General features: G+C 47.2%; 96 protein-coding genes, 8 tRNA genes, 3 rRNA genes, 1 other RNA gene, 2 pseudogenes and 2 other annotated features (1 of these 112 cut by a window edge). Of the genes and pseudogenes, 19 read left to right on the top strand and 91 right to left on the bottom strand.

Translation table 11 applies throughout. The features are described 5' to 3' along the window. Window positions 1–37: 37 nt before the first annotated feature. From tsaD to tadA, 19 genes are all read right to left on the bottom strand, one after another. Complete coding sequence (gene tsaD, locus KZE55_RS02640; protein ID WP_222259043.1) at window positions 38–1,063, bottom strand: tRNA (adenosine(37)-N6)-threonylcarbamoyltransferase complex transferase subunit TsaD; 1,026 nt, start codon at window positions 1,061–1,063, stop codon at window positions 38–40. Between the two features lie 5 nt (window positions 1,064–1,068). Continuing rightward, window positions 1,069–1,635 carry a ribosomal protein S18-alanine N-acetyltransferase gene (rimI, locus tag KZE55_RS02635; RefSeq protein WP_222259041.1) on the bottom strand — a complete coding sequence of 189 codons (567 nt, stop codon included), beginning with the start codon at window positions 1,633–1,635 and terminating at the stop codon, window positions 1,069–1,071. Continuing rightward, the gene (tsaB, locus tag KZE55_RS02630) at window positions 1,619–2,344 is read right to left on the bottom strand and encodes a tRNA (adenosine(37)-N6)-threonylcarbamoyltransferase complex dimerization subunit type 1 TsaB (protein ID WP_222259039.1); all 726 of its coding nucleotides are present in this window, start codon (window positions 2,342–2,344) and stop codon (window positions 1,619–1,621) included. The genes rimI and tsaB overlap by 17 nt, the downstream gene beginning before the upstream one ends. A 271-nt stretch (window positions 2,345–2,615) precedes the next feature. Then, window positions 2,616–3,611, bottom strand: a complete 996-nt coding sequence (gene galE, locus KZE55_RS02625) for a UDP-glucose 4-epimerase GalE (RefSeq protein ID WP_222259037.1) — start codon at window positions 3,609–3,611, stop codon at window positions 2,616–2,618. Between the two features lie 122 nt (window positions 3,612–3,733). Continuing rightward, the gene (locus KZE55_RS02620) at window positions 3,734–4,678 is read right to left on the bottom strand and encodes a Ppx/GppA family phosphatase (protein ID WP_222259035.1); all 945 of its coding nucleotides are present in this window, start codon (window positions 4,676–4,678) and stop codon (window positions 3,734–3,736) included. Then, on the bottom strand, window positions 4,662–6,917 hold the full coding sequence (locus KZE55_RS02615; protein WP_222259851.1) for an RNA degradosome polyphosphate kinase: 2,256 nt from the start codon (window positions 6,915–6,917) through the stop codon (window positions 4,662–4,664). The genes KZE55_RS02620 and KZE55_RS02615 overlap by 17 nt, the downstream gene beginning before the upstream one ends. Before the next feature lie 2 nt (window positions 6,918–6,919). Next, entirely contained in the window at window positions 6,920–8,431 is a 1,512-nt protein-coding gene (locus tag KZE55_RS02610; protein WP_047769257.1) for a hypothetical protein, read from the bottom strand. Window positions 8,432–8,586: 155 nt separating this feature from the next. Next, window positions 8,587–9,357: an acyl-[acyl-carrier-protein] thioesterase gene (locus KZE55_RS02605; RefSeq protein ID WP_222259033.1), complete on the bottom strand. Its 771-nt coding sequence runs from the start codon at window positions 9,355–9,357 to the stop codon at window positions 8,587–8,589. Window positions 9,358–9,359: 2 nt separating this feature from the next. Next, complete coding sequence (gene rsmI, locus KZE55_RS02600) at window positions 9,360–10,232, bottom strand: 16S rRNA (cytidine(1402)-2'-O)-methyltransferase (RefSeq protein ID WP_222259031.1); 873 nt, start codon at window positions 10,230–10,232, stop codon at window positions 9,360–9,362. An 11-nt stretch (window positions 10,233–10,243) separates the two neighbouring features. Next, the gene (locus KZE55_RS02595; protein WP_222259029.1) at window positions 10,244–10,597 is read right to left on the bottom strand and encodes an initiation control protein YabA; all 354 of its coding nucleotides are present in this window, start codon (window positions 10,595–10,597) and stop codon (window positions 10,244–10,246) included. Window positions 10,598–10,610: 13 nt separating this feature from the next. Next, the gene (gene holB / locus KZE55_RS02590) at window positions 10,611–11,624 is read right to left on the bottom strand and encodes a DNA polymerase III subunit delta' (RefSeq protein ID WP_222259027.1); all 1,014 of its coding nucleotides are present in this window, start codon (window positions 11,622–11,624) and stop codon (window positions 10,611–10,613) included. A gap of 13 nt (window positions 11,625–11,637) precedes the next feature. After that, a complete protein-coding gene (locus tag KZE55_RS02585; protein WP_047769249.1) occupies window positions 11,638–11,961 on the bottom strand; it encodes a cyclic-di-AMP receptor in 324 nt (107 codons plus the stop codon). Window positions 11,962–11,983: 22 nt separating this feature from the next. Continuing rightward, window positions 11,984–12,625: a dTMP kinase gene (gene tmk, locus KZE55_RS02580; protein WP_222259025.1), complete on the bottom strand. Its 642-nt coding sequence runs from the start codon at window positions 12,623–12,625 to the stop codon at window positions 11,984–11,986. A gap of 17 nt (window positions 12,626–12,642) precedes the next feature. Continuing rightward, window positions 12,643–12,891 carry a YaaL family protein gene (locus tag KZE55_RS02575; protein WP_222259023.1) on the bottom strand — a complete coding sequence of 83 codons (249 nt, stop codon included), beginning with the start codon at window positions 12,889–12,891 and terminating at the stop codon, window positions 12,643–12,645. A 4-nt stretch (window positions 12,892–12,895) separates the two neighbouring features. After that, window positions 12,896–13,495, bottom strand: coding sequence for a recombination mediator RecR (recR, locus tag KZE55_RS02570; RefSeq protein WP_222259021.1), 600 nt, complete (start codon window positions 13,493–13,495; stop codon window positions 12,896–12,898). A gap of 4 nt (window positions 13,496–13,499) precedes the next feature. Further along, window positions 13,500–13,808: a YbaB/EbfC family nucleoid-associated protein gene (locus KZE55_RS02565; RefSeq protein ID WP_222259019.1), complete on the bottom strand. Its 309-nt coding sequence runs from the start codon at window positions 13,806–13,808 to the stop codon at window positions 13,500–13,502. A 20-nt stretch (window positions 13,809–13,828) separates the two neighbouring features. Next, window positions 13,829–15,634 carry a DNA polymerase III subunit gamma/tau gene (dnaX, locus tag KZE55_RS02560; protein ID WP_222259016.1) on the bottom strand — a complete coding sequence of 602 codons (1,806 nt, stop codon included), beginning with the start codon at window positions 15,632–15,634 and terminating at the stop codon, window positions 13,829–13,831. Between the two features lie 168 nt (window positions 15,635–15,802). Continuing rightward, window positions 15,803–15,889, bottom strand: an RNA gene (ffs, locus tag KZE55_RS02555) — signal recognition particle sRNA small type. A 41-nt stretch (window positions 15,890–15,930) separates the two neighbouring features. Next, the gene (tadA, locus tag KZE55_RS02550) at window positions 15,931–16,431 is read right to left on the bottom strand and encodes a tRNA adenosine(34) deaminase TadA (protein ID WP_222259015.1); all 501 of its coding nucleotides are present in this window, start codon (window positions 16,429–16,431) and stop codon (window positions 15,931–15,933) included. 231 nt (window positions 16,432–16,662) lie between these two features. Here tadA and nrdH point away from each other — a divergent pair, with 231 nt between their 5' ends. The 6 genes from nrdH (at window position 16,663) to pgtP (ending at window position 25,321) form a co-directional block, all read left to right on the top strand. Further along, entirely contained in the window at window positions 16,663–16,884 is a 222-nt protein-coding gene (gene nrdH / locus KZE55_RS02545) for a glutaredoxin-like protein NrdH (protein WP_222259013.1), read from the top strand. Window positions 16,885–16,978: 94 nt separating this feature from the next. Beyond that, on the top strand, window positions 16,979–19,150 hold the full coding sequence (nrdE, locus tag KZE55_RS02540) for a class 1b ribonucleoside-diphosphate reductase subunit alpha (RefSeq protein WP_222259011.1): 2,172 nt from the start codon (window positions 16,979–16,981) through the stop codon (window positions 19,148–19,150). An 89-nt stretch (window positions 19,151–19,239) separates the two neighbouring features. After that, window positions 19,240–20,259, top strand: coding sequence for a class 1b ribonucleoside-diphosphate reductase subunit beta (gene nrdF, locus KZE55_RS02535; protein ID WP_222259009.1), 1,020 nt, complete (start codon window positions 19,240–19,242; stop codon window positions 20,257–20,259). 290 nt (window positions 20,260–20,549) lie between these two features. Then, complete coding sequence (adhE, locus tag KZE55_RS02530) at window positions 20,550–23,189, top strand: bifunctional acetaldehyde-CoA/alcohol dehydrogenase (protein WP_261313291.1); 2,640 nt, start codon at window positions 20,550–20,552, stop codon at window positions 23,187–23,189. Between the two features lie 322 nt (window positions 23,190–23,511). Beyond that, window positions 23,512–23,883, top strand: coding sequence for a large-conductance mechanosensitive channel protein MscL (mscL, locus tag KZE55_RS02525; protein ID WP_222259007.1), 372 nt, complete (start codon window positions 23,512–23,514; stop codon window positions 23,881–23,883). 127 nt (window positions 23,884–24,010) lie between these two features. Beyond that, complete coding sequence (gene pgtP, locus KZE55_RS02520) at window positions 24,011–25,321, top strand: phosphoglycerate transporter protein PgtP (RefSeq protein ID WP_222259005.1); 1,311 nt, start codon at window positions 24,011–24,013, stop codon at window positions 25,319–25,321. A 291-nt stretch (window positions 25,322–25,612) separates the two neighbouring features. Here pgtP and KZE55_RS10220 read toward each other — a convergent pair whose 3' ends face one another. The 4 genes and pseudogenes from KZE55_RS10220 to KZE55_RS02500 form a co-directional block, all read right to left on the bottom strand. Then, window positions 25,613–26,236, bottom strand: a complete 624-nt coding sequence (locus KZE55_RS10220) for a metal ABC transporter solute-binding protein, Zn/Mn family (protein ID WP_261313290.1) — start codon at window positions 26,234–26,236, stop codon at window positions 25,613–25,615. Window positions 26,237–26,653: 417 nt separating this feature from the next. Next, window positions 26,654–27,814: pseudogene (locus KZE55_RS02510) on the bottom strand (RNA-guided endonuclease TnpB family protein). 170 nt (window positions 27,815–27,984) lie between these two features. Further along, on the bottom strand, window positions 27,985–29,205 hold the full coding sequence (locus KZE55_RS02505; RefSeq protein ID WP_222259003.1) for an NAD(P)/FAD-dependent oxidoreductase: 1,221 nt from the start codon (window positions 29,203–29,205) through the stop codon (window positions 27,985–27,987). A 15-nt stretch (window positions 29,206–29,220) separates the two neighbouring features. Beyond that, window positions 29,221–30,123 (bottom strand): prenyltransferase, encoded by a 903-nt coding sequence (locus KZE55_RS02500; RefSeq protein ID WP_222259001.1) that lies wholly within the window; start codon window positions 30,121–30,123, stop codon window positions 29,221–29,223. Between the two features lie 64 nt (window positions 30,124–30,187). Here KZE55_RS02500 and KZE55_RS02495 point away from each other — a divergent pair, with 64 nt between their 5' ends. After that, window positions 30,188–31,174 carry a polyprenyl synthetase family protein gene (locus KZE55_RS02495; RefSeq protein ID WP_222258999.1) on the top strand — a complete coding sequence of 329 codons (987 nt, stop codon included), beginning with the start codon at window positions 30,188–30,190 and terminating at the stop codon, window positions 31,172–31,174. Window positions 31,175–31,200: 26 nt separating this feature from the next. On the opposite strand, the gene cydC is transcribed toward KZE55_RS02495, so the two are convergent. The 23 genes and pseudogenes from cydC to KZE55_RS02385 form a co-directional block, all read right to left on the bottom strand. Continuing rightward, on the bottom strand, window positions 31,201–32,952 hold the full coding sequence (gene cydC / locus KZE55_RS02490; RefSeq protein WP_222258997.1) for a thiol reductant ABC exporter subunit CydC: 1,752 nt from the start codon (window positions 32,950–32,952) through the stop codon (window positions 31,201–31,203). Continuing rightward, entirely contained in the window at window positions 32,945–34,663 is a 1,719-nt protein-coding gene (gene cydD / locus KZE55_RS02485; RefSeq protein ID WP_222258995.1) for a thiol reductant ABC exporter subunit CydD, read from the bottom strand. Before cydD ends, cydC begins: the two co-directional genes overlap by 8 nt. Further along, window positions 34,663–35,679, bottom strand: a complete 1,017-nt coding sequence (gene cydB / locus KZE55_RS02480; RefSeq protein WP_222258993.1) for a cytochrome d ubiquinol oxidase subunit II — start codon at window positions 35,677–35,679, stop codon at window positions 34,663–34,665. Before cydB ends, cydD begins: the two co-directional genes overlap by 1 nt. Beyond that, window positions 35,680–37,113: a cytochrome ubiquinol oxidase subunit I gene (locus tag KZE55_RS02475; RefSeq protein WP_222258991.1), complete on the bottom strand. Its 1,434-nt coding sequence runs from the start codon at window positions 37,111–37,113 to the stop codon at window positions 35,680–35,682. Window positions 37,114–37,535: 422 nt separating this feature from the next. Next, window positions 37,536–37,901 carry a 50S ribosomal protein L7/L12 gene (gene rplL / locus KZE55_RS02470; protein ID WP_047769204.1) on the bottom strand — a complete coding sequence of 122 codons (366 nt, stop codon included), beginning with the start codon at window positions 37,899–37,901 and terminating at the stop codon, window positions 37,536–37,538. 62 nt (window positions 37,902–37,963) lie between these two features. Next, on the bottom strand, window positions 37,964–38,464 hold the full coding sequence (gene rplJ / locus KZE55_RS02465; RefSeq protein WP_222258989.1) for a 50S ribosomal protein L10: 501 nt from the start codon (window positions 38,462–38,464) through the stop codon (window positions 37,964–37,966). Between the two features lie 31 nt (window positions 38,465–38,495). Next, window positions 38,496–38,613: a sequence feature (ribosomal protein L10 leader region), on the bottom strand. A gap of 60 nt (window positions 38,614–38,673) precedes the next feature. Beyond that, a pseudogene (gene wecB / locus KZE55_RS02460) lies at window positions 38,674–39,779 on the bottom strand (non-hydrolyzing UDP-N-acetylglucosamine 2-epimerase). A 20-nt stretch (window positions 39,780–39,799) separates the two neighbouring features. Beyond that, complete coding sequence (locus KZE55_RS10215; protein WP_261313289.1) at window positions 39,800–40,471, bottom strand: glycosyltransferase family 2 protein; 672 nt, start codon at window positions 40,469–40,471, stop codon at window positions 39,800–39,802. Then, window positions 40,447–41,091, bottom strand: a complete 645-nt coding sequence (locus KZE55_RS10210; RefSeq protein ID WP_261313288.1) for a glycosyltransferase — start codon at window positions 41,089–41,091, stop codon at window positions 40,447–40,449. Before KZE55_RS10210 ends, KZE55_RS10215 begins: the two co-directional genes overlap by 25 nt. Window positions 41,092–41,812: 721 nt before the next feature. Beyond that, a complete protein-coding gene (locus KZE55_RS02450; RefSeq protein WP_222258987.1) occupies window positions 41,813–43,006 on the bottom strand; it encodes an aminotransferase-like domain-containing protein in 1,194 nt (397 codons plus the stop codon). Between the two features lie 239 nt (window positions 43,007–43,245). After that, window positions 43,246–44,169, bottom strand: coding sequence for an IS30 family transposase (locus KZE55_RS02445; protein ID WP_222258985.1), 924 nt, complete (start codon window positions 44,167–44,169; stop codon window positions 43,246–43,248). Between the two features lie 166 nt (window positions 44,170–44,335). Further along, window positions 44,336–45,028 (bottom strand): 50S ribosomal protein L1, encoded by a 693-nt coding sequence (gene rplA, locus KZE55_RS02440; protein ID WP_222258983.1) that lies wholly within the window; start codon window positions 45,026–45,028, stop codon window positions 44,336–44,338. Window positions 45,029–45,122: 94 nt separating this feature from the next. Beyond that, complete coding sequence (rplK, locus tag KZE55_RS02435; protein ID WP_222258981.1) at window positions 45,123–45,548, bottom strand: 50S ribosomal protein L11; 426 nt, start codon at window positions 45,546–45,548, stop codon at window positions 45,123–45,125. Window positions 45,549–45,671: 123 nt separating this feature from the next. Beyond that, window positions 45,672–46,217 (bottom strand): transcription termination/antitermination protein NusG, encoded by a 546-nt coding sequence (gene nusG / locus KZE55_RS02430; protein ID WP_222258979.1) that lies wholly within the window; start codon window positions 46,215–46,217, stop codon window positions 45,672–45,674. A gap of 110 nt (window positions 46,218–46,327) precedes the next feature. Continuing rightward, entirely contained in the window at window positions 46,328–46,504 is a 177-nt protein-coding gene (secE, locus tag KZE55_RS02425) for a preprotein translocase subunit SecE (RefSeq protein WP_222258977.1), read from the bottom strand. A 12-nt stretch (window positions 46,505–46,516) separates the two neighbouring features. Then, window positions 46,517–46,666: a 50S ribosomal protein L33 gene (gene rpmG, locus KZE55_RS02420; protein WP_082126068.1), complete on the bottom strand. Its 150-nt coding sequence runs from the start codon at window positions 46,664–46,666 to the stop codon at window positions 46,517–46,519. A 68-nt stretch (window positions 46,667–46,734) separates the two neighbouring features. Continuing rightward, window positions 46,735–47,298 (bottom strand): RNA polymerase sigma factor, encoded by a 564-nt coding sequence (locus tag KZE55_RS02415; RefSeq protein WP_222258975.1) that lies wholly within the window; start codon window positions 47,296–47,298, stop codon window positions 46,735–46,737. A 373-nt stretch (window positions 47,299–47,671) separates the two neighbouring features. Next, complete coding sequence (gene rlmB / locus KZE55_RS02410; RefSeq protein WP_222258973.1) at window positions 47,672–48,421, bottom strand: 23S rRNA (guanosine(2251)-2'-O)-methyltransferase RlmB; 750 nt, start codon at window positions 48,419–48,421, stop codon at window positions 47,672–47,674. Next, window positions 48,411–48,824: a Mini-ribonuclease 3 gene (locus KZE55_RS02405; RefSeq protein WP_222258971.1), complete on the bottom strand. Its 414-nt coding sequence runs from the start codon at window positions 48,822–48,824 to the stop codon at window positions 48,411–48,413. Before KZE55_RS02405 ends, rlmB begins: the two co-directional genes overlap by 11 nt. A 12-nt stretch (window positions 48,825–48,836) precedes the next feature. Beyond that, complete coding sequence (gene cysS / locus KZE55_RS02400; RefSeq protein ID WP_222258969.1) at window positions 48,837–50,249, bottom strand: cysteine--tRNA ligase; 1,413 nt, start codon at window positions 50,247–50,249, stop codon at window positions 48,837–48,839. A gap of 387 nt (window positions 50,250–50,636) precedes the next feature. Then, the gene (locus KZE55_RS02395) at window positions 50,637–51,806 is read right to left on the bottom strand and encodes a PIN/TRAM domain-containing protein (RefSeq protein ID WP_222258967.1); all 1,170 of its coding nucleotides are present in this window, start codon (window positions 51,804–51,806) and stop codon (window positions 50,637–50,639) included. Window positions 51,807–51,829: 23 nt separating this feature from the next. Then, window positions 51,830–53,206 carry a DNA repair protein RadA gene (gene radA / locus KZE55_RS02390; protein ID WP_222258965.1) on the bottom strand — a complete coding sequence of 459 codons (1,377 nt, stop codon included), beginning with the start codon at window positions 53,204–53,206 and terminating at the stop codon, window positions 51,830–51,832. A 12-nt stretch (window positions 53,207–53,218) separates the two neighbouring features. Next, window positions 53,219–53,755 (bottom strand): dCTP deaminase/dUTPase family protein, encoded by a 537-nt coding sequence (locus KZE55_RS02385; protein WP_222258963.1) that lies wholly within the window; start codon window positions 53,753–53,755, stop codon window positions 53,219–53,221. 127 nt (window positions 53,756–53,882) lie between these two features. Between KZE55_RS02385 and KZE55_RS02380 the strand changes: the two genes are divergently transcribed. Beyond that, window positions 53,883–54,173 (top strand): GNAT family N-acetyltransferase, encoded by a 291-nt coding sequence (locus KZE55_RS02380; protein WP_222258961.1) that lies wholly within the window; start codon window positions 53,883–53,885, stop codon window positions 54,171–54,173. A 14-nt stretch (window positions 54,174–54,187) separates the two neighbouring features. Next, entirely contained in the window at window positions 54,188–54,871 is a 684-nt protein-coding gene (rpiA, locus tag KZE55_RS02375; RefSeq protein ID WP_047769172.1) for a ribose-5-phosphate isomerase RpiA, read from the top strand. 3 nt (window positions 54,872–54,874) lie between these two features. Here the strand turns inward: rpiA and KZE55_RS02370 are convergent, their stop codons facing one another. Both KZE55_RS02370 and KZE55_RS02365 read right to left on the bottom strand, forming a co-directional pair. Next, window positions 54,875–56,572, bottom strand: coding sequence for an IS1182 family transposase (locus KZE55_RS02370; RefSeq protein WP_463674777.1), 1,698 nt, complete (start codon window positions 56,570–56,572; stop codon window positions 54,875–54,877). Window positions 56,573–56,654: 82 nt separating this feature from the next. Next, on the bottom strand, window positions 56,655–58,004 hold the full coding sequence (locus tag KZE55_RS02365) for an IS4 family transposase (RefSeq protein WP_222257956.1): 1,350 nt from the start codon (window positions 58,002–58,004) through the stop codon (window positions 56,655–56,657). 385 nt (window positions 58,005–58,389) lie between these two features. On the opposite strand from KZE55_RS02365, the gene KZE55_RS02360 reads away from it, so the two are divergent. The 8 genes from KZE55_RS02360 (at window position 58,390) to KZE55_RS02325 (ending at window position 66,871) form a co-directional block, all read left to right on the top strand. After that, window positions 58,390–59,217, top strand: a complete 828-nt coding sequence (locus KZE55_RS02360) for a homoserine O-acetyltransferase/O-succinyltransferase family protein (RefSeq protein ID WP_072574818.1) — start codon at window positions 58,390–58,392, stop codon at window positions 59,215–59,217. Window positions 59,218–59,223: 6 nt separating this feature from the next. Continuing rightward, window positions 59,224–60,150, top strand: a complete 927-nt coding sequence (gene cysK / locus KZE55_RS02355; RefSeq protein ID WP_163940001.1) for a cysteine synthase A — start codon at window positions 59,224–59,226, stop codon at window positions 60,148–60,150. A 161-nt stretch (window positions 60,151–60,311) separates the two neighbouring features. Then, on the top strand, window positions 60,312–61,949 hold the full coding sequence (locus KZE55_RS02350; RefSeq protein WP_222258959.1) for an IS1182 family transposase: 1,638 nt from the start codon (window positions 60,312–60,314) through the stop codon (window positions 61,947–61,949). A 42-nt stretch (window positions 61,950–61,991) separates the two neighbouring features. Beyond that, on the top strand, window positions 61,992–62,957 hold the full coding sequence (locus tag KZE55_RS02345; protein ID WP_222257719.1) for an IS30 family transposase: 966 nt from the start codon (window positions 61,992–61,994) through the stop codon (window positions 62,955–62,957). Window positions 62,958–63,298: 341 nt separating this feature from the next. Then, window positions 63,299–64,462 (top strand): RNA-guided endonuclease TnpB family protein, encoded by a 1,164-nt coding sequence (locus tag KZE55_RS02340; protein ID WP_222258184.1) that lies wholly within the window; start codon window positions 63,299–63,301, stop codon window positions 64,460–64,462. A 198-nt stretch (window positions 64,463–64,660) separates the two neighbouring features. Continuing rightward, a complete protein-coding gene (locus KZE55_RS02335; RefSeq protein WP_047768151.1) occupies window positions 64,661–66,001 on the top strand; it encodes a C1 family peptidase in 1,341 nt (446 codons plus the stop codon). A 145-nt stretch (window positions 66,002–66,146) separates the two neighbouring features. After that, window positions 66,147–66,653, top strand: coding sequence for a DUF2975 domain-containing protein (locus KZE55_RS02330; RefSeq protein ID WP_047768153.1), 507 nt, complete (start codon window positions 66,147–66,149; stop codon window positions 66,651–66,653). Between the two features lie 11 nt (window positions 66,654–66,664). Next, window positions 66,665–66,871 carry a helix-turn-helix domain-containing protein gene (locus KZE55_RS02325; protein ID WP_047768154.1) on the top strand — a complete coding sequence of 69 codons (207 nt, stop codon included), beginning with the start codon at window positions 66,665–66,667 and terminating at the stop codon, window positions 66,869–66,871. Window positions 66,872–66,929: 58 nt separating this feature from the next. Here KZE55_RS02325 and KZE55_RS02320 read toward each other — a convergent pair whose 3' ends face one another. From KZE55_RS02320 to KZE55_RS02310, 3 genes are all read right to left on the bottom strand, one after another. Continuing rightward, window positions 66,930–67,799 (bottom strand): alpha/beta hydrolase, encoded by an 870-nt coding sequence (locus KZE55_RS02320; RefSeq protein ID WP_047768156.1) that lies wholly within the window; start codon window positions 67,797–67,799, stop codon window positions 66,930–66,932. 1 nt (window position 67,800) lies between these two features. Beyond that, the gene (locus tag KZE55_RS02315) at window positions 67,801–68,484 is read right to left on the bottom strand and encodes a 2,3-bisphosphoglycerate-dependent phosphoglycerate mutase (RefSeq protein WP_222258957.1); all 684 of its coding nucleotides are present in this window, start codon (window positions 68,482–68,484) and stop codon (window positions 67,801–67,803) included. 68 nt (window positions 68,485–68,552) lie between these two features. Continuing rightward, entirely contained in the window at window positions 68,553–69,503 is a 951-nt protein-coding gene (locus KZE55_RS02310; RefSeq protein ID WP_222258955.1) for an AEC family transporter, read from the bottom strand. A 166-nt stretch (window positions 69,504–69,669) separates the two neighbouring features. Here KZE55_RS02310 and KZE55_RS02305 point away from each other — a divergent pair, with 166 nt between their 5' ends. Beyond that, window positions 69,670–71,430: a glycosyltransferase family protein gene (locus KZE55_RS02305; RefSeq protein WP_222258953.1), complete on the top strand. Its 1,761-nt coding sequence runs from the start codon at window positions 69,670–69,672 to the stop codon at window positions 71,428–71,430. A gap of 118 nt (window positions 71,431–71,548) precedes the next feature. Here the strand turns inward: KZE55_RS02305 and KZE55_RS02300 are convergent, their stop codons facing one another. The 18 genes from KZE55_RS02300 to KZE55_RS02215 all read right to left on the bottom strand — a co-directional run bounded on the left by KZE55_RS02300 (window position 71,549) and on the right by KZE55_RS02215 (window position 92,563). Then, a complete protein-coding gene (locus KZE55_RS02300) occupies window positions 71,549–73,999 on the bottom strand; it encodes an MMPL family transporter (RefSeq protein ID WP_222258951.1) in 2,451 nt (816 codons plus the stop codon). A 404-nt stretch (window positions 74,000–74,403) separates the two neighbouring features. Beyond that, entirely contained in the window at window positions 74,404–75,357 is a 954-nt protein-coding gene (locus KZE55_RS02295; protein WP_222258949.1) for a beta-galactosidase small subunit, read from the bottom strand. Then, window positions 75,341–77,290 carry a glycoside hydrolase family 2 TIM barrel-domain containing protein gene (locus tag KZE55_RS02290; protein WP_222258947.1) on the bottom strand — a complete coding sequence of 650 codons (1,950 nt, stop codon included), beginning with the start codon at window positions 77,288–77,290 and terminating at the stop codon, window positions 75,341–75,343. Before KZE55_RS02290 ends, KZE55_RS02295 begins: the two co-directional genes overlap by 17 nt. A gap of 131 nt (window positions 77,291–77,421) precedes the next feature. Next, window positions 77,422–77,507, bottom strand: a tRNA-Leu gene (locus KZE55_RS02285). A gap of 57 nt (window positions 77,508–77,564) precedes the next feature. Then, complete coding sequence (locus KZE55_RS02280; protein WP_222258946.1) at window positions 77,565–77,891, bottom strand: TrkA C-terminal domain-containing protein; 327 nt, start codon at window positions 77,889–77,891, stop codon at window positions 77,565–77,567. Between the two features lie 66 nt (window positions 77,892–77,957). Next, window positions 77,958–78,131: an NAD-binding protein gene (locus KZE55_RS02275; protein WP_261313286.1), complete on the bottom strand. Its 174-nt coding sequence runs from the start codon at window positions 78,129–78,131 to the stop codon at window positions 77,958–77,960. A 48-nt stretch (window positions 78,132–78,179) separates the two neighbouring features. Continuing rightward, on the bottom strand, window positions 78,180–78,737 hold the full coding sequence (locus tag KZE55_RS02270; RefSeq protein ID WP_222258942.1) for a potassium transporter TrkG: 558 nt from the start codon (window positions 78,735–78,737) through the stop codon (window positions 78,180–78,182). Further along, entirely contained in the window at window positions 78,734–79,525 is a 792-nt protein-coding gene (locus KZE55_RS02265) for a potassium transporter TrkG (protein WP_222258940.1), read from the bottom strand. The genes KZE55_RS02270 and KZE55_RS02265 overlap by 4 nt, the downstream gene beginning before the upstream one ends. 22 nt (window positions 79,526–79,547) lie before the next feature. Further along, window positions 79,548–80,006, bottom strand: coding sequence for a SprT family protein (locus tag KZE55_RS02260; protein WP_222258938.1), 459 nt, complete (start codon window positions 80,004–80,006; stop codon window positions 79,548–79,550). Continuing rightward, on the bottom strand, window positions 79,999–82,176 hold the full coding sequence (locus tag KZE55_RS02255; RefSeq protein WP_222258936.1) for a Tex family protein: 2,178 nt from the start codon (window positions 82,174–82,176) through the stop codon (window positions 79,999–80,001). The genes KZE55_RS02260 and KZE55_RS02255 overlap by 8 nt, the downstream gene beginning before the upstream one ends. A gap of 18 nt (window positions 82,177–82,194) precedes the next feature. After that, window positions 82,195–83,022, bottom strand: coding sequence for an ammonia-dependent NAD(+) synthetase (gene nadE, locus KZE55_RS02250; RefSeq protein ID WP_222258935.1), 828 nt, complete (start codon window positions 83,020–83,022; stop codon window positions 82,195–82,197). A 5-nt stretch (window positions 83,023–83,027) separates the two neighbouring features. Then, on the bottom strand, window positions 83,028–84,500 hold the full coding sequence (locus KZE55_RS02245; RefSeq protein ID WP_222258925.1) for a nicotinate phosphoribosyltransferase: 1,473 nt from the start codon (window positions 84,498–84,500) through the stop codon (window positions 83,028–83,030). Window positions 84,501–84,596: 96 nt separating this feature from the next. Beyond that, entirely contained in the window at window positions 84,597–85,298 is a 702-nt protein-coding gene (locus tag KZE55_RS02240; protein WP_222258923.1) for a GntR family transcriptional regulator, read from the bottom strand. 295 nt (window positions 85,299–85,593) lie between these two features. Next, window positions 85,594–86,307: an aspartate/glutamate racemase family protein gene (locus KZE55_RS02235; RefSeq protein ID WP_222258921.1), complete on the bottom strand. Its 714-nt coding sequence runs from the start codon at window positions 86,305–86,307 to the stop codon at window positions 85,594–85,596. A 26-nt stretch (window positions 86,308–86,333) separates the two neighbouring features. After that, on the bottom strand, window positions 86,334–87,983 hold the full coding sequence (locus KZE55_RS02230) for an aspartate-alanine antiporter-like transporter (RefSeq protein ID WP_222258919.1): 1,650 nt from the start codon (window positions 87,981–87,983) through the stop codon (window positions 86,334–86,336). Between the two features lie 164 nt (window positions 87,984–88,147). Then, entirely contained in the window at window positions 88,148–89,392 is a 1,245-nt protein-coding gene (locus KZE55_RS02225; RefSeq protein WP_222258917.1) for a carboxylate--amine ligase, read from the bottom strand. 45 nt (window positions 89,393–89,437) lie between these two features. Next, on the bottom strand, window positions 89,438–90,838 hold the full coding sequence (locus tag KZE55_RS02220; RefSeq protein WP_222258915.1) for an MFS transporter: 1,401 nt from the start codon (window positions 90,836–90,838) through the stop codon (window positions 89,438–89,440). 114 nt (window positions 90,839–90,952) lie between these two features. Further along, window positions 90,953–92,563: an IS1182 family transposase gene (locus KZE55_RS02215; protein ID WP_222257689.1), complete on the bottom strand. Its 1,611-nt coding sequence runs from the start codon at window positions 92,561–92,563 to the stop codon at window positions 90,953–90,955. 217 nt (window positions 92,564–92,780) lie between these two features. On the opposite strand from KZE55_RS02215, the gene KZE55_RS02210 reads away from it, so the two are divergent. Continuing rightward, window positions 92,781–94,109, top strand: coding sequence for an ISL3 family transposase (locus KZE55_RS02210; RefSeq protein WP_222258013.1), 1,329 nt, complete (start codon window positions 92,781–92,783; stop codon window positions 94,107–94,109). 132 nt (window positions 94,110–94,241) lie between these two features. Here the strand turns inward: KZE55_RS02210 and KZE55_RS02205 are convergent, their stop codons facing one another. The 22 genes from KZE55_RS02205 to KZE55_RS02100 form a co-directional block, all read right to left on the bottom strand. Continuing rightward, window positions 94,242–94,886, bottom strand: coding sequence for a hypothetical protein (locus KZE55_RS02205; RefSeq protein ID WP_222258913.1), 645 nt, complete (start codon window positions 94,884–94,886; stop codon window positions 94,242–94,244). A gap of 72 nt (window positions 94,887–94,958) precedes the next feature. Beyond that, a tRNA-Gln gene (locus KZE55_RS02200) sits at window positions 94,959–95,030 on the bottom strand. A gap of 11 nt (window positions 95,031–95,041) precedes the next feature. Beyond that, window positions 95,042–95,124 (bottom strand) — tRNA-Tyr (locus KZE55_RS02195). A 149-nt stretch (window positions 95,125–95,273) separates the two neighbouring features. Next, entirely contained in the window at window positions 95,274–96,773 is a 1,500-nt protein-coding gene (locus KZE55_RS02190) for a peptide MFS transporter (RefSeq protein ID WP_222258911.1), read from the bottom strand. A gap of 218 nt (window positions 96,774–96,991) precedes the next feature. Then, the gene (locus tag KZE55_RS02185) at window positions 96,992–97,915 is read right to left on the bottom strand and encodes an IS30 family transposase (protein ID WP_222258909.1); all 924 of its coding nucleotides are present in this window, start codon (window positions 97,913–97,915) and stop codon (window positions 96,992–96,994) included. Window positions 97,916–98,314: 399 nt separating this feature from the next. Beyond that, window positions 98,315–98,387, bottom strand: a tRNA-Asn gene (locus KZE55_RS02180). Between the two features lie 892 nt (window positions 98,388–99,279). Beyond that, window positions 99,280–100,218: a 2-dehydropantoate 2-reductase gene (locus KZE55_RS02175; RefSeq protein ID WP_222258907.1), complete on the bottom strand. Its 939-nt coding sequence runs from the start codon at window positions 100,216–100,218 to the stop codon at window positions 99,280–99,282. A 90-nt stretch (window positions 100,219–100,308) separates the two neighbouring features. Next, window positions 100,309–100,541 (bottom strand) — a binding site (T-box leader). 263 nt (window positions 100,542–100,804) lie between these two features. Then, window positions 100,805–100,877: transfer RNA gene (locus KZE55_RS02170), tRNA-Thr, on the bottom strand. 43 nt (window positions 100,878–100,920) lie between these two features. Next, window positions 100,921–100,993: transfer RNA gene (locus KZE55_RS02165), tRNA-Asn, on the bottom strand. A 5-nt stretch (window positions 100,994–100,998) separates the two neighbouring features. After that, a 5S ribosomal RNA gene (gene rrf / locus KZE55_RS02160) occupies window positions 100,999–101,115 on the bottom strand. A gap of 81 nt (window positions 101,116–101,196) precedes the next feature. Next, window positions 101,197–104,120: ribosomal RNA gene (locus KZE55_RS02155) — 23S ribosomal RNA — on the bottom strand. 162 nt (window positions 104,121–104,282) lie between these two features. Next, window positions 104,283–104,355 (bottom strand) — tRNA-Ala (locus KZE55_RS02150). Between the two features lie 8 nt (window positions 104,356–104,363). Beyond that, window positions 104,364–104,438: transfer RNA gene (locus tag KZE55_RS02145), tRNA-Ile, on the bottom strand. 86 nt (window positions 104,439–104,524) lie between these two features. Further along, window positions 104,525–106,100: ribosomal RNA gene (locus tag KZE55_RS02140) — 16S ribosomal RNA — on the bottom strand. The 16S, 23S and 5S rRNA genes sit together here with 4 tRNA genes alongside, the layout of an rRNA operon. 822 nt (window positions 106,101–106,922) lie before the next feature. After that, the gene (gene lysS, locus KZE55_RS02135; protein ID WP_222258905.1) at window positions 106,923–108,455 is read right to left on the bottom strand and encodes a lysine--tRNA ligase; all 1,533 of its coding nucleotides are present in this window, start codon (window positions 108,453–108,455) and stop codon (window positions 106,923–106,925) included. A 15-nt stretch (window positions 108,456–108,470) separates the two neighbouring features. Further along, window positions 108,471–109,481 carry a tRNA dihydrouridine synthase DusB gene (gene dusB, locus KZE55_RS02130; RefSeq protein WP_222258903.1) on the bottom strand — a complete coding sequence of 337 codons (1,011 nt, stop codon included), beginning with the start codon at window positions 109,479–109,481 and terminating at the stop codon, window positions 108,471–108,473. Between the two features lie 107 nt (window positions 109,482–109,588). Continuing rightward, the gene (hslO, locus tag KZE55_RS02125) at window positions 109,589–110,536 is read right to left on the bottom strand and encodes an Hsp33 family molecular chaperone HslO (protein WP_222258901.1); all 948 of its coding nucleotides are present in this window, start codon (window positions 110,534–110,536) and stop codon (window positions 109,589–109,591) included. A gap of 73 nt (window positions 110,537–110,609) precedes the next feature. Then, on the bottom strand, window positions 110,610–112,736 hold the full coding sequence (gene ftsH, locus KZE55_RS02120) for an ATP-dependent zinc metalloprotease FtsH (RefSeq protein ID WP_222258899.1): 2,127 nt from the start codon (window positions 112,734–112,736) through the stop codon (window positions 110,610–110,612). A gap of 84 nt (window positions 112,737–112,820) precedes the next feature. Next, the gene (gene hpt / locus KZE55_RS02115) at window positions 112,821–113,363 is read right to left on the bottom strand and encodes a hypoxanthine phosphoribosyltransferase (RefSeq protein ID WP_222258897.1); all 543 of its coding nucleotides are present in this window, start codon (window positions 113,361–113,363) and stop codon (window positions 112,821–112,823) included. 11 nt (window positions 113,364–113,374) lie between these two features. Then, the gene (gene tilS / locus KZE55_RS02110; protein WP_222258895.1) at window positions 113,375–114,736 is read right to left on the bottom strand and encodes a tRNA lysidine(34) synthetase TilS; all 1,362 of its coding nucleotides are present in this window, start codon (window positions 114,734–114,736) and stop codon (window positions 113,375–113,377) included. Between the two features lie 5 nt (window positions 114,737–114,741). Continuing rightward, window positions 114,742–115,236, bottom strand: coding sequence for a S1 domain-containing RNA-binding protein (locus KZE55_RS02105; RefSeq protein ID WP_222258893.1), 495 nt, complete (start codon window positions 115,234–115,236; stop codon window positions 114,742–114,744). An 82-nt stretch (window positions 115,237–115,318) separates the two neighbouring features. Then, window positions 115,319–115,343, bottom strand: partial view of an FtsB family cell division protein gene (locus KZE55_RS02100; RefSeq protein ID WP_222258891.1) — the end only. Its footprint extends 332 nt past the window's final position; the window shows 25 of its 357 coding nt (coding positions 333–357); its start codon lies off the right edge, out of view; its stop codon occupies window positions 115,319–115,321.

Below are 115,343 nucleotides of genomic sequence, written 5' to 3'. Positions count from 1 at the left end.
CCACGACTTAGACTCCTTTTAACTATTAAAATTTAGTTTACTTCATCCGGTCAAACATCAGGCCCGGCACCGCGTTGAGGTCCCAGTCGGCCCGGTCGCCATGCAGGTAATTGATATAACCAGCGGCGCCAATCATTGCCGCGTTATCACCGCACAGCTTTAGTGGTGCCTGGAGCATTGAAACGTCCGGGTGGAACTTCTTCATGTCATGATCCAGACGGGTTCGCAGGCCATGGTTAGCAGCCACCCCACCAGCCAAGATCAACTGCTTAACGGGGTAACGGTCCAGGGCCCGCATTGTCTTTTCCGCCAGAACATCAATCACGCTCTGCTGGAAACTAGCCGCCAAGTCGTTCTTATCAAGTTTTTCTCCACGCTGGTCCGCGTTGTGAACGGTGTTGATGAAGGCACTCTTCAAGCCACTAAAGCTAAAGTCATAGTTAGCTTCCTTTTCCATTGCCCGAGGGAAGTGGAAAGTATCCTGACCTTGCCCAGCCCATTCATCAATGGTCTTACCAGCCGGGTAGTTAACACCAAGCACCCGGCCAATCTTGTCATAGGCTTCACCCGCCGCATCATCACGGGTCTCACCGACAATCTCGTATTCATGTTCCCGGGGCATGTAGACCAGTTCCGTGTGCCCACCAGAAACCAGTAGGGCCATCTGGGGGTATTTGAATTCACCCACAAAACGAGCAGCATAGAGGTGCCCTGCCATGTGGTTAACCGGAACCAGCGGTAAATTATGAGCCCAGGCCACGACCTTGGCTGCCGTCACACCGACCACCAGTGAGCCCACCAGACCGGGCCCATAGGTAACAGCAACCGCATCAAGGTCTTCGTAACTAACCCCGGCTTCTGCCAAGGACTGGTCAATACACCGGGTAATCCATTCAATATGGTGCCGGCTGGCCACCTCTGGTACCACCCCACCGAAACGCTGATGGCTGTCGATCTGGGTTGCAACAATGTTGCTTAAAATTTTCGTGCCATTTTCAATCACAGCAACACTCGTTTCGTCACAACTCGTTTCAAAGGCGAGAATCAAATTCCGCTCTGCCATACTATTTATTTTCCTCCTCTGTTCAATAAATCTGCTTGCATATCAACCGCATCCTCATGGTTATCAACGTAATAGCGGTGCTTAATCCGGTGTTCACGAAAGCCCAGTTGCTCATAAAGCTTGCGGGCAACCAAGTTGTGAACCCGCACCTCCAAGCTCAGCGACCGCAAGCGTAAGTAGCGGGCATACGCAATCGCTGTCCGGATCAGGTAGGTGCCGATGCCATGCTTTTGGTAGCCTGGGGTTACCCCGATATTAGTAATATGAAGGTCTAAGTGGTACCAGTCAACCGCCATGCCAATGAAACCAACGATTTGACCATCACTAATCATCGCTAAGTATAAGCGGTCATGGGGGCGTTGAATTTCTAATTGAAAAGCAGCATAACTCCACGGTGCCTTGCCGTAAATCTGCTCCTCAATCTGCACTAGGGAACTGATATCACGATCGTTGACCTGACGAATTACGTACTGGTGTTTCTCAAGCATCACGACCCGCCGGTCAAATGTCAAAAGTGGTTGCCGACGAGCGTTGACCTTGCAGTGATACCAGCTTTTAAACTTCTCGAACATAATTCTTTCGTGTTTCTCCCGGGTGCAGCTTTTGCCAGTTAGCCTCTGCTTCAGTAATCCGCAGGTAGTGGGGAACGAACGGATCAATTTCCTTAACCGGTGGCAGGGCCTCACCAGCCAATGCCAGCTGATATGTCGATGGAATTCCGTATGGCCGGGGGGCAAGGGTGACGTTTTCTGGTAGTTTCTCAAACTGGTCACTAATCCGCTTAGTCATATGACCCACCAGAATTACTGGCCGCTCAACCTTAGCTAATTGGCCCAACAAAGCCGTCATTGCCAAGTGTTGATCCTTAATCTGGTTAATAAGCTTTCCTTCTTCCCACTGGTAGGCTCCAGCAAAGACATTCCCCCGCCGGGCGTCGAAGAAGGGGACAATTACCTGCTTACTGGTTGGTAAGACGTTGCGGGCAATTACTGCCAGACTGGAAACCCCTACTAAGTCCACATTAATCGTGTCCGCAAGGGTCTTCGCCGTGGTTGTGGCAATCCGGATTCCCGTGTAAGAGCCGGGCCCTTGGGCAACCACGACCCGGTCAATGGCCGTCGGTGCCCACCTAACAAGTTTAAATAAACGGTCAATCGTTGGCATCAAATAAATACTGTGGTTGCGGACCATGTTCAATGTGGTCGTTGCCAGCAGTTGATCATCTTCGACTAAGGCCACACTCATTGGATGGTTCGAGGTGTCAATGGCTAGTACTTTCATTTCAATCATCCTTTCAATCACTACCAATCTTATCACAACCGCCTGCCTTTTGCCTTGGGAAGCCTAAAAATGGGAGTGAGACAGAACTAGCTTGCTAGTTCGTTTTTCGACGCGAAGCTAGCCTGTAGGGAACCCCCGCAAGCACAAAGAGGACTCTAGCGTTCGGATTTTCCGAACACTAGAGTCCCTTTGTGTACTGCGCCGTAGTATTTCCAACTATATAGGAGACTTATGTCACAACCTCATTTTGACTATTCACATATTTTCTCTTCTAGTCGCGATCATCATAGCCCTTTGGGTGGGTTGAGTGCCACTTCCAAGCGGTGGCAATAATGTCGTGAACATCATCGTACTTTGGCTTCCAGCCGAGGATTTCCCGGGCCTTGTCACTAGCGGCAACCAGTGAATCAGGGTCCCCGGGACGCCGTGGAGCCATCTTAGCAGGAATTGGTTTACCAGTAACCTCACGAGCAGCTTCCAGCATCTGTTTGTTGGAGAAACCTGTGGATGAACCAAGGTTAAAAGCGTTACTCTTGTTGCCAGCTTCCAGGTACTTGATTGCCAGAATGTGGGCATCAGTCAGGTCCATGACATGAACGTAGTCACGAACATTGGTGCCATCTGGGGTATTGTAGTCATCCCCAAAAATGCTTAATTCTTTCCGCTTTCCTTGAGCAACTTGCAGGATGATTGGGACCAAGTGGGTTTCTGGACCGTGGTCTTCACCAATCGTTCCATCCGGAGCTGCACCGGCAACGTTGAAGTAACGCAGGGCAACAAACTTGATACCGTATGCCTTATCAGCCCAGGCCATCATCTTTTCCATCATCAGCTTACTTAAACCGTAGGGGTTGATTGGCTTTTGCGGGTCAGTTTCCTTGATTGGCATGTGTTCTGGAACACCATAGGTTGCAGCGGTTGAGCTGAAAACGATGTACTTGATTCCGTGATCGTGCATTGCTTCCAGCAAGGTGATCATACCACCAGTGTTGTTGTCGAAGTACTTCAGTGGCTTGCTCATTGATTCAGGAACAATTGAGAAGGCCGCAAAGTGAACAACCGCGGTGATGTCTTCGTTATCAAAGATCTTGTCCAAGAACTTACGGTCCCGGATGTCCCCTTCGTAGAACTTGGCCTTTGGATTAATGGCCTTCCGGTGACCAGTTGAGAGGTTGTCAGCTACAACAACATCTTCACCATGTTCAACTAAATTTTTAACCATGTGGGAACCGATGTAGCCAGCTCCACCAGCAACTAAAATTGCCATGTTGTCTCCTCCTTATTCCAACTATCGCCAGCAAATAATGGCGCTTACATTTTCTTCACTATGATTGTAGCACAGACTTACTAAAAAAGTCAGTAAATTTTAGTAAAAATTAAGTAAAGAGACTAATTAAAGTTAATTTCATGTTCACGGTACTTAAATAATAGGCCCTCACGAAGTCCACTATTACTAAATTGGACCTCATCAATAGCCAGCTGCCGCATCAAGGCTAGCAACGGGAGGAGGCCGCCAATAATGACGTCTGCCCGTTCCGTATTGATCCCCCGAATTTTAGCCCGTTCAGCCCGGCTATATTCCAGCAGCTCGTGCATGATACCGAATGCAGTCTGCGAAGTCATCGTTAAACCGTGAACGGGCGCTGGTTTGCCGTCAACCGCGTTCCGCCAGCGAAAGACCTTGGCCAGGGCCCGGTTAGACCCTCCCAAGGCAACGATTTCCGTCCGGCGGAAGCGGCTCAGCCAGCGCTGGTGGGAAAGGGCTTCGTCAACTTCTACCATCGCATCAAAGAGGTTGGCCGCGTTAATCTGGTCATCGAGGTGGTAACGCTGGGAAAGAATCACTGACCCCATCGGGATACTGACCGTTTCTTCCGCGGCCCCGTTGTCAACCGCGACCAGCTCCATGCTGGCCCCACCGGTATCAATGATCAGGCCATGTTTAAGCGGGAGGGTATTACTGACCCCCACATAGTCCAAGTAGGCCTCCTGGGCACCCGAGATAACCTTAATTTTAAAGCCGGTTTCCTTCTTGACCCGGTCGAGAAATTCCTGCTGATTCTTGGCTTGACGGACCGCCGCCGTCGCCACCGCCACAATCCGTGCGTTTGGGTAGTCATTACAAACAATCCGAAACTCTTTTAAGGCGGCAATTGTCCGTTCTACCGGTTCAGGCTTCAACACCTTTTCCGGCCCCATCTGTGATGACAGGCGGACGTAACGCTTGAGGTACTGCTTAGTGACTGCGGACCCATCCTCCATTAGTTCGCTGATTTTCAAGCGGACGGAGTTAGAACCCAAGTCGATTACGGCGAGGTTATTCTTCCTTGCCATTGGCATCCCCCTTTCCTTTCAGGTGCAATGATGGAACATGTTTCGAAAGTGTCTCAAAAACAGTTGGAAAGTGCCGCTTGGCTTTCTCCTTATTGGCTTCTTCCTTATTTAAGCTGACCGCTTCTTTTACAAAGTAGTCCTGTGAACAGAATGGTGCTGCCTCTTTTCGGTCAATCCGTTCGTAGTGATCACCCACCAGAACTCGCGCCTTCACATTATCCTTCCACATTGTTTCCAAGATGTGAATTGCCCGGGTCTTGGTATCATCTTGTCGGACTGGAAAGAGTTCTTCAACCCGCCGATTAAGATTTCGGGTCATCATATCTGCACTTGCCAGGTAAATCTCCTGGTGACCGTTACTCTCGAAGTAATAAATCCGGGAGTGTTCCAGGAAACGACCAACGATTGAGTGGACCTCAATGTTACCGTGCAGCTCGGGGAGGTCGTTGCGCAGGCAGGTAATTCCGCGGACAATCAACTGAATCTTGACTCCGTTGGCAGCGGCATCGTAAAGGTGGGCAATAATCTGCTTATCGGATAATGAATTCATCTTCATTCGGATTAATGCTGGATTACCAGACTTGGCAACGGTAATCTGTTCGTCAATCTTCTGGTTAATAAATTCCCGAATCCCGTCTGGGGAAACCCGCAACTGGTAGAAGTACGGCGGCCGGGCAAATCCTGACAACATGTTAAAGAGGTTGGTCATATCGACCCCGAGTTCGTGGTCACAGGTGAACATTCCCATATCGGTGTAAAAATGGGCTGTAACGTCGTTATAGTTCCCAGTACCCAAATGCATATAACGACGGAGGCCGTCTTCGTCGCGCCGGATCACAAGGGCAACCTTACAGTGGGTCTTGAGCCCGACCAGGCCGTAAATAACGTGACAACCCATTTGTTCTAGCCGTTGGGCCCAACGAACATTATTCTGTTCATCGAACCGGGCCTTGACTTCAACCAGGACCGTAACCTGCTTTCCCTGCTGGGCAGCCATCCCCAGGTACTTAATGATTGGTGAGTTACCAGAAACCCGGTAAAGGGTCATCTTAATGGCCAAGGCAGCTGGATCAACCGCCGCCTGGTGGATAAAGTTAACCACGGCCGCGAAGTTATCATAGGGGTGTTGAACAAGGTAATCACGTTTACGGATAGCCGCAAAGATGTTGTGTTCCATATCTAATGCTGGGTTCAGGTAGGATTTGAACGGTTTGTAGCGGAGGTCATCATGACCGTCCACCATTCCCGATAACTTCTTCAAGAAAGTCAGGTCAACCGGACCGTTAACCCGGTAAATTGACCGCTCACTGACGTGGAGGTTATCAATCAGCTGGTCTTCCAGCCAGGAATCAATATCGTGTTCCACTTCTAGCCGCATGACCTGGCCGTGTTCTCTTTCCCGAAGCTGGTGCTTGACCGCCCGCAACAGGTCTGAGGTATCTTCTTCTGCGACATCGAGGTCCATGTCCCGCATGACCCGGTAAGTTGCGGTTGCCAGAATTTGGTAACCAGGGAAGAGCTGTTTTAAGAACTCCTTGATTAGTTCATCAATCAAGATGAAGTTATTTTCACCTGGTAAACGCACTAAGCGCTTGTAGATTTCAGGAACACGGACCGTCGCAAACTTAATGTCGGCTTCCTTCCGGTCATCGTGAGGCTCAGCCTGGGGCCGGTCGACTTCCTGGTCTCCTTCCAGGGTTTCGTGGCCATGGTGTTGTTGGCTAGCGGGGTCCCGCCGCAAGCTGATGGCAATGTTCAAGGAACTATTTGAAATAAACGGAAACGGCCGGGAACTGTCGTCAGCCATCGGCGTTAAGACCGGCATCAGTTCGTCATTAAAGTAACGCTTGATGAATTCGTACTGCTTTTCATCGAGGTCATTAATGTGCAAAATATTAATATTCTGCCCAGCCAGCTGGGGAATCACCTGCTGGTTATAGATTTCGTAACGTTCCTTCACCATCCGGTGTTCCTTCTTGTTGACCGCATTCAACTGCTCTTCGGGAGTCAGGCCGGACGCATCGGTCGTTGTGACGTTGGCCGCGGCCAGCTTGTGGAGTGAGGCCACCCGGACCATGAAGAATTCGTCAACATTACTCTGGGTAATCCCCAAGAAATTAGCCCGTTCCAGCAGGGGGTTACTCATGTCGGTGGCTTCACCCAGGACCCGACCATTGAAGTCAATCCAACTTAATTCACGGTTTACATAGTTTTCTGGTTTATAAAAGTCTTTGTACATCATTATCCCCTCTCAATCAGTACCGGTTTAATTCCATAAACATCAGTAAAGAGCTTGGCCTTTGTACTAAATGACCACTTCTCCAAAACCAGGTCATCGTTAGCGGTTGCCTTAATTTTTAACCGGCCGTCATCCGTCAGCTTTAGGCTGATCTTCTTAATCTTCTGTTGGCGGGAATCGTCTAAAGAATCCACTACCCGTAAGATTGCAGCCAACTTAGCAACCGTTAGCTGGATATCATCATCAAGCCGGCGGTAGTGGGGCTGGAAAACGGTTGGCGACTCGGCACTATGGTAGCGAGCCACCTCCGCAATGATTTGGTTATCATCGTCAGAAAGACCGATCCACGGGTTGGCTTGGAGAATATATGCTGAGTGGCGGTAGTGACTCCGCTGGTTAATGAAGTTTCCAATATCGTCAACCTTGCAAGCAATCTCCAGCAGGAGGCGCTCGTGGTTACCCAAGCGGTGAATTGGCCGCAGTTGGTCAAAGAACTGCAGGGCAAAGTGGGTCACGAAGTGTTGGTGCGCCGTGTCGACCCCGTAGCGTTGTGCCAGGTTGTCGGCTGACGTCCTAATCATCGTCTGAACCTGCTGGCGGGACTGGTCGTTATTGACAGCAATTCCATTGGTCAAGCCGTCCATCACCGAAATATTCGTAACGTAAGCCTTCTGGGGGTGAATCAACTGCGCTGCCCGCGCAATCACCATGTAGTTCGGCACGAGCAGGTTCTTCCGGTAATTCTCTACTGCCAGGCCACTCCAGAAGCCCTTCGATGGTGCCAGAAGATCAACCGGTTCATCAGCCTTGTCAAACAGGTCCAACGGAATCTCACCCAGGTGGCTCCCCCGGCTAACGTAGCGTTTACCCAAGACAGGGGCGTTTTGAATTAACAAGGTCGTCTTCTTCTTTTGAATCAGCTCGGGGGCAATATAGCCAAGCTTACTACTGATATAGTCTTGGATGATTTCCTGGGGGTTGGTCGTCGTCTGCCGAAGACGGTCAACCAGACGGCTGATTTGGGCCCCACCAAGGTCTAGTTCCCACAGGGTCTCAAAGTTTCCGTGGTGGAAAAAGGCCAGACTCAATGAATCCAGGCCCAGGCTTACCAGGTAGAGGCAGTGCTTACTGAGGTTCTTAAATTCAGACAGGTGGTTAACAACACAGCTCATCGACTGGGCCATCAGTTGGTTATTGTTCAACCAGGTGATCTCCAGTCCGGTCCGCACCTCCAGCTGGTCAGCAACGTAACGGGCCGTTACCTTATCAAGGTCTTCCAGGGCGCCATAGAAAGAAACTTTCTTCACTTGGTAATCCTTGATCTGCTGCTTGAAGCCATCGATATTGTTGACGATGGCGGCCATGTTTTCGACGTAGTTGGCTACCCGGTTGGTCCCAACTACCAGTTCACCTGATTCGACATTATTAACTATTCTTAACTTTGGTAACTCTAGTATTCGTAGACTTACCCGGTCAGGCTCCAGATAAATCACGGCAATTAACGATTGTTTCACTTTAGCCCTCCTCCGCTTCTTACTAATTTAATTATAGCCCATAAGTTGCGTTCGCCAAAGTTTGTTTATTCTACTAATTACCGGTTGACTGTCTATTAATAATTTAAACAGAAAAAGACCTTCGTGGTTCACTCTAAACCATGAAGGTCTGTTTACTAACCATTATTCACGGGTGCCCATGTAATTTCAGCACTGGTGCAGCACTCACCACCGGACCAAATTTCATGTCGGGATGTCACTGCACTGTCATCTTGAATGAGGGCCAAGCGACTTTCCACCGTGGCATTTTCCTGGACCTCGTTCTGGTACTGGATGGTAAAGGCAACCGGCTGGTGATGGCGCAAAAACTCTGCTCCCAACGGATCCGTCAACCAATCAAAATAGCGGGCGTTATTGACGTGATGGTTAACGTCAATATCGTAATACCGCACTCGGTACTGTTGACTGGTGAACTCTCGGGGGAGCTTGCCCGGCTTCTTGGGCTTATCCAGCCGTTTTTGGACTGGTGATTCAAACGGCGCCAGTAGTTCATCCGGAATTTTCATCAAACGCCGCTTTTGCAGATTCATCATTACAAAGAGGGCCTTGATATGGGCGTAGTGATGGTGGTGCAGGTCATCCATCCAAAACTCCCGCAGAGCAAAGAAAGCGTTACTAGCCATTGCCCGGGTCCCCAGAATTACCTGATCACCATAGCGCGGCTGGTTGGCGCTTAAATGTCCCTCATACGAGATTACCACCCAGGCGCCCCCGCTCTGTTCAACCTTCTGGCGATCAAGTCCCCTGAAGATGGAATGGGCATCCGAAACCGTCGTCATCATGCTCATCAGCATGCTTAGGCTGGGGTGACCAGTGTCAGTACATTCGTAGTACTTGAGTTGGTGTAGTATTTCATAGCAATTTGCGGTCTGTTGAAGTTCTGTCACAATTATTCTCCAATATGATGGTACTGACGGTAAAGCTGCTGACGATTAAGGCCGTTGCGTTTAGCGACCAGCTTGATTGCCGCGTTAGTCGACAGGCCCTTCACGATTTCCCGGTCAACTTGTTCCAGGGGGGATAATTCATTGGCCGGCTGAGGGCTCTCTTTAGGATGCGGATTCCCGGCAACTAAAACCACGAACTCACCGCGCGGACTGTGCTCGGTAAAGTAGTCCTTCAATTCCCCCAGTGACCCCCGGCTAAATTCCTCGTAGCGCTTAGTGAGTTCCCGCGCAAGAACTGCCTGCCGGTCGCCCCCCAACACCTCCACCAGGGTGGCAAGGGTCTTCTTTAGCCGGTGGGGTGCCTCGTAAAAAATCAGCGTTTCCGGTCGGTTAACCATCGCCTGCAATTCGGTCACCTGCTGCTGGTGCTTCCGTTGCAAAAAACCATAGAAGTAAAAGGGCTGTGGAGTCAAGCCCGAGGCAATCAAAGCAGTTAGACCGGCATTAGCACCGGGGAGCGGTACTACCGGAATTCCTGCTTTAACTGCGGCCGCAACCAGTTCCCTGCCCGGGTCAGAAATGGATGGCATCCCTGCATCACTGCACTGAGCGATAGTCATCCCATTTTTGAGCTTATTAATCAATTCTGGAATTCGCTGTTCCGTATTATGCTCGTGAAAGCTAATCTCCTTTGTATTGATTTCAAAGTGGTTGAGCAGCAGCTGGGTATGACGCGTATCTTCAGCCGCAATTAGGTCAGCATCCCGCAAGGTTTTAACCGCCCGAAAGGTCATGTCATCAAGATTACCAATCGGTGTTGGCACCAAATAAAGCCGTCCCGTGTCATTATTTTGAAAACTACTAATTTGTTGCATCCACTTACCCCTTATTGCTTCTGTTGATCATTGATTCCACTGAAAATCGCCTCGTCACAGAAAATGCAGCTCTCGTGCGGGGCAAGCCGTTCACCAAAGTGCTTCCGGCAAACGTGGAAGCCCTGGTGGTATAGTTCATTGAGCGTTCGCCGTCCCGTCGACAACTGCTGTTCTCCTCGCTGGTCACGGAGCTTTTTGATTGCCTGTTGAAGGTGGTCATTCTCAATCGTTAGTTCCGCATTTTGGGCCAAGACGTTGTTTAGTTGCTTTGTCAAATCCGCCAATTCGCTCGTCATCTCAGCCAGCTGGTTGCTGAATTTCCCTAAACTATCATAAATGCTGTTTCGCTGCTGATCACCGTTCATGATCGCGCCTCCATTAATCTGTCAATGTCTGGACAATGCGAATCGTCAATTCTTCAAAAATATTTTGAAAGCTGATATTTTGCTCTAAGTAGTGTCTGGTGGCGAGGGTTAACTGGCTAACCGTCAACAGGGCGGTCATCGGATAGTGCTGTCCCACGGACTTAATCGCCGTCAGTTCCTCGACAAAGTGAAAGCGCTCCTGGTCTTTAATTCCGTTTGCTGCCAGGAGCGTATCCCGCCAAATCAGGGCTGCCAGGTCAAGTAAAACGAGCTGGTGGTCCCGATTATGGGCCCCGAGCTTGACCAGGTCCGTCTGCACGCCGACAAAGGCCATCATCTTTCCCTGGCTAACCTGGTGGTACCACTGGAGAATTCCGGCAACGGCCTGGTCGAACCAACCATCCTGGCACCAGTCCACCACCGTCGTTACCGAGTCTGTTAGGCCAATTGCAATCCGGGCCTTTTTCTCCGTTACCCCCTGTTTTTGAAGGGCACTTAACAACTCCTGCCGGTTCAGTGGAGCCATTTCGAGTACCTGGGTCCGCGACTGAATTGTCGGCAAGATGGCGCTCTTGTTGGTCGTCAACATTAGGATGTAGATTCCAGGGCCCGGCTCTTCGATAAACTTTAACAGGCTGTTAGCTGCACTCGTGGTCATCTTCTCGGCATCCTTAATAATGAAGAGTTTCTTGTTACCCTCCATTGCACTCTTGGTAAACTCACTTTTCAGGCGTCGGATGGTGTCAACCTTGATCTGCCGCCCTTCAGCCTGGGCAAGGACAATATCAGGATGGTTTTCACTCAAAATTCGCTGGCACTCCGGACAGGTGCCGTCGGGTTCCCCGTCAACCGGGTACAGGCAAAATAGCCGCAACGCAAGCCAGCGGGCCACCGTTTCCTTGCCGGAGCCACTCGGCCCCACTAGCAAGTAAGCGTGCGCTAATTCTTTATTTTTGATTACCCGTTTGAGCTGACTAATCAAAACTGGCTGGAGTTGCTCTGCCCGGGTTACCTCCGCTGCGTTCACCAATACCACCTACTTAAAACTTAAGAAACTGTTCCACCGGCATCACGAAAACAGTGGCACCACCGATGCGGACATTAACGGGAAAGGCTGAACCGCCCTCGACATCAATGTGCATCTGGGAAGTGACGTATTGCTCCCGTGACTCAGCATTTTTCTTAATGATGTCAAGCACTTGTTGGACCTTTTCATCCTTGACCCCAATCAAGAAGGTGGCGTTCCCTTCACGCAAGAAGCCCCCCGTCGTTGATAGCTGAGTCACCTGAATTTCAGCCTTATTAAATGCTTTTCGTAAGCGATTGCTGTCCTTGGATTGCACAATGGCAATAATCATCTTCATAGTAATCACTCCTTAAATCTTCCTAAAATAGGTCGGGATAACGCCTGTGGATAACCTGCCGTACATCGCTAATTACCTGGTCAAGTGGTTGACTGGCATCAACTAGCTTAATGCGGTCCGAATCATTGTGGTACAGCCGGAGGTAGGCCTGACGAACCGCCTGGTGAAAGGCCAACTTTTCCTTATCGAGGCGGTTAACTTGGTCTGAACGGTGCTCTGCAATCCGCCGCAGGCCAATTTCCGATTCGATGTCGAGGTAAACCGTGAGTTCCGGCATTACCCCATCAATTGCAAACTGGTTTAACTGCCAAATCTCCTTTTCACCCAGCTGCCGGCCAGCTCCCTGGTAAGCAACTGAACTATCAACGTAGCGATCACAAAGGATCACCTTGTCAGCCTTTAAGTCTGGTAAGATCTCCGCAATAACGTGCTGACGTCGGCTGGCAGCAAACAGGAGGGCCTCTGTCCGCCCATCCATGTCGCCATTAGAAGAATCAAATAGGAGCTGGCGAATCTGTTCAGAAATATGGTCTCCACCTGGTTCCCGGGTATACACAACCCGCTCTTTTCCCAGCTGGTCCTCCAGGTCCGCTTGAATCTGGCGAAGAACACTTGTTTTCCCCGCGCCATCCGGGCCTTCAAAAGATATGAACTTTCCTTGCATTTTATTTTCACCTGCTCCTAGCGACTAATGACACCGTGGTTGAGTTGACCATGGACTTTATACTTTCGAGCAATCTTATAAAGGTATAGATATTTTTGCTCAGCAATCTTAGTGCGGTCACGGAGCTCACTGTTAACGTTGGCCTCATAGACCGCCCGCTCAGTTTCCTTAGCATGATCCCAACTGGTCTTTGTGTCATAGATAGCGTTTAGTAAACGCTGGTTGCGCAGCTGGGCAACCCGATTTTTCTGGCGACCAAATAGCACTCTCTTACATCTCCGTTCGTCCTTGAACTGCCTTGAAAAGGGTCATTTCGTCTGCATAATCAATATCCGCGCCTACTGACAAGCCGTGGGCTAGGCGGGTAACTTTGATTTTAGCGGGCTTAATTAGTTTTGCCAAGTAGCCAGCCGTTAGTTCGCCGTCTGAGGAGGCGTTGGTTGCAATAATAACTTCCTTAACCTCTTCGTTTTTTTGCAGGCGCTTGATTAAGTTTGCAACATTAATATCCTCGGGTCCGGTACCCTCAACCGGGGAAATTACCCCGTGCAAGACATGGTACAAGCCATGGTACTCATGCATCCGCTCCATCGCCATCACGTCCTGTGACTGCTCAACTACGAGGATTTTAGTGCGGTCACGGGTCTTGTCCCGGCAGATTGGGCAGGGATCGTCTTCCGTAATGTTGCCACAGATGCTGCAATCATGCAGGTCACGCTTGGCTGCCAACAAGGACTTAGCGAAGTCGGTAACGTCATCTTCTTCCATCCCCAGTGTGTAAAATGCCAGGCGGGTAGCTGTCTTTTGCCCAATACCAGGAAGCTTAGTGTAACTTTCAATCAGTTTTGCTAGTGGTTCTGGGTACTGCATTTAGTTACATCCCCATACCACGTGTGTACTTACCTAGCTTTTGTTGGGTAGCGGCGTCAACCTTCTTCATCCCATCATTAACAGCAGCGACTACCAGGTCCTGCAGCATATCGATGTCGTCTGGATCAACCGCTTCCTTGTTAATTTTCAAGTCGAGGAGTTGCTTATCACCATTGAAGGTGGCCGTCACCATGTCGTCCGGAGCCTTACCAACAAATTCTTGCTTAGCCAGTTCTTCGTGCTCCGCCATCATTTTCTTTTGCATGGCCTTAGCTTGCTTCATCATTTGTTGCATGTTCATTCCGCGCATCATAATTACATCATCCTTTACTATTAATTATCTTCTACTTTAACAATATCTTCGCCAAATAGCTGTTGGGCCTTCGCTACCGGGTCCGCTGACGTCGGTCGCGCATCACTTGGTGCCGTTTGAGCCGCCGATGGTGCTTCTGACGCTGCGCTAGGAGTAGTATCCTGCTTGGCCGGGGCTACTGGCCCTCGTTTATCGAGGCCATGTTCCTTAATGTATTCCCGCCGAATTGCTGGCCACTTGTCTTTAGGGACAAACACTACCTGGCGTTTTTCACCGGTAAGCTCTTGGAGAGCTTGTTCCATACTCGTTAACAGGGCCTCATCATCCATCGCCTGTTGGAAAAGGAAGGCGTAGTCAAAGGCAACAATTACCCCGTCCTTGCTTGCCGCCACTGGCTTTGAGACGTGTAGCAACGACCGTTGGGGAACACTGAGCTTTGACAATAGCTCTTGCCACAGACCTTGAATCTCAACCAGGTCCCGGCGGGTGGCCTTTCCCAAAACGGGGTTGATTGCACTGAGTTTGACCTCAACATTGTGCTGCTGAACCCGCGGTTGCCGGGGGGCCGTTTGCGTAGCAAGCGTCCCCTTAGTATTTAACTCACTCTGCAACTTCTTGACCGTTGTCTGGAGCTGGGAAACTTCATCCTGAAGCTGGGAAATAACTTGCTTATCAGCGTGGTCGCCTGTAGACGGCCCACCAGTCGTTTGTACTGACTGGGGCTGCTGGACAACACTCTGAACACCAACCTGGGCGAGTTTAACCGTCAAGACCTCCAAGTAAACATCCGGGTGGGTGGTAAACCGCATCTCCTCTTGGATGCCATTCAGTTCGTCAATCATCTGGTAAAGGGCCGTTGCGGAGGCGGCTGCACTCATTTTCTGGAAGTCTTCGTCTTTAAGGCCGGTACTTTCGACCATGATAAGTTTGGGCGATTCTTGGTAGAGAAGGATGTCCCGGATAAAAGAGATTAGGTCTTCAATAAAGCGTTGGCCGTCCTTCCCTTGACCAAGGATATCCTTCATCGTATCTAAAGCAGCCGCGCTCTCATGAGCACTGACTTCAAAAAAGTATTTTTCTAAAAGCTGTTTAGTAACACTCCCGGTAACAACCAAGGCGTCATCTAGCTTAACCTGGTTATCGCTGAACGAAAGAACCTGGTCCAGAATGCTAAGCGCATCCCGCATCCCGCCTTCAGCTGCATTAGCAATCACCCACAAGGCTTTTTCTTCGTAGTCAACCTGCTTTTGGTCCAGGATATACTTCATCCGGTTAAACGCATCCTGCGCGGAAATCCGCCGGAAGTCGAAGCGCTGAACCCGAGAAATAATGGTTAAAGGAATCTTGTGGGGCTCAGTTGTTGCCAAAATAAAGATCACGTTTGCTGGTGGCTCTTCCAGGGTCTTAAGTAGGGCATTGAATGCCCCGGTGGACAGCATGTGGACTTCATCAATAATGTATACTTTATAGTCCGCCTGGGTAGGGGCGTAGTTAGCCTTATCACGAATGTCACGGATCTCCTCAACCCCGTTATTAGAGGCAGCATCGATTTCAATCACATCGTTGAGTTGACCATTCGTAATCGCCTTACAGATGTCACATTTGTTGCAGGGCTCACCGTCCTTTAGGTGGTGACAATTAACCGCCTTAGCAAAAATTTTTGCGGCAGACGTCTTCCCAGTTCCCCGCGGTCCGGCAAACAGATAAGCGTGGCTGATCTGGTGAGTAATAATGGCATTTTTAAGGGTTTGCGTGACCACCTGCTGACCCACCAACTCATCAAAGCGCTGTGGACGCCAAACCCGGTACAGTGCTTGATAACTCATCACGGGGCTTCCTTTCTATATGGTACAAAGTCTAAAACATTACTTTAATATTATACTAGCTTTCTGCTTCATTGGACTATCAAAAAAAGGCCCGCCCTAAAATTCATTAGTTACCGACCCAGAATAAAAAGAAGCTGGAAAAGTTTCCCAGCCTCAGCTAATTATCATTCAAACTTAGAGCACAGGATGCAACAAACTTAGTGCTGCTTCCTTCCGGACCTGACACGGTTCGTAAGCACGTCCTTGCTCTAAGGCCTTTCGGCATATAGTATATTACACTAAATCAGCGATAATTGCTAGTCTTTTACCCGACGTTTTTTACGAGCTGCCTTGCGGCGTTTACGAATTACCCGGAAGAAGTCCTTGAGCATTTGCCCACATTCCGTTTTCAAGAGGCCGCTTTCGACGTTGACCTGGTGGTTCAGCCGAGAATCATTGAGAAGGTGGTAAAGACTATCCACAGCCCCCGCCTTTGGATCCTGGGCACCGTAATAAAGTTTTTTTATCCGCGCATTGAGTATGGCCCCGCTACACATAATGCATGGTTCTAGGGTAACGTAAAGGTCACAGTCTTCAAGTCGCCAGCTGTGCAAGAAAGTGCATGCTTCGTTAATCGCCAGCATTTCCGCGTGATAAGTCACATCTTGGAATCGTTCGCGCATGTTGTGCCCCCGACCAATCACTTTACCGTCATGAACGATGACGGCCCCAATTGGCACCTCATTAAGTAATGCCGCCTGGTGGGCTTCCGCAATTGCCATTCGCATATATTCTTTTTTCGTTTTTTCTTCTGCCATCTTCTCCATCCTTCTGATTCAGTGTATAATTACTAATTAGTTTGATAAAGTTTATCTAGCGATTAAATAGCCAAAAAAGTTTCACAGTCTTTGCTCCCCATTATTATTACCATATATTGTGTTTCACCATCAAGTACGACTCGATATATGGTATTTTTAGATTGATTTTTCATTATTTCCGGCTATACTTAATAACATCAACTACGAAACAATTCTCTGGGAGGCACCATTATGATTACAATTTTCTCAAAGAATAACTGCATTCAATGCAAGATGACCAAGAAGTTCTTACGGCAACACAAGATTAACTTCGTTGAGCACAACATTGATGAGCAGCCGGAATACATCGACCGGTTAAAAGCCGCTGGCTTCATGGCAACGCCAGTCGTAAAACTACCAAACGGCAACGCCTTTTCTGGTTTCCGACCGGACCGGCTCCAACAGTTAGCATAATCGACGACGTTATTTTTACCAGGCTGCATTCGCCAAACGACTGTTAGCCTGGTTTAATTTTGAATAAAATAAGACAGGAAAGTGAGTTTTAACCATGGCTTTATCTGACATCGACATCACTAAAGTTAAATATTACGACCTCAACAACGAGGTTAACATCCCCCGTGACGGTAAAATCCAACTAGACAAGGATCAAGAAGCTCTGCAAGACTTCATCAATAGTAATGTCAAGCCTAACACCAAGCACTTCTCTTCATTAAAGGAACGTTTTGAATGGCTGGAAGAAAACGACTACATCGAAGAAGGCTTTATGGATAAATATAGTTTTTCCTTCATCGAAAAACTGTACACCTACCTAAAGGACCAGGGCTTCCACTTCCACTCCTTCATGGCTGCTTATAAATTCTATGCGCAATATGCCATGCGGACCAACGACAAGGAATATTACTTGGAAAACTACATTGACCGGGTTGCCATGAACGCTTTATACCTTGCCGATGGGGATGAAGACTTAGCCATGGACCTTGCTGATGAAATCATCCACCAGCGCTACCAACCAGCTACCCCTACCTTTTTGAACGTTGGGCGGAAACGCCGGGGGGAATTTGTCTCCTGTTTTGCCATTCAAAGTACCGATGACATGAATACGATTGGTCGGACCATCAATTCGGCCCTTCAGCTTTCTAAGATCGGTGGTGGGGTCGGCATCAACCTCAGTAATCTCCGTGAGGCAGGAGCCCCAATCAAAAAGATCAAGGGGGCAGCAAGCGGAGTTGTTCCGGTTATGAAGCTCCTGGAAGATAGTTTCTCATATTCTAACCAGCTCGGCCAGCGGCAAGGTGCCGGTGTCGTCTACCTGAGCGTCTTCCACCCTGACATCATCGCTTTTCTCGGTGCCAAGAAAGAAAACGCCGACGAAAAGATTCGGCTGAAGACCCTTTCGTTAGGGGTCACCGTTCCCGATAAGTTCTATGAACTGGTTGAAAAGGACGAGGATATGTACCTCTTTAGTCCATATGATGTGGAACGGGTTTACGGTGTTCCCTTCTCTTACGTCGACATTACCAAGGAATACGATAACATGGTTGCAAACGATGAGATTCATAAGAAGAAACTCAACGCCCGCGATCTGGAAGACGAAATTAGCAAGCTCCAGCAGGAATCTGGATACCCGTACATTATCAACATCGATACGGAGAACCGCGACAACCCAATTGACGGTAAGATTGTAATGAGTAACCTATGCTCGGAGATTGCTCAAGTTCAGGTTCCTTCAAAAGTCGCTGATGACCAATCTTACGAAAAGTTGGGGACGGATATTAGCTGTAACTTGGGGTCCACTAACATTGCCAACATGATGGAAAGCCCCAACTTTGGGCGGTCGGTCCGGGCAATGATGCGCGGTTTAACCCATATCAGTGACGTTGAAAACCTCGACGTTGTGCCGAGCATCAAGCGGGGGAACGCCCTCGCCCACTCTGTCGGCTTAGGCGCTATGGGTCTACACAGTTACCTGGCTAAGCACCATATTCAATACGGCAGCCCCGTCGCAATTGAGTTTACGGGGGTCTACTTCATGCTATTGAACTACTGGTCACTCGTTGCCTCTAACGAGATCGCACGCGAACGGCAAGAAACTTTCCACAATTTTGACAAGAGTACCTATGCGGATGGCTCATACTTTGCCAAGTATACTTCAAAAGATTGGGGTCCCCAGTCCGACGTTGTTAAGGAGCTATTTAAGGGCATCTTTATTCCAGGAATCAAGGACTGGGAAAAGCTCAAGGAAGACGTTAAAAAAGACGGCCTCTACAACGAATACCGGCTCGCCGTTGCGCCAAACGGTTCGACTTCTTATATTAACGATTCAACTGCCAGTCTGACACCAATCATCAACCGAGTCGAGGAACGGCAAGAGAAGATGATTGGGAAAATCTACTACCCCGCACCGTACCTGTCTAACGATACAATGCCATACTACCAGTCAGCCTACGACATCGACATGCGGAAGGTAATTGACACTTACGCTGCTGCCCAGCAACACGTCGACCAGTCAATGTCATTGACCCTCTTCATGCGGTCGACGATTCCAGACGGCCTATACGAATGGAAAAACGGGCGCACCAATAAGATGACCACCCGTGACCTGAATATTCTTCGTCACTATGCATATCAGCATGGTATCAAGTCGATTTACTATATCCGAACATTTACGGATGACAATGATGAAATTGGTGCTAACCAATGTGAAAGTTGTGTTATTTGATTTTCAATAAAGAGACTGCTACAATTTTATTGCTATTACACGAATTATAGGGCGATTAATATTCTTGATTAAGGAGAACGGCTAGTTAAATGAAACTTGAAGAATTTAAACCATTAAGCAAATATAAGGCAATCAATTGGAATAAAGTTTCCGACATGATTGACAAGGCAACCTGGGAGAAGCTGACAGAGCAGTTCTGGCTTGATACTCGGATCCCCGTTTCCAACGATATGGACGACTGGCGGGCACTAGATGATGACCACCGCTGGACTGTTGGTCATGTCTTTGGGGGACTGACCCTGCTTGATACGGTCCAATCCGAAGCAGGACTGACCGCACTAAAGAATGACGTCCGGACCCCACACGAAACGGCGGTGCTGAACAATATCCAATTCATGGAATCGGTCCACGCCAAGAGTTACTCCACCATCTTCTCAACCTTGAACACTCCTGATGAAATCAACGAAATTTTCGACTGGTCTGATTCGGAAGAGTACCTGCAAAACAAGGCAACTAAGATTGCCAACATGTACCTCGATCCCGAGGAGGACCCGCTGAAGAAGAAGGTTGCCAACGTCTTTTTGGAAACCTTCCTCTTCTACTCTGGTTTCTACACCCCGCTTTACTATCTTGGCCACAACGAACTAAACAACGTTGCTGAAATTATCAAGCTTATCCTACGGGATGAATCCGTCCACGGAACCTACATTGGTTACAAGTTCCAACTTGGTCTCCATGACCGGACCGAAAAGCAACAGCAGGATATGAAGGACTGGATGTACAACTTCCTCTACGACCTTTACGACAACGAAGAGAAGTACACCCACCTGCTCTATGACCAAATTGGCTGGACAGATGACGTCCTCGTATTTATCCGTTACAATGCCAACAAGGCCCTGATGAACCTCGGCCAGGACCCGCTCTTCCCAGACACGGCCGCAGATGTTAACCCCGTGGTAATGAACGGAATCTCAACTTCTACTTCTAACCACGACTTCTTTAGTCAAGTGGGTAATGGGTACCGTTTAGGAGCGGTTGAAGCGATGAACGATGATGATTATCACATCATGGACCCCAATGCCGGCAAGGATAAAAACTCCCGGGATTAATACTATAAAAGCGACTGGAATCATCCGGTTGCTTTTTTATTTTTAGGCGTTGTGAATTACTGATCAGTATCACATGTGCAAACGTTTGCCTAAATTACTAATTGACTAAAATTTATACCAATCTTTTTTGCTGTTATTTCAGGCTTAATTTGCCATATTTGTAAGCGAATTCATCATTCGTAACCATTGTTAACCTTATCACAATCTCCTTGCAAGGGCTAAGAATATCCTGTATTATTAACCATGTTCAAAAGGTAACAAACATTAAGTGATGAAGGAGAAACTTGATTATGGCAAATTCTAAGAAACACCAAATTGAGCAAAAAGAGACTGAACAAGACAAGCAACAGGCCGCCGAAGAACTAATTGGTGGCTTAGTTCGCAAGAGTCAAGTCGCTTTCGAACAGTTACGTAACTACACCCAGGAACAAGTTGACAATATCTGTCAGGCAATGGCCTTGGCTGCTGAAGAGCACCACATGGACCTCGCTGTAGACGCTGCTAACGAAACCGGCCGTGGTGTTGCCGAAGATAAGGCAATTAAGAATATCTACGCTAGTGAATATATTTGGAACAACATTCGTCATGACCACACCGTTGGTATTATCGAAGACAACGATGAGGACCAAACAATCACCATTGCGGATCCTCTTGGAATTATTGCCGGAGTGGTTCCTGTTACCAACCCCACTTCAACAACAATTTTTAAGTCCATCATCTCCGCAAAGACCCGGAACACCATCATCTTCTCGTTCCACCCCCAGGCCTTTCAGTCATCTGTAAAGACCGCAAAGATCCTTCAGGCGGCCGCTGAAAAGGCCGGTGCCCCGAAAGACATGATTCAATGGATTCCACGATGCAGTCGGGAAAATACTAATGCCCTACTGCAAAATCCTAACATTGCTACCATCCTGGCTACTGGTGGTCCCGGCTTAGTCAAGGCCGCCTACAGTTCTGGTAACCCAGCCCTAGGGGTTGGCCCTGGTAACGGTCCGGCCTACATTGAAAAGTCAGCCAACATTGAACGGTCCGTTTACGACATTGTCTTATCCAAGACTTTCGATAACGGGATGATCTGTGCATCAGAAAACTCAGTTGTTGTTGATGACGAAATCTACGACCAAGTTAAGGAAGAATTCAAGAAGTGGAACTGCTACTTCGTTAAGCCAGACGAAATGCAAACCTTTTCCGACGGCTTTATCGACCCGCAGCGTCACCAAGTACGGGGACCAATTGCCGGACGCTCGGCCAATGCCATTGCCGATATGTGTGGACTGAAGAATGTTCCTGACAACACCAAGGTATTAATTGCCGAAATTGATGGCGTTGGTGACGACTACCCACTGTCTGCCGAAAAGCTCTCCCCCGTTCTGACCATGTACCGGGCAAGCTCTCGTGAAAACGCCTTTGATATCTGTCGGCAACTTCTTCACTACGGTGGTGAAGGTCATACAGCCGCCATTCATACCCTGGATGATGATCTGGCAACCAAGTACGGACTCGAAATGCGGGCTTCCCGGATTATCGTCAACTCACCATCTGGTATCGGTGGAATTGGGAACATTTACAACAATATGACCCCATCACTGACCCTGGGGACTGGTTCTTATGGCGGTAACTCAGTTTCCCACAACGTTACCGACTGGGACCTTCTAAACATCAAGGTAATTGCTAAGCGGCGTGAAAACCGTCAGTGGGTCAAGATCCCCCCAAAAGTTTACTTTCAGCGGAATTCGCTAAAAGAATTGCGCGATATTCCAAACATTAACCGGGCATTTATCGTCACCGGTCCCGGTATGAGCAAGCGGGGGTACGTTCAACGGGTCATCGACCAACTCCGGCTGCGGCAAAACGAAACCCCATTCTTAGTTTTCGATGACGTTGAAGAAGACCCATCCACCCACACGGTTGAAAAAGGGGTTGCCATGATGAATGACTTCAAGCCGGACACCATTATTGCCCTTGGTGGGGGGTCACCGATGGACGCTGCCAAGGCAATGTGGATGTTCTATGAACACCCCGAGACTTCCTGGTACGGTGTAATGCAGAAGTACCTTGACATCCGGAAGCGGGCTTACCAGATTAAGAAGCCTGAAAAGTCCCAGCTGATTGGGATTCCAACTACTTCTGGAACGGGTTCCGAAGTTACCCCATTTGCGGTTATCACTGATTCCAAAACCCACGTTAAGTACCCATTGGCAGATTACGCACTAACGCCAAACATTGCCATCGTTGACTCCCAATTTGTGGAAACCGTTCCGGCTAAGACAACTGCCTACACCGGTTTGGATGTTCTTTGCCACGCCACCGAATCTTACGTTTCCGTAATGGCAACCGATTACACGCGTGGTTGGTCACTGCAAACCATCAAGGGGGCAATGGAATACCTGCCGATGTCCGTTAAGGGTGATAAGTTAGCCCGGCGGAAGATGCATGACTTCTCCACGATGGCCGGAATGGCGTTTGGTCAAGCCTTTCTGGGGATTACCCACTCCCTGGCCCACAAGATGGGTGGTGCCTTTGGTCTTCCTCACGGTCTCTTGATTGCCATTGCAATGCCACAGGTTATTCGTTTCAACGCCCAACGGCCACAGAAACTAGCTCTCTGGCCACACTACGAAACGTACCACGCAACGAAGGACTACGCTGATATTGCACGCTTCATCGGCCTCCAAGGCAAGAATGATGAAGAGTTAGCAGATGCATACGCCCAAAAGTACATTGACGTTGCTCATGAATGTGGCGTTACCCTGAGTCTGAAGGCCAACGGGGTTACCCGTGAGGAATTCGACAAGGTCGTTGACCAGCTTGCTGTCCTCGCATACGAAGACCAATGTACAACCACTAACCCAGTTGAACCACTCGTTAGCCAGCTCAAAGAACTCCTTGAACGTTGCTACGAAGGCACTGGGGTTGAAGATAACAACTAGTTTTTAACCTATTCAATTCACCTAATATCAACCAATCCAAAAAGGGGTTGTGACGTAAGTCTCCTATATAGTTGAAAATGCTACAGCGCAGTACACAAAGGGACTCTAGTGTTCGGAAAATCCGAACGCTAGAGTCCTCTTTGTGCTTGCGGGGGTTCCCTACAGGCTAGCTTCGCGTCGAAAAACGAACTAGCAAGCTAGTTCTGTCTCACTCCCTTTCCATTACTTAAAATTTATTAAATCTAATTAATTAACCGTAGCCACTAGCCTGATTCTATTGATAAAATGATAATACGAAAGACAGTTAAAAAGGAGGCTCATCATGCTCAAGGAATTCAAAGATTTTATTGCCCGTGGGAACGTTGTTGACATGGCTGTCGGGATCATTGTCGGGGCAGCATTTACTGCCATCGTTAATTCCCTGGTCAATAACCTGATTAACCCCCTGATTGGTCTTTTTATCGGGAAAATTGACCTTTCAAACTTTGTCCTAACCGTTGGCGACGCTCAGTTCAAATACGGCCTGTTTTTAAATGCCGTCATTAACTTTATCATCATCGCCTTCGTTGTCTTCCTGCTGGTTAAATTTATCAACCACTTCCACAAGAAGGAAGAAAAACCGGCCGCACTAAGTCCCGAAGTTCAATACCTCAGGGAAATTGCGGAGACGTTAAAGAAACAGGCAAACGAATGACTACTAACCAGAATTAATGGTTGATAAGGGCTTTCTTCTTATGGAAGCCCTTTATTTTTTGTTCTTAACCATTACAAACAGTAGTACAATTAATGCTGAATAATTTATCAGTAAGGAGCATTTTCATATGGACAAGAGTAAAATCGACGCCTCCTACCGTCGCTTGCGCCTACAAGTCTTTATCGGTATTTTCGTTGGCTACGCCGGTTACTACCTATTAAGAAACAACTTTTCAATCGCTATCCCCGGATTAATCAAGGAGGGCTTCTCAAAGGGGCAATTAGGACTGGCCCTCTCCGCCGTCTCCCTCGCTTACGGAATTAGTAAGTTCGTGATGGGGATTGTTTCCGACAAGAGTGATGCCCGAATTTTCTTGCCCCTCGGCCTACTGCTGGTTTCCTTAACCAACTTAGCCTTCGGTTTCATCCCCGCGCTAACCAGTAACATCACGACCATGTTCATCGTCTTGTTCGTCATCGGTTGGTTTCAGGGGATGGGCTGGCCCCCGTGTGGCCGGATTTTGGTCCACTGGTTTTCCCTCAACGAGCGGGGTGGCAAGACCGCCCTCTGGAACACGGCCCATAATGTCGGCGGTGGCTTAATGGCACCCCTGGCCAACTGGGGGATTGTCTTGATTGCGGCAAGTTCCCTCGGTATCAAAAGTTTTAACGGGGCCTTCATTATCCCCGCCATTGCTGGAATCGTAATTGCCGGAATCGCCTTTATCCTGATGCGTAACAGTCCCGAATCGGTTGGCTTGCCACCAATTGAGGAGTACCGTAATGATTACCCAAACAAGAGTCACCAGCTAAACGAGCACAACTTTACCACCAAGGAGCTCCTGTTCAAGCACGTCCTCAATAATAAGTGGGTCTGGGTCATCGCCTGTGCTAATATCTTCGTCTACCTCGTCCGTTACGGAGTGGAAAACTGGGTACCAACCTACCTGACCGAGGTAAAGGGAATCACTCTTGGTAGCGCTAGCGCTTCCTACCTCTGGTACGAATTAGCCGGAATTCCCGGTACCCTACTGGCCGGTTGGGTTTCTGACCATGTTTTCCACGGTCGGCGGGGTCCGGCTAGTTTCTGCTACATGGTCCTGGTAACTGTCTTCCTCGTGGTCTACATGTCCGCTAATAGTCTAGCAGTGATTAACGCCGCCCTGGTGGCAATTGGCTTTTTGATTTACGGTCCAGTCATGTTAGCCGGCCTACAAGCCCTTGACCTGGTGCCAAAGAAGGCCGCCGGGACTGCTGCTGGGTTAACTGGCCTTTTTGGCTACTTCTTCGGGTCCTTCTCCGCCAATGCTGTCCTCGGCTGGGTCGTTGACATGGCCGGCTGGCACATGGGCTTTGTCCTGATTCTAGTTGCCAGTATCGTCGCCTGCCTGATTTTCTTGACATCCTGGAACGTTCGCGGACAAGAAGCCGTTAAATAAAGTTAATGAACCTAAGGCAAAAGGAAGCTGAAAAAGCATTGGAGCACTCCGATATTTTTTCCAGCTTCCTTTATTTTCGATTTGTACCATAATTTCTTTTTGAATTTTTGACAACTCCTGGTACTGGTTCATCATCCATTTAGTATAAATCATCTTCTGACTGGGTTTAGTTTCAGTCACCTTTAGTACGGGAACGTCGTTTTTCTTTGCCAAGGCAACTAAATTTTTGACGACCCGGTCACTCGCCTGGGTATTATCAACAAAGAAAGCAATCTGATGCTTACAAATTACCTACTGAAACTGGTGAATATCCTTTGGCGAAGGATCTTTACCGTCCTCAACAGCCTTTTCAAAGTGCTTATCCATGACTTGGTATCCCATACTTTCTAAAGCATAGTCGAAAACTGGTTCACTTACCGCAACTTCCTTTTTCTGTGGGTTAACTTGCTGCTTATCCTTAGCGATTTCTTGATCTAGGGGCTTAAGGGAAGCAATATACCGGTGCGCATTAGCGCGATACTCCTTAGCATGGTCAGGATCGATCTTACTATACTGACTGGCTAATGCATTTGCTAATTGCTTGACGGTTGTCGGCCGATACCATAAGTGTTCATTATCACCATTTTTCTTGCCGACTACCTTACCGACATTTACAACCTTAGAGTCCTGGTTGCCGCTGGATTTGGCCAGCTTATTCATCCAGTTATCATAACCAGCACCGTTTTCGATTACAACATTGCTCTTGGCAACTTCCTCCGCCTGCTTAGCGCCTGGCTGGTAATCATGAGGGTTAACCGAGGAACTGTTAATAAAAGATGTTACTTGACCATGCTGGCCAGCGACCTGCTTAGCAACTTCGTCATAAAAGTTCAGCCCGGTTACCACCCAAATTGGTCGTTCACTGTTAGCAGACACTAAATTGCCTCACCCACAAACGAAGCAGGCCACTACTGCAATACTAATAAATATCTTTTGTAATTTACCCATAAAATACTCCTTTCATTAATCGTAATTATTACGATTAATGAACTGAAATTTTACACGCTGGCGATTTAATGTCAATATGGTTTAGAATTGGTGTCCACTAAATTTACGACAAAAAAGGCAATAAAAAATTAAAGCATCTATAACAAAATTAATTATTACAGATACTTTACATCAATCAGTTAAATTAACGCCGGGCCATTGCCTCGTCGTAATCCTTAGTACCAACGTAAACTACTTTGCCATTAATGACCAAGCTTCTGGGAACATGGAGTAGTATTTAGGATATTATACCTGTATTCAAGGTACCTAACTTACAGAACTCCACTCTTTTACCATGGCTAGTTCCTAGCCAACGGCTTTTAATCCTTGATGTAAGATATTAACTGCCGCATTAATATCGCGGTCGTGATGGGTACCACAGTTTGGGCAAGTCCATTCACGAATTTGTAACGGCTTTGGTCCGCTATGGTAACCACAATGGCTACAAATTTGGCTGGTATAGTTTGGTTTAACAGTTACTAATTTCTTGCCATACCAGGCACATTTATACGCCAACATGGTCCGGAACTGATACCAACTGGCATTTGCAATCGATTTAGCTAGGCAATGATTTTTCTGAAGATTTTTGGCTTTCAAATCTTCAATGACAATTACGTCGTATTGCTTAACCAAAGTTGTTGTTAATTTATGCAAATAATCTTTGCGCTGGTTCGCCACCTTGGCTTGGTAACGGGCCTTTTGTTGCTGTGCTCGTTGCCAGTTTTGTTAATCACTTAGTTCTTTCTTAATGGTTTTGTGGTTATGGTTCCATTGACAGACAGCAACTGTCGCCTGATGTTTCCGTTGGGCATACTTGCTTTGCCACTTGGTTGCTTGCTTTTCCGCCCATTTAGCATTGAAGGTTCCATATTTAATTCCATCAGAACTAATGGCTAGATTAGCGATGCCAACATCAATTCCGGCGGTTCTTCCCGTCTTCCTTAAGGATTCAGGAGCCTCAACCGCTACTTGTAACAGATAGTAGCGGCCGGTGGGCTCAAGGCAAACCGTATAGCACTTGATCTTGCTATTAGCTAACCGGGTTGTTTTACTGGTCCGAATACTGCCCAGCTTAGGTAATCTCACCCGCCGTTTAGCAAGCACCCGACAAACTGACCGCCCCGTATAAGCTTGCCGGGTGGAACGACGTGATTTGAAACGTGGATAGCCACCCTGATGCTTGAACAGTATCTTAAAGGCTTGGGCAAGTTTGTGATTAACCACGAGGAAACTGGTTGAGTCACTAGCCCTAAGGAATGGGTATTCCTGTTTGAGCCTCTTCAGTAGATAATTCATCCCGTATTCATTGACGAAGTGACTACCGGGATTATTTTGATACCGCTCTTTGGCCATTGCCAACATTTGGTTCCAAACAAAACGATCGTTACCAAACATCTGCCACAACTGTTCCCTCTGCTGGGCATTGGGATATAGACGAAGTTTGATTCCCTTTATAATTTGCGCCATTTTCACCACAATCTTTCATCATTGGCCAGTCAATAAAGCTAATTAATAACTGAACACCACTCTCTGTTAAGGATATTATATCATATTTCAAAACATATGTTCGATTAAAAACTAAAAAAGAACACCGCCGTTGGGGACGATGTTCTTACTAGCTTAACAAGCATTCAATTCTAGTGGTAAAGGTCAAAGCGGCCCTTAGCAAAGAGCTCCTTGAAGCCCCCTAATTCCATGAGCGACTTGTTCATGATCATCTTTTTGAGAACCGAAGCAGGGTAACCCTTAAAGGAATGACCACTAACCTCCCCGAATGCCCGGGTGTTACCAACTGAGGCAACCGTCCCCAGTGACTTGTAGGTGTAAGCGCTCGGCCGGCTGCTTCCCTTTACACGGGCAGCAATGTCTTTGGCAACGTAATTAGCCATCGACAAGGCAATCTGTGCCGTGGTTGGGTACGGCCGTTTACCATCTGGCGGCATTACCGCTGCAACGTCCCCGACCATGTAGAGTTCATCGTCTTGTGGGGCGGTCAAGTGACCACTGTCCATTACCCGACCCCGCCGTTGCTGAAGGCCAGATTCGGCCACTACTGGACTGCCGCTGACCCCGGTCGTCCAAATAATGGTATTCCCTTGAATTTCGTGCAGTGGGGTCCCGTCTTCGTCATTGACCCCCTTATAAAGAACGGTTCCCGGCTTGATTTCTTGAATCAGAGCCTCCGTAATAACATTGATGTCAAGCTTCTTCAACAGGTTAACACCATATTCAGCTAGGTTGTCGTTAAACATTGGCAACAGTCGCTTCGAAGCATCGATAATGTCAATCGTTACCTTATCAGGGGTCACCCCGGCAAGCTTAGCAAACCGTGGACGGGCATCAGCCAGTGCCCCTGCCAGTTCGATTCCCGTAAAGCCAGCACCGCAGATAACAATCTTCAGGTCAGCTGGGTCCTGGCTCTGCTGATAATCCTTCATCCGGTCAATAATATGGGCATGAATTGCTTCGGCTTCCTTGACGCTGGTCATCGACAGGCTATTCTCCTCGGCCCCCTTGATACCAAAGGTTTCGGAAACAAAGCCTAACGCAAAAACACAGTAATCATACTTAAGCGGCTGGTGGTGCGCTAACTCAACCGTCTTTTCCGCTTCATTGACCTTTTCAACATGGTCCAGCAGCAAGGTGGTCATCTTTGGATTTAAGACATCCGCAATTGGGAAAGTAATCTTGCTGGCCGGGAGGTTTCCTGACGCTACTTCATGCAAGTCAGTGGCCTCGTAATGGTACGAATTCTCGTCAACTAGGGTAATTTCTACCTCACCTTGACACTTCTTTTGTAACTCAACGACTGTCTTTAGGCCAGCATAACCGGCCCCCAATACAACTACCTTTTTCATCATTTCTCCTCCATTCTACAAAAGTATGCCAACCCAGTACATTAATAGCTGGGCGACTGATCCGACTAAAAGTATTTTAACACCACAGATAAAGGTCTCACACTTAATCTGCTTGTGAACAAGTAACTTGTTCTGGTGATAAGTAAAAGGTACAATAACTAATGATAAAATAACTGTCCATGGGGCAATCTTCAGTAAAGGAGAAGCGACAATCACTAAGAAGGCGATAACATTCTTGACACTAAAAGCAATCAAAGCATTCCGTTTACCGATGAAATGGACAATTGTTTTACGGTGATTATCCTCATCCTCTTGCGCATCACAGATGTTATTAGCTAACATAAGGTTAGAAATCCATAATTCATCTGGCAGGGCGATGACGAAGACCCGCCATAAGGTTGCCCAATTCCACTGAAATTGTTGGTAAGCATTGAGGTAGACGCTTAAGAGGACAATCATGAAGCCCATCGTAAAGCCCGATGCTAATTCACCAAATGGTAAGTTGGAAATGGGATGGGGCCCCGAGGAATACAGAATCCCGATGGCAAAGCAAAAGATTCCCATCCACAGTACCGGCCACCCGGCTAGGTAAACCAGGTAGAGACCAAGTAAAGCGGCGGTTGCCGTGAAGATTACCAACAGTCCTAATACCAGGTGGGGTGATAGGTTTTCCCGACCGATGATGTTGGTCTTTTGTTTGTAGTTCTGTTGGTCAACCGCGTGGTTGTAGTCATTGTAGTTATCAAGCATATCAACTGCCATGTTAAATAGGAACATCGCTACAAAGAAAATAAGTGCCAACAGCCAGTTGATAGAATGAAAATAATACAAGCTAAAACCCATCCCCAAGAGGAAGGGGACAACGCTTGCCGTCTTGGCCTTAATTTCGACAAGCTCTAAAAATACATTTAGTGACACCAAATCACATCCTTTCGGTATAATTATAACTAAAGCATTTTTGATTAAAAGGAAAATTATTACAATGAAAAATAGATGGCAACATTATCCACTAATCAGCACACAGCTCCAGGCAGTCAATGACTGCATCCACCAACGGATTATCTGCGATAACCCGTCCCTAGAAACAGCCCTTTTAACGATGGCCGACAACGGCGGCAAGTACCTCCGCCCCGCTCTCTTGTTGTTAACGGCCCGGGCTTGCAACCCCCAAAACGGCGCGCATGATGACCGCTTAGTGAAGGTCGCCGCATCAATTGAGGTCCTACATATGGCAACCCTAATCCACGATGATATCATCGATGACTCACCAAAAAGACGGGGAGCAGTCAGCATTCAGGCCCGCTTTGGGAAGGACACCGCCGTCTATGCCGGTGACCTGCTCTTCACGGTCTTCTTTGACCTCCTGATTGAAACGATGCCGGGGTCTAGCTACCTCACCACCAACGCTCGCAGTATGCGCCAAATTTTAAACGGCGAGCTGGGACAGATGGGACAGCGGTTCAATACCCAGCAGGGACTCAAGGACTACCTTAAAAACGTTAACGGTAAAACCGCCGCCCTCTTCCGCTTGGCCGCCCGGGAAGGTGCCCACTTTGGCGGTGGGGACGAGCGGTTGACCGGACCTGCTGCAAGATTCGGGCAAAATCTGGGAATCGCCTTTCAAATGCTTGACGATATTCTTGACTACACTGGCGGTCAGGAACTGAATAAGCCGGTTCTTGAAGATCTCGCTACCGGTGTCTATTCCTTACCCCTCCTTATGGCCCTTCAACAACCGGCTACGGCCACCAAGTTAAGTCCGCTGCTGGCTAAGAAAAGACAAATGACCCTCGCTGATATGCAGAGGGTCCAAGAAATTGTCATTGCGTCGGACGCGGTCAAGGCCAGTCGCCAATTAGCCAGCCGGTTCACCAATAAGGCAATTGAGAACCTCACCAAGCTTCCCGATAACCGGGCCCGCCGCCTTCTTCACCAGATGGCAACTCAACTGCTCAAGCGTACCATGTAAAAGCCAATGTAAAAGCCAATTAGGGATTACAGTCCCTGATCGGCTTTTTTTAGTTCACGGTAACGGGCATTGTTAGTCCACAATTCGGCCGGCTTACCGTGCATCTCAAGTTTACCATCTTCAATAAAGATAACCTGATCAAAGCGTTCAATCCCTTGGAGGTGGTGGGTAATCCAGATCAAGGTCTTTCCCGCCAGCTGGTTCAGGATTGTATCAATGACCGCCTGTTCTGTGATAGGGTCCAGCCCAACGGTTGGTTCGTCAAGAAGAACCACGGGGGTATCCTTGAGCAAGATTCGAGCAAGGGCTAACCGGTGACGTTCACCACCGGAGAAGCGGAGGCCGGCTTCGTCAACCTTAGTTTCGATACCGTGGGGCAAGGCCTTAACCATCGGCGCGAGGCCGACCCGCTTGAGGACTTCCCAGACCTGGTCGTCACTGGCATCTTCGTTACCAAGGCGGATGTTATTTGCAATTGTCGTGTTAAAAAGGTACGGCTGCTGGTTGATAACCCCAATGTAGTCGGCAATTTGGTCACCAAACTGGCTGGTGGCAACACTATTTAGCGTTACGGCACCGCTGGTTGGTACCCGGTCACCCCGCAAAAGCGCCGCGAGGGTACTCTTCCCCGCGCCACTCTTTCCCAGGATGGCCAATTTCTCACCCGGCTTGATTGTTAGGTCAATTCCCCGCAGCACGGGCCGTTTTGTGTGGGGATAAGTGTAATGGAGGTCTTTGACCTGAATCTCATACGGCTCAGCCAATTGGGGAACATTCGTCGTGGCAGCTGGTTGCTCAGCGTTCAACCCGTTCAAGCGGACAAGCGACTTAGTGTAGACATTGGTCTCCTGGGCTGCCGCCGGGAGGGGGGCAACCGCATCAATTAGGGGAAAGATTGCCAAGACAAAGGCCGCAATCCAGTTCGCTGGACCACCCGGTTGGCCCCCAAAGCGGGCAGCGCCCCAGAGAAGGAGGCTGACCGCCATCAAGAGGACCAGCATCTGCACGAGAAAGTCACGCAGTCGTTCAAAGCGGTGCATGGCTTTTTCGACCGCCAGCACCTGAAGTTCGTTTTCGTCATGAAGCTGTAAGTATTCCTTACCCCGACCAGCAAGGACCCAGTCACCAACCCCCAAGACGTTATCAGTAAGGTTGACGTAGAGGTCATCCTTGACCTGCTTTTCGTATTCCTGCCGGGCCCCGTTCACCAGGACCGACCACAGGGGGATGGCAACTATCATCAGGGCAAATACCAGGAGCATCCACAACCCCATTAAGGGAGAAAGAATCCCCAAGGCGATGACGATGATGGTAAACAGACCCCAGGCGACCAGCATTGGGAAAATCGTCCGGAGGTAGAGGTTTTGGATATGGTGGACGTCATCGGATAACAGTCCCAAGATATCACCTAACTGGTACTTGCTGTTAAAGATGGTGGCGTCCTCTTCCAGGCTGTCATAAAGCTTCTGACGAAGGCGCGAGGTCATCTTGAGAACCCAGTTATGGCTGACCAGCCGTTCAACATAGCGAAAAGCAGGGCGGGCAATCCCGAACGCCCGGGTCAGAACAATTGGCACGTAGACGAGAAGGATATTTTCTGGGTGGGTCGCCGACTTACTAATCAAAAAGCCAGCACAAAACATCAGTCCCCCACCACAGACGAAGGTGACAATTCCTAAAGAAATTGCCAGGGTAAGCGTCTTGCGGTAGCGGTGCAGGTACGGTCGCACCCACCGGTCGTGCTTGAGGGCCCTTAAAAGTGGTACTTTTTTAAACATTTTCCTTTTCACCTTGCATTTCGTTCATTAGCCGGGTAAAGTAACCTTTCTTCTCCTGGAGCTGGGCAAAGGTCCCCTGCTCCACCAACTCGCCATGGTTCATCACTAGGATGTAGTCCATCTGCTTCATCCAGTGTAGGCGGTGGGTCGCAAAGAAGACTAACCGGTGTTCCATCAGCGGAAGCATCCGCTTTTTCAAGTCCATCTCGGTCTCAATATCTAGGTGGGCGGTCGGCTCATCAAAAATCATCACCCGCCGTTTTTTATCCAGAAAGGCCCGGGCGAGGGCAATCCGCTGCGCCTGTCCCCCAGAAAGCACCCGTTTGCCGTTGCCAATCACGGTGTCAATTCCTTCTGGTAGGTCGGCTAAGAGGTCATCCAAGCCGACAACGTGGATAGCTTGGCGGACCGCATCGTCACTAACGTCCGGTGTGTAAAAAGCGATGTTATCCCGCAGGGTGGCCGTAAAGACATACGGGTTCTGGGGAATGTAGAGGAGTTGCTGCTTCCACTCCGGGATATCTAGCGTTGAGGCTGCCTGTCCCTGAACCGTCACTGTCCCCCCTGTTGGCGTCAAGAAACCACTGAGGAGGTTAATCAAGGTCGTCTTACCGGCTCCACTCATCCCAATGATCCCCACCTTCTGGTAACCCTGAATTGCCAGGTTGAAAGGCTTGATCGTTGTTCCGTTAGGATAGCGGAATTGTAAATTGTCAACCGTCAACTGGTCCTTAGCCGCCCAGGGATGAAGGGGCAGGTCGACCGTCTTTTCAGCGGGAGTCGTGATCAGCTGGTGAATCTTTTTAAAGGCGTTCTTACCGTTTAGAGTGGCGTGAAAGTCCCCCGCAAAGTTACGAATCGGGAGAAAGTATTCAGGCGCTAAAATCAGGACCGCTAAAGCGGGAAACAGGTTGATGGTCCCGTTAATCAGGCCAAAACCGAGGTAAACAGCAATTACGGCAATGGAAAGAGTCGTAAAGAAGTCCAGGGCAAAAGTAGACAGCATTGCCACCTTGAGGACCCGCATTGTCCGGCCCCGGAACAGTTCACTAGAACGGAAAATACTTTTGGAGTACCGCCTACTAAGGCCCAGATATTTCAAGGTGTCAATTCCCCTTAAGGAATCAATGAAGTTGTTGGACAGCTTCTGAAAGTTACCAAACTGCTTTTCCGCCCGGGCCTGAGCGGCGTGCCCAAGAATAATCATGAACAGCACAATCAGGGGGTACATAATCAACAAGATAAGGGCGGACTTCCAATCCAAGAAGGCTGCGGCAATCAGGACCAAAACGGGAACAATCATCATGGTCATGACCTTTGAGAAAGTCAGCTTGACGTATTCGCGAACCTCGCTAATTCCGTCCACAACCATGGTGATCATACTCCCCGTCCCCTGCTTTTGCACCAGAGCGGGGCCCATTGCAAACAGCTTCTTCAAAAGTCGCTTCCGGAGGCTTTGCGCCGTTTTGCCGGCATAGTCATCCAGCCAACGGTTACTTAACCAGGCCACCAACTGGCGACCGGTAAAGCAAGCCGCAAATGTCAATAATAGCAGGTAGTTCAATGTGTGGCCAGCCCATAAGCGAGTAATAACCGCACTGAGGGCGAGCGCCTGACCAATAATTAAAAAGGTCTGCAGAACATCAAGTCCCGCAAGCCTTTTACTGATTGATTTAGCTCCCGCGAGTTGAAATAGCTCTCGATCAATCATTAATTAGCCTCCCCAACTTTAGGCATCTCGATCCGTTTCCGGAAGATCCAGTATGCCCAAATGGTGTAAGCCAGTACACAAGGTACCAGAATAACTGTCGCAATCGTCATCACAATTAAAGTGTAATTAGATGAAGATGCACTTTGGATAACAAGGTCAAATTTCGCACTGATTGAAGAAATCATTACCCGTGGGAAAAGGCCACAGAAAATTAAGGCAACCAGTGAAACGAGAGTTAGACCACTTGCTGCAAATGCGTACCCCTGCTTATTCTTGAAGGTCGAAACGTGGGCCCAAACAGAGAAGCCAACAATCAGGGCCAGGCAAAGCAAGGTTGCAACGGGGTGAACCTTGATAAAGTCAGTTTGGAAAAACAGCAGCAAAGCAAAGACCACTTCACCAACATAGAGGACCCAGTAAAGGACCTGGGCAAAGTTTTGTGCCCGCTCAGAAACGGGGCCCTTGGTCTTTAAGGTGATGTAGTTTAAACCGTGCAGGTAAGTCAGCAGGGCTAGGGCAATTCCGCCGACAATTGAGAACCAGTTAAAGTAGTCAAAGAAGTGGGCATGAACATTACCAGCAGCGTCAATTGGCATTCCTTTAATCATTGAGATAAACATTACCCCAAACAGAAATGGTACTAAGAAACTGCTGAATGCCATGATCCGGTCCCAAACCGGCTTCTTTTCATCCGCACTCTTAGCACGGAATTCGAATGAGACTCCCCGCAAAATCAGGCCAACCAGAATAAACAAAAGAATCAAGTAGTAGCCAGAAAAGAGGGTTGCGTACCAGTATGGGAAGGAGGCGAACATAGCTCCCCCGGCAGTAATCAGCCAAACTTCGTTACCGTCCCAAACCGGGCCAATTGTCTTAATGATTTGGCTCTTCTCACCTTCGTCATGGGCGAGTGTTCCAACGGCCATCCCGACTCCGTAATCGAATCCATCCAAGAAGAAGAAGCCAGAGAACAGGACGCCAATTAACAAGAACCATAGTGCTTGTAGAAATGACATTTAGAAGGCCCCCTTTGCAAATGGATCAGTTGCTTTCTTATCGGCCTGAGCAGCATCCCATTCAACCGGGTCGTTACGCAGGAAGCGAACGATTAGGGCGATTAGGACAATTGCTAAGCTGGTGAACAAAACAAAGTAAATGATGTTTGACGTCAGTAGTGAAGCAACAGAGACGTTTGGCGAAACACTCTGCTTAATTGTGAACAGGCCATAAACTGTCCATGGGGCCCGCCCAAATTCGGTAATGAACCAACCAGCGGTGTTAGCCAGGAATGGTGAGAATGTAAGAATGGCCATTATCCATAACATCCACCGGTGATTGTAAAGTGTCTCCTTGCCGTGCCTTGTCATTACCAGACCGACAATTGAAACTAGGGTAAGCAATGCAGCAAAACCACACATTACCCGGAAGCTCCAGAACAAGGTGTTAACTGGAACATAGTAGTTCATCTTTTGCCCATCGATGTGGGTGCCATACTTCTTTTCTAATTGAGCGTTAACTTCTTCCATCCCGGTGACAGAACCAGAAGCCTTGTGGTAGGAGAGCACACTCAACATTACTGGAATTTCAACTTTACCATTGACCTGGTGGGTCTTTGGATTAGCAATCCCAACTACCGTCCATGGTGCTGGACTCTTGGTCGTCTTGTAAACCGCCTCGGTAGCGGCAAACTTCATTGGTTGTTCTTTGATCAAGTATTGCATCTGCATGTCCCCAGCGGTGATAGAACCGAGGGAGAAGATCAGAATTAGCCAGAGACCAATCCGCATTGTCTTATGATAGATTTTTTTATTTTCATCAGACAGTGACCGCTTTTTCAACAGTTGAAAGGCTGTCAAACCGGTAATAATAGTTGCACCTGTCAGGAGTGCCCCCATTAAAACGTGGCTAAGTTCAAAGAGCAGTTGTGGATTAGACAGCAGAGCCCCAAAGTTAACCATTTCGGCCCGACCGTTACGAATTGTAAAGCCCACCGGGTGTTGCATGAACGAGTTGGCCGTCAAAATCCACAGGGCACTTGTAACCGTCCCAAAGACGATCATCCAAATGAAAAATAAGTGCAGGCCCTTCTTAACCCGGTCCCAGGTAAATACCCACAGACCGATGAAGGTCGATTCGATAAAGAATGATAGCAATGCTTCGAAAGCCAGTGGTGCTCCAAAGATATCACCCATGAACCGTGAATAATCAGACCAGTTCATCCCAAATTGGAATTCTTGAATTAGTCCAGTTACGACCCCAACAGCAAAACTTAGCATGAAGATATTACCCCAGAACTTAGTCATTTTCTTATATGACGGGTTCTTGGTGCGGTAATACATTGTTTCCATAACTGCGACAACGAAGACCGTCCCGATGGAAAACGGGACGAAGAAAAAGTGAAAGACCGTCGTCATCGCAAACTGGAACCGCGCTAAACTAACAATATCCATTGTTAATCCCCTCCAGTAAACAAATAACTTATCACATGTTTAACAATAATTGCTTATTACATGTTAAGTGTACAACTCATAGCGCTTTCTTTCAAGCAAGATTAAAATATTTATATTGGAACTTCTTTATTTGTTGATGGGGTAACCTGTTTTTCTTAAACGTTGGCTCTAGGAAATGTTAATATTCTGCATTAATATTAGTCAGATACTGCCTAAATAATGATGATTTTTAAATAGCATACTATAAGCGAAATACGGTTTTGTAACATTTAGCAACTGATCATTATTTACTAAATTCGGTCCATTATTCCCCCTACACTAATCCCGCTGATAGTTAATAACTTGTTTAGAGCCGTATTTTTAAACAACAAAAGAGGCTGACGATTACTCGCCAACCTCTTTTAGTTAAATTGATAAAATGACTACTTAAGGGTAACAGTAGCACCAGCGGCTTCAAGCTTTTCCTTGATGTCGTTAGCTTCGTCTTCCTTAACGTCTTCCTTGATAGCTGAAGGAGCACCGTCAACCAGGTCCTTAGCATCCTTCAGGCCGACACCAGTGATGTCCTTAACAGCCTTGATAACCTTAACCTTAGCTTGACCAGCTTCAGTCAATTCAACAGTGAAGCTGTCCTTAGCAGCAGCGTCACCACCAGCAGCACCGGCAGCAGCTACTGGAGCAGCAGCAGAAACGTCGAATTCGTCTTCGATTGCCTTAACAAGATCGTTAAGGTCAGAAATTGATGCTTCCTTTAATGAAGCAATGATAGCATCCTTATCAAAAGCCATGTTTATTTCCTCCAATATTTAGGTAATTAATTTTGATTTGATATTGAACCAATATACGGTAATTATGCCGCTTCGTCTTCCTTGTCGGCAACGGCCTTGACTGCACGGGCAATCTTGCGCATTGGGTCTTGCAATGCAGATGCAAGCATGGACAGCAGGTCTTCGCGACTTGGCATCGTAGCGTATTCGTTGATTTCGTCGAGTGTCTTAACAGACTTTTCGATGAAGCCACCCTTGATTTCAAGAGCGTCGTGGTCGTCAGCGAACTTCTTCAGAATCTTAGCTGGGGCAATTGGGTCTTCGTTAGAGAAGGCAACAGCAGTTGGGCCAACAAAAGTACTCCGTAGATCTTCGTAATCAGTGCCTTCAACAGCCCGGTCAAGAATCTTGTTCTTGATAACGGACATCTTAACCCCGGCGTCACGAAGTTGCTTACGTAAGTCAGTAACTTCGGCAACCGTCAAACCACGGTAGTCAACAACGATGGCTGATTCAGCGTCGTTAATCAAATCAACAGTTTGCTTAACGATTTCAGCCTTCTTTGCAATAGCTGCTTCACTCATGAATTTCACCTCCTGCAATGTATTTTTGATCGGATTTATAAAAAAATCCCTATGACCGCAGACATAGAGAAGGAATTTTCATTTCTTCCTCGGCAGGTACGAATTAAGGCTTATGCCACCTGAGTCTTAGGCAGAGTCATATTTAATCAACTTTAGTAGTATAGCATATCACTAGAATTCTTGTAAAGGACTTTCCTAAATAATTCAAACTAGCACGCCCACCGGATAATTGCTGAAAGAATTCTTTCGCTGGCATGGCCGTCTCCGTATGGGTTATGTGCGGTACTCATTTGCCGGTATGCTACTTTGTTATCGAGTAAATCCGTTAGCTGTTTAACAATGTTTGCATAATTAGTTCCCACTAATTTAAGAGTCCCCGCAAGGGCTCCCTCAGGCCGTTCTGTCGTATTACGCAGCACTAGTACTGGCTTATGCAAAGCAGGTACTTCTTCTTACACCCCACCAGAATCACTCATCACCAATAAAGAACGACTCATAATATTATGAAAATCGACAACGTCTAAAGGCTTAATCAGGTGAACCCGGGGTCCCCGGCAAACACTTCATTAGCGACCCTTTGAACAATTGGGTTTAAGTGAACGGGATAAACAACATCTAAGTCAGGACGGGAATCAACAACGTCCTTAATGGCTTTAAATGTTTCTTTCATCGGCCGTCCCCAGTTTTCACGGCGGTGCATTGTCAATAAAATAATTCGGTGACCAGGAGCAATCTTTTCAAGAAAAGGAAGGCGATTGTTGGGGTTAATCGTGTACTTTAGTGCATCAATGGCCGTATTACCGGTTATGGTGATTCCTTTTTTGTGATTACTGCAACGAAGATTTTTAGCACTTGTCGTGGTTGGGGCAAAATAAAGGTCTGCAAGGTCATCAATCATTTGCCGATTCATTTCTTCCGGGTACGGCGAGTATTTATTCCAAGTTCGTAGGCCCGCCTCGACATGGCCAATCGCGACTCGGTTATAGAAGGCCGTTAGTGCAGCAGCGTAAGCAGAACTCGTGTCTCCATGGACAAGCATAATTGCCGGTTGCTCTTTTCGAACAATGGGTTCTAGCTTCTCCATCGTCGCTATGGTTATCTGTGCCAAATTCTGCCCTGGTTTCATAATCTTCAAATTATAATCAGGTTTTATACGGAAAATATCTAACACTTGTTGAAGCATTTCGGCATGCTGACCAGTTGATACTATGACTGGCGTAAAGCGGTTATCAGCAATTAACTTTCGAATAACTGGCCCCATTTTTATTCCTTCAGGTCGGGTTCCAAAAACAGCCATAACCTTTATCCGCTTCATTACTTTTTCCCCTTTCAAAATCAGCTTTTTCCGTGCTCTGTCTTAATCCATGTATTCTCGTGAAAAATCCACCGCCAAAACGCCATGATAATACTAAAAAAGAGAATAACGTAAAAATACGAGACACCAAATGGTAGCAACAAGTACTGGCACCAAGATATTGTTGGCTCGTCAAAGTGATGAAGGTCATGGCGGTAGAAGAAGCTAAAAACAATTCCCCATAATAATGAAAAAATCGCAACTAGTCCTACTAATGCCACCAAAGCTAGGCCAGGTAAATTACCAAATAGCATCCTTAAATGAAAGAAACTGAACGTCGTCAAAACGATAATTGCAATATCGGTTAATATATTAATCCACGGTTGACAAAGGAAATAATAAATTCCTGCCTTTTGTGCCAATTTTAACCGCCTGCTCCTCATAATCAGTGGTAAATATTTAAGGCAATTAAGGTCTCCTTGAACCCATCGACTACGCTGCCGAATAAACTTTTTCAAAGAAGACAGTGCTTCTTGGTAAACATATGTCTCCGTCATATAATCAACATGCAGTCCCTTAAGTAGCATCTTAATAGTCAATTCATAATCATCTAGTAGGGCATTCCCCCAAGGATGTGGACCAATTTTGGCCGTAATCGGCCCTAAACGAAAAAATTGTCCATTACCGCTTAATCCAACAGTTCTGGTATACATCCGCTTATCTGTGTCATATGGTTTATACTAAAAAATTCGATATCCTGAAGAATCTGTAGTTCCGATTTAAAATGGGGATACATTTTTACCCGCATTTGACAAATATTGCCAGCTGGTGAAGAAAAATAACCGTTTAGTCGCTGCGCGGCATTGGATGCCAATTCAGCATCCGCATCAACCACACCAACAATCGCTTTATCAGGTGAAATTGCTTGCTGCTTAACCTGCTCTCTAATGTAATCAAGGGCGAAATTCAATACATCTCCCTTTCCTGTATGGGCATTGGGTAATTGACGTTGGAGCAAGTGTAAACGGGGATTTTTAATTTGATGAATTTGTGTCACTGAACCATCGCTACTAGCATCATCAACTACAACCACTTCAAATTCGGTAAAGCGTAACAAATGCTGGAGTGTCTGCTTGATGACCGCCTCTTCATTAAAGCATGGAACAATAACAAAATAGCGAAGGCCTTTTTCAATCTGGCTTGTTACTTGATTACCAGCAAATGCAATGTAGTCTACTGGATATGAAAATGACCGAAAGAAAATACTAATAAAGGTATAAATCAAAAAAATAAGGAGACTAAGCATCCAGACACCTGTGAAGAAATATACCAACGTGGCTTACCTCCTCAAATTATGGCGAAAAGCAATCCAGAAGGCAAAGCTAATCGCTAACGCTATTCCAATAATCACCAGTAAAATAAGAAGAACGACCGCTATCAACGGCTTCCCAATTGCATTCAGTAATGAAAGCATCACTTAATTTCTCCCAAGTTACAAGTCATACTCCACATAACTAATTTTCGCAACTAGTTTATCGACTAATTATATAAATGTCAAATCACCAATTATCAATCTCTAACCAAAATTTTGCCGATAGCAATTATATACCTGTTAATCCAGGAATAATTGCTATATTTTTGTCTAAGCAATTGATCAATAAAATAAAAGGAATCGTGCCAAAGAAACTGAGAAAAGCTTCATTTTCCCGAATGTTGTACCGTAATTACGGAATAAGACTATGAACAAAAGACGATGCTTTCAGCATCAACTGCCGTTCTGTGCTAGCCGTCCAGAAACCGCCACTTATTTTCTATCTTAACGGTCCTTAGAAAGTACAAAGAGGGCTCTGATATTTGGATTGTCCAAATACCAGAGTCCTCTTTGTGGATGTGCTGTAACCCTTTTGCCTCTGTTGGGTCTAATATCACAGCCCAATTTCAAACTAGCGTTATGATACAAGCCATTATAGTCAGTGACGACCCGTTGTTACTAGTTAAATGCATGTCAAAAAGGCTTTCTTGGCTTCTCTTCTTAGGAAGATTTTTTATTATTCCTACTTATTAACCGTTTCCTGGAGTGCTTCACCTAATTGTTTCATTCCGACCTTGATCTGGTCTTCTTTGGCATTTGAATAGTTCAAGCGGAAGGCACCAGGCTGTGGCTTACCCGCAAAGAACGGATCTCCCGGAACAAAAGCGACATTGTGTTTAAGACATTCCTTGAAGAGCTCAACGGTATCATCAACCCCTGGCACTTCAACCCACAGGAACATCCCGCCTTCTGGGTTAGTATACTTAACGCCAGCCGGGAAGTACTTCTTAAGTCCATCCGCCATCAATTGCTTACGCTTACCGTAAAGGTCACTGATCTTCTTTACGTGCGCGTCAAGATCATTATTATTCAAGAATTCAACAACTGCATACTGGGCCAAGTTATCGGTGTGTAAGTCCGCAGACTGCTTTAACACAGTCAGTTTGTTGACGACATCCTCATCGGCAACTACCCAACCAAGGCGGAATCCTGGTGCCAGGGTCTTGGAAAAGGTACTCATGTAAAAGACATGGCCGGTTTCATCAAATGACTTAACCGCGGGAACGTGGGTCCCGGCAAAGCGAATTTCACCATAAGGGTTGTCTTCGAGAACATAAACGTCATACTTAGCAGCTAACTCAGCCAGTTTCTTTCGGCGGTCAACGGCCATTGTTCGGCCAGTTGGGTTTTGGAAGTTAGGCACAGTATAGATCAGTTTAGTTTCCGGATGGGCCTTCAGGGCGTCCTCAAGGGCATCCATCTTCATCCCCTGTTCATCCATGGCCACACCCACGAACTTGGCACCATAGGACTTGAAAACGTCTAGGGCACAAAGATAGGTCGGCTGTTCAACCAAGACCGTATCACCGGTGTTAACGAATGCCTTCCCCACCAGGTCCAAAGCCTGTTCTGAACCAGTTGTTACCAAGACGTTATCGAGGACGCCAGTGACACCCTCCTTTTCCTTAACGTGTTGAAGAATCAACTCACGAAGAGCAGTAACCCCCTTAGCGGCCCCGTACTGCATCGCTTCTTGGCCATGTTCTTCAAAGACCTTGTCAACGGCCGCTTGCATTTTCTTGACGGGGAAAAGTTCAGGAGCTGGCAATCCACCAGCAAAGGAAATAATCTTCGGATCCGCCGCTGCTTTCAGGATAGCCCCCACCGCATCCGTACCGTCTGCTGGAACTCGTTTAGAATACTTAAACTTTGTCATTGTCGTCACTCCTTAAAAATATTTTTACAGTTCTAATTTGTTTTTAATAAAACTGTCATTGGCACGTAGTATACACTAAAACCATCCGCTTGTTAAGTACTTAATTTACTCTTAGCAGATTTTCGTCATTAAAATTATTATTATTTTCCCGCCTGATCCCGGCCTAACAGTCTTTTGATTATAAAAGAATTAGAATATTTTTTAAAATTGGCAGATTGCAAGAAATAACTTGAACGAATTTAGTGACGTAGATTAAGCAGGAAGATCTCGATTGGTGTATGCCAATTAAGACATTTAAGTGGCCGGGAATTCAAATACCAATTAATTTGAATCAGCTTGTGATCGCTTAACTCTTCAATGGCTTGGCCTTTGGGAATAAAGCGTTGTAAAACTCGGTTACGGTTCTCATTACTGCCGCGTTCATGTGGTGAATAAGCATGAGCAAAATAAACCGGAGTATCAGTTCGCTGCTCAATTGCCTGGTAGTTAGCGAACTCTTTACCATGATCTACGGTAAGCGTCTTGAGCTTGTCTTGAAGTTGACTAGCTAGTTCAAGTACGGCTTGAGTCATGGACTGACTGTCGCGACCATGGAGCCGTTTAACAATTGTCAGGCGACTCTTACGCTCCACAAAAGTAGCCACAGCTTGACCTTTACGTTTGCCAGAAAGTACGGTATCAGCTTCAAAGTGGCCGAATTCCTGGCGAGTTTTGACTTTATGAGAACGCTCCTCAATGGAGCGGCCGTGATTGAACGTACCACGCTTTTCTTTAGCACGATGACGACGCATTCCATGATCAGGCAAATCGGGCAACTGTACATCAAGCCATCCTTGATCAATCCAGTTATAGACCGTCTTGTAGGCAATCCCAACCACATGGGCAACTTGTTCAGGGGACCACTTCTGGACTTGAATCTTTTCTTCAATCAAGTGTTTAAGGCTTTTAGTGAGCGAAGACTTCCGCCCCCGTTGACTAACCTTGCGTTCAAAGTCAGTTTGCGCTAGCTCAGCCTGGTACTCACTATTTAGCCGGTGAAGTTCGTTAAAGACTGTGGTTTTACTAAAGCCTAAGTAATTAGCGATGTATCGCAAGGAACGTCCTTCATTATGAAGCGTTTCAATGACAACACGGTTCTGGAATGATAAAATAGTGGTGCTCATCAAGGTCCTTCTTTCTAATGGATTGTACGGTAACACCATTAAAGACCTTGATGGGTTTTTTCTGTCCACTTAAATGTTCAACTTAAATTTTACAATCTGCCAATTAAAAAAGAAGACAACGTTATCGTGAACGCTGTCTTCCTCTTTTAATAGGTTCAGACTAAATTTAGAATGAAGCCAAATCAAGCGTAACGCTTGGGCCGAAAGTCGAAGCGATGGAAGCATGCTTGATGTAAGTACCACGTACCGAAGCAGGACGCGCCTTAGCCACGATATCTTCCAAAGTCTTCAGATTTTCAACTAACTTGTCGGTATCAAAGGAAACCTTACCAAATGGTACAGCAACGTTACCATCACGGTCAGTCCGGTAGGTAACTTGGCCAGCCTTGGCGTCAGAAACTGCCTTAGCAACATCCATTGTAACCGTACCAGTCTTTGGGTTAGGCATTAAGCCCTTTGGTCCCAGGATCCGACCCAAACGACCAACCTTAGGCATCATGTTTGGCGTAGCAATGGCCACGTCAAAGTCGAGCCAACCGTCTTGAATCTTTTCTACTAAGTCGTCAGAGCCAACAAAGTCAGCGCCGGCATCTTCAGCAGCCTTAGCATTGTCACCTTCGGCAAATACGATAACGGTTTGGTCCTTACCAGTACCGTTTGGTAAAACAACGGCACCACGTAATTGTTGGTCAGCTTGCTTAGTGTCTACGTTTAAGTTAAATGCAACTTCAACAGTTGAGTCAAAGTTAGCAAAGTCAATGTCTTTCACTAATTGAACTGCGTCGTTGACTGCATATTCCTTCTTGCTGTCAACCTTTTTAAGCGCATCTTGGTACTTCTTACCACGATTCTTAGCCATCTTGTGTTTTTCCTCCTTGCAAATGTGGTCTAGCGGAGTTAATACCTCCCACAAAGACACACTACTTTAATAGGGTGTCCGGACTACTTAGCAACTAGTCTTCAACAGTGAAGCCCATGCTGCGTGCAGTACCTTCAATCATGCGCATAGCTGCTTCAACGTCAGCTGCGTTTAGATCTTGCATCTTAGTTTCGGCAATCTTCTTAACTTGATCCTTGGTTACCTTAGCAACCTTCTTCGTGTTAGGTTCACCGGAACCGTGTTCAACACCAGCGGCCTTTTTCAGTAAGACAGCAGCAGGTGGCGTCTTAGTAATGAAGTCAAATGAACGGTCTTCATAAACAGTAATTACAACTGGGATCAGCATACCCTTCTGGTCAGCCGTCCGGGCGTTGAATTCCTTAGTGAAGCCCATGATGTTAATACCTGCTTGTCCAAGTGCAGGACCTACTGGTGGAGCTGGTGTTGCTGCACCGGCAGGAATTTGCAACTTGACAACGTTAGCTACTTTCTTTGCCACGAGACAAAACCTCCTTAGTCCGTGTTGTGGTCATGATGAGGCAGAAAATTTACCTCTCCCACAGTATGTTCAATAGCATACCTTAATAAAATACCACAATTATAATGAGTAATCAATTATTAATTATTCGACTGTATCGATCTGGTCAAAGCCCAGTTCAGCCGAAGTTTCCCGGCCAAACATCTTAACGTTGACCTTCAGTTTTTGCTTTTCGTGGTCAACTTCCGTTACCTTTCCCGTCAGGTCAGCAAACGGTCCGGCGATTACCTTAACAGTGTCGCCTTCCTTAACGTCGATGTCACTAACGGTAATGTCGGCGCCCATCCGCTTCATGATTCGTTCAACCTCTTCTGGCAGTAATGGTGTTGGCTTTGAGCCCCCACCGTGAGAACCAAGGAACCCAGTAACACCAGGTGTGTTCCGCGCAATGTACCATGCTTGATCCGTCATGATCATTTCAACCAGGACGTAACCCGGGAAGGTATTTTCGACAACTTCTTTAGCCTTGCCGTCCTTGACTTCACGAACGGTCTCTTCGGCAACGACTACCCGGAAAATGTAGTCTTGCATACCCATTGATTGGGCCCGTGATTCCAAGTTGCTCTTGACCCGGTTTTCGTATCCGGCATAGGTATGGAGCACATACCAGCGTTTTTCATGTGATTCCACGATGAATCCTCCTCTTTAATTTAAAATTTTGCCAAAATAAAAAACTTCGCAAATCTACGAAGTTCAACACAGCTAGTATAACAGACCACTGCTTGTTTTACCACTACCTGTTAAACAAACAGTTTCATAAACATTTGAATCAACCAGTCGAACAGGGCAAAGAACAGGACGAAAAAGAGGGTCAGCGAGATAACAATCGTCGTATCACGCCGGTTCTCCCGTGCCGTTGGCCAAACGACTAGTTTCATTTCATGGTTAACACTTTTAATAAAACGAATTAAGTACATATTTGCCTCCACCTATTTACTCTCGCGGTGAAGTGTATATTCCCCGCAATGTTTACAGAATTTTCGTAATTCTAAGCGCTCTTGACGCTGAGGGTTAGCAGTAATCGTATAGTTTCGTGCACCACATTTGGTACATTCTAAGGCCACTTTCTTCTGTGCCATACTAACACCTCCACACAGGAAATAGATTATCACGAATTGCCAGTAGAAAGCAAGCGAATGGCAGTCAACTAGCGTTTTAGGATGTGAATTAGTTTCTGACGGCTGCGACTCATTGCGCTTTGTACTTGCCGCTTGCTGCAATTAAGTACGGCCGCCAGCTCGTTTGTCGAATACCCCTTCTGATAACTGATTAAGACAGTTCGTTCGAATGCTGAACAGGACTGCATCAATTTGCGAATGCAGTAGTGACAATAAATGGTGTCTTCCGGTTGGACCTGGTGGGGGTCGTTCAGGATTTCCGCGAAGTCATCTTTTAATGGGGCCACCTTTCCCGCCGGAATTCTTTTACGTGCTTGCCGCGCCCGGTAAAGGTCCAAAATTTTGTTGACCAGGCTCTGCTTATAAAAGCCCCCAAACTGGCGATTATTTGTTCCGGTATAGGAACGAATAACCTTAATCAACACTAGTTGTGCTTCCTGCTCCCAGTCGGCTAATTCCAAGCCCGGCACATAATAGTGTTGCCATATCCGCCGAACTAAGGGCCGGTACTGGCGAAAAAGGAGGATAAACTCCTTATCGTTCAGGCTTGTACAAGGCTTGATCCAATCCCGTTTTTCTTCATCCAAACGCATCGATAAAACTCCCTAAAGATTTAATTAACCCGTCACGATTTTAACTCCTGACATAATTGCCGGTAGTTACCTAACAATGGTATTTACCTTCCCCATCATTGGGCTTAGAAATGTCCCAATTAACTTTTCCAATTAAAATCCACGTGTCTGTTGCTAATTTAACAAAGCAGCTAGGGTGAAACAATAAATAGTCTACCTTTAAAAAACACGCGATCGAACGCTAACAGCCACTTTGTCCACCCCGTAAGAGAAAAAGGCGTTACTACACTGAGTAGAAAATATGAAAGCCCTTACATGAGATAAGGCAATGATAAATAAATAAGGGATTTAAAAAGACAAACTTTAGCAGTGATCACTAGAGTTTGTCTTTAATTTATTCTAATGGGTGGCGGGAGTTGAAGCCCTGATAGATCAGGAGACTGGCCGCCACACTGGCGTTTAGGCTTTGAACGTGACCAATCATTGGAATCGTTAGCATCTCGTCACAGGCCTTTTTTAACAGAGACGAGATTCCCTTCCCTTCGTTTCCAATCACAAGGGCCACCGCACCGTGCGCATCCCAGGTCCGGTAGTCCTTACCACGCATATCAGTTCCAAACAACCAGACACCACGCGACTGGAGTTCTTTAGCGGTCTGCACCAGGTTAGTCACCCGGGCAACCGGAACGTGTTCAATAGCCCCCGTGGACGTCTTGGCCACCACGGAGGTCAGGCCGACCGCCCGCCGCCGGGGAATAATAATTCCATGAACTCCTGCCGCATCTGCTGTCCGAATAATCGAACCCAAATTGTGGGGGTCCTCCAACTCATCCAGAATTAGGAAGAAGGGATCTTCCCCCTTCTTTTCAGCGTTGGCAAAGAGGTCGTCGATGCTAGCGTAGTGGTAGGCAGCGACAGCTAGGGCTACTCCCTGGTGGTTCTGGTGATCAGTCATTTGGTCCAGCTTGGTCTTGGGCACGTTTGAGATCACCAACCGCTTTCCCTTTGCTAACTTAATAATCTGGGCAATGGCGTCTGCCTTAAGGCCAGATTGGATGAAGACCTTATTAATCTCCTGGTCTGACTTTAGCGCCATTACCGCCGGGTGCCGACCAATAATAAAATCAGTATGCTCAGTCTTCATGCTTAGTCCGTCCCTTCTCGACTTGTTTAATACACCATTCAGCAAGTTCTGCTAACCGATCCTGTTGCCCCGAAAGCTGCAGGTAGCCCATCAAAGCCTCAAAGCCAGTTGAAATCCGGTAGGTGAGGACCGAAGTGTGCTTGGCATGGGTGTGGCTGTTAGCATTCCGCCCCCGTTTAAAGTAGGCCCATTCCTCATCGTTTAAAAGCTGGTCGGCCTTCATCAAGTCAATTAAAGCCGCCTGAGCTTTGGCAGAAACGTAGTGGGTTGCTAAGTGCTGCAACTTTGTCGGCTTACTAAGCCCCTTACTTAATAGGTGCTGGCGAATAAATACTTCATAAACGGCATCCCCCAAGTAAGCCAGGGCAATTCCGTTTAATTGCTGATAATTTGCTTTTTCCATTGCTCTCTTTTGCTACTCCTTCTTATAACGAGTTCCCTGCGGGGTATCTTCAAGAATAATCCCTTGCTTCTTCAGGTCATCACGAATCTGATCACTCCGGGCAAAGTTCTTGTTCTTCCGCGCTTGGTTCCGCTCCTCAATCAGCGCCTTGATCTTTTCGTCATCAATTTCGTTGTCCGTTGCCACCAGCTTGATACCAAAAATGCTGACTAGCTTTACCATTGCAGCTTCAAACTCTTTCAAGCCGCCGCGATAGACAGTTGCCTGTTGAGCATAGGTGTTGGCGGCCTTCACTAGCTCATAAACCACCGCAATCCCGTTTTGAACGTTGATATCGTCGTCCATTGCGTCAATGAAACGGTTTGTATACGCGGTTACTTGCTTTTGGACGCCAGCATCATCACCGTCCTGGGCATCCTTTTCCCGGTACTTCAGGTTGTCGAAGGCGGTTTGGATATGTGCGAGGTTGTTCTTAGCATCCGTAAGGTTGGCTTCGCTGTACTGGATTGGCCGTCGGTACTGGGTGGTGGCCATGAAGAAACGCAGTACTTGCGGGTCAACCGTTTTAATGATGTCGTGGACCGTAATGAAGTTGTGAAGGGACTTACTCATCTTCTCGTTGTCCTTGCCAATCGTTACAAATCCGTTATGCATCCAGTAACGAACAAACTTATGCCCGGTTGCCGCTTCGCTCTGGGCAATTTCGTTCTCATGGTGAGGAAACTCCAGATCCTGGCCCCCGGCATGGATATCAAGGGTGTCACCGAGGTACTTGGTGGACATCACTGAGCACTCAATATGCCAGCCGGGCCGTCCCTTTCCCCATGGTGAATCCCAGGAAATTTCTCCCGGTTTAGCCGCCTTCCAAAGGGCAAAGTCCATTGGGTCCTCTTTTTTGTTGACCTCGTCGGCACTAACGTGTTCACTCGCACCAACTTCCAAGTCATCAATCGATTGTCCCGATAATTCACCATAGTGAGCAAACTTACGGGCCCGGTAGTAGACATCCCCGTCCTTTGCGTATGCGTAGCCCTTATCAATTAAACGCTGAACAAAGTTAATGATCTCCGGGATATGTTCGGTTGCCCGGGGGTGGCTCGTCGCCGGTTCAATATTGATTGCCGTAGTGTCCTCCATAAAAGCCTTGATATACTTATCCGCCAGCTGGGGAACGGTAATTCCCTGCTCGTGAGCCGCTTTAATCATCTTGTCATCAACGTCCGTAAAGTTAGAAACATAGTTGACTTGGTAGCCCTTGAACTCCAAGTACCGCCGGACGGTGTCAAAGGCAATTGCACTCCGCGCATTACCAATATGAATGTAGTTATAAACGGTGGGACCACAGACATACATGTTAACAATCCCCGCGTGTAGGGGCTTAAATATTTCTTTCTTCCGTGTCAAGGTATTGTAAATTGTTAGCATTTTAACCTACTCCCATCCGTTCAATAATGTAAAATTTCTTCTCAATAATTTTAACACATTCCCTTTCGTGGCGCGGCCGTTATCGCCAAGAGAATGCTTTTAACCCCGCTAAAGAATATTTAATCGTTTGGTCATACTTTCTTCACATTCTATTGTTAGTATAAAAAGCGTAGAAAGTTAAAAGCTTTTTACATCAATGAAACCTATTATTTTTCAATTACTCCTCCCAATAGTAACGAAAAAATAATTACTTATGATAATCTCCCCCAAGGTTATCATATACTCCCTAACGAGATAGCATTCCCAAGCTATCTCTTTTTTTGTTTAAACCATCGGGCCCCGGGCATCTTGAATCTTCAAAACACCCGGGGCCCTTTCCATTTGTATTTACTTGTGTCCCTTGCCTTTCTTGGGCTCAGTTTTATCTTTAGAGTTTTCTTTTGAAGGCAAACCACTGTCGTGTTGTTCATCAATTCCCCGCTGCGAATGGAGGGGCCGGGCAAAAATCATCCGACCAGCATCAGTCTGTAAGGCACTGGTAACTTCGACTTCAATCGGCTTGTTCATAAAGAAGCGACCGTCTTCGACAACCACCATTGTGCCGTCATCAAGGTAGGCAACCCCCTGCTGGCGCTCGGTCCCCTTCTTGATGACAACCACTTTCAAGGTTTCGCCAGGAATAACTCGTGGCCGCAATGACTTGGCCAGGTTATTGATGTTTAAAACATCTACGTTTTGGAACTGGATAACTTTATTGAGGTTATAGTCATTCGTCACAATTACCCCGTCCACCTTCTTGGCAAGAGCAATCAGCTTACTATCGACCTCTGGGATATCCTCAAAATCACCATCATACATCTCAATTGGGACGATCTTTTCACTCCGTAACTTATTAAGGATGTCTAGGCCCCGCCGGCCCCGAACCCGCTTGATGCTCTCACCCGAATCTGCGATGTATTGTAACTCATAGAGCACAAAATTAGGAACTAGCAAGGTTCCTTCCAGAAAGCCGGTCTTGACGAGGTCATAGATTCGTCCATCAATCAGGATATTAGTATCCAGGATTTTATAGTGGTGGTAGTTATCATCCTGACGCTCCAGAACCTCATTTTTACTGTCCTTGCCCCGCTTGACCAAAGTAAGATCCTTCCAGTCATCCAGGCGGGTGGTCCCGATCTTAAAGCCATAGTAACTGAAAACGACCATTAATAAGATTGGCAGGATATTATTAACCACCGGAATCTTAGTCCGCCACAAAGGGATCGATACCAAGACCGCGATGACTAAACCTAGGATTGTCAATAGGGCACCAAAGAAAATATATAGGGGACTCTTGCTTGTCAAGTCTTGTTCAACCCGGTGAATAACGCTGACCGTTGGTTTCATAAGTGCTAAAGATAATAACCAGAAAATAATTGCACCAATTAAAACATCTAAGAATACCAACAGTGGATTATAGATGTGCAGCTTAAACAAGTCCCACAGTGTCGGTAGGTAATAAAAGCCCACTGCAGCCCCTACTAAAATATAGAGTAAACGAATAATTCGTTTAAGCATTAGCATTCCTCCTTTGCTTTTTTCTAGCCGAGGGCCATCCGCAAGGCCTCGCGCAGGGTCCCAACACCGATGACCTCAATTCCTGAAGGCGGGGCCCACCCCTTCAGATTATTCTTCGGGACAAAAATCCGTTGAAAGCCGAGCTTTTGCGCCTCGGCAACCCGTTGTTCGATTCGGTTAACCCGCCGGATTTCACCGGTCAAGCCGACTTCGCCAACAAAGGCATCTGCCGGCCGGGTTCCCTTGTCACGGTAACTTGAGGCGATACTAACGGCAATTGCTAAGTCAATTGCCGGCTCGTCCAGCTTAACCCCACCAGCAGCCTTTAGGTAAGCATCCTGGTTTTGCAGCATCAGGTTGGCGCGCTTTTCCAAAACGGCCATTATTAATGATACCCTGTTCCTACTCAAACCGGTAGCAGTTCGCTGGGCATTTCCATAAACCGTTGGCGTCACTAGGGCCTGAATTTCGACCAGGATTGGCCGGGTTCCCTCTAAAGAAACCACCACGGCCGATCCAGTGGCATCGGCCAGGCGCTCCTCCAGAAAAATCTCGGAAGGATTTTTGACCTCTGTCAGTCCGTTGGTATGCATTTCAAAGATTCCCAGTTCATTTGTCGAGCCGAATCGATTCTTAACTGACCGCAAGATCCGGTAGGTATGGTGGAGGTCCCCTTCAAAGTAGAGAACCGTGTCTACCATGTGTTCCAGAATTTTCGGCCCAGCCAGGGCGCCCCCTTTGGTAACATGACCAACCACAAAGATTGTGATGTTATTACTCTTGGCAATCTGCATCAACTGGGCGGTAACCTCCCGAATCTGGGAGACACTCCCGATAGCTGACGTCACATCCGTTGCCTGCATGGTCTGGACAGAATCGATAACCACGTAGGACGGCTTAATCTCACGGATAGTGTCCTTAATGCTGTCCATGTTCGTCTCCGGATAAACATAGAACTCATCTCCAGCAACCCCAAGACGTTCTGCCCGCATTTTGATCTGCGTACCACTTTCCTCTCCGGAAACATAGAGAACCCGGTGCCCCTCATCACTGAGCTGGCCAGACACCTGCAGTAATAGGGTCGACTTTCCTATTCCCGGATCCCCACCAATCAGGATTAACGAGCCAGGGACAATTCCGCCCCCTAAGACCCGGTTAAGTTCGTTTAACTTGGTCTTGACCCGCGGTGTTTCCTTGCTGTTAATCTCATTAATCTTTTGTGGCTTGGCAACGAGGCCGGTTAAGGTGGTTGTCGGCCGCGCCTTATTAGTCGGCGATTTTGTTTGAACCTGTTCCTCAACTAAAGAATTCCATTGACCACAGTTGGGGCACCGGCCTAGATAGCGGGGGGAACTGTACCCGCAGTTTTGACAAACGTACTGTGTCCTTACCTTTGTCAATTTCTCTCCTCCTTACTTTTTAGTTGAGCCAAATCCACCGGTCCGTTGAGCGTGTGGTGCCGTCTCACCATCGGCCAAGAGGAATGGCATAAAGATTCCCTGGCCAATCCGTTCGCCCTTCTTGATATGGTAGTCGCGCAGGCCAAAATTAATCAGCTGAAAGAAAATTTCCCCCTCGTTACTGTCGTTATCATAATAATCCGCGTCGACGATTCCAATCCCGTTGGGTAAAATCAGCCGCCGTTTTAAAGGGCCACTCGAGCGGTTGGCCAACAGGAGGAATTCATTATCCTGCATGTAGGCTTTGACCCCTGTAGGTACTAAATACGGTTTTAAACAAGCGTCCGCACTTTGAAAATCCTCGTTGGTGACCTTCTCTTGCTTAAAAAGCGCCCAGAGAACCTTTAAAAAGTGCCCCTTCCAGATTGAAGGGAGGGTAAAGTCCTCGGAAGCAGCAAAGTCATAACCAGCTGCCTTTGCAGTCTGCCGCTTAGGGAGGGATAAACCATTACCGGCCTTTGTCGACACGATTTTAAATCCGCGTTTCACAGTTATTTCACCTCATTAATAAATCACTATTGTAATATTATAGGATAGATTGGTTGCCAATGGTATTGGTTAGCTTGACTTTTCGCCTGACTTTATTGAAAATTAAATTTGAATGGATGTGATAGTGATGGAATTTGTTGTTGATGGAAATAAACTCATCGCCAAGGACCAGTTTCACCCCCTGATTGGTGAACTGAGCTTTCCAGCCGTTGCTGACGACCGGGTCGTGGTCGAACGGGTCTTTGTCCACCCCGACTTTCGTGGACAGGGGATTGCCAACGAGCTCGTGCGCCATTTCGTGGACTACGCAAGTGAGCACCAGTTAACGGTAAAACTAATGTGTCCCTTTGCAAAGGCGGAGTTTCGTCGTCATCCCGAATACCAAAAGCTATTATCACCGGATGACCGCACAATTTAGGAGGATTTACGAAAATGAATCAAGACGAATTAAAGGCCCAAACCGGCCAGGAATCGGTTAACTACATTAAGTCAGGAATGATTGTCGGCCTAGGGACCGGGTCAACCGTCCGTTACATGGTTGACGAACTTGGCAAGCGGGTCCAAGCCGGGGAATTAACCGGCATTACCGGGGTCACGACCTCCAGCCGGACCGCCAAGCAGGCCAAGGATCTGGGAATCACCATTAAGGACATTGACGACGTTGACCATATCGACCTCTGTATTGACGGGGCCGATGAAGTTAGCGACGACTTCCAAGGAATCAAGGGTGGTGGCGGTGCCCTCCTCTGGGAAAAGATCGTTGCCAATGCTTCCGACAAGATCATCTGGATTGTCGACGAAAGCAAGTTGGTCCACCAGCTAGGGAAATTCCCGCTACCAATTGAGGTAATCCCGTTCGGTGCCCAGCTAGTCTTCAACCGTCTGGAAAAGAAGGGCTACAAGCCGAGCTGGCGGATGGACGGCAGCAACAAGTTCTTGACTGACGAAAAGAACTACATCATTGACCTCCACCTGGGCAAAATTGACCATCCGGCCCAACTTGCCGATGAGCTGATCCACATGGTGGGCGTCGTTGAGAGCGGTCTCTTCTTGAACCGGGTCAACGACGTGATTGTTGGTACACAGAACGGCCCGAAGATTTTACATGCCCGCTAACAACTAATTTAAATGCGCCTCGCGATTAGGTCTTCCTAACGCGTGGCGCTTTTTTGAAAACGGGCAAAGGGGTTGTGACAAAAGCCTCTGAATCAGAAGCTCCATTCGGAATTTAACAAAAATTCTGAATGGAGCTTTTTGATTATCTGAATATTTTGAGAAAATGAGCGGCCTTCCGGCCATTTTCTTCATGTTTAATGCCATTAAAGCAATCCCAATTTGTCTTTTGGCTTTCTTAAGACCACGTACTGTGAATCTTTTAAAACCCAAATAAGCCTTCAAGTTACCAAAAACAGTCTCTACATCGTACTTACGACGGGAGTAAGTGTTGGAATTTGAAAGCGACTCGCGAGCTTTCGACTTAAAATATTCCCACTGTGGGTTCACCACAAGGTACTTAGTGTTCCCATGTGGTGTTAATGCCTGAGAAATAATTTGATGATTCTCATCATACTTCTCTGCTTGATATACTTTGAAATCACGACGGAATTTGTATTTATCATTTCGGTATGCGTATCGTTTAAAGTTGAATCGGACGCCCTGTGGGTTTACATAAAAGTCATCAGCCTCATGATATTCCCAGTTCATTACTTTTCGATCATCAGAACGCCACTTACGGCTATTCTCTTTAATCATGGTGCTGTAAGGAATTAAAGCTGTACAATCAAATAGCTCATCTTCGATATACTTATAATTGCGTTCTGATCCGTAACCAGCATCGGCAACAATTTCTCGCCCCAAAACTTCGTTCTGGGCGAGATGAGATAAGAATGGGATTAAGGTTCTAGTATCGGTTGGGTTCTGCATGAGTTCATAACCCAGCACGTACTGTGAGCTAGTCATAATTTGAAGATTATACGCTGGCTTTGTTTGACCATTACGCATCGGATCTTCCTTTAAACGCATAAAAGTAGCGTCATGATCGGTTTTGGAATAGCTATTACGTTGGCCAGCAATCTGCGATTGGGCTTGGTATTCAAGATGCTTTTGACGACAATGGTCTAAAGCATGGAGATACTTTTTGGCATGACGTCGTTCCTGCTTGACCGGATTGGGCGAAACCTTTGCGGTTTCGGCCACCCGTTGGTTTAACTCTTCAATCCGTTGTTCAAGTAAGGCAATAATCGTATCAAGTTGATCAATGTCAAAGCTATCTTCATCAACATCAATCTTAACTTCTGCTTGCTTAATTTCACGAATTAGTTTTTGAGCCTTTTCAACGTTTAATTCGCGATACTTAATGGTGCGTTTCTTCCAAACAAAGGAAAACTTATTTGCGTTAGCTAAAATCTTAGTGCCATCAATGAATGAAGCCTCATCGATCATTCCCTGAGCCTTTAAATAGTCATGAAATTCCTTGAAACTACTCTGAATCATATCTTCCAATTCTTGGGAGACAATGAAGCGAGCAATGGTGCGGTAGGTTGGACGCTGTTCTTGAGTCAACCACATCGCAACAATGTTTTCACGAGCAAAGCGTTCAATTTTCCTAGAGGAAATGATGCCATAGCTGTAAGCCAGTAAAACTAACTTTAACAGCATTCGTGGATCATACTCTCTTGGTCGACCCATAATATTGGGTCGCCGCAGCGCTAAGCTTTCAACCAGCCGATTAATATAACGTGCTGGATGATTTAACTCAGGTTCATAAGCAGTAGGTATGTTCAAACTAAGTTGATTCATGTTATAATCAGGTTCCAATGTTTTTGTATCTGAAACTTGAAAGCACGAAAACTAGCCGGAGCTGCGTCAGCTTCGGCTTTTCTCAGCCTAAATTAGACTTTTAGATGCCAGTATTCAATGCTTTTTGGATCGTTATTGGCAACTGAGCTATGAATCGATTAATGATGTCATCAATGTGATCAGTTAGGCTGAGCTCAGCTCGACCCAGTTCATGAAATAAGTAGACCAATGCGTCCATAAAACGAATATCTGGCAGTGCTTGATTCATAATGTAAAAGAGTCCACCAATTGTGCGATCATCAGTATTAAGTCGTTCTTGCCAAGCCAATAAGTCATAAGTAATCATGGTGACGGCAATATAACCACATTGACCGTCGTAACTTTGAATTTGTGATCGATTAAGAGCTAAATACTGCTTAGCAGCTTTGAAATAGGTCTCAATTTGCCAGCGGCGTCCGTACAATTGAATGATTTCTTCTGGCCGCATAGCTAAGTTAGTGGTCGCTAAAACTAGGTAGTCCTGACGGTGCCCCTTTTTGGATACAAAAACCACTTTTAGCGGAAACTGATGGCCATGATATTGGGCTTGAATGACACTGCTGTAAAGATAGTGATGCCGACAATTCATTTTAGAAGCTGCTAAACGTTGATAAAGACCCTTAATGCTATAGTGACGACCACGATATCGATAATAGACTTTTGCGCTGCGTTTGAGCATACCCACACCAAAAAGCTGAAGCTGAGCGAGTTGCCAAAACATCTTCGGCGAACTGTACCAAGAATCAAAAAGGACGTATTTAGCTGACACGCCTAGTGTTTGCGCTTGTCTAATCAATTCTAGAGCCACTTGGTTCATTGGGCGTTGAGCTTGAGCCCTTCTTTGACCGGCAATTTGACGTTGGTCAGTAATCTGCGCTAAGCATCCAATCAGATTAGCAGGCTGGTGAGTTGACATTAAAGCAAAATTAATAGGCAAAAAAGTATTACCATCACTCCAACCGAGAGTTAAGCCACGGTAACCATTTACATACTCGTGCTTATCGTGGTCATAGGTCTTGGCTAATAATTCAGTCTTTTGGGACCAACGACGTGCTAACAGAGTATCATCAAGCACTAATGCCAAACGACGTCGACCATCAATAAACGGGGTTAAGATGCGAATTAATTGAATCGCTACTAAACAGACTAATTTCTGCCAGTTAATACGGCCATCATTCAAAACATTCCGTGCCGTTCTTGGGGTAAAATGGCAATCTGGATGAGCACGATTGATCGAAAGACGCTCAAAATGAGCTGTCATTAACCAAGCTACGATCATTTTCAATGAACATAATGAGTGACGCTTAAAATTCACCCTGTGAGTTAGCTTAGCTAGACCAATTAGGCTTAAGAAGTGAGAAATAATGTTTTGAGAATCGTTTTCAGTACTGAAATGGTTTATAATTTGCATAGCGCAAGACTCTTTTCTACTTTGATTTTGACACTTAAAGTATAGCGTAAGAGTTCTTGCGTTTTTTATTTTTTTCGTCCAAAAGCCCTGAACCACAATGATTTCATTGCAATTCAGGGCTTTCAAGTTTCAGATCACAAATAGATATTGATTGACTTCCCATGCTAACCAGGTTAGAATATTGCTAACAATAAATAAGTATCAAGTAAAAAAGGAGTGGTCCCAATGTTAAAAATTACAAATTCAATTCATCCGTGGTCCACTAGCTGCTGTTGTTAATCATCCTGTGCCCGCCCCAGCCCAACTGGGGTTCTTTGGCTTATTCACTTTTTGATTAACAACAGTTTTTTAGTGCCCAAATAACAACGAATTGAGGTGATAAATAATGGCCACTCCCCAGATTAAGATTGGGATTCTCAACCTGATGCACGATAAGGTTGATACCCAGAAAAGGTTCACGAACGTCTTTGCCCACACTGCCTACCCAGTGGAGTTGACCTTCCTGTACCCGCAAACCCATTACCGTGACCGGACGGTTCCTGACTTGGTTCAACAGATTGCTCAACCCCTGGACCTTGCCCGGGTCAACGAGTTTGATGCCTTCATCATTACCGGGGCACCAATCGAACAACTCGACTTTAACGAGGTTACCTACATTGACGAGATCCACCAGTTGATCGACCAGCTGGTAAAATTCAATATCCCGCAGCTCTACATCTGCTGGGGAGCAATGGCCGCCGCCAACTACTTATACGGGATCGAGAAGCACCGGTTACCGGAGAAACTGTTTGGGATCTTCCCTAACCACATTGTCAACCAGGGGCCGCTGCTGACGGGGCTGCCGGATGGCTTCCTGGCACCCCACGCGCGTTACGCGGAGCTAGATCACCAGCAGATCAGTGTCCATCCCGACCTGATCCTCGAGGCCACCACCATCGATGATGACCTCTTCTCCTTCCGGGCGCCTAAGTACCAGCAGTCCTTCCTGTTCGCCCACCTGGAATACGAGCGGGAAGCCCTGCTGAAGGAGTACCGGCGTGAGAAGAACGCCTACCCGGACCGGGAGTACGCCAAGCCGCAAAACTACTTCCTCGACCCCATTCATATGAAGGGACCACAGTTCAAGTGGCAACCGGCCCAGCACATCTATTTTGATAACTGGCTTCAAACCGTTGTCCACAGCATGCAAAACAAGAAATTAGTAAAGGAGTAATTAATTATGACTAAGATCGTTAACTCAATCACCGACCTGATCGGTAATACCCCCATCGTTAAGTTAAACCGCGTCGTTCCTGAAGACGCTGCTGATGTCTACGTTAAGTTGGAATTCTTCAACCCCGCTGGCTCCATCAAGGACCGGATCGCCCTGGCAATGATCGAACGGGCAGAAAAAGAGGGCAAGCTGACTGCCGGCGGTACCATCGTGGAACCAACCTCTGGTAACACTGGAGTTGGTCTGGCAATGGTCGCTGCCGCTAAGGGTTACCACCTGGTAATCACCATGCCGGAAACCATGAGTGTGGAACGTCGTAAGCTGATGCAGGGCTACGGTGCTGAACTGATCCTCACCCCTGGTGCTGACGGAATGAAGGGCTCCATCGCCAAGGCCGAAGAACTCGTCAAGGAGAAGGGCTACTTCATGCCAATGCAGTTCGAGAACCCTGCTAACCCGGCTATTCATGAAGCAACTACTGGCGCTGAGATCATCGATGCCTTTGGTAAGGATAACCTGCCGGACGCCTTTGTTGCCGGGGTTGGTACTGGTGGTACCCTGACCGGAATCGGCCACGCCCTCAAGAAGGCTAACCCTGCTACCAAGGTTTACGCTCTGGAACCAGCCGAATCACCACTTCTTAAGGAAGGCCACGGTGGCAAGCACAAGATCCAAGGAATCAGTGCTGGCTTCATCCCAAAGGTGCTCGACAAGGACGTTTATGACGGAATTGTTGAGGTAAGCAGCGACGATGCCATCGCCACGGCACGTGAAGTGGCCCACAAGGAAGGAATCCTGGTTGGGATTTCCGCTGGTGCCAATATTAAAGGTGCTATCGAATTAGCCAAGAAGCTGGGCAAGGGCAAGAAGGTCATCACCGTCTCCCCAGACGGCGGCGATCGTTACCTGTCCACCGACCTGTTCAACTACTAAAATCAGACATAACTAAAAAGAGGCTGGGAAAAAACTCCTAGTCCAAAGCAAAAACCGGATGATGAATTTTTTGAACAATTCATCATCCGGTTTTTATGTACACAGGAAATCGTTCCTGATATGATGTAATTACCACAAAACAACCCAAAGGAGCGATTTTCATGTATCAAAATTATACCATAGGACAAACCGAATTCGTACTAAGCTATAACTATGATTTACCACAAAATCATATTGCGCGGCTAATTAGTGATTTTGTCGACTCGATTCCACAAAATGTGCTATTAGAAGATTCAGGAGCGGCTACCGGCCGCCCTTCATCGCATCCAGCAATTATGCTTAAGATTCTCTTGTTTGCCTACGCACGTCAAACTTATTCTGGAAGAAAGATTGAAATGATGTTGGATGAGAACCTGCCAATGCGTTGGTTAGCTCATGATTATGCTTATAGCTACCATACCATTAATAACTTTCGACGCAGTCAGCACGCTAGTAAGCTAATTAAACATGCCTTTGTTTACTTTACCATGGCTTTGAAAGATCACGGACTAATTCAAAATGATGCAGTTTTTATCGATGGGACCAAGGTAGAAGCCGATGCCAATAAATATTCATTTACTTGGCGACGGGCAGTTGAAAAGTATCACGCTAAGTTAAGAGAAAAGACGAGTAAGCTTTATGAGGAACTAGTAGAAAAACAAGTGGTGCAAGAAATGGCACCCGAGCTGGTTACTTCTGCCGAAGGCATGGAAGTAATGGAACAAGAACTTGCGGAGAAAATCACTAAGTTAGATGAAGAGATTAAGCAAGAACCAAAAATCATCAAAGGTGGTTCAGTTAGAAAACGGCGCCGTCGTTTTCTAAAAAAACTTCGCCATCAATTAAGCAACGACCTAATTCCGCGTGCCAAAAAGTATGAACGTGCCGAAGATATCTTCCAAGGTCGTAATAGCTATTCCAAGACTGATCATGATGCGACTTTTATGTGTATGAAGGAAGATCCGATGATGAATCGGGAGTTAAAGCCCGGCTATAACCTGCAAATCGCTACACATAAGCAATTTGTCCTTGATTACGGGCTCTTTTCAAATCCAACTGACACCAGGACCTTAGTGCCATTCCTTACCCAGTTTCATGCTTTAGATTTCTTTAAGCATATCGTTGCCGATGCCGGTTATGGTAGTGAGTACAATTACACAATGATTCTTGATCAGTTTGAAAAGCAGCCTGTTATTCCATACACAACTTATCAAAAGGAACAGAAACATAAATTTAAAAACGATCCAACTAAATCACAAAATTGGCAGTATAATGCCGAAGATGATTACTACATCGATCATTTAGGAGTTCGCTTTAGCTTTTATCGGTATAGTAGGCGAACCGATAAATATGGTTTCGAACGTGATTTCAAACTCTACCGAGCGGATAAGCACCAACTGTCAGAACAATTGGATGAGTTGGCAAAAACACCAAGTGGTCGGCAACGCTATATGCAGGTTAACCCAACGTGGAATTATTACAAGGCTAAAGTAAAAGCAACCCTCTCAAGTGACGAAGGCAAGGCAATTTATCGTCGACGAAAGTTCGACGTTGAGCCAGTCTTTGGTCACATGAAGAGGGATTTTGGCATACGCCGAACTCATCTACGCGGACAACGGGCTGTGGAAAATGACATTGGGCTAGCCTTGATGGCATTAAATCTAACGAAATTTGGTCAATCAATTAGTCGATTGGCGACTAATTTTATAAATAACCCGGTTTGTAAAATTAAGTTAGAAAAACAAAAAAACCATTTGTGATAGACTTTTGAGTATCCCTAATCAAAAGAAAGGCAATCACAAATGACCTACAAACATCTTACCACACGTGAATTAACTCTCATAGCTGAATTTTATCGTCAAGACACTCGAGCTTATCGAGTTGCTAAATCACTAAAGCGTAGTGCTGAAACAATTTATCGAGTTTATCGTTACTTGGATACGGGCAAGACAATTACGCAGTATTTAAAGCAGTACCAACGGAATAAGCGCCGTTGTGGTCGTAAACCAATGACGTTACCTGATGATGAAGTAAGTTACATTACCAAGCAAGTTAGTCAAGGTTGGACGCCAGATACCATTATTGGTCGGTCAGAGAAGAAAATCAGTTGTAGTATGCGGACGCTTTATCGCATGTTTGCTCGTGGTCAATATGGCTTTGATGTTAAGCAGTTACCAATGAAAGGTAACCGTCACCCAAATGGCTACGTTGAACGGCGTGGGAAAGCTGGCCATCTTGGTCGCAGTATTTACCAACGTTACCGCGATTTTCCACATTACCAACATGAATTTGGTCATTTAGAAGCTGATACGGTTCAAGGGAAAGCTCACCATGGTGCTGTGATGACCCTAGTAGAACGGATTTCAAAAGTTGAGATTGTTTTGAATGTCCATCACAAAACGGCCGAGAGTGTGAACTATTATTTGGACCAATGGCTATCAAAACAGCCTCGTCATCTTTTTAAGTCCATCACCTTTGACAACGGTAAGGAATTCGCGGGCTGGCGTGAGATTGCCAATAAGCACGATATTCAGACATATTTTGCGGAAGTCGGTGCGCCTAATCAGCGAGGGCTAAACGAAAACACCAACGGTATTCTTCGGCGTGATGGTCTGAGTAAAAAGAAAGACTTCCGTAATCTCCCGGATGAATTAGTTACTCAGCTAATGTCATACCGGAACAATATTCCACGGAAGTCACTGCACTACCGCACACCCATTGAGGTATTCATGGAGAATATCACAGATGCACAGTTAGTTTCTTTCTAACTTAATTTGACATTTCAGGTAATTTAAAATCCGGACTATGATTTTTGAATCGATCAAAAATTATAGTCCGGATTTTACTGTTAGAGAACCAAGAATTAATAGTTAATTCCCAGCCTCTTTCTTTTACTAATATTTTAAAGGAAAATGGAGTTAAATGAAATCCGAAAATTTCATCTAACTCCATTAATTATTTGGGACTTATGTCACAGCCCCCTTGCCTATTTTTTAACCTTTTAATCGAACATATGTTTTAGGATGTGATATAATGTACTTAACAGAGAGAAGTGTTCAGCTATTAATTAGCTTTGTTAACTAGCCAATGATGAAAGATTGTGGTGAAAATGGCGCAAGTTATAAAGGGGATCAAACTTCGCCTATATCCCAATGCCCAGCAAAGGGAACAATTGTGGCAGATGTTTGGTAACGACCGCTTCGTTTGGAACCAAATGTTGGCAATGGCCAAGGAGCGGTATCAAAATAATCCTAGTAGTCACTTTGTCAATGAATACGGGATGAATTATCTACTGAAGAGACTCAAACAGGAATACCCATTTCTTAGGGCTAGTGACTCAACTAATTTTCTAGTGGTTAATCACAACCTCGCCCAAGCCTTTAAGATGCTATTTAAACATCGGGGCGGTTACCCACGTTTTAAATCGCGTCGAGCTATTCGGCAAGCTTATACGGGGCGGTCAGTTTGTCGGGTACTTGCTAAACGGCGGGTTAAGTTGCCTAAGTTGGGCAGCATTCGGACCAGTAAAACAACCTGGTTAGCTAATAGCAAAATCAGGTGCTATACGGTTTGCTTTGAGCCCACTGGCCGCTACTATCTGTCATTACAAGTGGCGGTTGAGGCTCCCAAACACTTAAGAAAGGCGGAAAAAGCAGTTGGAGTTGATGTTGGCATCACTAATCTAGCCATTAGTTCTGATGGGATTAAGTACGGAACTTTTAATGCTAAATGGGCAGAAAAGCAAGCAGCTAAGTGGCAAAGTAGGTATGCCAAGCGGAAACATCAGGCGACGGTTGCCGTCTGTCAATGGAACCATAACCACAAAACCATTAAGAAAGAACTAAGTGATTACCAAAACTGGCAACGAGCACAGCAACAAAAGGCCCGTTACCAAGCCAAGGTGGCGAACCAGCGCAAAGATTATTTGCATAAATTAACAACGACCTTGGTTAAGCAATACGACGTAATCGTCATTGAAGATTTGAAAACCAAAAACCTTCAGAAAAATCATTGCCTAGCTAAAGCGATTGCAAATGCCAGTTGGTATCAGTTCCAGACCATGTTGGCATATAAATGTGCCTGGTATGGTAGACGTTTAGTGGTGGTTAAGCCAAACTATACCAGTCAAATTTGTAGTCATTGTGGCTATCATAGTGGCCCTAAGCCCCTTAACATTCGTGAATGGACGTGCCCAAGCTGTGGTACCCATCACGATCGCGATATTAATGCGGCAGTTAATATCTTGCATCAAGGATTAAAAGCTATTGGTTAGGGACTAGCCATGGTAATAGAGTGGAGTTCTGTAAGTTAGGTAGCTTGAATACAGGTATAATATCCTAAATACTACTCCGTGTTCCCAGAAGCGCGGTCATTAATGGCCGAGTAGTTCACAGATTGGGCCGTCGTTTTATTATGTTGTGCTGGCTTTTGTTTTATAATAGGTAGTAACAATTTAAAGGAGGCTCATTAAATGAGTTTTGCTATTTCTAACGATGATATTGCCAACTTCCGCGCCGACTACGACAACCGACGTGACAGTCAAGTTTTAGAACGCGCCGTTACCAAGAACGGGGTTCGGAATGCCAGCTTTGATTGGCACTCAATCAAGGACAACGACCCCCACTTCTCAATCGATCTTAAGACCGGGAACGTTGCCGACCAAAAGCAGTCCGGTCGTTGCTGGATGTTTGCTGCCCTAAATACCATGCGGCACGACATGCAGCAAAAGTTCAACCTCCCCGACAACTTTGAGCTTTCGCAGTCCTACCAGTTCTTCTGGGACAAGTTTGAAAAAGCCAACTACTTCTACGAAAATGTTTTAAAGACCGCCAAGAAGGATGCCGACAGCCGGAAGGTGGCCTGGTTAATGGCCACACCGCAAAGTGATGGTGGCCAATGGGACATGCTGTGCGCCCTCATTGAAAAGTACGGGGTGGTTCCGAAAACGGCCATGCCTGAATCATTCAACTCTAACAACTCTCGGGGCATCAATGAAGTGCTGAACAACAAGCTCCGGCACGACGCCGTTATCCTGCGTAAGATGGTCAACGAAGATAATGCTAGCGATGACGAACTAAACACTGCCCGGCAAAAGATGCTCAACGAAGTCTACCGGATCCTCGCCTACGCTTTTGGTGAACCCGCTACTCACTTTGACTTTGAATATCGGACTAAGAAAGATAACGAATACCACCGGGACGCCAACTTGACCCCTCAAGAATTCTTCAAGAAGTACGTTGGCTGGAACCTGGAAGATTACGTCTCCATTATCCAGGCCCCAACCGCTGACAAGGAATACCACAAGACCTACACAATTGATATGCTCGGTAATGTCGTTGGTGGCCGGCAAATCAAGCACCTTAACCTGCCGATGGATGAATTCAAGCAACTCGCCATTGACCAACTGAAGGGCGGCGAAAGCGTCTGGTTTGGATCCGATGTGGTCAAGTATTCTGAAACCAAGCTCGGGATTATGGCCCTCAACACATACCGTTACAACGAACTTTTTGACGTTGACCTGGACATGACTAAGGCCCAAATGCTGGACTACGGTCAAAGCATGATGGATCACGCCATGGTATTAACCGGAGTTGACCTGGTTGATGGCCAGCCAACCAAGTGGAAGGTCGAAAACTCCTGGGGAAACAAGGTTGGTCACAAGGGCTACTTCGTTATGAGTGACGACTGGATGGATCAATACTGCTTCCAAATTGTTATTAACAAGAAGTACCTGTCAGAAAAGCTGCTGAAAGAACAGGCCCAGGAGCCAATCGTCCTCAAGCCATGGGATCCAATGGGCACCCTTGCCTAATATCATAATTAGCCAAATAAATCACTTACTGAGTCGGCATTAAGTGCTGGCTCTTTTTATTTGGTCCACTTCAATTATTGTTTGACGATATTTAATTATTGCTTTACAATAATTTTGTAAATAAGAATCACTGGAGGAGTGACTGATGATGAGAGAAAAGTTAATCAAGTTCGTTTTAGGATTAGCCCAGGTAGCCATTGACCTCGGTATCGTTGCCACCTTCTTTACCGCCTTTGCAACCGTGATTGCCGGAATTTGTTGCCTAGTTTCACCCCGTACGTTTCTTGGCGGCCACCTAACCATTAACCTCGTCATTCAGGGACTAGTAGCAGTAATCGTCGCTGCTCTTGCCTTCGCTGGATTACTAGCAACTCACCGTTTATTGGACAATCTTAACCGGGGCCACTACTTTATTGCAGCTAACTGTCAGGCATTACAGCAACTTTTGTGGCTGGAAATCGCTGGGTTAATCATTAGTGGTATCACCACCATCTGGCTACGCCTGGTTCAAGTTAAACCATTTGTCAGCTTCATTGTAATGACAGAAGACAACTTTAGTGACGGCATTGGATTTATTGTTTTTCTGCTAATTATTTACTTGATCTTCAAGCGGGGAATCGCGCTCCAGCAAGACGCCGACAACATTATTTAGGTGGTGAGTCAATGATTAAGGTAACTTTAGGACTGGTGATGGGCCAAAGGGGGATTACCTCTAAGGAGCTTGCTAAGCGAATTGGCATCACACCAGCAAACCTGTCAATTCTTAAGACTGGTAAGGCCCGCGGGATTCGCTTTGCTACTCTCGAAAAGATTTGCCAGGTTCTGGATTGCCGGCCCGGTGATATTCTCCAGTATGTAAAAGATGAATAATTAAAAGGACCCTTAGCACCGTGTCAACTGACGACACACCGCTAAGGGTCCTTTATTTTTAATTCTTAAGTTGCTGGTCGAGGAATTTCTGGACGACCTGATAAACTTTTGCGCTCCAAAAGTCCTTTTCGTGGTTAGCGCCCTTTACCCGGTAGGCTTCAACATCATAGCCTTCATCGGTCAGCTTGTGGTACATGTCCTCCATCTGGTGGTAAGGAACAACCTTATCGGCGTCACCGTGAAGTAAGAGGAATGGTGGGTAGTCCTGGCCAGGTTTTACCTGGTACAGGGGACTCATCTCCTTTTCCTTTTCTGACCACTTCTTCGTGTCCATCCCAAGCAGGCAGAACTTCAATAATTCACTGCCCGGTACCGCCGCCGTGTACTCAAAGGTATCCTTGATATCCATCGGGGCAAAGCAACTGACAACCGCGTTGACACGGTCGGACTCGGTCAAATAGAGGTGGCCGGCATACCGGGGGTCATCTTCGGTCAGTGCCACCAGCATGGCCGCATTGGCTCCGGATGACGTCCCCCAAATAGCCACCTTCTCGGGATCAATTGCATACTTAATAGCGTGTCGCCGGAGGTAGCGAATTGCGGTCTTAACGTCCTGGAGAAATGCCGGGAACGGATAGCCATCCAGGGTGTTACGGTGTTGGACTGTGGCGACCACATAGCCAGCCTTAACAAACTGAATTAACTGGGGAATCTGCTCCCCCATCTTGCCCACACGCCAGGAACTTCCCTGAACAAAGACAATTAATGGCCGCGGCAATGGGCTATACTTCAGCGGAAAACGCTGGGTCCACGGTTCCAGGATTGCCATCTTAAGGGGCCGCCCGTCAATTGCCGCATAGGTAACGTTATCAATCAACCGCACTTGGCCCTTAAGATCCGGGTTATTTTCAAGTTCATGAATTGCCATCTTATTCACCATCCATAGTAATAAATGTCTTGTTAACGATGCGGAGGTGGTTATCGAACTTATACCAAATCGGCTTACCGTTTGGTACTTCCACCTTGTCAATCTGGTCGTCCGGAATTTGATCGAGGTACTTAATCAGGGCCCGGAGCGAGCTGCCGTGGGCAACAATCAGCTGATTCTTACCGTCAAGCAACCGGGGTGCTACCTGGTCTTCCCAAAACGGCAACAGACGCTTCTGGGTCATTGCCAGGCTCTCACTAAGGGGCATCTTAATGCCAAGCCGGTCATAACGCCGGTCGTGCTGACGGGTCGTCAACTTTGGCGGTACTTCACTGTACCCCCGCCGCCAACGGTGAAGCTGGTCGGCCCCGACTTTTTCCTTAACGACGGCCTTATTACGGCCTGAAAGGGCGCCGTAATGCCGTTCGTTCAACCGCCAGGTCTTGTGAACCGGAATATAAAGTTGGTCGATTTCATCCAGAATAATGTTTGTCGTGACAATTGCCCGGGACATGTAGGAGGTATTAGCATCGCTAAACTGAATGCCAGTTACCTTCAAGGCCTTGCCAACCGCAATTCCCTGGGCAATTCCCTTGTCAGTTAACGGGACATCCGTCCAACCAGTGAAGATGTTGTCATGGTTTGCCTGACTCTGCCCGTGACGCACGATTACTAAGTCTACCATAATTCTTTCTCGCTCTCCCTTTTACAATTTAATGATAGCGTATTTCCCGGGAAATTATCAAATATTTCCTATAAGAAGGTCTTGATGATTACCATCAGGATTGGAATGACAATCACACTGAGGACGGTCGTTTCCGTGACCATAATTGCGGCGTAACTAGAGTCGGCATGGTACAGCTTGGAAACAACCGGTGCGTTCGTCATTACCGGCATCGCCGCTTGGAGGATAAAGACCTGCTTCATCAGTGGCGACATTGAACTCGGCAAGACCAAAAGTGCCATCAAGGCAGGTGCCAAGAGGAAACGTCCTAAAAGAATTCCCAGGGCATCCCGGGAAATCTTTACCCGGCTCAACCCGGCGTTAGAGATGGCAATACCAATAAAGATCATCGACATTGGGATGGTTAGCCCCCCAATGTATGAAAGGTCACTCATGATGAACTTCGGCAGGTGGACATGGAGGATTACCAAGATGACCCCCAAAATGAAGCCCAACAGCGGCGGTGAAAAGATCTTTTTCAGTGCCGTCAGGGGATCAATCTTGGCCTCGTGCATGCCGTCTTTTTGAATCAACCACACCCCCAGGGTCCAGAAGAAGGTCGTGTTTGCCATGTAGTAAACCAGCACGTAGGGGATTGAAGAATTACCAAACAGGGCCAGGTTGATTGGCAGACCAATGAAAACCGTGTTGGAGTTGAAAAACATTGACGAAAACAGGCCAATGTGGGACCGCTTGATGCCAATCGCCCGGGCGACCGCGAAGGAAAGGGCAAACAGGATTAGCATCGAGATCACCGGGTAACGGAGGTCCGGTAAAAGGTTCTTCAGTTGTCCGGCAGAAAAATCGTGCATGATGGTGGTAACCATGTAGCAAGGTAAAGAAACCTGGGTAACTAGGCGGGAAATGATGCGGGGCGACTGTTCGTTGAACCAGCCCCGTTCATTCATTACGAAGCCCACCACGACCATTACTAAAATAATTAAAACACCAGAAACGGCTGACAGGAAAATTGCTAGCATTACCTCATCTACTTTCTCTTCGAATATACCGTCTATTGTACAACAGGATCTTAATGCCGCAGTGGAATAATCACATTAATTTTGGTAAACCGTTTTGATTTTTACTCCCTTATAACATGGGTTTGTCTTATAATACAAATAATTGTTTGAAATTGAGAGATGAATCATGAAAGAACAGAGTAAAAAAGTTATCAACTGGGCCCTGCCCTACCTAGCGATTGCCGTGATGACTTACATAATCATGTATCCGCAGATTATATCCCACGGGGTAATTCTCGGGACGGATTCAATTTTCCACTTTAACCGCTTCTACGATGCCGCTAAGCAGATCCAGCAGGGAAACTGGAGTTATTTTCAGAGTAACTACTCCTTCCAACAGAGTGGCCGAATTATTAACGCCGTTTACGGCCCCCTCTTTGCCTACCTTAACGGCATTTTGCTCGGCATTTTGGGGACTTGGTTTCGCTACCAGGTTATTTCAAGCTTTCTTGTCTACTTCATCGGCGGGGTGGGAATGTACCAGCTGGCTACCAAGGTCCATGCTTGTCGCCGGATAGTCCTGTTGGTTAGCCTAATCTTCCTGTGTATTGGCTGGCTTCCCCGGTGGGAACTGGCACAAAACATGAACGCCTGGGGGGCTGCTCTCGCCCCGTACATGATCATGGTTGGTATTACGATGATTACGGACCATGACCGCCCAGTTCACTGGCTCTCTCTGATGACTTTAATGACGGTCATCATTCAGATCCACCTGTTGAGTTCCATTTTCTTCACCCTGACGCTTGTGCCCTTCTTTATCATTGGTTTAATCCTTTCAACTAAGCGGGGCCAAATGCTTTGGGATACGGCCAAGGCAGTCATGGGGACGGTTATCCTGACCGGTAACGTTTGGGGCGCCCTTTTGATGCTCAACCTCCATAACCATATTGCCCAGCCGGCACCATTTGATATGCAAATCAACGCATTGACGCCATCACAGTTTACCAGCACCCGTCAATACCTGATCTACTTCTGTTGGATCTTGTTTGCCCTCCAGCTGGTTTACGTGATTTTCACCTTCAAGCGGTCACTCGTTAACAACACGGTCACCATCATGGGGACCATCATCCTCTTGATCAGTTCGACCTGGTTCCCTTGGGAAAGCATCCAAAAAGCAGTTCCAATCCTGCAAACCACTTTGCAGTTTCCTAACCGGTTGACCGTGATTGCCTACCCCCTCTTGCTAGTGGGGATTGCGATGAGCTGCCAGCAACTTATCGATGCAGCACCGCATGACCGACTTCGCTTGCGGCTGGTTTCTGGTCTCTTGCTCTTTACCCTTTTCCAGGTTGTAATCCCAACGACAACTAGCGTCTTTCGGCGGACTGCCATCTACGAATCAGATGAGGTCTTAAATAGTTCAACGGCCTTGGCCTGGGTGACAAACAACTCTAAGAGCCTGCGACGGTCTGTCCACACCGACTATCCTGGACAACTGCTGATGAAAGTCGAAAAGCGGGTCCCCGACTACCTGCCGATTCCCAAGAAGTACCTCAACCGCACCTACGTCCGCTCATATGCCTACCAGGACCAGGTCATCCGCCATGCTAAAGACTTCAAGCACACTGTCCTTCCGAAGGGACGGCTCTGTCTTTCCTGGAATGCCAAGCGCTCGGGAAAGGTCCGCCTCCCCATCATCACCTACCAGGAGTCCCGGCTTACCGTCAACGGTCACCGGCTTAGACACTTCCAGCGTTCTCGTGTTGGTGCTCCTTACGTTTACCAGCAACGGGGGCATAACACGGCAATCCTCAGCTTCCACCAGTCGGCCTGGTTCAATGTCCTGCTGGCAGTTTCTTTGATTGGCCTGACGATCTTACTTGCTTACGGTATCTACCAAGGTTTAATCTTTATCTCAAGTCTTTTTAAGACTAGTATTCGCGCGTAAACGGCTTCACGCTCCAGTTAAGCTAGTCGTTAGAAGGCACAAAAAGGACTCTAGCGCCCGGATTTTTCCGGATGGCTAGAGCCCTTTTTATATAACTATATGTCACAGCTTCATTATTCTAATTTTCAGCGGCCTGCCGCTTTGCTTGGTTATCACGCATCGCGGAACACATTGGGTATGTCAAGTGAATCGTACTTGGAACAACCAGCGGAATAATAATTACCAGAATAATCAGTCCGATAATTACGGTCATGGCCACCTCAATTAAGGTTGGGATACCAGACGGAATCAGTGATGCAAAGGTCCCACTCAGGATAATTACGGCTGAGATTACGACCGTTCCGATTGCAGATGAGGCCATCACAATCCGCTCCGTTGGCAGGTAATGCTCGTTATCCGTATTCCGGTAACGCATGATTAAGAAGATGCTGTAGTCAACCCCCAGGGCAATCAGCATGATAAAGCTGAAGAATGGGGTGTTCCAGGTCAGCATTGGGCGCCCAAGAATAAGATGGGTCAAAATATGGGTGATTGACAAAGCGGCCAGGTAAGCCGTAACCAGCGTTCCGAGAACGTAAACCGGCTGCAATAGTGACCGGGTAACGTAGATCAGGGCCAGGCCAATCCCAACAATCATGATGATTGCCGTCCGAACAAAGTCGCCACCGGCAACCGTCTTCGTGTCATTGATCTTCGAGCTCTGACCACCGACAACCACGGTGGCGTTGCCCAACTTAGTCCCCTTCAGGGAGTACTTGGCAACGTTGGTCAGGTCATTAACCGCGTTGGTAGCCCGTCCACCACTAGGGTTGGAATTTAGGATAACCGTAATTTGCGCGGTCTTCTTGTTCTGTGACAAGTAGGTCCGCATCGATTGCTGAATTTCAGGGTTACTCAGCTGATTTTGCGGCAGGTAGAAGGTCTTACCGGCAGCCGAATTTTGCAGGCCAGTCAGGTAGTCGCCACCCTGCTGAAGGCCGGAAGTCATCTGACTCATTCCAGACATCATTGCCTGTTGTTGTGCCATGGCTGAAGCACCCGCTGCCCCCATGGAAGCAGACTGCATTGCGGCCTGGCCAGCCATCCCAGAGGAAAGTTGTGACAGACTCCCCTGAGCCTTGCCAAGTTGGCCCGTAATCTGCTTGAGTTGGTTGTTAACATACAGCTGGTTGACCTTGCTCCCGGCCGGTTGGGTCACGGAAGTAACAGTCTTAACGTCCTTACTGTCCTTCAGCTGGTTAGTCAGTCGGTCAATCAGCAGTAGGTTCTCTTCATTATCTAACTTGTGGTTGGCCTTGATATAAACCGTAACCGGTTCGGCCGTCCCCTTCGAAAAGTGATCCTCAACAACGTTAAACCCTTTCTTTGAAGGCGTCGTATTGCTGATTTCATCGGCATCATTGTAGTTCAGGTGGTTCTTATAGGAAAGACCAATTGGTAACAAAATGATAAATACCAAGATGAGGCTGACAATCGGGTGGTGAACCGAAGTGTTGGCCATCTTGTGCCAAATTTTACTGCTGGATTCACCAGTAAACCGCTTGTCCGGCCAAAACATCTTCTTGCCTAAGACGGCCATGAAGAAGGGGTTCAAAGTTAAGAGGGTAACCAGCAAAACAGCAACCCCAACAGCGACCCCAACGGCAGACTGGTAAACCGAGAAGCGAGCCAGGCCCAGGGAAGTAAAACCAATCAGAAGTGAGGAACCGGAGTAGAGGATGGTCCGCCCCGCATTTTTCTGGGCGTTACGGGTGGCTTCCCACTTTCCCATCCCCTGGCCAAGGTTTTCCTTGAAGCGGTTATACAGCAGGATGTTATAGTCGGTCCCAATTCCGAACAGAACAATCACCATGAAAACCTGGGTGAAGTTAGAGAATGGGAAGTTAAACTTATCGACCAGGTTGGTAACGATACTAAAGGAGGTAAGGAAGGCCACCCCGACCATCAGCAGGGAAATCAACGGGGTGATTGGTGACCGGAAAACTAACAGGAGAACCACGAAGATAAAGATAACGGAGATGACCTCGGTCTTCTTAATCCCCTTTTGCACAGCCCCGGAGAAGTCATCATTTAAGATGTCCGCCCCGGTGACGTAGGTTTTGACCCCGTCCGTCTTTACCGCACTGGACAGCTGCTTATTAATTTTTTGCAGGGTCCCGTGCTTTTTGCTGACGTTCAGCTGGACCAGCTGGGTGGTTTTGTCCTTGGAAATCAGCTGCTTACGGGTTGCGGCATTATCGTTGGGCCCCAGGATGGCCTTAATACCGTACTTACCCTCGTGCTTTTGCAGGCGGCTAATCGTCTTTTGGACATTTTGCTTATCCTTGGCAGACATTTTCTTGTTGCCATTATTAAAGACCGCCACGACTTGGTAGGTATTATTAACGTGGTGGCCCCAGTGCTTTTGCTGGATGGTCTGCGCAATCTGACTCTGCGTGCTCTTGGGCAGCGTAATTTGTGAGTGTGACCGCGTCAACTGGTTAACATCCGGCAGGGCAACTACCGAAATAACCAGGATAAGGATCCAGGCAAGCAAAGCAAAAAAATGATCATGGAATAATTTCTTCAAGCTCTCTGCACCTTTCTCTCTTAGTAGTTGAAACAACGAAACGAATAAATTCTAAAACTTGAAAAGGTGTTGTTTCAAGCAACATTTATCGCTTTTTATCCCAAAAATAAACAGAAAACGGTTTAGTAGCCCGTCTTTTTTGCCAAAAATTAGAGGATGGGAGAAAACTTTTTTCTCACCATCCCCTTTTAGTTCGCCGAATATTACACAGTAATTGCGAAAAGAGGGAGTGAGACAGAACTAGCTTGCTAGTTCGTCTTCGAACCCCCGCAAGCACAAAGAGGGCTCTAGTGTTCGGATTTTCCGAATATTAGAGCCCCTTTGTGTACTGCGCTGTAGTATTTTTAACTATATAGGGGACTTATGTCACAGCCCCTGATCCTTTTTTGTTAAATTCCTTAGTATTACTTGGCGTTCAAAATGAAGCTAAAGTCAATATCCTGGTCGGCTGGAATGTGGTACTGCTTTTCAACATCGGCACCCCAGCTATCGATGCCACCAACACCACGGACAGCACCAGCAATAACCAGGACGGTCCGCCGCTCTAGGGGCAATTCTTCAATATGGGTCGCGTTTTCGAGCTCCTCCGCTGTGTACGGCAGACAGCTGAAAGCAAAGCTATCCTGGTCCTTAACCACCTTCAAGCTGAACGGCTGGTCAGAATGATCGGCATTGTTCTGGGTCGTCTGCCGGGTGATTTTAACCCAGTCACTAGCCATGTGCATCCCATTTTCTTGGGGAACCAGGTACTTTGCTACCGGAAGGCCCTTAACCTTGAAGGTACCGTGCTGGCCACCCGCCATCCGGTCAGGGTAGGTTTCACCGGAGAGGCCCGCGTATTCAAAGCCGGTCGCCGCAGTCGGCATCACTATCCGGACACCAAACACTGGTAACTCTGGCAAGCCCTTCTTACCGGTGTAGTGGACAACGACCTTAATCTGGCCATCGCTGTTTACAGTATAGGTCAGTGCCACCGTCGTTGATGGGACCGTTAGTGTTTCAAAAGTGTAGGTCAGTGCCACCCGCTCAGCAGTTTCGTCATTGCTATAGTGGTCATTGTCAAGCGGCAGGCCTGCGAAGTGGTGATCGTCAACCGTAACATCAATTTTCGTGCACTTTTGGAAGTAGTCGGCACTCAACCACTGGGCAGACTTGATGTTAAAGCCGCTTCCCCGGTCATTATCCGTCGTGGCCCGCCAAAAGGTCGGCGTTGGGGTCCGGTAGAGCCATTCCTTGCCATTAATTTTCAGTGATTCCAGTCCCCCACGTTCATAAGAGAAAATGTAGTGGAATCCTTCACCACCGACACCGAGTGAACCGTCACCGTAAATAACGTGTAATTTATTTGTGTAAGCCATAGTAGTACCGTACCTCCTGCATTGCCGGCTTTGGTGTCCGGTCAGCGAACATCAAGCCATCGCCTGAAAATTCATAGTCTGAGTGACGGTCATCAAAGTCGCCACCGTAACGCATTACCATCTTACCACTGACGGGGTCCTTAACTTGCAGGGCCTGGTCAATGAAGTCCCAGATGAAGCCGCCGAAGTATTGTGGGTACTTGTCCAACAGCTTAATGTAGGATCCCATTCCACCATCGGAGTTCCCCATGTCATGCATGTATTCACACTCCATAAACGGCTTATCGGGGTTATTTTGCAGGTATTCTTCAACCTGCTTTGGTGGCAGGTACATCCAGCTTTCAACATCCGAGATCTGGTCACGATAGTCCTTCGTCCCACCGGCTGGCAGGTAAGATTCCTTCTTGAGACCCGGAATCTGCTTACTGTAATCGTGAGTGTGACAAACACCCTCGTAGTGAACCAGGCGGCTGTCATCATGTTCCTTGTAGAAGCGGCCCATCGCGGCAATGTTGTCACCTGCAAAGGATTCGTTCCCCAGAGACCAGAATAAAATTGCCGGGTGGTTCTTGAAGGTCTCATAGTTAGTCCGGGCCCGATCAACAACGACTTCCTTCCACTGTGGGACGGAGCCGGGAACGTTATAAGACGGGTCAACCTTCCCCATCTTCTGCCAGGTAGCGTGGGACTCCAGGTTATTTTCAGCCATCATGTAGATTCCGTGCTCGTCACACAGCTGGTACCAAGGTAATTGGTCTGGATAGTGACAGGTCCGGACGGCATTGATGTTGTTCTCCTTGAAGGTTTGGATGTCCTTTTCCATGTCAGTCATTGTGACAGAGCGGCCACGCTGGTCATCCCATTCGTGACGGTTAACCCCATTAATGATCAGACGCTGGCCATTCAGTAAGACAACGTGGTCAGTACTGATTTCGATCCGCCGGAAACCGAACCGGTACGGGACCAGTTCAACTAGTTGCCCTGCTTCGTCGCGGATCTCAATAAAAAGTTGATAAAGGTAAGGCTGGTGGTTATCCCAGAGGTGAACGTTCTTCAGGGCAACCTCATCAATTGCCACCTGCTCAGCAACCGGCTTTGTCTGGTCAACGACGACGTTACCGTCTTCATCCTTAACCAGAACGTGAACGGTCCCCTCTTGCTCACCAGCGAGTTGCAGATCCAGGTTTAAATGACCATTTTGGTAACCGTCATCAACGGTTGGTCGGATGGTCATATCTTCCAAGTGGGTTACCGGCTGGGCCAGCAGTTCTACTGACCGGAAAATGCCGGAGAAACGGAACATGTCCTGGTCCTCGATCCAGGAAGCGGTACTGTGTTTGAAGACCTCAACCGCCATGACGTTATCCTCGTCCTGGATGTATGGTGTCAAGTCAAACTCGGACAGGGTAAAGCTATCTTCAGCGTAGCCAACAAAGTGGCCGTTTAACCACAAATACATTGACCGTTCGACCCCTTCGAAACGGACCCGGACTTCCTTACCCCGTAATTCAGGGTTAAGGTCGAATTTCTTCCGGTACATACCAACGGTGTTGTCTTCACCCGTACTGAAGGAACCTTCCTCCTTATTCTTACCATCAACCGCGTAGGCGGGCCGCCGGTAAATTTTACCTTCCCACGGAATCAGGGTGTTAATGTAGTTATTCTGGGCGTAGTCACTCAGTTCAATTTCGCTCGGTACTTCAATTTGGTCAAAATCGGTACAGTCTAAGCCTGCTTGGTAAAAATCTCTTTGCCGTTTGTGCGGATTTTGGGCAAACTTAAATTGCCACTGGCCATTCAACGACTGGACAAAGCGACTTTGCCCCTGCCCCCACTCAGCATAGTTGCCATAGTAATGATGGTCACTATGGGCGGGTAGTTGGTTAACCCGAAATGTTTCGGGGTCATCTAACCATTTGATATCTGCATCCATTAAAGAAATACCTCCTCATAAAAGTGTCCACTTTTAGTATAGCGCTTTCATTTGGCGGAAGATAGTAAACTTTAGTCAAATTAACGTAAAAAAACACCCAACCGGTAAAACCAGTTGGGTGTTTTCAGTAGTGCGGCCAAGAGGACTTGAACCTCCACGGTCATAAATGACCATAAGATCCTTAATCTTACGCGTCTGCCAATTCCGCCATGGCCGCATCAACAAATAGTATTATAGCAAGCAGACAATTCATTAGCAAGTACTTTTTTTATTTTTAGCGAAATAATTTAAGGATCGTCTGGGCATCCCCACTAACCAGCAAGGTCATCCCTTTTTCCAGGAGTTGTTCGGGATCAACATGGGTCGATACTCGTCCATCTAGGTGCTTACTACCAATAATATTGAGATCATATTTCCGCCGGGCATCAATCTCCACTAGTGATTTACCAGCCCACGACGTCGGGACCTCAATCTCAAAGATAGCATTTTCCTGGTCTAAACGAGTGTAATCCAAAATATGGGGTGAACTGTAGCGGTAGGCCAGCCACTGGGCATCTTGGCGTTCGGGATAAATACTTTCATCCGCCCCGTTACGTAACAAGAACTGCTCATGAATTGCTGAGCTAGCCCGGGTAATGACCTCCTTGGCGCCTAGCTGTTTAAGCTGTCAGGTTGTCTCCAGCGAAGCCTCAAAGTCTCCACCAATCGTTACGACACACAGGTCAAAATTTCCCACCCCGCAGCTTCTTAAAAAGTCAGCGTTCGTAGTGTTGCCAATCAGGCCCCGGGTAAGGACATCGATGGCAGCAGTCACCCGATCCTCCTTGATATCGATTCCCATCACGTCAATGCCGAGTCAATGTTATCCTTTGCCATCGTTAACTTCCTCCTAACCAACGTTTACGGTCTCCTCTGGGTAACGGGCCTGGAACTTTGTCGAGTGGCTGCCCACCGCAAAGACGACTGTCAAACTGCCTACCCGCCCAATGAACATCAATAGTATCAAAAGTAGACGTGAACTTAAGTGCAGTAAGGGGGTCACCCCCAGGGTTAGACCGACCGTATCCAGCGCCGAAGCACATTCGAACAGGCTGGTCAACAGCGCCAAGTGCTCCACACCGCTCATCATCATTGCCGCCACGATTAACAAGCTTAAGTACAGGGTAAATATAGCCGCAGCCCGAAAAATGGTCCGGGAAGCAATCCGCCGGCCAAACGCCGTTACCTCCCGCCGGCGAAAGATCACCGCTAAACAGGTACAGAACAGGACGCCCGCCGTCGTCATCTTAATTCCCCCCGCCGTCGAACCAGTTCCTCCACCGATAAACATCAGCAGGATTGTCATAAACTTACCGTTATCAGACAGCTGCGTTAAAGAAACCGTGTTAAAACCGGCGGTCCGGGGGCTCACCGTCTGGAAGAAGGACGCCAAAAGTCGTTTCTTCATCGGAAAGGAAAGCTTTGAAGCTCACAGTTAAAGAAGTAGACCATTGGCACTAACAAAAGGATGACCGTTGCCACCAGAACGATTTTACTCTGCAGGCGGTAACGATGAATGTGCCAGCCATACCGACGAACATCAATCCAGGTGACAAAGCCGATTCCCCCAATCAGAATCAAGAGGCCAATCACAAGGTTTATTTCAACATTTGTTGAGTATGCCACCAGTGACTGGTAAGGCCGCTTAGTACTGAGAAGGTCAAAGCCCGCGTTACAGAAAGCCGAGACGGCATGGAAGATGGCTTCACCACTGCCACCTTCCCACCCAAAGCGGGGAACAAACATCGGTAGTAAAAGGAGGGCCCCAATGAATTCAATCCCAATGGTGGTCACAATGATAAAGCGGGTCGACCGAATGACGCCCCCAATCTTTGAGGCAGACAGCGACTCCTGCATGATTGTTCGCTCACGCAGACTAATTCGCTGCCGCCGTAGCGCCCGTACACCAACGACAACGGTCACCACTCCCAGGCCACCAACTTGGATCAGGGCCAAAATAACAGTCTGACCAAAGAGCGACCAGTAAGTTGCCGTGTTGTGAACGACCAGCCCAGTCACACAAGCAGCAGAGGTCGCCGTAAACAGGGCGTCGGCAAATGAGGTCCCCTGACCACTCTTTGTCGCCACCGGCAGCATCAGTAAAATGGTTCCTAGAAGGATCAAGCCCCCAAAGGCGACCGCAATAATCAGGAAGGGACTCGTCCCCCGGACCGCTGTTTTTCTTAAAAATTGCATCTTGTTACTGCCCCCAATTCAATCAGGAAACATCCTTTACTAATTTGAAATGGTGTCCACACCGTCGGCAGACGTACCGGTAGGTATTGAAATGCCGCTGGCGAGCGATGACGACGCCACAGCCCTGGCACTGGTAAAACAGGTGCCGTTTGGGTGGGCGGGCCTTACTCGTCACCGGAGCGTATCGTGAGCCACCAACCTGGGCCAACAGGGTTCGGAAGGCCCTACTTCGGTGGTGGTAGTCGCGTCCGGTTTGGTGGAGGTGGTAGTGGCACAGCTCATGAAGGACAACCCGCTTTAAGTTGTCGATATCAAATTCGGTGTACATCAAGGGATTAATATCAATATGACCATCATTCAGGTGGTAGCGCCCCCCGGTAGTCCGCAAGTGCGGATTGAAAAAAATCCGGTGGGTAAAGGGACGGTTAAAACATTGCAGCGACCACTTTTCAGTTAGCCGCTGCAGTTCTTGATTATTCATTATCGGCTCCTGCCGGTTTTAACATGGTCAGCTGAATACGCTGCCGCTTCAAGTCGACACTGTCAATCCAAACGTCCACAATGTCACCAACCGAAACTACCGACCGGGGATCCCTGGTAAATTTCTTCGTCATCTTCGAGATGTGGACCAAACCGTCGTGCTTAACACCAATATCCACAAAGGCCCCGAAGTCAACAACGTTGCGGACCGTCCCCTGCAATTTCATTCCCGGCTTCAGGTCCTCAATCGTCATCACATCATGACGCAGTAACGGTGCTGGCATGGAATCCCGGAGATCCCGCCCCGGTTTTTGTAGGGAGGCAACAATGTCATTAATCGTGGCGGTCCCTGCCTTCTCGGTCGTAAAGTCTTCGATATTCAACTTCTCAAGCTGTTTCGTTGCTGCTGGCGTTCCTAGGTCAGCAACCGCAACGTCTGCTGCTTTCATCATCTTAGCAGCAATTGGGTAGCTTTCCGGGTGAACATCGGTATTATCCAAAGGGTTTTCGCCATTAACAATCCTAAGGAAACCGACTGACTGTTGGAATGCCTTTGGACCTAATCGGGGAACATCTTGGAGTTGCTTCCGGTTAGTGTATTGGCCATGGTCGTCACGATACTTAACAATATTTTTAGCAATCGTCTTGTTTAAGCCGGAAATTTGACTGAGTAGCTGATAGCTGGCCGTGTTAAGGTTGACCCCCACCCGGTTAACTGCCCGTTCAACGACGGCATCTAACTCACTAGTCAATTCTTTCTTAGGTAAATCGTGCTGGTACTGACCAACCCCAATCGACTGGGGGTCAATCTTTACCAGTTCAGCCAATGGGTCCTGGAGACGGCGACCAATACTGATAGCACTCCGTTGCTCAACGTGGAGGTCTGGAAATTCATCCCGGGCCTCTTGACTAGCCGAATAGACTGACGCCCCCGCCTCATTGACAATGACATAGTAAATTGGCCGGTCAACTTTCTTCAGTGCCGCAGCGACAAACTGCTCGGACTCACGGCTAGCGGTTCCGTTCCCGATTGCTACCATCTCAACATGGTACTTTTCAAGCAAGTCAATGAACTCACTCTCCGCAGCGGCTCGCTGCTTCTCTGGAGCGGGCTTGTGGGGGTAGATAACTGCCTTCGTAAGGAACTTTCCGTTTTCATCAAGGACGGCTAGCTTACAACCAGTCCGGTAAGCCGGGTCAAAGCCCAAAACGACCTTTCCCTTGATTGGTGCCTGCATCAAAAGGTGGTAGAGGTTCTCACCAAACACGTGAATGGCCTGCTTATCGGCATCCTCAGTCAGGCGGTGACGAATCTCCCGCTCAATGGCCGGGCCCAGGAAACGCTTGTAAGCATCCTCAGCCGCCGCCGCGATAAAGGCCGTCGCCGCGTTCTTTGCCGTAGTCCGAATCAGCCGGAATGACAGGTAGTTCAGGACAACCGCCTCGTCAACGGTAACCTTAACACTCAAGACACCTTCCTTCTCACCCCGGTTGATTGCCAGGACCTGGTAGGAGTTCAAATCCTTAACGGCGCTGGAAAAGTCGTAGTACTGCTGGTAAGTCTTTAGTTCGTCCTTTTCTTTACCATTGCGCTTCAGACTGGTGACTAACTTACCGTGGTTGCTCGTGTAATTCCGTAGCCACGCCCGGACCGTTACCATTTCACTGATCGCTTCTGCAAGAATTTCATTGGCCCCATCGAGTGCAGCCTGTGCATCGGCAACGTTGTCATTAACGTATTTGGCTGCTTCCGTTGCCAAATCCCCGTCCGGATAAGTGAGTAGCCAGTTAGCCAGCGGTGTTAGGCCGTTTACCCTAGCCTTCTGGGCCTTCGTCTGCCGCTTCTGCTTATAAGGAAGGTACAGGTCCTCAACCGTTTGCAATTCGGTTGCAGTCCTGATTTGCTTTTCAAGGGCCGGCGTTAACTTACCCTGCTCCTTGATCTTATTAATGACCGTTTCCTGCCGCTCATGCAGGTTAGTCACGTGCCGGTATTCGTCACGAATTGACTGCAGCTGGACTTCATCTAGCGTCCCGGTCATCTCTTTCCGGTAACGGGCAATGAAGGGGATGGTATCCCCCTCATCCATTAGTTTTAACGCCGATTCAATTTGGTGACGCTTTAAGTCCGGTAACTGCTTATTGACAAGCTGAATTGTTTGTTGATCCATACATCCTCCACATCAAAACTACTTCCACCAAGTATCCAAAGGGGTAATTGGCTGGTGACGCTTGTGTTGCGTCTTAAGGTACCAGTTTTCAATCTTTTCTGCCGCTTTCTCAGCAACCTGGTGCCCCTCAAGGTAATTATCAATATCCTGGTAACGAACACCGAGTGCTTCTTCATCTGCCCGCATGGGCTGGTCGTCTTCTAGATCAGCAGTTGGCACCTTCTCGTACAGCGATGCTGGTGCACCCAGGTACTTTAAGAGGGCCTTACCCTGCCGCTTATCAAGGCCTGACAAGGGGGTGATATCAGCACCACCATCACCAAACTTAGTGTAGAAACCGGTAACGGCCTCGGCCGCATGGTCGGTGCCGACAACAACCCCACCATGGGCACCCGCGATCCCGTACTGCACGATCATCCGCTCACGGGCCTTGATATTACCCTTATTAAAGTCCGAAATCATTGCGCCGGCTGCTTCCAATGAGGAAACCATGGCATCCGTTGTTGGCTTAATGTTTACCCGCAGCGTTTGATCCGGCTTAATGAAGTTATTGATTGCCGCCATTGCATCAGACTCATCCGCCTGTTCACCATAGGGCAGACGAACTGCAATAAACTGGTAACTATCGTCATTGGTCTCCTGCCGGCGCTTTTCAACTGCCAGTTGGGCCAGGCGCCCCGCTAAACTTGAGTCCTGACCACCAGAAATACCCAGAACCAGGGTCTTCATCCCCGTCTTTTGCAGGTAGTCATGGATAAACTTAACCCGCTTGTGGACCTCTTCTTGAGGATCAATCTCCGGACTAACCTTGAGTTCTTTAATGATCTTTTCTTGTAGTTTACGCATTTTAATTACCCCTTATCACTGAGTCCCTTAACATAACGGTTAACCTTATGAATCAACTTCATCTTATTATCATAGCAACGTTGAGAAAGGTCGACCGGATAAACTTCGGGATTAAGATCCCGCCTGTATTCATCCCAGAGAGCCGCCAGGCTAGAAATCCGGTGGTCGCGGATTTCATCCAGCGTTGGTTCATCGTAGACAAACTGACCATCCTTCCAAATATCCTTCAGCATTGGCCGCGCGGTGAAATCACTGACATCTTTTTGCTGAAGTGGGAATCGGGGGTTGAACATGTTGATGGTACTTAATTTGCGGGGGTCTTCATCGGCCAGGGTAATGTAGTCCCCTTCACTCTTACCATCAATCCGGTCGTTAATCCGCCATACCTGCTTTTTTCCGGGGGTCGACATCTTCGCAACGTTATTTGAAATCTTGATAGTGTCGACCATCTTCCCGTGTCCATCTTCAAAGGCCACAAGCTTGTACACTGCTCCTAAGGTTGGTTGATCATAGGCCGTAATCAGCTTGGTACCGATCCCCCAAACGTCAATCTTAGCGCCCTGCATTTTCAGGTTCTGGATAGTCTTCTCATCCAGGCCGTTAGAAGCAAAAATCTTGGCATCTGGGAATCCGGCTTCATCCAGCATTGCCCGTACCCGCTTGGAAAGGTAGGCCATGTCGCCACTATCGATCCGGACACCTAAGAAGTTAATCTTGTCACCAAACTCCTTAGCCACCTTGATTGCGTTTGGCACCCCACTCTTTAGGGTATCGAAAGTGTCAACCAGGAATACACAGTCATGATGCGTCTCAGCGTATGCCTTAAAGGCGTCGTAGTCATTCATGTATGCCTGAACCAGGGCGTGGGCGTGGGTCCCGGAAATTGGAATCCCAAAGAGCTTGCCGGCCCGGACATTACTAGTGGCGTTAAAGCCCCCGATATAGGCGGCCCGGGTTCCCCAAATGGATGCGTCAAGCTCCTGAGCACGGCGGGTCCCAAATTCCATGATGCTTTGGTCACCAACAACGGAACGGATTCGTGATGCCTTAGTGGCCACCATAATTTGGTAGTTCAGGATGTTCAAAATTGCCGTTTCTACCAACTGGGCCTCAATCATCGGTGCGTCAACCTGGATGACTGGTTCGTGGTTGAAGACAAAGTCCCCTTCCTCAAAGCTCCGAATGGTCCCTGTAAATTTAAAATTACGGAGATATTCCAAAAAGTCATTATCAAATTGATCAGTTGACTTTAAATATTCAATATCACTATCGGTAAACTTGAGGTTCTTGATGTAGCGAATAATGTGGTCCAAACCCACGTAAACGGCGTAACCATTATCAAATGGCATTTTCCGGAAGAAAGCCTCAAAGACCGCACGGCGGTTGCCCATTCCCTCTTTCCAGTACGTTTGCATCATACTGAGTTCGTAGGCGTCGGTATGAAGAGCCAGACTATCATCAGGATAATTAAACTTCATTGTTTCGTATATTCCCTTCGGTTAAATCTAATAGTATCAATAATCCAGCAACAATTTATGCTATTAATATAACAACAATCAAATCCAGAATAAAGGCTATTTTTCAAGGACAAATTCAAAGCGGGAGCCAACGTATTGCGTATGGACGTACTCGAACGGCCGCCCGTCCTGCAAATATGACAATTGTGTCATTCGTAGTAATGGGTCCCCCCGCTTAACCTGGAGATAAGTGGCGATTCGTTCAGTCGCCTTGGTTGCTGAGATGTGCTGGGTTGCATGACCTGGGTAAAGGTGGGCCTTTTGTTCTAGCGTCCGATAAAAGGAAGTCGTAATTTCTTCCCGACTAAACTTTTCCAACAGCTTTGCCGGAACGGTGGCAATCTCATAACAGATTGGGATATTGTTTCCGGAACGAATCCGTTCCATCCGTAGGACCTGTTCGCCCGCCGGTAATTGCAACTTTTCAATTTCCGTCTGCGAGGGAACCGTCAGGTGGTAGGAAATGGTTTTACTCGACGGCGTTTTCCCCGCTGCCAGCATTAAGTCAGTGAAACTCGTCACCCCGGCCATCTTCTCCTGAACTTTACGGTTGGCAACAAAGGTTCCCGAACCTACCCGGCGTTCAAGGATCCCCTCATCAACTAATGCTTGGATTGCTTGCCGCAAGGTCATCCGACTGACGTTAAAGTGGTTGGCTAATTCACGTTCTGCGGGAATCTTTTGGCCAACATGCCACTTACCATTTTCAATATTCTCTCGTAACTGATTATGAATCTGGATATAGACCGGTGAACCCATAATATATTCCTCCTTATGCCAAAGGTGCTTCTCTTTACATATGTTCCTTATTTTACCACTTTTCTTGCAGTCTAGACCATTTAAGAACTTAGCCAATATAAAAAGGAGTTGTGACATAAGTTTCCTATATAGTTGAAAATGCTATAGCGCAGTACAAAAAGAGGACTCTCGCGTTCGGAAAATACGAACGTTAGAGTCCTCTTTGTGTTTTCTAAAGACCGGCTTCGCTTCGCCGGGGGGTGTCGAAAAACGAACTAGCAAGCTAGTTCAGTCTCCCTAACCTTTTCTCTTAACTTTACTTTCGCCCTTCTAGTTTCATCCCCAGTTCAAGGGAACGGTCAACGATCGTCGACTGGGAATCCACCACGGCAAACTCCTTTTCTGGGTTCATTTCTTGAGCATACGACAATTCTGTACAACCAAGGATTACCGCATCGGCCCCCTCTTCTTCAACCATCTTTCGAATTAGCTCGTGGAATTTCTGACCGTTAGAATGACCGGCTTCCTTGATATCGTGGTAAATCAGGTCCTCGGTCATGTCCAGAACCTCTGAAGTTGGCTTAATTTCCTCATACCCAGCGGCGGTAATGTATTGGTCATACAAGCCGGCCTCAACAGTCCCCTTGGTAGCCAACAAACCCACCTTCTTGGCATCAGGTTTAACGTTTCCGATTTCCTTAACCGTCTCATCTAGCATATTCAGAATGGGAATGTCAGTTGCCGCCTGCAGCTTGTCAAAAGCGTAGTGGGCGGTATTACAAATCAACACGAAAAAGGCGGGCTTCAGCAGACTCTGCTGCTTAATATCTTCAATCAAATCTAGGTTATAATCCGGTTTCTGATGGTCCAAAATCCAGGCGGTCCGGTCAGGAACACTGGCATGGTTAACCACGATGTAGTCCAAGTAGTCCTGGTCGCAGTGGATTGGGGTCCGCTGGTCCAGCAACCGGACATAGCTTTCCGTGGCCAGGGTTCCCATACCGCCTAACACCGTAAAGAATTTTTTCATTATTAATTACGCCTTTCTTCCTATCTTTAGGCCAATAAGGCCACAAAGATTGGTCCTAATAAAGTGATTCCAATGTTTCCAACAACAAACGCCGGTGTGAAAGCGGCCGCAAAGTAGGCCCCACCCTCCAGGCCGGCCTTTTGAACGACCTCACTCATTGAAGCAGCACTGGTCCCCGAACCGGCAAGCCCCCCAACCAAAGCAAGGGGCTCCATTCGTAAAACATAGCGGCCAAACAGGAGGGTCAAAAGATGGGGGGCAACCGTAATAATCGCTCCTACGACCAAAACGCTCCAGCCTAGTGACTGAATAGCTGAAGTGAACGCCTGGGCTGATTGCAGGCCCACCGTGCCAACAAAGATTGTTAGACCAACGCTTTGGGCGAAAGTCGTCACGGTCTCGGGGATGGACTTATAGTCGCGGTGCCGGTTGATCCAGGAACTCAAAACTAGTCCCATGATCAAGGCCGCCGTCCCATTACCGAGTTGCAACGGGATACCATTTAATTTTAATCCAAAAATTCCTAAAAGGGAAGCACCACCAATTCCCAGTGAGAACAGGGTGTAGTTAATGGCGGCCTCGTCGGTGTGCCAGCGCCCCATCTGATGAAGAATATTGGCCGTCCGAGAAGTATTACCAGTTAGCGATATTACGTTTCCTGGGCGAAGCTGGTTAACCAGTTGCTCATTTCCCGTGATAGGGTCCTGGATGTTAATGAAGACGCCGTGCTGGCGAAGAATTGCCAGTTGAACCGGCTTGAAGCCCTTTCCCAGGACAAACTTCTGCTCTTTCGGGGCGTTAGTTGGCGTCAAGACTTCCTTAATTCCCTTAATTCCGTGCAGGCGGTCAAAGTGAACCGCGTAACCAATGATGGTTATTAGGTCCCCCGCCTGAATTTCGTATTCCAGGTGGTCAGTCATCCGGTGGTCACGGAAAACCGCCAGGGCAATCAGGTGGTAATCCGACCAGTTGTTAAACTGGGCAATTGTCTTTCCCACAAATGGTGAGTTAGCAGAAACCAGGTAAGTCCGCCGCCAGGTTGGGTTAGGATTCTTGGCATGGAAGTGGTACTTTCTAGCCATCAGTGGTCCCTGTTCTTCAATCTTAATTCCCATCATCTTGGGTGCAATGTCGCGGAGCAGGATGATAACGCCTAAGGTTCCAAAAACATAGGTTAGTGCATAGGCAACCGGCAGTTGAGCTTCATACGTCGCCCGCACCGCCTTACTTACCGGTAGAGCCCCGATGGTCTGTAAAGAACTCGCCACCGTTGCAGACTGGGTCAAGGAACCGGAAATGATTCCGGCAGCAATCCCCGGACCGATGTGGAAGGCAATGAACAATCCCCACGAGACCAGAAAGGCAATCAGCATCCAGAAAAGGCTGGCAATAATGATGCGGACGCCAAAAATCTTGAGGCTCACCAGTAGCTGGGGCCCAATGCGGTAACCGACTGAGAACATGAAGGCACCAAAGAAAATAGTGCCCAGCATTTCGTTACGGGGAAACGCCCCTACTTGGCCAACAATCAGGGTAACGACCAGGGTCGCCACGGTGGCTCCAACGTTAAAGCGACCGGCAATCTTGTAGTTACCAATTGCAAAGCCGAGGGCCACGCACACAAATAGGGTAAAGGTTTGATTATTCACCATGAAGTGAATGATTGTATCTATCATCTGTATCCCTTGATTTTCTCCTTATTAAATATTTGATCAGCAACATTATTACATTGCTTATGGGCCAATTCAACAGCTGGTCATTACTTGTTATCGAATATTAATATAGGCCAACGAAAAAAGGAAGCTGGGCGAAATAACTTCTCAGCTTCCTTTAATCCTGTCTATTTCTTTTCAACAAAGTACTTAGCAAAGTTCTTTTGCGAAACGGCGTTGATCCGCTTTTCAAGGATCCACCGCATCAGGTTCATATCCTTGGCGTAGTGGTAAGTGGTCCCGTAACGCCCTTCTTTAATCAATTTTTCTGCCTGCTTTTTAATCTCATTATCCTTGGCGTATTGCAGGAAGGTCTTCTTTGAAACCCCTAGCCACAGCTTGTACTTCTTTGGATCCTGGTTAGCGTAAATTGTCTTGGTATCCTTCAACGTGTCAAACACGTAATCTTCAACCGGGAACGTTGCCAGCTGGTGGTCGTTTAAGGAAACAAAGAAGCTGCTCCGCCCCTGCCGTGGGTTTAAATCAAAGACCTTGAACTGGCCATCGCGGCGGTCATACTTCAGGTCAAAGTTTACGAAGCCAGTGAAGCCCACCTGCTCCAGGAAGTGCTTGATGTTCTGGTAAATCTTTTCATCATAGGCCGGCATGATGGCGACATAGTTACCAACATTGGAAGGTTCGCATTCCTCCAACAGCGGGTGCCCCAGGCTCATCAGCTTGACCTGGTGGTCCTTACCCACGTAGCAGTTGATTGTCCGCATGTTGCTGTCGTCACCGGGGATAAACTCTTGTAAAATCAGGTCCCCCTTGTACGGGCTGTGTTCGTAGATTGTTTCTAAAACCTCAGCCAGGCGGGTGGCGTCGTTAATGATGTAGGCCTTTTCGTAACCGGCAAAGTTCCCCTTATGCCACTGCACCGCATCAGCAGCCTTAAGGGCAACCGGGAATTCAAACGGCGACTGGTAGTTCTTGTAGTCCGTCTCGGGAGTTAGGATATCAGTTTTCGGGTATGGCAGGCCGTACTGCTCACAAACGTTGTAGAATTCTTCCTTATTAGTCAGTTTAGCAACGGATTCGTAGTCGGCGTATGGGCAGGCCATGTACTTAGAAAGTTCACTACGGTTCTTGCTGACTAACTCGGTGTAGTCATCCCCACAGCTGATCAGGACAACCTTCTTCCCCTGGGCAATGTACTGCTTAGCGGCCCCAATCAGGGTCTTAGTAAATACTTCCGGCTTCTGCAGGTCCGGGTTAAAGTGCAGGTCAACAATCTTTGAGAACCGGGTTGGTGCCAGTTCTGCCCGGGCATACAGGTGTGACTTCACCCCATACTTTTCATACATTGACCGGGCCATCCCGTAAGCGTTAAAGTCGCTTCCTAAAATCAGCGGAACAAATGGTTGTTCGCTCACTTTATCTCACTCCCTCTTCATAAACTAGTCTTATTATCCAAGCCCCTATTTTACCATACTTTTGCCCTGCTTTTGCAGGCGGTAGTTAATAATGATTGCGCACAGGACAACCACAGCCAGGGCCGTCAGGAAGATGTAGTCCACCCGGCCCCCGTCATAGGTCCGACTGGCCAAGCTTCCTGTCCCGTTATTCTGGAAAACGGCCAAGACGGCGGCCAAAAAGACCGTCCCCAGGGAACCGGCGAACTGCTGAACCATGTTGAAGATTGAATTGACGTCAGCACTGTTCCGGGCGTCCACCAAGACTGTCGCGTTAGAAATGGTATTCCCGAAGGCAAAGTTAAAGCCAATCCGCAAAACCAGGAAGAAGGCCATGATCAAAAATGGGGTTAGCTGGGCCTGGAGGAATGCAAAGCAAGCGGCCCCAATCATGAGGAGGACGCCCCCAAAGGTTACCGGTTTGGCAAAGCCCTGGTTATCTGCCAGACGACCGGCAAAGGGTGCAATGAAGGCCCCACATACCGACCCTGGTAGCAGGACCAGGCCAGCAATCGTGGATGATGCTCCCAGGACATACTGAGCATACAAGGGAATTACCAGTGAAATCCCGATATTGATGAACTGCAGGCTAAAGTAAGTCAAAGTCGACAAACGGAGCGGCTTTACCCGAAAGACCCGTAAATCAAAGAGCTGTGATTCCCCATGGTTATTGACGTAGATAAAGACGGCTAAAGAGACGACCGCAACTACTAGCCAGGCCGCCAGTGGCCAGCCAATCCCGGCCTGGCCAATCGTCGAAAAGGCGTAGACAAATGAGAAGAGGGCCACGGCTAAACTGATCAAGCTACCATAGCTAAAGCGCTTCGTGTTTCCTAACGGCGTGTTGCGAATAAAGCACTGACCAAGGACCAAACTTACCAGGACAAAAGGTAGCAAGAGCCAGAAGATCAGCTGCCAGGAAGTGACTTCTGAAATCCACCCACCATACGTTGGGCCTAGTGCCGGAGCAAACGAGATCACCATCCCGGCAAAGCCCGTCATCGCGCCGAGACGGGCACGGGGAATTTCCGTAAAGATCAGGTGAAACAGGATTGGGGTGGATAACCCGGTGGCCATTGCCTGGATAAGCCGCCCTACTAAGAGCATTGGGAAATTCAGGGCCATGGCGCACAGCAAGTCACCAAAAGTGAAGGCCAAGACAGCCGCCAACTGGAGGTGTTTAGCCTTAAACTGCCGCAGCAGGTAGGCCGTTGTCCCCATCGTCACCGTCACCATCAAAAGGTAGCCAGTGGTGATCCACTGGATGGTATCCAAAGAAACCGCAAACTGCCGGGATAACTTCGGGTAGGTAACGTTCATCGAAGTTTCGTTTAAAATACCGATGAACGTTAAGAGTGCCAGAGAAATAATTGCTAAATAGATGTGGTTATGTTTATTCTGATTCAAGTTTTCGCCCCCTAAAAATAAAGGTTCTACAATTTTAAGAGGCTGGGAATTAACTATTAATTCTTGGTTCTCTAACAGTAAAATCCGGACTATAATTTTTGATCGATTCAAAAATCATAGTCCGGATTTTAAATTATTTATAAAATTAGTCGCCAATCGACTAATTGATTGACCAAATTTCGTTAGATTTAATGCCATCAAGGCTAGCCCAATGTCATTTTCCACAGCCCGTTGTCCGCGTAGATGAGTTCGGCGTATGCCAAAATCCCTCTTCATGTGACCAAAGACTGGCTCAACGTCGAACTTTCGTCGACGATAAATTGCCTTGCCTTCGTCACTTGAGAGGGTTGCTTTTACTTTAGCCTTGTAATAATTCCACGTTGGGTTAACCTGCATATAGCGTTGCCGACCACTTGGTGTTTTTGCCAACTCATCCAATTGTTCTGACAGTTGGTGCTTATCCGCTCGATAGAGTTTGAAATCACGTTCGAAACCATATTTATCGGTTCGCCTACTATACCGATAAAAGCTAAAGCGAACTCCTAAATGATCGATGTAGTAATCATCTTCGGCATTATACTGCCAATTTTGTGATTTAGTTGGATCGTTTTTAAATTTATGTTTCTGTTCCTTTTGATAAGTTGTGTATGGAATAACAGGCTGCTTTTCAAACTGATCAAGAATCATTGTGTAATTGTACTCACTACCATAACCGGCATCGGCAACGATATGCTTAAAGAAATCTAAAGCATGAAACTGGGTAAGGAATGGCACTAAGGTCCTGGTGTCAGTTGGATTTGAAAAGAGCCCGTAATCAAGGACAAATTGCTTATGTGTAGCGATTTGCAGGTTATAGCCGGGCTTTAACTCCCGATTCATCATCGGATCTTCCTTCATACACATAAAAGTCGCATCATGATCAGTCTTGGAATAGCTATTACGACCTTGGAAGATATCTTCGGCACGTTCATACTTTTTGGCACGCGGAATTAGGTCGTTGCTTAATTGATGGCGAAGTTTTTTTAGAAAACGACGGCGCCGTTTTCTAACTGAACCACCTTTGATGATTTTTGGTTCTTGCTTAATCTCTTCATCTAACTTAGTGATTTTCTCCGCAAGTTCTTGTTCCATTACTTCCATGCCTTCGGCAGAAGTAACCAGCTCGGGTGCCATTTCTTGCACCACTTGTTTTTCTACTAGTTCCTCATAAAGCTTACTCGTCTTTTCTCTTAACTTAGCGTGATACTTTTCAACTGCCCGTCGCCAAGTAAATGAATATTTATTGGCATCGGCTTCTACCTTGGTCCCATCGATAAAAACTGCATCATTTTGAATTAGTCCGTGATCTTTCAAAGCCATGGTAAAGTAAACAAAGGCATGTTTAATTAGCTTACTAGCGTGCTGACTGCGTCGAAAGTTATTAATGGTATGGTAGCTATAAGCATAATCATGAGCTAACCAACGCATTGGCAGGTTCTCATCCAACATCATTTCAATCTTTCTTCCAGAATAAGTTTGACGTGCGTAGGCAAACAAGAGAATCTTAAGCATAATTGCTGGATGCGATGAAGGGCGGCCGGTAGCCGCTCCTGAATCTTCTAATAGCACATTTTGTGGAATCGAGTCGACAAAATCACTAATTAGCCGCGCAATATGATTTTGTGGTAAATCATAGTTATAGCTTAGTACGAATTCGGTTTGTCCTATGGTATAATTTTGATACATGAAAATCGCTCCTTTGGGTTGTTTTGTGGTAATTACATCATATCAGGAACGATTTCCTGTGTACATAAAAACCGGATGATGAATTGTTCAAAAAATTCATCATCCGGTTTTTGCTTTGGACTAGGAGTTTTTTCCCAGCCTCTATTTTGGTTTAAATTTAAAATAAAAAACGAAAGATGGCTGACCCCCGTCTTCGTTTAAGAAAGGACCATCTTTCATGGATAATTCTATCAGAACTGCTCTCGGAATTAAAGACACTCATCTTGAACTTGATACCAATACTAAAGAAGACTCGATTGCCGATCACGGCGATTATATTGTGGTCCATCTTGTTCAATCCTACCCCATGCATTGTCCTCATTGTGGCCGGCTAATGTACAAGAATGGCATTAAAATCGTTAACTATCATGGGGCAGACCTTCATTACAAGCCGACTGTTTGGTCGATTAAAAAGCAGAAGTATATTTGCCCAGCTTCTCCTCAATGTCCACAAACAGTGACGAAATTAGCTCCGGTCGAGGATGTCCAATATCGTCACCATATCGCCACGAGTATTAAGCAACGCATTATGATGCAACTGGTTAAGAATGAATCCCAAACTGATATCGCCGATGATTTTTCTGTTTCGGGCTGGACCGTCAGGCGCGTAATTAATCACCTTGATCATGTCTTTAAGCCTAACTACCATTGGCTTCCCCGTCATATTGCCTTCGATGACTTTCATTCTGGTCGCTTTGCGCCCAGCGGAATGAGCATGATTCTCGTAAACATTGAGAACCATCGAACGCTCGATATCATTCTTTCACGCCGGAGTAGCTTTCTTCGCAATTACTTCCTGCGTTATAGTCACCGCGCTCGTTTAGCGGTTCAAACTGTTACGGTCGATCTCTATACTCCTTACCGCCGCTTGATTCAAGAGCTATTTCCGCATGCTTTAATTATCGCGGACCACTTCCATGTCGTAGCTCAAGCTTATCGTGCCCTGAACCAAACTAGGATTAAAGTAATGAACCGTGCCGGAAAAAGTTCCCGGCAATGGCGAGCTCTCAAACATTTTTGGAAACTGCTCTTAACCCCTAGTGCACTCCTCAAGTATGATAACTTTTGGCGCCGCCGCAATTTTGGTTACGCCCAGCTAACTGATATTGAGGTTATTCATCGTTTATTAGCTTTCGACGACGAGCTTAAGCAGGCCTATCAATATTACCAAGACCTGATTCTAGCAGTTAATCATCGGAGTAAGTCAGCTCTCAACCAACTATTAGCTATCAAATGGACCGCGCTGCCCCAAGCGTTTCAGAAGGTCCAACGCACTCTGCGAACCCATCGTCAAGAAATCATCGCCAGCTTCAAATATGATCATTACACGAATGGTCCCGTTGAGGGTACAAACAATAAGATTAAAGTTATCAAACGGACTGCCTATGGCTTTCGTAACTTCTTCCACTTCCGCGTTCGTATCCTGATTTCCCTGCCGAATTCTTATATCGCCATTAATTGGCATAATAAAACAGCTCATGTCCAGGGTCAGGCAAGAGCTGCATAGAACTTATTCAATTTATCTTATCAGTACTTCTTGACGAAGAGCCAAAATAAAAAGGCCATGGCGATTGCTCCGCCACAGCCACTAAATAACATTGTTAGTTATACCAGATTTTCTTTTCTGCCGTCAACACCATTATTGCTCGCTCAGTTGGGTCAGCCATTCCCGGGTCGGCTGGTCTAAAGCCGAGTCCGGTGTGTACGGCAGTGGCCCGAGGAGTGCTTTGACTTTCGCCCAGTCTAAGTGGCCATTGGGGCAAATGGTCGTCATTAGCATCTGGGCTAGTTGTTTTTGCTTGGTGCCACTCGACTGGTGTTGGTTTACCAGACTTATGGCGGCAACTTTTTGGGCCAGGAGTTGGGCAACCACCCTTACTAGCTCGGCCGTTGTAAGCTGATTTTTAACCAACAACTGCTTGGTCAGTGGTACCGCGGGGACCTCCTTTACCAGGAATTTCTGTAACAGTGCCCAATTATCCACGATTTGCTTAAAGAATTGCCAGGGAACCTGGGCGTTTACTTTCTTGAGCCGGGCAGGGACAATTTTGCTAAGGTCTCCGTTTTCACTAATCAGGGCCCCACTAATTTCAATTAGGAAGCGCTGGGTGCTTTCCTGAGCAACCTTGGGAACCCGCTTCTTGGCCGTTAATGCAAAGCGCACCACTAGAAAGTCCGTCAGCTGGTCATCAGCGATGGTTGCCCCGCTTGCATGGCGTTTGGCCCTAAAGTTATTTAGCTGTTTAACCCGTGTTGATTTGGCAAAGTGCCCCTGTTTTGGCATCTTAAGATCTCTCCTTTGCAAACTAAAAGGACCGAAGAAAAACAGAAGCTTTTCTCCAGTCCTCATAAACAGTTGGGCTAGCTGGATTCGAACCAGCGCATGACGGTACCAAAAACCGTTGCCTTACCGCTTGGCTATAGCCCAATAATAAAAAGTGGAGGAGAGTGGATTCGAACCACCGAACCCGAAGGAACGGTTTTACAGACCGTCGCGTTTAACCAGACTTCGCTACTCCTCCATCAGCGTTAAAATGATTGGTAATCAATCAACGCTTATTATAATACCTAATCTTACAGTCAAATGCAAGACCTTTTTTAAATTTCTCCAGAAAACAAAATGAGAACCAACACTCTCCGGCATTAGTTCTCATTTTGATTTCTATTTAACTTAGTTAACCCCGCCCATCAGACGGTGGATCTTCTTAACGAAGAACATCAGGATAATCCCGAAGACGATACTTACCAAACCAATAGTCAGGAAGTATGGAACTTCTGTTGATGATGAGTAGAACTTAACAATCTGGGCGTTAACCGCTTGGGCAGCAGCGTCGGCCAGGAACCACATACTCATCATCTGGGACTTAAAGGCCTTTGGTGCTAACCGGGTCGTTACGGCCAGGCCAATTGGCGAAATCAGCATTTCACCAATTTCAACAATAAACCAGGAGCCAACCAGCCAGAATGGGGAAACCCGTCCGGCCGTTGTTCCGTGAATCAGAGCTGGCAGGGCCATGAAGGCGTAAGACAAACCAGCAAATACCAACCCGGCAGCAAACTTACCAGGGGCACTTGGTTGGTTCTTCCAGTGATCCCACAGGGTAACAAAGACCGGTGTCAGGATCATGATGAACAGGGGGTTCAGGGTCTGGAAGTTAGCGGCGGCAAAGTGCCAGCCACCGATGTGTAAGATGGTCCGCTGTTCGGCAAAGAGGGCCAAAACAACTGAACCAGATTCTTCAATTGCCCAGAAGATAACGGCAGCGATGAACAGCGGGATGTAGGCTAATACCCGGGAGTGCTCTTCTTTCGTTACCTTCTTGGAGTTCAACATCATTACGAAGTAGTAGATTGGCAACGCAATGGCAATAATCGTGATCAGCGTGATGATGTTAGTGATGTTCAGTTGACCAAGGGCGGCCAAGAGGCCCAGGATAATTACCAAGGCTACCACCCCAACCAAGGTCCAGATCAGGACCGGACGCAGGTCATCCTTTTCAATCGGGTCGTCAGGGTAAAGACTATCCTTAGATAAGTACTTCCGACCACCAATAACGTATTGGATCAGGCCAAAGAACATCCCGATAGCGGCCAGCGAGAACCCGGCATGGAAGTTCATTTCGCCGTGGAAAAGGTTCAAGCCAAAACCGTTTGCAGCCCACGGAACAGCCCATGGAGCAACCGCCGCTCCCAGGTTAATCCCAAAGACAAACATACTAAAACCAGAGTCACGACGCCGGTCTTCAGCACTGTACAGGCCTCCGACCATTTCGGAAACGTTTGGCTTTAGTAAACCAGTCCCAATCACGATCAAGGCGATTGAAACATACAGTGCCGAGATACCAAACGGCAGTGAAAGAGCGATGTGTCCGAACATAATCAGCACACCACCAATGAAAACTGTCCGCCGTGGTCCCCAAACACGGTCTGATAACCAACCACCGACAACTCCGGAAAGATAAACCAGTGATCCGTAGATTGACATGATTGAAGCGGCCGTGGCCTGGTCCATGCCCAGACCACCCTTAGTTACCGCATAGTACATATAGAACAGCAGGATGGCCCGCATCCCGTAGTAACTAAACCGTTCCCACATCTCAGTGAAGAACAGCGTGGATAGCCCCCGGGGTTGCCCGAAGAAGGCGGTATCCACATTTCTCTCTTTACTCATACTATTCCTCCAAAATCAACATAAATAAGATCAAATTACATACTCATTCCAAAAAATTAAAATTTCTTTTTAAAAATTCAGAATATATTAATTATATACGTGCACCCATTAACCGTCAAACAGAATCTGAGTTTTCAATGAGAAAAAGCCCTTATTTGTGGGAATTCAACGGAACTTTTTTAATAAATGGCAGATTGCAAGAAATAACTTGAACGAATTTAGTGACGTAGATTAAGCAAGAAGATCTCAATTGGTGTATGCCAATTAAGACATTTAAGTGGCCGGGAATTCAGATACCAATTGATTTGAATCAGCTTGTGATCGCTTAACTCTTCAATGGCTTGGCCTTTGGGAATAAAGCGTCGTAAAACTCGGTTACGGTTTTCATTACTGCCTTGTTCATGTGGTGAATAAGCATGAGCAAAATAAACCGGAGTACCAGTTCGCTGCTCAATTGCCTGGTAGTTAGCGAACTCTTTACCATGATCTACGGTAAGCGTCTTGAGCTTGTCTTGAAGTTGACTAGCTAGTTCAAGTACGGCTTGAGTCATGGACTGACTGTCGCGACCATGGAGCCGTTTAACAATTGTCAGGCGACTCTTACGCTCCACAAAAGTAGCCACAGCTTGACCTTTACGTTTGCCAGAAAGTACGGTATCAGCTTCAAAGTGGCCGAATTCCTGGCGAGTTTCGACTTTATGAGAACGCTCCTCAATGGAGCGGCCGTGACTGAACGTACCACGCTTTTCTTTAGCACGATGACGACGAATTCCATGATCAGGCAAATCAGGCAACTGTATATCAAGCCATCCTTGATCAATCCAGTTATAGACCGTCTTGTAGGCAATCCCAACCACATGGGCAACTTGTTCAGGGGACCACTTCTGGACTTGAATCTTTTCCTCGATCAAGTGTTTAAGGTTTTTAGTGAGCGAAGACTTCCGCCCCCGTTGACTAACCTTGCGTTCAAAGTCAGTTTGCGCTAGCTCAGCCTGGTACTCACTATTTAGCCGGTGAAGTTCGTTAAAGACTGTGGTTTTACTAAAGCCTAAGTAATTAGCGATGTATCGCAAGGAACGTCCTTCATTATGAAGCGTTTCAATGACAACACGGTTCTGGAATGATAAAATAGTGGTGCTCATCAAGGTCCTTCTTTCTAATGGATTGTACGGTAACACCATTAAAGACCTTGATGGGTTTTTCTGTCCACTTAAATGTTCAACTTAAATTTTACAATCTACCATCTCCAAATGAAGTAGAATCACAAAAGATCTATTAAATCTAATTTTCAATACACGACTTAAGAGCCAACAGACTAAGAACAGATTAATAATAGACTTGTGAAGTTGCCATTTTTAAATCCGACGTCAAGCGTCATATAAAAATACGACATGTCAACTTCACTCCTACTTTAACAAAAAAGTAGTGAAAACATCAGAACCGTCGTTCTGATATTTCCACTACTAAGCTTAGTCTGTTTTAAAACAATTTACTTTGGAAAAGTAAAAAGCCTGCCAAAAAGCAGGCCCCAAATAAAAAAGCTCCGGCAGTCAGACTCGAACTGACGACAACCTGATTAACAGTCAGGTGCTCTACCAACTGAGCTATGCCGGAATAACGTTGTTAAAAACAACCAATGTTTGTATTATATCGTAACCCTTCTCCACCGTCAAGAGATGATTAAAAAATTCTTGCTAAAGAGCCCGGTAAAACGACCAACACCACCAATAGGAAGATAAAGTCAGGCACGAATTTATGGAGTATTTTAGACCAGGCCCATACACTTGACAGCCGCTTTAACCAGCAGCCTCGCCACCAATCCTTTGTCATTTGGGCACAATATTATACCTTTATTGAATTGATCAAGGAAGTCGTAGTAAGCTCAACCGCTGAAGAACCGCATTCGTGATTATGGATTCAAAATTATTGGCAAATACGATTAATAAAGGCGTGGATCACCTTTATTATCGTCAATTCGCGTCCTTGGGACCTCAACTGTGTGCAGCCGTCAAGAATGCCCAAAGGCTCCGGGTAAGAGTATATCGAATTTTTGAAGACGGCCAAATTCTGCTAAGTAATAATTCACTAGAAGAAGAAACTTGATTCACCACATTAGTTCGTAAAAACTGTTTAATTGCTAAAAGTACCCGTGGAACGGAGGCCAATGCAATTTACTACACGTTAGCAACGATAGCAAAAGTAAACAAACTAAATATATATAAATATTTCAAGTTCCTGTTTAATCGACTACCCAATCAGAAAAGTAGCGACATTGCGGTTTTTTTACCACGAGCAGAAGAAGTGCAACAAGTATGTCGCAACTAGAAAAAGGGCGTGAACCGCAAAAACCGCGGCTCGCACCCTTTCATTTGTTTTCAATACGTATCGTTATTGACTGCTGAACTGCTTTTAGCTTAATTTCTAAACCAAACTAAGTCATACTAAAATCCCCATAGTTGGAATTCTTTGTGCTTGCGAAAATCTTCACTCTTTTATAATGCTTATTTCATTTAGCATGTTGTAAGTCTTCCTTTGTATGAACTTCCTGAGTAAGCAGGTTACAATAAGGCGTTTTTAAGCCATACTTTTTACCATGACTAGCAACATACCCATTGATGTAGTCAACTTCCGTTCGTCGATTGTTTTTCACCAGATCTTGGTACATTGATGGATAGTGAGCACCGATTACCCGGTAACAATCCTCAACATGGTGAACTGCTTCATCAACGTCAAGATCAATCCCTTCCTTAGCCCCCACGGCAGCAAATTCTTTAACTACTTCTACTACCATTTCGTGAGCATGACTAGTCTTACTAAATTCTTCAAGGTTGCATTCAAACAGGGTACAGAGCGTGTTTAGCGTTCCATTAACACAGCCCTTCCGAAAAACTGAATAACGGGGATCAGCCAATAAGTGACATTTCAAGCCCGCTTTATCTAATACTTCTACTAATTGTTTTACCTGACTTGCTTGCGGTTCACCTGGGGCAACGTTACTTAACTCACAACTACCATCGTCCTCAAGCAAAACATGGTCTGGTCGAGTCATCTGAGCAGTCCACATCGTGTTTGCTAGGAAAACCTGTTCTTTGGGTAGATATTTCTCAAGGGTTTGTTCATGTCCAATGCCGTTCATCAAACATAATGCCATTGTATGGCCATCAAAATTAGGCAAGAGATCCTTCACCATTTGCTCTAACTGCATACTCTTAGTTAGGAAAAGTACTACGTCAAAGCGAAGATTATTGGGCAATTCCGTTTGACCATAGGCGGGGACGTGTTCTACAACTTCTTGCCTATCAAGATTAGCACGAAGGCCGTCCTTCTTTAAGGACTTTAAACGCAAATCCCAACCATCTACTACTGTTACATCATTTCCTGCTTGTTTTAACTTTAAGGCGAAACGAGTACCCATTGCACCGACGCCTGCTACCAAAAATTTCATTAATAATTCCCTCTCTCTTATAATTAGCGCTGTCCATGTTCCTAATTAAATTAAAAAAGAAAGAGCGTTCAACAGTCACAATTAAGTAACTGTAAGAACGCTCTTGCGTGGGTACCATCTTACTTCGATTAGTACAAGACTAATCCCCTCATCACAAACTAACATTTGCGACCACGATAATGGGTGTAACCAACCTAGCCTACTATGATCTCTTCAGCCGGTAACTCAGGAATGATTAGCCTTTCTTCACCATGGTTAACTTTCACCAACCGTTAACTCTCTGAAACCTAATCAAGGAAGACTTTTTCCTTCACTGCTTTTTCTCATTTAATTTTAATTATTGCTAATAGGATAATAGGAAGGAGGGGTCTTGTCAACCCTTAAAATTAATTTTTTTTAATATTATATACACGACAAAAGGTCCTGGTAAAGCCATTACCCCTGTTGTTGGCAATTGTCTTAACCCTTTGTAGTGCTCGACGAACAATATGCAGTTTAAGGTAGTTATCATACTTATGAAACAAAAAACGGCCATAAACTTACACTTTAGCAGTTTATGGTCATTTTAATATGTGTCTATAAAAAATGCCAACTAGAGGAGTCGAACCTCCGACCTTCTCTTTACGAGGGAGATGCTCTACCAGCTGAGCTAAGTTGGCATAAAAAGAAAAGCTGTCAACTAAAAGTCAACAGCTCCAGCAACTCCGGCAGTCAGACTCGAACTGACGACAACCTGATTAACAGTCAGGTGCTCTACCAACTGAGCTATGCCGGAATAACGCGTGGCAACGTCCTATCCTTGCAGGGAGCGATCCCCCAACTACTTTCGGCGTGTTGAAGCTTAACTTCTGTGTTCGGCATGGGAACAGGTGTATCCTTCAAGCCATCATCACCACACTTCGTCTCTTCTGAGACGAGAGCTTGCGCTCTCAAAACTAAACAATATCTAACCTCACCAACAAACCTAACCGCTCTTCCTTGGTTAAGTCCTCGACCGATTAGTAATGGTCCGCTCCATGCATCACTGCACTTCCACTTCCATCCTATCTACCACATCATCTTTGTGGGGTCTTACTTCCCCGAAGGGAATGGGAAATCTCATCTCGAGGCGAGTTTCACACTTAGATGCTTTCAGCGTTTATCTCGTCCATACATAGCTACCCAGCCGTGCTCCTGGCGGAACAACTGGTACACCAGCGGTATGTCCATCCCGGTCCTCTCGTACTAAGGACAGCTCCTCTCAAATTTCCTACGCCCGCGACGGATAGGGACCGAACTGTCTCACGACGTTCTGAACCCAGCTCGCGTACCGCTTTAATGGGCGAACAGCCCAACCCTTGGGACCGACTACAGCCCCAGGATGCGATGAGCCGACATCGAGGTGCCAAACCTCCCCGTCGATGTGGACTCTTGGGGGAGATAAGCCTGTTATCCCCAGGGTAGCTTTTATCCGTTGAGCGATGGCCCTTCCATACGGAACCACCGGATCACTAAGCCCGACTTTCGTCCCTGCTCGACCTGTCTGTCTCGCAGTCAAGCTCGCTTGTGCCTTTACACTCTGCGAATGATTTCCAACCATTCTGAGCGAACCTTTGGGCGCCTCCGTTACCTTTTGGGAGGCGACCGCCCCAGTCAAACTGCCCACCTGACACTGTCTCCCAGCACGTTCAGTGCTGCGGGTTAGAGTGGTCATAATGCAAGGGTAGTATCCCACCAGCGCCTCCAGCGAAACTAGCGTTCCGCTTTCTATGGCTCCTACCTATCCTGTACAAGCAGTACAAACACTCAATATCAAGCTACAGTAAAGCTCCATGGGGTCTTTCCGTCCTGTCGCGGGTACCCTGCATCTTCACAGGGATTTCAATTTCACCGAGTCTCTCGTTGAGACAGTGCCCAGATCGTTACGCCTTTCGTGCGGGTCGGAACTTACCCGACAAGGAATTTCGCTACCTTAGGACCGTTATAGTTACGGCCGCCGTTTACTGGGGCTTCAATTCTGAGCTTCGCTTACGCTAACCCATCCTTTTAACCTTCCAGCACCGGGCAGGCGTCAGCCCCTATACTTCATCTTACGATTTTGCAGAAACCTGTGTTTTTGATAAACAGTCGCCTGGGCCTTTTCACTGCGGCTGGCCTTGCGGCCAGCACCCCTTCTTCCGAAGTTACGGGGTCATTTTGCCGAGTTCCTTAACGAGAGTTCTCTCGCTCACCTTAGGATTCTCTCCTCGACTACCTGTGTCGGTTTGCGGTACGGGCAGTTGAATACTCACTAGAAGCTTTTCTCGGCAGTGTGACATCAGCGACTTCGTTACTATAATTTCACTCCCCATCACAACTCGTCAACCCGCAACTAAGCATTTGACTCAGTTACTGACTCGTTGCTTGGCCGCACTCTTCCAATCATGCGGTTCGCTTAGCCTCCTGCGTCCCTCCATCATTCAAACGCATTCAACTGGTACAGGAATCTCAACCTGTTATCCATCGCCTACGCCTCTCGGCCTCAGCTTAGGTCCCGACTTACCCTGGGAGGACGAGCCTTCCCCAGGAAACCTTAGTCATTCGGTGGACAGGATTCTCACCTGTCTTTCGCTACTCATACCGGCATTCTCACTTCTAAGCGCTCCACCAGTCCTCACGGTCTGACTTCGCCGCCCTTAGAACGCTCTCCTACCACGTGCACGTAGTGCACATCCACAGTTTCGGTAATATGCTTAGCCCCGGTACATTTTCGGCGCAGAATCACTCGACTAGTGAGCTATTACGCACTCTTTAAATGGTGGCTGCTTCTGAGCCAACATCCTAGTTGTCTATGCAACTCCACATCCTTTTCCACTTAGCATATATTTAGGGACCTTAACTGGTGATCTGGGCTGTTCCCCTTTCGACGGTGGATCTTATCACTCATCGTCTGACTCCTGAGGATAAATCGATGGCATTCGGAGTTTATCTGAAGTTGGTAACCCATGACGGGCCCCTTGTCCAAACAGTAGCTCTACCTCCACGATTCTTTTCCTCAAGGCTCCCCCTAAAGAGATTTCGGAGAGAACCAGCTATCTCCAAGTTCGTTTGGAATTTCACCGCTACCCACACCTCATCCCAGCCATTTTCAACTGACACGGGTTCGGTCCTCCAGTGCGCTTTACCGCACCTTCAACCTGGACATGGGTAGGTCACCTGGTTTCGGGTCTATAACTACATACTTCATACGCCCATTTAAGACTCGCTTTCGCTACGGCTCCGGTTTTCCTACCTTAACCTTGCATGCAATCATAACTCGCCGGTTCATTCTGCAAGAGGCACGCCGTCATCCATTAACGGGCTCCGACTGCTTGTAGGCACATGGTTTCAGGAACTATTTCACTCCCCTTCCGGGGTGCTTTTCACCTTTCCCTCACGGTACTGGTTCACTATCGGTCACTAGGTAGTATTTAGCCTTGCGAGATGGTTCTCGCAGCTTCCGACGGGGTTTCACGTGTCCCGCCGTACTCAGGATCCTGAACGGAGAATGTGACGTTTCGTCTACGGGGCTATCACCCTCTCTGGCACAGCTTCCCAGCTGTTGCGACTACGTCGCATTTTGGTAACTCCATTGTTCAGTCCTACAACCCCAGTAAGCAAGCTCACTGGTTTGGGCTCTTCCCCTTTCGCTCGCCGCTACTCAGGGAATCGATTTTTCTTTCTCTTCCTGCAGCTACTGAGATGTTTCAGTTCACTGCGTCTTCCTTCTGCTAGCTATGAATTCACTAGTCAGATAACCAACGACTAAGTTGGTTGGGTTTCCCCATTCGGAAATCTCCGGATCAAAGTGTACTTACCACTCCCCGAAGCATATCGGTGTTTGTCCCGTCCTTCATCGGCTCCTAGTACCAAGGCATTCACCATGCGCCCTTCATAACTTAACCTTGATGATCACTTCGTGATCACCTTGATTAATTGAGTTAGCGATTATTTCGTTAATAAAACTCAAATAACGCGGTGTTCTCGGTTTATTGTTTTGATTAATAAAGAAATTAGATATTATTTAGTTTTCAAAGTACAAACTCTGCTAGCCTTATGACTAGCAATGGAGAATAACGGAATCGAACCGATGACCTCCTGCTTGCAAAGCAGGTGCTCTCCCAGCTGAGCTAATTCCCCAAAATATATGGGCCTAAATGGACTTGAACCATCGACCTCACGCTTATCAGGCGTGCGCTCTAAACCAACTGAGCTATAGGCCCAAATAAGCGTCATGTGTTTTGAAAGGTAAACCTCTCAAAACTAAACAAAGTTTCAACTAATGTGTAGGTTCCGTTTTATTCCTTAGAAAGGAGGTGATCCAGCCGCAGGTTCTCCTACGGCTACCTTGTTACGACTTCACCCCAGTCATCTGCCCTGCCTTAGGCAGCTCCCTCCAAAATGGTTAGGCCACTGACTTTGGGCATTGCAAACTTCCATGGTGTGACGGGCGGTGTGTACAAGGCCCGGGAACGTATTCACCGCGGCATGCTGATCCGCGATTACTAGCGATTCCGACTTCGTGCAGTCGAGTTGCAGACTGCAGTCCGAACTGAGACCGGCTTTAAGAGATTTGCACACCCTCGCGGGTTAGCTGCTCGTTGTACCGGCCATTGTAGCACGTGTGTAGCCCAGGTCATAAGGGGCATGATGATCTGACGTCGTCCCCACCTTCCTCCGGTTTGTCACCGGCAGTCTCACTAGAGTGCCCAACTGAATGCTGGCAACTAGTAACAAGGGTTGCGCTCGTTGCGGGACTTAACCCAACATCTCACGACACGAGCTGACGACGACCATGCACCACCTGTCATTGCGTCCCCGAAGGGAACGCCTAATCTCTTAGGTTAGCGCAAGATGTCAAGACCTGGTAAGGTTCTTCGCGTAGCTTCGAATTAAACCACATGCTCCACCGCTTGTGCGGGCCCCCGTCAATTCCTTTGAGTTTCAACCTTGCGGTCGTACTCCCCAGGCGGAGTGCTTAATGCGTTAGCTGCGGCACTGAAGGGCGGAAACCCTCCAACACCTAGCACTCATCGTTTACGGCATGGACTACCAGGGTATCTAATCCTGTTCGCTACCCATGCTTTCGAGCCTCAGCGTCAGTTGCAGACCAGACAGCCGCCTTCGCCACTGGTGTTCTTCCATATATCTACGCATTCCACCGCTACACATGGAGTTCCACTGTCCTCTTCTGCACTCAAGTCGCCCGGTTTCCGATGCACTTCTTCGGTTAAGCCGAAGGCTTTCACATCAGACCTAAGCAACCGCCTGCGCTCGCTTTACGCCCAATAAATCCGGATAACGCTTGCCACCTACGTATTACCGCGGCTGCTGGCACGTAGTTAGCCGTGACTTTCTGGTTGAATACCGTCACTGCATGAACAGTTACTCTCATGCACGTTCTTCTTCAACAACAGAGTTTTACGAGCCGAAACCCTTCTTCACTCACGCGGTGTTGCTCCATCAGGCTTGCGCCCATTGTGGAAGATTCCCTACTGCTGCCTCCCGTAGGAGTATGGACCGTGTCTCAGTTCCATTGTGGCCGATCAGTCTCTCAACTCGGCTATGCATCATTGCCTTGGTAGGCCGTTACCCTACCAACTAGCTAATGCACCGCGGGTCCATCCTAAAGTGATAGCCGAAACCATCTTTGATACGAAAACCATGTGGTTTTCGTAGTTATGCGGTATTAGCACCTGTTTCCAAATGTTATCCCCCGCTTTAGGGCAGGTTGCCCACGTGTTACTCACCCGTCCGCCGCTCACTGGTAATCCATCGTCAAATCAGTGCAAGCACGTCATATCAGTTGGGCCAGTGCGCTCGACTTGCATGTATTAGGCACACCGCCGGCGTTCATCCTGAGCCAGGATCAAACTCTCATATAAAATATAAGAACTTGAATAGCTCTAATTCAAATTAATTAAGCGAATTGACTTCGCAAATGTTTTTGCTCCAATCACCAAAGTGATTAGAGACCCTACACATTTGATTCGTCGAAACTTTGTTCAGTTTTCAAAGGTCTACCAGTTAGTCAACTAAGCAGTCAACTAACATTTACCATTATATCAAATCTGCTCATCAAAGTCAACAATTAATTTCAATTAATTAAGTCAACTTATTAACAAACAGCTTTTATAATATATCATGCTGCCAAAGGCCTGTCAACAAAAAGTTCTATTTCAAAATCGAGCAAACAGTTGTTAACGTCCTAAACAACGATACTAACTATACCGAGATATCAACTAATTGTCAACAAATAATTAGAAATAAATTCAACTATTTTTAAACGCCGAACTTTTATTATAGAGTATACATTTTTGTTCATATTTACACTCAAAAAAGGTGAATGACCAAATTCTTTTCAAAACGTCCGGCTTTACTTCTTATTTAAATCCCCTCTCGTTCCTTTAGTACTTTCTTCTCTTTGGGATACACTGGCCAAAGTTGCACTTTTTCGTTGCCTCAACTAACTGCAACTATTAATATAAACTTCCGCTAATAACCAGTAGACTATCGTCTTTTAAGGAATAACATTCTTTTAAGGAATAACATTACGAAAAAACTGAAGTAGCCACCCTGCGTAATATTTCAAAATCCTAAGCTAATAAAAAAACCCCCACCTTTAAGTAAACTAGGTGCGGATCTTTTATATTAAAGTGGCATCGCCATCAATTAATAAACTTTTTAATACTATAATTTCACGAAGCCTACTTTTGCTTCTTCTTGCCCTTCTTGCCCTTCTTGCCTTTCTGCTTTTCTTTTTCGGGACGCATAGTTGGGAAGAGAATAACATCTCGAATCGACTTTGCATCAGTCAGCAACATTACCAACCGATCAATCCCGATACCGAGTCCTCCCGTTGGCGGCATCCCGTATTCCAGAGCCTGAACGTAGTCTAAGTCCACTGGTTCAGCTTCATCATTACCGTTAGACTTTTCCTTAGCCTGCATTTCAAACCGCTTCTTCTGATCGATTGGGTCGTTTAATTCACTGAAAGCATTTCCCAGTTCGCTCCCGTCAACGTACAGTTCGAACCGGTCTGTCATTTCCGGATTGTCCTTATTCCGCTTAGCCAGTGGCGAAACTTCAACTGGGTATTCATAAACAAAGGTTGGTTGGATAAGAGTATCCTCCACATATTCCTCAAAGAAAGCGTTCAGGATATGTCCCTTCGTCCAGTATGGCTTGTATTCAATCTTGTGTTCTTCAGCCAGCTTCTTGGCATCCTCGTCCGTCATGGACTTGTCACTAAAGTCAATCCCCGTCTTTTCCTTAACGGCATCAACCATTGTGATCCGCTTAAAGTCCCCGCCTAGGTCAATATTATGTCCCTGGTAGGTGATCTTCCCATCGTCGGATACAACCTTGGCAGCCGCCTTAACGATCCCTTCCGTCTCGTCCATCACATCATGGAAGTCGAAGTATGCGGCATAGGTTTCCATTGTCGTAAATTCGGGATTATGGTGCGGGTCCATCCCCTCATTCCGGAAAATGCGGCCTAATTCGTAAACCCGTTCAAAGCCCCCAACAATCAACCGCTTCAGGTACAATTCGGTTGCAATCCGTAGATACATATCAATGTCTAAGGCATTATGGTGGGTAATAAACGGCCGGGCGTTAGCACCACCAGCTTGAGTATTTAAAATTGGGGTTTCAACTTCAGTAAAGCCATGGTCATCCATGTACTTCCGGACAGCCTTGATAATCGCCGTCCGTTGGTGGAAACGTTTGAAGCTCTCAGGATTAGAAATCAGGTCAAGATACCGTTGACGATAAATCGTCTCGGGATCCGTGACCCCTTCCCACTTATTTGGTAGTGGACGTAGGGCCTTGGACAAGAAGGTAATCTTGTGAGCCCGCACAGTTAACTCGCCGGTATTAGTCTTAATAACATCCCCATGAATTCCCAGGAAGTCACCAATATCAGCCCGCTTGAAAATATGGTACGGTTCGTCCCCTACCATATCCTTACGTGCATAAACTTGAATTTTGCCTGTCCGGTCAACAAAATCAGCAAATCCAGCCTTACCACTGCTCCGCTTTCGGGTCATTCGTCCAGCAATGGTGACCATCTCACCCATTTCATTTAATTCTTCCTTGTCATACTTGTCGTATTTGTCGTGGAGGTCTTGGGCCAGGCGGTCACGCTTAAAACGCCGGCCAAAGGGTTCAATCCCCGCCTTTTTTAACTCTTCCATCTTTTCACGACGAACACGCATTTGATCTAGTTCTTGTGACACAGAATTCTCCTCCTCTTATTGAGCTTCTTTAGTTGATCTTCTGCTCTCCCGTTCTGCTGTCTGTTCAGCAAAGCGGTCAAAGATATCGTTCATTTCCTGCCGCGTTTCGGCTTCTACCAAGGCAGCCTTGGTCCTTGCGGAACGGGGTATTCCTTTCAAATAGTAAGTAGAAAGGCCCCGGAATTCACGTACACCGATGTACTCACCCTTGAGGTCAATCAACCGGTTAAGGTGGTCCTTAGCCATCTTAATCTTCTCCTCAGCAGTCGCTTCCGGCAGCAATTCACCAGTCTCCAAGTAGTGTTCCGTCCGGGTAAGCATCCATGGGTTCCCCATCGCTGCCCGGCCAATCATTGCAGCCGTTGCCCCAGTCATATCAAGGACCTTCTTGGCATCCTCCGGTGTGCGAATATCACCGTTGGCCATGAACGGAATCGTCAGTTGATCAGCAACCTCTTTTAGTATATTCCAATCCGCGTGTCCCGTATACATCTGTTTTCTGGTCCGCCCGTGCATTGCAATTGCGGCAGCACCTGCCTTTTCCGCGGCAAGGGCATTTTGAACAGCGTAAATGTGCTTGTCATCCCAACCAGTCCGCATCTTTACCGTTACTGGTTTCTTGACGGCGTCAGTGACGTAAGAGACCATTTCGTAAACCTTATCTGGGTCCAGTAACCACCGGGCACCCGCATCAGTCTTAACCACTTTGTTTACCGGGCAACCCATGTTGATATCAATCACGTCCGCCGCCGTGTGCTGGTCAACGTACTTGGCAGCTTCAACCAGCGTTTCCTTAGTCCCCCCGAAGATCTGAATCCCCATCGGGTGTTCACTAGGGTCAACATTCATCATATTCAGGGTCTTTTTATTATGGTACATGATTCCCCGGTCCGAAATCATTTCGCAAACCACGTAACCAGCACCAAACTTCTTGCAGATGACCCGAAATGCCGAGTTGGTTACGCCCGCCATCGGTGCCACGACAACCTGATTTGGAATCTCAACGTTGCCAATTTTCCACTTCATAAATTCACCTCATTGCTCATGTGCAACGGAGCTGGCTTCCAATTGCACTTTGATATAGTTCAATAACTCAACTATCATAGCACATCCACCGTTTGGTAACCAAGTAACTACTTTTTTTCCGTACCCTTGTTTTGCTTTTCAGCGATTTCCTTATCGGCCTCGGCATCAGCAACCTTCTTGTCGTAGATCAGCTGTAGTTCCTCCTCGCTGAATTCATACTTTTTACCACAAAACTGACAGACTGTCTCCGCATGATGGTCTTCGTCAATCAACTTCTTCAAATCAGCCGTACTAATACTCTCCAAAGCCCGGGCAAAACGTCGCTTAGAGCAGTCACATTCGTAACGTACCGGCATGGTATCCAAAATTTTCAGCTGATCACCAAAAATCTTCTTGAGAATATCTTCCGGCGTATCGCCGTCCCGGAGCATTTCCGAAACGAGTGGCAGCCCCTTGAGTGTCTTTTCCAACTTTGAAATTTCCTCGTCACTAGCACCGGGGAGAACCTGGATCATGAAACCGCCAGCTACCTCAATACTGTCGTCCGGGTTGACGAAAACTGACAGCCCAACTGCTGACGGAATCTGTTCTGATTGGGCAAGGTAATAAGTAAAGTCATCACCCAATTCGCCCGAAACTAGGTTGACTTCCCCGGTGTAAGGCGTTTTGTCACCAGGAGCCATCTTGGTTACGGAGAGGGTCCCCTTTTTACCAACGGCGCCTGCCACATCAATTTTTCCCTTGGCATTAGCCGGGAGGTTAACGTGGGGGTTACCCATGTAGCCCTTAACCGTTCCCTTGGCGGTCCCGTCTACAACAATGTAGCCAACCGGGCCGTTTCCTTGGATCTTGACCGTCATCCCGGCCTCACCTTCAAGACCTGCGGTGGCCAACAGGAGAGTTCCAACAAGGGTCCGGCCCAGAGCTGCTGATGAAGCACTCCAGGTATCATGAATTTCGTGGGCCTTTTCTACTAACTGGGTAGCGTTGACGGCGTATGCGCGGAACTTACCGTCCTTACTCATACTCTTTACTAAATAATCCGTTGATTTCATTATTAATTCCTCCTCGTAATAAAAAATGGGAGAACCAGCCCTGCGGCTCAGTCACTCCCATTTTATCATTTTATTATTCTTGATGGTCAGAATGATCATCCGAATGGCCCTCATTAGATGGGCTTTCGTGAGTTTCTAACTTATCAGGATGATCGGCGTTTTCTTCACTTGGCAACGCATTATTGTTTGCCTTATTTTCCCGCTTTTCATCTTCGAGCCGTTCCAGTGCCCGCTTTGATTCTTCAAAGGTTTGGGCATGGGCCTCTTCATTTGCTTCAGCATGGGCCTTTTCTGGAATCCTCCCGGTCTTGTACAGACTCAGAATTTCCTTTTCATCAAGGGTCTCATACTTAAGCAGGGCCTCAGCAATTACCTTGTGCTGCTCCCGGTGGGTCTCCAGAATGTGGAGGGCTTGTTCGTGACCTTCATTAAGGATCCGGCGAACTTCCTCATCAATCAGGGCCGCCGTCTTTTCGGAGTAAGTTGATTGGTCATAACCCTGACCAGTGAATACCTGACCGGAGCTCTGTAATTCAACAGGGCCAATCTTGTCACTCATCCCGTACTGGGTGACCATCGCCCGGGCAATTTGGGTTGCCTGCTCAAAGTCATTGGAAGCACCCGAAGACTGGGACTTGAAAATCAGCTCTTCAGCCGCACGACCACCCATCAAACCGGCAATCTGCTCTTCAGCATTCTTCTTGGACATCAGCATTTGGTCTTCCCGTGGCAGCATAATTGCGTAACCACCGGCTCGTCCACGCGGCACAATTGTTACTTTGTGGACAACCCGGGCATCGTTCAAGACCAGACCAACAATCGTGTGACCGGCTTCGTGGTAAGCAACGGTCTTCCGCTCTTGTGGTGATTGAACCCGGTCGTGCTTGGCTGGACCGGCAATTACCCGGTCTTCGGCTTCATCTAAGTCGTCCGCATCAATCTGGGCCTTATTCCGCCGGGCTGCCAAGAGGGCCGCTTCGTTCAACAGATTAGCCAGATCGGCACCAACGAAACCAGGGGTTTGCTTGGCAATCTCCTTGAGGTCAACGTCCGGCGCTAATGGCTTATTCTTCGCATGAACCCGCAGAATTGCTTCACGCCCCTTAATATCTGGACGGCCAACCAGGATCTTCCGGTCGAAACGACCAGGACGCAGCAGGGCCGGGTCTAGAACATCGGACCGGTTAGTGGCGGCCATTACAATGACCCCTTCGTCACCTTGGAACCCGTCCATTTCAACCAGCAATTGGTTAAGCGTTTGCTCACGTTCATCGTGGCCACCGCCCATACCGCTACCGCGCCGGCGACCAACGGCATCAATTTCATCAATGAAGATGATCGCTGGAGCAGCCTTCTTTGCTTGGTCAAAGAGATCCCGGACACGGCTAGCACCAACCCCGACGAACATTTCAACGAAGTCAGAACCAGAAATGGAGAAGAATGGTACTCCTGATTCACCGGCAACCGCCTTGGCAAGCAAAGTCTTACCAGTACCCGGAGGACCCTCAAGCAAAACCCCAGATGGGATCTTAGCACCCAGCCGGGTGAATTTCTTTGGATTCTTCAGGAATTCAACAACTTCGACCAGCTCTTGCTTTTCTTCTTCCTCACCGGCAACATCAGAGAAACGGACTTTATTCTTTTTGGCATCTGCTGGTTTAGCTTTTGTCTTACCAAAGCTCATTACTCCTCGACCGCCGCCACCTTGACCTGCTTGGCCCATCATCATGTAGAAGAAGAAAATCATGATGACTAATGGAAGGACGGTTAAAAGTAAGTTCATCCAGACACTGTTGGATTCCTCCGCCCGGGTACTCAGCTTAACATTGTGCTTGTTAGCATAATTCTGCAGTTGACTAACCGTAACGTCGCTTTCCAGGACAGAACTCTGGAATTGACTTACCTTACTATTGCGTTGCGTGGTTAAAGCAAAACCGTTATTGGAGTCATTATTATTAGATTGGGGCTTGCGGTAAGTCCCGGTAACCTTATAAACTCCACCATTCGGTTGTAGCTGGACACTCTTAACCTTATTGCTCTTCAGTTCAGAGATAAACTCGCTTTGGGTGACTGTCTTGCTCTGACCAGTGGACTGGTTACCACCGAAGAAGAAGTAGGCAATTCCCATGATACACAAGAACATCACTGCGTAGAAGAGAACGTTATGAGTAAAATTATTATTACGCCGATTGTTGTTCATAACAACCTCCTATCTACCAGCAACAATTAATTGTACAAACTATAATAGCATACTTGACAATCTTTGACCATTAAATAGCTACCATTAGTCTTCACTATAAACAGACGGCTTCAAAACGCCGACGTATGGCAGGTTTCGGTAGTATCCTTTGTAATCCAAACCGTAGCCAACGAGGAATTCGTTCGGTACCTTGAAGCCATAATATTCAACATTAACGTCAAACTCCCGGCCTTCTGGTTTATTAAGGAGGGAAACTGTCTTAACGCTCTTAGCCCCCCGCTTCTTTAACAGTTTGACTAGGTAGTCCAGTGTCCGTCCACTATCAACAATGTCTTCAGTAATCAAGACGTTGCGTCCCTTAACATCGGATGTCATATCATGAATGAGCTTCAACTGACCAGTCGTTGCCGTCCCACCAAAGTAAGTTGACACATCAATAAAGTCAATCTGGGCCATGATATCCATCTTCTTAATCAGCTCGACCGTAAAGAGGACCGCCCCAGATAGAACTGAGACAATCAATGGTTTTTTATCACGGTACTCAACCGTTAGCTGCTTGGCCAACCGATCGATTGCCGTTTGAATGTCATCCGCACTGTAAAGCACCTTTTCAATATCGTTGTTCATAATCCTTCTCCTTATTTATCCTCAATGCTAACCACAACCTGCCGCCACTTCTGCTGGTAGTTCGCTGGCCGGGGAAACCAACTCCACTTCCGACCGATGACCCAAACAACCCGACCTTGCGCATCGACCAGGACCAGCTGCCGGTCCCGTACCTGCTGGGGAACCTTCTGATCAATCAGCACCCGGCGGACCTTCTGGTGACCACCATTTTTTAGAATAATGAAATCACCCGTTTGCCAGTGCCGCAGCGTTAGTGGGAACTGGTCAGGGGCAAGCCACATTACCTGTCCAGGCCCCTTTTCTGGGCCCGCAACTACCATTAAATACTGCTTAGCATTGATAAAATATTGTTGGCCCAATTTTACCACAGACGCTGGTACATTTTGCCGCTGCGCCACGATTTTCTCTTGGGAAAGGAGGAAGCACTTGTCATACCGACGCTGTAGCATAACCGCTCCTGGCAAGGTCAGCTGTCCCTGGGGCGCTGCCTGGACCGCCAGTAACTTCTCAATCGCGGTCAGAAGGGCCTGTTTAACATTTAAAACGCCCCGTTGTCTCAACCATTCCAAGAGGAGAGCCCGCTGGTCAGCCCGGTCATGGCAGTGGAGGGCGGCAAGGTCCAGTTCATCCCCCACACTGATGGTCTTCAACCGTTCAACTAGCCAGCGTTCCCGCCAATCTAGAAGGCGCTGCAACTGGTCATGGTAGCTAGTTAGGTGGTCTAACAGGCGCGGATTCTCCCGCTGGAGGGCGGGAATAATCTCATGCCGGTAACGGTTCCGGGTGATAGTCAGGTCCTGGTTGGTGACGTCCTCGAACCACTTAATCCCCTTGGCCCGGGCATAATTAACAAGGGCCTGCTTGGCAAAGGGTAAAAGGGGCCGGACCAGTTGACCGCTGGCAAAGGGCCGTTGATCTGCAATTCCCACCAGCTGGTCTAATTGACCACCCCGGACCAGTTTCATTAACATTGTTTCTGCAAGGTCATTTTGGTGGTGGGCGGTAACCAGCACCCGGGCCCCCTGTCGCTTCATCAAGTCAGCAAAAAAATGGTAACGATAGGCCCGGCCGGCCGCCTCAACCCCTCTTGCTGGATGGACACTACGCGACCAGTGGGTAACGGCTAGCGCCAGATGGTGGCGGTCACAATAATCCTTAATGAATTCTTCTTCAACCGTACTCTGGTTACGTAACTCATGGTTGACGTGGGCAACAACCAGGTGAGGCCGCAACGTCACCGGTAACTTCTGGAGGAGGTTTAAGAGAACCATCGAGTCTACCCCCGTGGAGACAGCAACAATCACCGTATCGTTTTTACTAAAAAAGCGGCGCCTTTGCAGGTGCCGCTTGAATTTTTCTTCTAAGCTAATCATTTGAGCTAGCTCCGTCGGCCGCCACGACCACCACGCTTACCATCTGTCTGGCGCTTTAATGTTGAAAGCCGTGATTCACTTTCCTTTAAATAGCCCGCCAGCATGTCGTTAAAGTCTTCGTGGTGGCGGCCGTTATTGTGGTGGTGCCCACCAGTGAAACCGTGGTAATTATTTTGCCGACCATGGAAGTCATTATTGCGATGATCATGGTGAAATTCACCATGGTGGTTATCGCCATGATAGTGGCCATGCTCACGGTGTTCGTGCGGGGCGGCGTCCTTCATGGACAAGGCAATCTTACCATCATCACCGATTCGGGTTACCTTAACCGTTACTGTATCCCCTATTGACAGTACATCGTGTACGTCCTTGATATACTTGTCAGAAATCTGACTGATGTGTACCAAGCCCGTTTGGTTATCATCTAAGTCCACAAATGCGCCAAAATTCGTGATTCCGGAAACCTTACCGGAAACCTTTGCTCCCACTTCAATTGCCATGAAACTAATGGATCCTCCTCAAGTCGTCTGATTTAATCTTTAATTGTAGATGAGTATAACATACCCCAATAAGAAATAGTAACTAGTTATTTAAATTATAAATGGTT

Source organism: Limosilactobacillus panis (assembly GCF_019797825.1).
GTDB lineage: Bacteria > Bacillota > Bacilli > Lactobacillales > Lactobacillaceae > Limosilactobacillus > Limosilactobacillus panis_A.
The sequence above is the reverse complement of the archived record's forward strand: the minus strand, read 5'-3'. Positions and strand labels throughout refer to the sequence as shown.

Bases quoted from the DNA above. Each gene is read 5' to 3' on its own strand.
- tsaD (WP_222259043.1), bottom strand. From the start codon at position 1,063: ATGGCAGAGCGGAATTTGATTCTCGCCTTTGAAACGAGTTGTGACGAA.
- rimI (WP_222259041.1), bottom strand. From the start codon at position 1,635: ATGTTCGAGAAGTTTAAAAGCTGGTATCACTGCAAGGTCAACGCTCGT.
- tsaB (WP_222259039.1), bottom strand. From the start codon at position 2,344: ATGAAAGTACTAGCCATTGACACCTCGAACCATCCAATGAGTGTGGCC.
- galE (WP_222259037.1), bottom strand. From the start codon at position 3,611: ATGGCAATTTTAGTTGCTGGTGGAGCTGGCTACATCGGTTCCCACATG.
- KZE55_RS02620 (WP_222259035.1), bottom strand. From the start codon at position 4,678: ATGGCAAGGAAGAATAACCTCGCCGTAATCGACTTGGGTTCTAACTCC.
- KZE55_RS02615 (WP_222259851.1), bottom strand. From the start codon at position 6,917: ATGTACAAAGACTTTTATAAACCAGAAAACTATGTAAACCGTGAATTA.
- rsmI (WP_222259031.1), bottom strand. From the start codon at position 10,232: ATGCAACAAATTAGTAGTTTTCAAAATAATGACACGGGACGGCTTTAT.
- KZE55_RS02595 (WP_222259029.1), bottom strand. From the start codon at position 10,597: ATGAACGGTGATCAGCAGCGAAACAGCATTTATGATAGTTTAGGGAAA.
- KZE55_RS02585 (WP_047769249.1), bottom strand. From the start codon at position 11,961: ATGAAGATGATTATTGCCATTGTGCAATCCAAGGACAGCAATCGCTTA.
- tmk (WP_222259025.1), bottom strand. From the start codon at position 12,625: ATGCAAGGAAAGTTCATATCTTTTGAAGGCCCGGATGGCGCGGGGAAA.
- recR (WP_222259021.1), bottom strand. From the start codon at position 13,495: ATGCAGTACCCAGAACCACTAGCAAAACTGATTGAAAGTTACACTAAG.
- KZE55_RS02565 (WP_222259019.1), bottom strand. From the start codon at position 13,808: ATGATGCGCGGAATGAACATGCAACAAATGATGAAGCAAGCTAAGGCC.
- dnaX (WP_222259016.1), bottom strand. From the start codon at position 15,634: ATGAGTTATCAAGCACTGTACCGGGTTTGGCGTCCACAGCGCTTTGAT.
- tadA (WP_222259015.1), bottom strand. From the start codon at position 16,431: ATGGCAGAAGAAAAAACGAAAAAAGAATATATGCGAATGGCAATTGCG.
- nrdH (WP_222259013.1), top strand. From the start codon at position 16,663: ATGATTACAATTTTCTCAAAGAATAACTGCATTCAATGCAAGATGACC.
- nrdE (WP_222259011.1), top strand. From the start codon at position 16,979: ATGGCTTTATCTGACATCGACATCACTAAAGTTAAATATTACGACCTC.
- nrdF (WP_222259009.1), top strand. From the start codon at position 19,240: ATGAAACTTGAAGAATTTAAACCATTAAGCAAATATAAGGCAATCAAT.
- adhE (WP_261313291.1), top strand. From the start codon at position 20,550: ATGGCAAATTCTAAGAAACACCAAATTGAGCAAAAAGAGACTGAACAA.
- mscL (WP_222259007.1), top strand. From the start codon at position 23,512: ATGCTCAAGGAATTCAAAGATTTTATTGCCCGTGGGAACGTTGTTGAC.
- pgtP (WP_222259005.1), top strand. From the start codon at position 24,011: ATGGACAAGAGTAAAATCGACGCCTCCTACCGTCGCTTGCGCCTACAA.
- KZE55_RS02505 (WP_222259003.1), bottom strand. From the start codon at position 29,205: ATGAAAAAGGTAGTTGTATTGGGGGCCGGTTATGCTGGCCTAAAGACA.
- KZE55_RS02495 (WP_222258999.1), top strand. From the start codon at position 30,188: ATGAAAAATAGATGGCAACATTATCCACTAATCAGCACACAGCTCCAG.
- cydC (WP_222258997.1), bottom strand. From the start codon at position 32,952: ATGTTTAAAAAAGTACCACTTTTAAGGGCCCTCAAGCACGACCGGTGG.
- cydD (WP_222258995.1), bottom strand. From the start codon at position 34,663: ATGATTGATCGAGAGCTATTTCAACTCGCGGGAGCTAAATCAATCAGT.
- cydB (WP_222258993.1), bottom strand. From the start codon at position 35,679: ATGTCATTTCTACAAGCACTATGGTTCTTGTTAATTGGCGTCCTGTTC.
- KZE55_RS02475 (WP_222258991.1), bottom strand. From the start codon at position 37,113: ATGGATATTGTTAGTTTAGCGCGGTTCCAGTTTGCGATGACGACGGTC.
- rplL (WP_047769204.1), bottom strand. From the start codon at position 37,901: ATGGCTTTTGATAAGGATGCTATCATTGCTTCATTAAAGGAAGCATCA.
- rplJ (WP_222258989.1), bottom strand. From the start codon at position 38,464: ATGAGTGAAGCAGCTATTGCAAAGAAGGCTGAAATCGTTAAGCAAACT.
- KZE55_RS10215 (WP_261313289.1), bottom strand. From the start codon at position 40,471: ATGTATACCAGAACTGTTGGATTAAGCGGTAATGGACAATTTTTTCGT.
- KZE55_RS02450 (WP_222258987.1), bottom strand. From the start codon at position 43,006: ATGACAAAGTTTAAGTATTCTAAACGAGTTCCAGCAGACGGTACGGAT.
- KZE55_RS02445 (WP_222258985.1), bottom strand. From the start codon at position 44,169: ATGAGCACCACTATTTTATCATTCCAGAACCGTGTTGTCATTGAAACG.
- rplA (WP_222258983.1), bottom strand. From the start codon at position 45,028: ATGGCTAAGAATCGTGGTAAGAAGTACCAAGATGCGCTTAAAAAGGTT.
- secE (WP_222258977.1), bottom strand. From the start codon at position 46,504: ATGTACTTAATTCGTTTTATTAAAAGTGTTAACCATGAAATGAAACTA.
- rpmG (WP_082126068.1), bottom strand. From the start codon at position 46,666: ATGGCACAGAAGAAAGTGGCCTTAGAATGTACCAAATGTGGTGCACGA.
- KZE55_RS02415 (WP_222258975.1), bottom strand. From the start codon at position 47,298: ATGCGTTTGGATGAAGAAAAACGGGATTGGATCAAGCCTTGTACAAGC.
- rlmB (WP_222258973.1), bottom strand. From the start codon at position 48,421: ATGAAGACTGAGCATACTGATTTTATTATTGGTCGGCACCCGGCGGTA.
- KZE55_RS02405 (WP_222258971.1), bottom strand. From the start codon at position 48,824: ATGGAAAAAGCAAATTATCAGCAATTAAACGGAATTGCCCTGGCTTAC.
- cysS (WP_222258969.1), bottom strand. From the start codon at position 50,249: ATGCTAACAATTTACAATACCTTGACACGGAAGAAAGAAATATTTAAG.
- KZE55_RS02395 (WP_222258967.1), bottom strand. From the start codon at position 51,806: ATGCTTAAACGAATTATTCGTTTACTCTATATTTTAGTAGGGGCTGCA.
- KZE55_RS02380 (WP_222258961.1), top strand. From the start codon at position 53,883: ATGGAATTTGTTGTTGATGGAAATAAACTCATCGCCAAGGACCAGTTT.
- rpiA (WP_047769172.1), top strand. From the start codon at position 54,188: ATGAATCAAGACGAATTAAAGGCCCAAACCGGCCAGGAATCGGTTAAC.
- KZE55_RS02365 (WP_222257956.1), bottom strand. From the start codon at position 58,004: ATGCAAATTATAAACCATTTCAGTACTGAAAACGATTCTCAAAACATT.
- KZE55_RS02360 (WP_072574818.1), top strand. From the start codon at position 58,390: ATGGCCACTCCCCAGATTAAGATTGGGATTCTCAACCTGATGCACGAT.
- cysK (WP_163940001.1), top strand. From the start codon at position 59,224: ATGACTAAGATCGTTAACTCAATCACCGACCTGATCGGTAATACCCCC.
- KZE55_RS02350 (WP_222258959.1), top strand. From the start codon at position 60,312: ATGTATCAAAATTATACCATAGGACAAACCGAATTCGTACTAAGCTAT.
- KZE55_RS02345 (WP_222257719.1), top strand. From the start codon at position 61,992: ATGACCTACAAACATCTTACCACACGTGAATTAACTCTCATAGCTGAA.
- KZE55_RS02340 (WP_222258184.1), top strand. From the start codon at position 63,299: ATGGCGCAAGTTATAAAGGGGATCAAACTTCGCCTATATCCCAATGCC.
- KZE55_RS02335 (WP_047768151.1), top strand. From the start codon at position 64,661: ATGAGTTTTGCTATTTCTAACGATGATATTGCCAACTTCCGCGCCGAC.
- KZE55_RS02330 (WP_047768153.1), top strand. From the start codon at position 66,147: ATGATGAGAGAAAAGTTAATCAAGTTCGTTTTAGGATTAGCCCAGGTA.
- KZE55_RS02325 (WP_047768154.1), top strand. From the start codon at position 66,665: ATGATTAAGGTAACTTTAGGACTGGTGATGGGCCAAAGGGGGATTACC.
- KZE55_RS02320 (WP_047768156.1), bottom strand. From the start codon at position 67,799: ATGGCAATTCATGAACTTGAAAATAACCCGGATCTTAAGGGCCAAGTG.
- KZE55_RS02315 (WP_222258957.1), bottom strand. From the start codon at position 68,484: ATGGTAGACTTAGTAATCGTGCGTCACGGGCAGAGTCAGGCAAACCAT.
- KZE55_RS02310 (WP_222258955.1), bottom strand. From the start codon at position 69,503: ATGCTAGCAATTTTCCTGTCAGCCGTTTCTGGTGTTTTAATTATTTTA.
- KZE55_RS02305 (WP_222258953.1), top strand. From the start codon at position 69,670: ATGAAAGAACAGAGTAAAAAAGTTATCAACTGGGCCCTGCCCTACCTA.
- KZE55_RS02295 (WP_222258949.1), bottom strand. From the start codon at position 75,357: ATGGCTTACACAAATAAATTACACGTTATTTACGGTGACGGTTCACTC.
- KZE55_RS02290 (WP_222258947.1), bottom strand. From the start codon at position 77,290: ATGGATGCAGATATCAAATGGTTAGATGACCCCGAAACATTTCGGGTT.
- KZE55_RS02275 (WP_261313286.1), bottom strand. From the start codon at position 78,131: ATGGGAATCGATATCAAGGAGGATCGGGTGACTGCTGCCATCGATGTC.
- KZE55_RS02270 (WP_222258942.1), bottom strand. From the start codon at position 78,737: ATGAAGAAACGACTTTTGGCGTCCTTCTTCCAGACGGTGAGCCCCCGG.
- KZE55_RS02265 (WP_222258940.1), bottom strand. From the start codon at position 79,525: ATGCAATTTTTAAGAAAAACAGCGGTCCGGGGGACGAGTCCCTTCCTG.
- KZE55_RS02260 (WP_222258938.1), bottom strand. From the start codon at position 80,006: ATGAATAATCAAGAACTGCAGCGGCTAACTGAAAAGTGGTCGCTGCAA.
- KZE55_RS02255 (WP_222258936.1), bottom strand. From the start codon at position 82,176: ATGGATCAACAAACAATTCAGCTTGTCAATAAGCAGTTACCGGACTTA.
- nadE (WP_222258935.1), bottom strand. From the start codon at position 83,022: ATGCGTAAACTACAAGAAAAGATCATTAAAGAACTCAAGGTTAGTCCG.
- KZE55_RS02245 (WP_222258925.1), bottom strand. From the start codon at position 84,500: ATGAAGTTTAATTATCCTGATGATAGTCTGGCTCTTCATACCGACGCC.
- KZE55_RS02240 (WP_222258923.1), bottom strand. From the start codon at position 85,298: ATGGGTTCACCGGTCTATATCCAGATTCATAATCAGTTACGAGAGAAT.
- KZE55_RS02235 (WP_222258921.1), bottom strand. From the start codon at position 86,307: ATGAAAAAATTCTTTACGGTGTTAGGCGGTATGGGAACCCTGGCCACG.
- KZE55_RS02230 (WP_222258919.1), bottom strand. From the start codon at position 87,983: ATGATAGATACAATCATTCACTTCATGGTGAATAATCAAACCTTTACC.
- KZE55_RS02215 (WP_222257689.1), bottom strand. From the start codon at position 92,563: ATGTATCAAAATTATACCATAGGACAAACCGAATTCGTACTAAGCTAT.
- KZE55_RS02210 (WP_222258013.1), top strand. From the start codon at position 92,781: ATGGATAATTCTATCAGAACTGCTCTCGGAATTAAAGACACTCATCTT.
- KZE55_RS02205 (WP_222258913.1), bottom strand. From the start codon at position 94,886: ATGCCAAAACAGGGGCACTTTGCCAAATCAACACGGGTTAAACAGCTA.
- KZE55_RS02190 (WP_222258911.1), bottom strand. From the start codon at position 96,773: ATGAGTAAAGAGAGAAATGTGGATACCGCCTTCTTCGGGCAACCCCGG.
- KZE55_RS02185 (WP_222258909.1), bottom strand. From the start codon at position 97,915: ATGAGCACCACTATTTTATCATTCCAGAACCGTGTTGTCATTGAAACG.
- KZE55_RS02175 (WP_222258907.1), bottom strand. From the start codon at position 100,218: ATGAAATTTTTGGTAGCAGGCGTCGGTGCAATGGGTACTCGTTTCGCC.
- dusB (WP_222258903.1), bottom strand. From the start codon at position 109,481: ATGAAGTGGAAAATTGGCAACGTTGAGATTCCAAATCAGGTTGTCGTG.
- hslO (WP_222258901.1), bottom strand. From the start codon at position 110,536: ATGAAATCAACGGATTATTTAGTAAAGAGTATGAGTAAGGACGGTAAG.
- ftsH (WP_222258899.1), bottom strand. From the start codon at position 112,736: ATGAACAACAATCGGCGTAATAATAATTTTACTCATAACGTTCTCTTC.
- hpt (WP_222258897.1), bottom strand. From the start codon at position 113,363: ATGAACAACGATATTGAAAAGGTGCTTTACAGTGCGGATGACATTCAA.
- tilS (WP_222258895.1), bottom strand. From the start codon at position 114,736: ATGATTAGCTTAGAAGAAAAATTCAAGCGGCACCTGCAAAGGCGCCGC.
- KZE55_RS02105 (WP_222258893.1), bottom strand. From the start codon at position 115,236: ATGGCAATTGAAGTGGGAGCAAAGGTTTCCGGTAAGGTTTCCGGAATC.